The sequence below is a fragment of the Micromonospora sp. NPDC047756 genome (assembly GCF_055587245.1).
Genome location: NZ_JBVJGQ010000004.1, coordinates 561,420 through 676,762, shown reverse-complemented (window position 1 = coordinate 676,762; position 115,343 = coordinate 561,420). Strand labels below are relative to the sequence as shown.

Sequence of the window (115,343 nt, the reverse complement as noted above, 5' to 3'; positions counted from 1 at the left end):
TCCTCGATGGCGGCCTTCAACATGGGCGTCTACTACCTGCTGGCCACGGTGACCGAGTGGCGGGCGTTCTACCGGTTCACGGTGGTCTTCCGGCTGGTCACGTTCACCGTGTTCACCATCGCGGTGCTGGCCGACATAGCTCCCGACCGGTTCTTCGGGGTGGCGGCGTGGGAAGGGCTGGGCGCGGTGGCCACCGCCGTCGGTCTGCGTCTGGACGCGCGGCGGGGCCTCCCGGCCGGCGGGGTCGGATCGTCCGAGGGTGTCGGGACGACCGTGGTCGCCGGGGAGGGTACCGGTCCCGCCGGTGCGGCTCCGGCGGACGCGGTGCGCTGAGCCATCGGTCGGGTTGGGTATTTTCGAGCGGTGACCGACACCCCGACCGGCGGTATGCCAGTGCCGATCGTGCCCGGCCTGACTGATTTGCGGGTCTTTGCCCGGGGCGGGTACGCGACCGTCTACCAGGCCACCCAGATCTCCGTGGGTCGCGAGGTCGCCGTCAAAGTGGAGAATCGGACGCTGGACAGCGAGCGCGATCAGGCCCGCTTCCTGCGCGAGGCGCGCGCCGCCGGGCGGATGTCGTCCCACCCGCACGTGGTGGACCTCTTCGACGTCGGGGTCACAGTCGATCAGCACCCCTACCTGATCATGGAGCTGTGCGACGGCTCGTACGCCGAACGGATGCGCACCTCACCGCTCGGCCCGGTGGAGGCCCGCGACCTCGGCATCAAGATCGCGGACGCGCTGGCCCACTCGCACGCCGCCGGGGTGCTGCACCGGGACGTCAAACCGGCGAACATCCTCCACTCGCACTTCAACTCGGCGGTGCTCGCCGACTTCGGGCTCGCCGTCCTCGCCGAGCACCGGGACGCCTCGGTCACCCTGGAGGTGCTCACCCCGGCGTACGCGCCGCCGGAGATGTTCAGCCACAGCCCGCCGTCGCCGGCCGTCGACGTGTACGCGCTCTGCGCCACCCTCTACGCGGTGATGCACGGGCGGCCGCCGCGCTGGCAGTCCGAGCGCAACCCGAGCCTGGTCACCGTGCTGGAGATGTTCAACCAGCCGCTTCCCGCGCTGCCCGGGGTGCCGGACGAGCTGATCGACGTGCTGCGTGTCGGCATGGCCAACGATCCGGGCGAGCGTCCGTCCGCCCTGGAACTGCACGACCTGCTCAGCAACCTGCCACTCGGGTCGCCGGCGGCACCCGTCAGCGGCGCTCCGGTCAGCGGTGCCGCGACGCTCTCCGGCCCGTACGCCGCCAGCCAGCCGGGGCCCCGATCGCCCATCGAGGACACTCAGCGAGCGGGCCCCACCGGTCGGCGTTGGCGGCGCTGGCTCTTCGGTGGCGCCGGGGTGCTCGCGCTCGCCGCCTCCGCGACCGCCGGCGCATGGGTCGCCGACCGGGCACCACCACCCACCCCGTACCCGTCGGCCACCCAGATCGCCGCACCGGCCACCGGGCCGCTGCCCGGCTGCTCCACCGGCACCGGTGCGCCCACCGCCCTGCCCGAGGGTGCCCGGTGCCTGCCCGAGCTGGAGTGCTTCGGCCCGATGCGGATCCGCGGCAGCCGCGCCGAGGCGGCTCGGCTGTCCTGCGCCGGCCGACACACCTGGGAGACGTACGCCGAGGGCATCCTGCCGGTGTCGCTGGTCGGCGCCGACTACGAAGAGGTGACCGCCGCTGAGCCGGTGCGGCAGGTGTGCAGCGTGGCGACGTTCCGGTTGACCACTGGGATCGGCGAGGCGACCGGCTGGCGCCTGGAGGTGCTACCGCCGATCGACGGCAGCATTGACCGGACCTACCGGTGTCTCGCGGGGCGGGGCGTGGACGCGCTCACCGCACCCACGCTCACCGGCCGCTGAGTCCGTCCGACCCGCGTCGGCGGTCACGCACCGCACGCAACGCGTCCCTGGGGTCGAGGGCGTCGAGGGTGTCCGCGTCGATCCCGTACGGCATCAGCTCGGGTGGCCCGATGGCTGCCGACCGGTCCGTCGGCTCCGGATCGTCGACCTGACGGGCGGCCGAGACCGCGACCCCGGCGACCATGGTCATTAGCACGCAGAGCAGCGCGAGAACCACGCCGAGGAGGTCCTGTCGGCGCCACACGACCAGCATGACCAGCGGCGCGAGGGCTCCCAGCGCCGCGAGCACCGCCACCGTGCGCGCATCGGGTCTGGACAATCGGCTCACGTGTCCAGCATGTCGAGACCTGGCCGGCTGTCAACCGCAGAGCCGACCGCCGCGCCGATCGACGTCGATCCGAGCCGTCCACTCGACAGGGTTCACCGCGCGCACACGGATTGGACAAAGACCGCTACTCTCGGTGTTCCGCAGGCCCTTTCGGTAGCGAGGTCGCCCATGAACTCAGGCAGTTCGCAGTCCCGGCTCCGCTCGGTCGCGTCGACGCTGGCGGTCGCTCTCACTCTCGTGCTCGCCGCCGCGGCCGGTTGCGACAGCCGGGAGGAGCCGGACCTGCCCTCCGTGCAGGAAAAAATTCGCGAAACGCACATCTACGGTCAGTCGAAGCTGCGGATCGGCGTCGCCACCAACGAACCGCTGATGGGCGAGCTGCGAAACGGCCAGCACGTCGGGTTCGACGTCGAGATCGCCCGGTACGTCGCGTCGTCCCTCGGCTACGAGGGGGACCAGCGGCTGGAGTTCGTGTCGGTCGCCACCGAGGACCGCATCCCGGCGCTGCAAGGTGGCACCGTCGACCTGGTCGTGTCCAGCTTCTCGATGACGGAGGACCGCAAGCAGCTGGTCAGCTTCGCCGGGCCGTACTTCGTCACCACGCAGGAGGTGATGGTGCCGACCCGACTCAAGGACCGGATCCGCACCATCGAGGATCTGCGCGATCCGGCGTACAAGGTCTGCACCAGCGGCGGCTCCACGACCGAGGCCGAGTTGGAGAAGCACCAGGTCAAGACGTTCGTGGTCAAGGACGTCGGCGACTGCGTCGACGGCATCCGGAAGGGGCGGTACGACGCGGTCAGCTCCGACGAGTCGATCCTCGCCGGCTTCCTGGCCAGCTTCCCGAAGGAGTTCGAGATCGTGGACATGCCGTTCGGCACCAGCGAGTTGCTGGGCATCGGCGTGCCGATCGGTGATCCCGCGCTGCGCGACCTGGTCGCGTTCTTCCTGCAGAAGAGCTACGTGGAGGGCCGCGACGGAGATGCCAGCCCCTGGCAGACCGCGTACAACCGGACCCTGGGCCCCTGGCTGAAGGCCGAGAAGCGCCAGCCGCAGCCGCTGGAGGTGCCGAAGCTGGTCGACTTCGACGACAAGGCGCCCGCGAAGTGAGCGCGGCGTCGACCGCCACCGGCGGCGACGGGCCGGTCCCGCCGCCCCGCACGTCAGCGCCCGGCGGCGACGCGTCGGCGATCGACGGTACCGCCGCAGCGCCGCCGGCCGTCGATCGTCCGCTCGGCGCGGAAGGTGGCGTTGCCTGGCCGGCCGCAGTGCCGGTCGCCGAACCGGCCGAGCCGGTCGTCGCCGCAGTCGAGCCGGGGCGGGTCCGCTGGGATCCGGCGGAGCGGCGGGCCCGCGCCAGCCAGTCGTTCTGGACGGCGGTGGTGGGCGTGCCGGCGATCTTCTCGGTGCTCCGCCTCGGCGTCGAGGCCGGCGGGGAGCTCCAGACCACGCTGCTGCTGGTGGCCAACGTCGGGCCGGTGAACCTGCTGGCCGGTTTCCTGACCACGGCGGCGCGGCTGCTCTCCACCGGGCTGGTCGCCGTCTTCGCGCTCGGCGCGGTGCTGGCCGTCAGCGCGGACCGGCTTCCGCCTGGCACCCGTCGCCGCCCGCTCTTCGCCCGCTGGGCCGACATCACCCCGGCCTGGGTGGTGCTGGCCAGCTTCCTGCTCGCCCTGATCACCTGGCCGTTGCTCTATCTGCCGTTGCTGCTGCCGGCGTTCGTGGCCGCGTTCCAACTGAGCCCGGCGCGGCTGCACGAGCGGGTCGCGCCCCGGTGGCTGCTGATCGGCGCGCTGCTCGCCGGGTACGGCTGGCTGATGCTGCCCACGATGCGCGACGCGATGCGGCAGGGCGACGAGTGGCTGGTGCTGGCGCTCATCGTGGTGCCCCCGCTGCTGGCGCTCTTCGTCGCGGGGCCGCTGCCGGGTCTGGTGATCCGGCCGCTGTCGTCGGTGACCGAGGTGGCGGTGCTCGCCACCCTGGTCTGGGCCGCGGTGCCGGTGATCACCACGCCGGTGTTGCCGCTGACCGTCACCACGGTGGGCGCGGAGAGTGGGCCCACCGAGGACGTGCGCGGGCACGTGGTCACCACCGACGACGTCAACATGGTGATCCTCCAGGAACGGGGCGGAGTCCGCTACGTCCCGGTCGGTCTGGTCCGCGCCCAGGTGCTGTGCCCGAGCGAGGAGGAGTTGCCCCGCCACCAACTGCGCATTCACGACTTCCACGTCGAGGATTCACTGTTGGAGGGCATGGGTCGTCGGGTCCGCCCGGTCCACCGTATCGACGCCGCCTGCCGTACCCCAGCCTGAACCCCCCTCCCCGGCGCGGCGATCTTGCAGTTACTGTCCCGGCGTAGCGGGCATTCCGCGCGTATCGACAACCGAAACTGCAAGATCGGCGCGGGTGGGGCGTGGCTGCGGGCGCGGGCGGGGCGCGGCGGGCGCGGGGTCAGTAGGACTTTTCCTGGCCGAGGACGTGTTGGGCCACGAAGTTGAGGATCATCTCGCGGCTGACCGGGGCGATCCGGCCGGCCCGGACCGCGCCGAGCAGGGTCGCCACCCCGTACTCGGTGGTCATGCCGGCACCGCCGAGCACCTGTACGGCGGTGTCCACGGCGAGCGCGGCAGCCTCCCCGGCCGCGTACTTGGCCATGTTGCCGGACACCCCGGCCTCCAGGTCGCGGCCGGCGTCGTACAGGGTGGCCGCCTTCTGGATCATGAGGCGGGCCAGTTCCACCTGCACCGCCGCGTGGGCCAGCGGATGCGACACCCCCTGGTGCGAGCCGATGCTCCGACCACCCCAGACCTTGCGGGTGGCGGTGTACTCGCTGGCCCGCTCGATCGCGTACCGACCGGTGCCGGCGCCCATCGCGGCCACCGTGATCCGCTCCGGGTTGAGCCCGGCGAAGAGCGCCGGCAGCCCGGCGTCCAACGACTCGCCGAGCAGCGCGTCGGCGGGCACCCGCACGTCGTCCAGGTAGAGCAGGAACTGGTTCTCCGGAGACACGATCTCCATGTCCAGCTTGGACCGGGTCAGCCCGGCCGCGTCGGTCGGCACCAGGAACAGCGCCGGCTTCAACTTGCCGGTGGACGAATCCTCGGTACGGGCCACCACCAGCACGTGACCGGCCTCGTCGACCCCGGAGATGTAGCACTTGCGGCCGTTGAGCAGCCAACCGTCGCCGTCGCGGCGAGCCACAGTGCCGAGCCGGTGGAAGTTGGAACCGGCCTCCGGCTCGGTGATCGCGAAAACGATCTTCTGGGAGCCGTCGGCGAGGCCCGGCAGGTGCCGTTTGCGCTGCTCCTCGGTGCCGTGCCGACTGAGCACCGTCGCCGCGATGGCGGGGGAGACCACCAGCAGCAGCAGAGGGCAACCGGCCGCTGCCAACTCCTCGCAGACGATGGCCAGCTCGGTGATGCCGCCGCCTCCGCCGCCGTACTCGGTGGGGATGTTGACCCCCAGGTAGCCGAGCCGCCCGGCCTCCGCCCAGAGTTCGGTGGTGTGTTCTCCGGCCCTCGCCTTCTCGACGAAGTAGGAGTGGCCGTACCGACGGCCGAGCGCCCGCACGGCGTCGCGCAGTTGGTCCTGCTCGGGGGTGAGGTCGAAGGTCATCGGGGGTCCTTTTCGTCGACAACGGCCAACACGGCGCCCGTCTGCACCTGACCGCCGGTTGGCACCGGCAACTCGGCGACCACGCCGTCGATCGGGGCGAGCACGGGATGTTCCAGCTTCATCGCTTCCAGCGTGAGCAGCGCATCGCCGGCCGCGACCCGCTGGCCGACCTCGACGTGCACCCGGGTCACCACGCCGGGCAGCGGCGCGAGCAGTGAGCCGGCCGCCACCGCCGTGGTGGGCAGCGGGAGACGCGGCAACTCGGCCAGGCTCGCCGCCCCGTCCGGGCCGTCCACGAATACAGCCTCCCCCACCCGGTGTACGCGGTACGCGCGGCGAACCCCGTCGACGTCGAGCACCACCCGGTCCGCAGTGGCCTCGACCAGCGCCACCGTCGGTCGCTCGGCCGGCTCGTGGGCCGCCGACGTGCTGGACCAGTCGGCGAGCCGGCCGCCCCGGTCCAGCCGGTAGCGGATCTCGATCTCGTCGCCGTCCGGCCCGACGAAGCGGGTGGTCTGTGCGACGGCGGGCACGTTGCGCCAGCCGGAGGGGAGCCCGGAGAGCACCGGTGCGCTCGCCCGGCGCTGGGCGGCCGCGGCCAGCGCCGCGGCGAGAGCGGCGATCGGCAGCTGGTCGGCGGGGAGCAGTGGGGTGAAGACCTCCGGGTGCCGGTCCAGGAAACCCGTGTCGATCTCCACGGCGGCGAACGCTTGGCTGCGCAGCACCCGGACCAGCAGATCCCGGTTGGTGCTCACCCCGTGCAGCTCGGCCCGGGCCAACGCGCTGGCCAGCAGCCGGGTCGCCTCCGCGCGGGTGCGACCCCAGGCGACCAGCTTCGCGAGCATCGAGTCGTAGTGCACCCCGACCACCGAGCCGGCCAGCACACCCGAGTCGAGCCGCAGGCCCGGCCCGGCCAGCCCACCGAACTCGGTCGCCACATCTCCGACGCTGAACCGGTGCAGGGTCCCGGTGGCCGGCCGCCAACCCGCCGCCGCGTCCTCCGCGCAGAGGCGTACCTCGATCGCGTGCCCGGTGCTCGCCGGCAGGGCCGCCGGCAGCGGCTCACCCTCGGCGACGAGCAGTTGCAGACCCACCAGGTCCAACCCGGTGCACAACTCGGTGACCGGGTGCTCGACCTGAAGGCGGGTGTTCATCTCCAGGAAGAAGAACTCACCGCCCGGGGCGAGCAGGAACTCCACAGTGCCCGCGCCCAGGTAGTCGACAGCGCGCCCGGCGGCCACCGCCGCCTCGTGCAACGCCGTCCGCACCCGCTCCGGCACAACCGCCGGCGCCTCCTCGACGATCTTCTGGTGCCGCCGCTGGATCGAACACTCCCGGTCGCCAAGGGCCACCACCCGACCGTGGGCGTCACCGAAGATCTGCACCTCGACGTGCCGGCCGCGCTCGACGTACCGCTCGATGAAGACCGTGCCGTCGCCGAACGCGGCAGCCGCCTCGCGGCGCGCGGAGGCCACGGCCTCGGCCAGTTCGTCAGCGGTCCGGACGATCCGCATACCCCGGCCACCACCGCCGGCGGACGCCTTCACCAGCACCGGGAAGTCGGTGATCCCGTCGGTGTCGGTCCAGCTCGGCAGCATCGGGACGCCCGCCTCGGCCAGCAGCGCCTTCGCCGCCAGTTTGTCGCCCATCGCGGCGATCACCTTGGCCGGCGGGCCGACCCAGGTCAGACCGGCGTCGGTCACCGCCGCCGCGAACTCGACGTTCTCGGCGAGGAACCCGTAGCCCGGGTGGACGGCGTCCGCGCCGCTGCGCCGGGCCGCCTCCAGGATCAGGTCGATCCGCAGGTACGTCTCGACTGGCGTTCTCCCCGGCAGGCGTACGGCCTGGTCGGCCTCGGTCACGAACGGCGCGTCGGCGTCCGCGTCCGAGTGCACGGCGACGGTCTGCACGCCCACCGCGCGGCAGGTGGCGAAGACCCGACGGGCGATCTCGCCCCGGTTGGCCACGAGCAGTCTGTTGATCATAGGTGGCCCCTCTACATCCGGAAGACGCCGAAACCGTCGGCGCCCTCCACCGGTCCGTTGTGGATCGCCGAGAGGCAGAGCCCGAGGACGGTCCGGGTGTCCCGGGGGTCGATCACCCCGTCGTCGTAGAGCCGGCCGGAGAGGAAGAGCGCGCCGGACTGCGACTCGATCTGCTGCTCGACCATCAGACGCATCGCCGCGTCGGAATCCTCGTCGTAGTCGCGCCCCCGCGCGGCAGCCGCCTGCCGGGCCACGATCGACAGCACCCCCGCGAGCTGCGCCGGGCCCATCACCGCCGACTTCGCGTTCGGCCAGGTGAACAGGAACCTCGGCTCGTATGCCCGGCCGCACATGCCGTAGTTGCCGGCGCCGTAGGAGGCACCGAGGTTCACCGTCAGGTGTGGCACCGTCGAGTTCGACACCGCATTGATCATCAGGGCGCCGTGCTTGATGATGCCGCGCTGCTCGTACTCGGTGCCGACCATGTAGCCGGTGGTGTTCTGCAAGAAGATCAACGGAGTGTCCGAGGCGTTCGCGAGCTGGATGAACTGGGCCGCCTTCTGCGCCTCCGCGCTGAACAGCACGCCCCGGGCGTTCGCCAGCACCCCCACCGGATATCCGTGCAGCTCGCCCCAGCCGGTGACCAGCGCGTCCCCGTACGCCGGCTTGAACTCGTCGAAGTCGCTGCCGTCCAGGATCCGGGCCAGCACCTCGCGGGGGTCGAACGGCACCTTCAGGTCGGCGCTGGTGATGCCGAGCAACTCCTCCGGGTCGTACTTCGGCGGCTGCGGCACCGCTGTCCGCGGTGACGGGCCCCGCTTGCGCCAGTTCAGCCGGCGGACGCACTGCCGGGCCAGCCGGATGCCGTCCCGCTCGTCGACGGCCAGGTAGTCGGCGAGCCCGGACGTGCCGGCGTGCATCGCCGCGCCCCCCAACGACTCGTCGTCGGTGACCTCGCCGGTCGCCATCTTCACCAGCGGCGGACCGGCCAGGTAGACCTGTGACCGGTCCCGAATCATGATCACGTGGTCGGACATCCCCGGCACGTACGCGCCACCGGCCGTGGCGTTGCCGAAAACCACGCTGACCGTGGGGATGCCGGCCGCCGAGAGCCGGGTGAGGTCACGGAACACCCGACCGCCCGGAATGAAGATCTCCGCCTGGGTCGGCAGGTCCGCCCCGGCCGACTCCACCAGATTGACCATGGGCAGCCGGTTGGCCAGGGCGATCTCACCGGCCCGCCGGGTCTTCGCCAACGACCACGGGTTGACGGCGCCACCGCGTACGGTCGGGTCGTTGGCGATGATCAGGCACTCCACGCCCTCGACCACGCCGATGCCGGTGACCACGCTGGCCCCGACCGGGAAGTCCGAGCCGTACGCGGCTACCGGCGACAACTCCAGGAACGGGCTGTCGGCGTCCACCAGCAGCTCGATCCGCTCCCGGGGGAGCAGCTTGCCGCGGGCGTGGTGCCGGGTCACGTACTTCTCGCCACCACCCGCCCGCGCCTGGTCCAGCGCGGCGTCCAACTCGGTCAGCCGCTCCAGCAATGCCGCCCGGTTCGCCAGGTACGAGGGCGCGGACGGGTCGACAGCGCTGCCCAGGATGGTCACAGTCCCATGCCTTTCGCGATGATCTCGTTCATGATCTCGGTGGTGCCGCCGCCGATGCCGAGGATCCGCGCGTCGCGGTAGTGCCGCTCCACCTCGGCGTCGCGCAGGTAGCCGAACCCGCCGTGCAGCTGCAACGCCTGGTCGACGACGTGGTCGCAGGCGGCCACCGCCACGTTCTTCGCCATCGCCACCTCGGTCACGACCGGCTCGCCGGCCGCGACCCGACCCGCGACCCCGTGCACGTACGACCGGGCTGCCTCGGCCCGGGTGTGCATCTCGGCCAACCGGTGCCGGATCAACTGCCGGCTGGCCAGCGGACGCCCGAAGGTCTCCCGGTCCCGGCACCAGCGCACCGCCAACTCGACACAGCGCTGCGCTGTCGCGTACGCCTGAGTCGCCAGCGAGAGCCGTTCCGCGGCGAAGTGCTGCATGATCGCCAGAAAGCCGGTGTTCTCCGCGCCGATCCGGTTGGCGACCGGCACCCGCACGTCGGCGAAGGACAGCTCGGCGGTGTCCGAGCAGTGCCAGCCCAGCTTCTCCAACCGGCGTCCCACTGTGAACCCGGGCGACCCCTTGTCGATGACCAGCAGGGTGAGTTCACCGCTGCCGGGGAAGTCGGTACACACCGCGGTGGTCACGAAGTCGGCCCGGAGCCCGCTGGTGATGTACGTCTTCGACCCGTTCACCACGTAGTGGTCGCCGTCGCGGCGGGCGGTCGTGCGGATGCCGGCCACGTCCGAACCACCGTCCGGCTCGGTGATGGCCAGCGCGCCGATCATCGTGCCCGACAGTGTGGGCCGCACGTACCGCTCGATCAGGCTGTCGTCGGCCGGGGACGCGGTGCCGCCGAGCCGACCGCCCAGCGAGCCACCGGTGCGGGCACCGGCCGCCGCGACCATGTGCGGTAACGCGATCCCGTGCGTGAACAGGGCCGCCACCAGCCCCGACGAGCCGCCGGAGCGGATCAGCTCCTCGGTCACGATGATCGAGTCGAGCAGGTCCCCGCCGCTGCCACCCACCGACTCCGGAAAGCCGATGCCGAGCAGGCCGAGCTTCGCGGCGGTGGCGTGCAGCGCCCGGGGGACCTCGCCGGCCCGCTCCCAGTCGTCCAGGTGCGGCACCACCTCCCGGGTCACGAACGCCCGGGTCAGCTCGCGTAGTTGCCGGCGCTCCGGGGTGTCCACGATGCTCATCGCGATGCCCCCGTCGGAAGGTCGGCCGGCAGGTCGACGATTCGGGCGCGCAGCAGCTCGCCGAGCGCCTTGGCCTGCGGGTCGAACCGGGTGGACGCGGCTACCCCGGCACCGAGCAGGCCCTCGATCACGAAGTTGACGGCGCGCAGGTTCGACAACTCGTAGCGCCGCACCGACAGCGGGGCGGTCTCCGGCACCAGCTCGGCCAGCCGGTCGACTGTCAGCCAGGTCCGCAGCCACGCGTACCCGGCGTCGGAACGCGCCCAGACACCGAGGTTGGCGTCCCCGGCCTTGTCCCCGGAGCGTGCGCCGACCACCTCGCCGAGCGCCCCGCGTCGGGTCGGGCCGTCGATCGCAGCCTCGCCACCCGGGGCCGATTCGTCCGGCGAGACGGGGGCGGTGCGGGTCGGTGGGGCGATCGGCACCCGCTCGCCACCGGGCAGCACGGCGACGTGCGCCACCGCGTCCTGCGGCACCGCCTCGGCGGTGAAGACGCCGTACGGTGTCGCGTCACCGGGCAGGGTGGTCAGCGTGCAGCCCGGGTACGAGGCCAGGGCCAACTCCACGGCGGCGGCCGAGAACGCCCGCCCGGCCCGCGCCTTGTCGCCGTCGCGCAGGTGTACGTGCAGCAGGGCGCTGGCCGCCTCGGTGTCGACGGCGTCCGGATGGTCGGTCCGGGCGAGGGTGAACTCCAGCCCGTCCTTGCCCACCGCCTCCTCGACCTGCCCCCGGACCAGGGCCGCCTTCTCCTCGATCTGCAGACCGCACAGGACGAACGTCATCGAGTTGCGGAAGCCGCCGAGGTTGTTGACGCCCACCTTCAGCGTGGGCGGGGGCGGGGTGCCCCGTACGCCGGAGACCCGGACCCGGTCCGCCCCGTCGGGGTGCAGCGTCACAGTGTCGAGTCGGGTGACCACGTCCGGCCCGAGGTACGACGGCCCACCGATCTCGTAGAGCAGTTGCGCGGTGACGGTTTCCACTGTGACCGCGCCACCGGTGCCGGGATGCTTGGTGAGCACCGTCGAGCCGTCGGGGTGCACCTCGGCGATGGGGAAACCGGGCCGGCGCCCACCGTCGGGCAGTTCGGTGAAGAAGCTGAAGTTGCCGCCGGTGACCTGCGCGCCGCACTCGACGAGGTGCCCCGCGACGGTTGCCCCGGCCAGCTCGTCGAGGTCGTCGCGGCCCCACCCGTACCGGGCGATGGCTGGGCCGACCACCAGCGACGCGTCGGTGACCCGGCCGGTGACCACCACGTCCGCGCCGGCGTCCAGGCAGGCGGCGATCCCGAACGCGCCGAGGTAGGCGTTCGCGCTCAACGCGTCCGGTCGTGGGATCGCGTCGCCCTCGACGTACCCGACCTGGGTGGGTAGCCCGAGCCGGTCGGCGAGCTTCTCGATGGCGGCGGCCAGGCCGGCCGGGTTCAGCCCACCGGCGTTCGTCACGATCCGCACCCCTCGGTCGAGGGCGGTGCCGAGGCAGGTCTCCAGTTGCCGCAGGAACGTCTTCGCGTAGCCCAGCTCGGCGTCGCGCACACGGTCCCGAGCCAGGATCAGCATGGTCAACTCAGCGAGGTAGTCGCCGGTCAGCACGTCCAGCTCACCGCCGTCGAGCATTTCCCGCCAAGCGGTGAACCGGTCGCCGTAGAAGCCGGAGGCGTTGCCGATGCGGATCATGCCCGTACCCCGATCCCGCCGGTCGGCTGCCGGCCGTCACCCGGCGGCCCGGCGAAGGCCTGCGCCACGTCGAGCCATTCGTCGGCGACCGGCCCGGTGGCGACCAGAGCGAGGTCCGCGCGGTGCCGGCGTTGGGTGACCAGCAGGCAGAAGTCCCGAGCCGGGCCGGTGACCCGGTCGATGGCGTCCGCCGGACCCCAGCTCCAGGTGTCGCCGCCGGGCCCGACCAGCTCGACCCGGACCGGCGCCGCCGGTGCCTCCCGGCCGTGCGCGGCGAAACCGTGCCCGAGGGTACGCACGCCCAGGTGCGCCACGTGCCGGAGCCGGTCGCTGTCGGGGCGGACCACGCCGAGGGCGTCGGCCACGTCCGCGCCGTGCGCCCAGGTCTCCATGATCCGGGCGGTGGCCATCGAGGTGGCCGACATCCGGGTGCCGTACCAGGGCAGTTTGCCGCCGGCCGGGACGGCGGCCAGTGCGTCGACGAGCGCGGTTCGCCCGGCCCGCCAACGGGCCAGCAGGTCGGCCGGCGGGGCGAGGAACTCGTCGGCGCCGACGTCGACGAGTCGGGTCACGTCCGGCGCGGTGGTGACCGTCGCGTAGAACGCCTCGGCATCGGTCGCGGCCAACAGCGCGACGTGGTCAGTCCAGGCGAGGTGGGCGATCTGATGCCCGATGCTCCAGCCCGGCGCGGGGGTCGGCCTCGCCCAGTCGACCACGGGCAGTGGCGCAACCAGGGCGTCCAGCTGGGCGGACTCGTCGGCCAGGTCGGTGAGCAGGTCGCTGAGGTCGACCATGGTGCCTCCGGTCGGTGGTGGCCGGTGCGGCCGGCGGTCAGGGCGTGAGCAGGGTGGCGAGCTGGCGCTTCCAGGTGGTCAACAGGGCGGCCCGGCGGGCGGAGTCGTCGCTGAGCAGGTTGGCCACCCCGAGCCCACGGAGCAGGTCGAGCGTGGCCTGCACCGCTTCGCGGACACCGGGTCGACGCTCGTCGACACCGAGGAGGGCGACGGTGAGCCGGTGCATCTCCCGCCCGACCGTCGCCTCCAGCGGCACCAAGGCGTCCCGCAGCTCCCGATCGGTGCGGGCGGCGACCCAGAGCTCGAGCGCGGCCACGAACAGTGGGCCGGTGAACGCCACGGCGAGCAGGTCGACGACCCGGTCCAACCGCTGCGGGCCAGCCGGTAACGCCTCGGCCTCGGTACGCAACTCGTCGGCCCGGCGCTCGGCCAGATGGGCCACGGCGGCCGTCACCAGCGCCGCCTTCGTCGGATAATGGTGCAGCTGTGCCCCACGCGAGACACCGGCCCGCGCCGCGACGACGGTGGTCGTGGTGCCGGACCAACCGTGCTCGATCAGACAGTCGACGGTCGCCTCCAGCAGTCGGGCCTGGGTGGCGCGGCTGCGTTCCTGCTGAGGGACGCGCGTCGATGCGGTGGGCACGCGAACAGCCTGCTGCCTCCGAAACAAACAGTCAAGCCTGACTTTTTTGGAGGTGGTCCGGTCGGGATCGGTGCGCACCGCGCCCTCGCCTGAGCCCGGCCCGCGCTCGCTGACCCCGACGTGCGCCCCCATGTGCAGCACTCGCGGCGTCGCGCGCACCGGCGGCGTCGCGCGCACCGGCGGTGCCCCGCGGTCGCGGCGAGGCCCCGCGGTCGCGGCGGCCGCAGCGGCCGTAGCAGTCGCTGAAGGCTCGCTATGGAGCTGATGCCGTGAACGAATCACCCATCGACCTGATCAGTCGACCGGGCTCCGCTGATGCCGCAAACGATTCAGCTCGAAAGGGAACCTGACCCACGGTCCTCGGCGGTCACCCTCGGGCGGTCACCCTCGGGCGGTCACCCTCGGGCGGTCACCCTCGGGCGGTCACCCTCGGGCGGTCACCCTCGGGCGGTCACCCTCGGGCGGTCACCCTCGGGCGGTCACCTCCAACCCACTGACCCCGGGCGATCACCGGGCGTTGCCGGGCTCAGCGGCCGTCACGGGGGCCGAAGACGGTCAGCGCGTCGGCGTCGCTGTGCTGGGAGCGCAGGTACTCGTCGGCCCAGGCGGCAGCGTCGGGGAAGGCCGACTCGGCCGCCACTCGGGCGCAGGCCGCGTCCACGTCGAAAGCGGTGCGGCGCAGTTGGACGCCCGGCCCGAGCAGCGCCCACCACGCGCCCGCGCCCCCGTACGGCATCCCGATGCTGCCCGGATTGACGACCAGGCGCCGATCGACCAGCCGGGTGAAGGGCATGTGTGTGTGGCCGCAGACCACCGTGGAAACCTCGGCGGGAAGACCGTCGAACACCTCGGCCCAGCGCGCCATCCGGGAGTCGACGAGCACGACCTCCTCGTCGTCGCGGGGCGTCGCGTGGCAGAACAGCGTCCGCCCGAGGCCGTCGATGTCCAGCGTCGCCGTCGTCGGCAGTGCAGCGAGCCGGGCCACCTGGTCGTCGCGCAGTTGCCCGGCGGCCCAGTTCGACACCTCGATCGACGCCGGGCGACCAGCCCGGGCCTCGACCAGCTCGCGCTCGCAGTTGCCGCCGACCCAGCACACCCGCTCGCCCAGGCCGGCGAGCACGTCCAGCACCTCGACCGGCTGCGGGCCGGCAGCGATGTCACCGGTGAGCACGATCAGATCGGCGGCGGCCACGTCCGGCTCGGCCAGGACGGCCTCCAGCGCCGGCAGGACGCCATGGATGTCGGAGAGCACGGCGACTCGATTCACCATGGCCCCACCCTGACCGCTGGCATCCGCCGAGGCCAGCGATTCTGCGCCAGGCAGACGGCAGACGTCCCCGCCTGCGGCCGGTGACGGCAGGCGGGGACGCGTTGTTGCTGCTCAGACGCGGGCGCGGCGGGCCAGGCGCTCCGGGTCCAGGATGATGATGCTCTTGCCGTCCAGCCTCAGCCAACCGCGCGAGGCGAAGTCGGCCAGCGCCTTGTTGACGGTCTCCCGGGAGGCGCCGACGAGCTGGGCGATCTCCTCCTGGGTGAGGTCGTGGGTCACCCGCAGAACGCCGCCGTCGCGGGTGCCGAAGCGGCCCGCCATCTGGAGCAGGTTCTTGGCGACCCGGCCCGGCACGTCCGTGAAGATCAGGTCGGCGAGAGAGTCGTTGGTCCGGCGCAGCCGCCGGGCGAGCACCCGCAGCAGCTGCTCGGCGATCTCCGGACGGTTGTTGAGCCACGGCCGCAGCGCCTGCTTACGCAGCCGCACCAGCCGGGTGTCGGTCACCGCGGTGGCGGTCGCCGTACGCGGACCCGGGTCGAAGAGCGACAGCTCACCGACCATGTCCGACGGCCCCATCACCGCGATGAGGTTCTGTCGGCCGTCCGCTGCGCGGCGACCAACCTTGATCTTCCCGGACAGCAGGATGTAGAGGCTGTCACCGGGCTCGCCCTCATTGAAGACGATCTCGCCCTTGCGGACCTCGATCGTCTCCATCTCCTTGGCAAGCGCCTCGGCAGCTTCCGGGTCGACACCCTGGAAGATCCCGCTGCGGGCCAGTACCTCGTCCATTGCGCACCTCCGGTTGCGCGTGCCGTCCGTCGGCCGGGGCCGCCGTCCGCTGATCCCCTCGCGCGCCGCCAAGTCTAGGCGCACGTGAGCACGAATCAGAGGTCGCCCCTGGAATCGTGATCGGTAGGCGTAACCTGCCCGACGTGCTGAGCGAGCCGACCCTGACCAGCCGCGCCGAGGACGGGCGGCACGTCCCGCTGCTCGTCTGGCGCGCGGAGGTGCCCCTGCGGGCGGCCAGCAGTGCCCCGCTGGGCGGTGGCATCGGGGTCCGGCGGTGGGTGGTGAACGCGACGGTCCCGATGTCGTACGACCGGGAGGACCCCGCGGCGCACCTGGCCTCGCTCGCCGCCGAGCTGACCCTCGACGGGCCCGGAATCGGTCTGCTGACCGGCGTCGATGTGGCCGAGGTGGTGGCGCGTAGCGACGCCGGGGTGCGGGCCTGGGCCACGGTCGGGCTCGGCACGCCGGTGCCCGCTGCCGCGCCGACGTCGGCCGCGCTCAGTCCACGCGTCGGCACCGTCAACATCGTGGTGTACGTGCCGGCCCGGCTCGCCGACTCGGCGCTGGTCAACGCGGTGTCCACGGCGACCGAGGCGAAGACCCAGGCCATCTCCGAGCTGGGGTTGCCGGGGACCGGCACGCCGACCGACGCGGTCACGGTGCTCTGCCCGGTGGACGGGCCGGAGGCCGCGTACGGCGGGCCGCGTTCCACCTGGGGCGCCCCTCTCGCCCGAGCGGTGCACGCGGCGGTGCTCGCCGGTGGATCCCGGCCGGTTGTGCCGTGGTCCGACCAGCTCACGGACGCGAAGTCCAACCGATCGGCTGTCGTTGGCGCGTTTAACGACCGGTAGGGTCGCGGGCGATGTACGCTCCCGCCCCCCTCGCGTCCCGCCCGCGCCGCCGCGTCGCCCTCGGCCTCGCCGCGCTGCTGGCCGCCCTCCTCGTGGCCGGCTGTGCCGACCCCGGTGGTGAGGCACCCGTCTGGCAGCCCGGCGCGGGAGGTGGTGGCACCGGCGCGCCGGTCTCCACGACCGGCCCGAAGGCCACCGGCCCCGCGTCGTCTGGTCAGGGTGGCGCGATCTCGCTCTCCGCCACCGGCGACATCATCATGGGCAACGCGCCCAGTCGGCTGCCCGCCGCCGGTGGTAAGGGCTTCTTCAACTCGGTCACCGACGCGCTCAAGGCCGACCTGGTGATGGGCAACCTGGAAGAGCCGCTGACGGTCGACACGGGCACCGGCAAGTGCGGGGCGAACTCCACCCGCTGCTTCCAGTTCCGCGCGCCGCCGGAGTACGCCGCCCACCTGCGCGACGCCGGTTTCGACGTGCTCAACCAGGCCAACAACCATGGCTACGACTACGGGCCCAAGGGCTACGAGAACACCCAGAAGGCACTGAAGAAGTACGACCTGGAGCACACCGGCGCACCGAACGAGATCACCGTGGTCGACGTCAAGGGCGTCAAGGTCGCCGTCGCCGGGTTCTCGTCGTACGTCTGGTCCAACAGCCTCGTCGACATCGACAAGGCCAAGGCGGTGGTCGCCAAGGCCGCGACCATGGCCGACCTGGTCGTGGTGCAGGTGCACATGGGCGGCGAGGGTGCCGACAAGACCCGGGTGAAGCCGGGCACCGAGATGTTCCTGGGCGAGAACCGGGGCGATCCGGTGAAGTTCTCGCACGCGATGATCGACGCCGGCGCCGACCTGATCGTCGGGCACGGCCCGCACGTGCTGCGCGGCATGGAGTTCTACAAGGGCCGCCTCATCGCGTACAGCCTGGGCAACTTCGCCGGCGGCGGCAACTCGCTGAGCAACGCCGGTCGCCTCGGCTGGGGCGGGGTGTTGAAGGTGTCGCTCAAGCCGGACGGCAGCTGGGCCGGCGGCTCGTTCACCTCCACGTACATGAACTCGGCCGGCAAGCCGACCATGGACCCGGACGACCGGGGCCTGGGCCTGGTCACCGAGTTGAGTCGCGCCGACTTTCCGAAGGGCGGCGCTCGCCTCGACGGGCAGGGGAAGATCACCGCGCCGACCGCCGGCTGACCCGACGGGGAACGTCCGGGGTGCGACGTAGGCTGACCGTCGTGACCAGTAGCCCTCCCGGTGCCAGCGAGACCGATCTCGGGCGCAAACGCCGTGCTCGCAAGATCGGCCGGGTGCTGGCCGAGACGCATCCCGACGCGCATTGTGAGCTGGACCACTCCAACGCCCTGGAGTTGGCCGTCGCCACGATCTTGTCCGCCCAGTGCACGGACAAGAAGGTCAACGAGGTCACCCCGAAGCTCTTCGCCCGCTACCCGAGCGCTGCCGCGTATGCGGGCGCCGACCGGGGCGAGATGGAGGAGTTGATCCGGCCCACCGGCTTCTACCGCAACAAGACCGACTCACTGCTCAAGCTCGGTCAGGCACTCCTCGACCGCTACGACGGCAGGGTCCCGGGGCGGCTCGTCGACCTGGTGACGCTCCCCGGCATCGGCCGCAAGACCGCCAACGTGATCCTGGGCAACGCCTTCGACGTTCCGGGCATCACGGTCGACACGCACTTTCAGCGGCTGGTCCACCGGTGGCGGCTCACCACCGAGACCGACCCGGTCAAGATCGAGCACGCGGTCGGCGCGCTGTACGACAAGCGCGACTGGACCATGCTCTCGCACCGGATCATCTTCCACGGGCGACGGGTCTGCCACGCCCGCAAGCCGGCCTGCGGCGCGTGCACGCTCGCGAAGCTCTGCCCTTCGTACGGCACCGGCCCGACCGAGCCGGCCGCCGCCGCCAAGCTGCTCAAGGGCCCTCGGGCGCGCGACCTCGCGGTGGCGGCCGGGGTCGACCCGGATCTGGTGCCCGCGCAGGCCGTCGCTGCGGAGGTGCCGTGAACCGCCGCCTCGCCCTCGCCCTCGCCGTCCTGCCGCTGCTGCTCGCGGTCACCGGTTGCACCAGCGGCACTGCCGACGACGATCCGGCCCCCCGCCCGGCCGCCGCTGAACGACCATCGCCGTTCCGGGACTGCTCGACGCTGAGCACGGCACCCACGGCAACGTCGTCCGGCCCCGGCACGGCGACCCCGGCGTCGCCCGGCGTAAGCCCGACGGCCTCCGTCACGACTGGCGCGACGACCCGCGCCGCGGGCGGGTCGGTGCTGCCGGAGCTGACGCTCTCCTGCTTCACCGGCGGTGCCCCCGTGGTGCTGCGGGAGGTGGCCGGGCCGGCGGTGATCAACGTGTGGGCCTCCTGGTGCCCGCCGTGTCGCAAGGAGCTACCCGCCTTCCAACGCCTCAGCGAACGGGCCACCGGCAAGCTCCAGGTGATCGGGGTCAACAGTCGGGACAGCCGGGGCGGCGCCCAGTCCATCGGTGAGGACTTCGGCGTCCGGTTCCCGATCCTGGTGGACCAGGGCGAGGCGCTACAGCGCGAGCTGAAGCGCAACGCCATTCCGCTGACCCTCTTCGTCGACGGCGACGGTCAGGTCCGGCACATCGACGCCAGTGGCGCTCTCGACGACACCAAGCTCGCCGAGCTGGTCCGCCAGCACCTCGGCCTGGCGGTGCCGGCGTGACCTGTCGGCCACCCGCCTGGATCGATCCGTTGCTGACCCGGCTGGGCACCGCTCGCGCCGAGGACTTCACCCGGCTGACCACGCCGACCGAGGGCGGTCGGGAGAGCGCCGTACTGGTGCTGCTCGGCGAGCAGCCCGGCGCGGGCCCGGACGTGCTGGTCCTGCAACGCGCCGCCACCCTGCGCAACCACGCCGGCCAGCCCGCCTTTCCCGGGGGTGCGGCCGACCCGGAGGACGCCGACGTCCGCGCCACCGCCCTGCGAGAGGCGAACGAGGAGGTCGGCCTCGACCCGGCCAGCGTCACAGTCCTGGCCGAGCTGCCGAAACTGTGGATCCCGGTCAGCGACTTCGTGGTCACGCCGGTGCTGGCCTGGTGGCACGACCCGCACCCGGTGTACCCACGGGAGCCGGCCGAGGTGGCGCACGTCGCCCGCCTGCCGGTCAGCGAGCTGGTCGACCCGGCCAACCGACTGCGGGTCCGGCACCCGAGCGGCTGGATCGGGCCGGCGTTCTCGGCGCGCGGGATGCTCGTCTGGGGCTTCACCGCCGGGGTGCTCGCCACCCTGCTCGAGATGGGCGGCTGGGCCCGCCCGTGGTCGCACGACCGGGTGGTGGAGCTTCCGTCGACCCGGGCGACACCGGCCCCGTCCGCCGGCACCGACGAGGCTGACGAGAGCGCCCTGCGCTGACCGCACGGTCACCATCCGCAAGCGATGGTCATCCGGCGGGCACACTGCCCGTACGCTTGAGCCGTGTCCGTCGTGGATCTCGTCCTGCTGCTGCTCATGCTCGTGTTCGCGATCAGCGGATACCGCCAGGGTTTCGTCATCGGCGTCACCTCGTTGTCCGGCTTCTTCCTGGGTCTGCTGCTGGGTCTCCAGCTCGGGCCGCTGTTCGCCAGACAGTTCGTGGACGCCGGCACCCGTGTGCTGATCTCGCTGGTGGCCATCTTCGGGCTGGCGGTGGTCGGGCAGGCCCTCGCCGGTTGGCTCGGCTCGCACCTGCGCAAGACGATCACCAGCGACGTGGGCAGACGGGCCGACGACGTCGGCGGGGCGCTCGTCTCGCTGTTCGCGGTGCTCCTGCTCGCCTGGCTGGTCGCCGTGCCGCTCGGCTCGTCGTCGGTGCCCTGGCTTGCCGCCTCGGTCCGCAACAGCGCGTTGATCACGGTGGTCAACCAGGTCCTGCCGGAGCAGGCACACCGGCTGTCCACGGCGCTGGAGGACACCGTCGACACCGACGGGTTCCCGGACGTCTTCGGTGACCTCGCGCCCACCCGGGCCCGGCAGGTCGACCCGCCGGACCCGGCACTGGCCGGCTCGCAGGTGGTGCTCAGCGGTCGACAGTCGGTCGTGAAGGTGCTCGGCTCCGCGCCCAGCTGCTCACGCCGGATCGAGGGTTCCGGCTTCGTGTACGCGGACGACCGGGTGATGACCAACGCGCACGTGGTGGCCGGCACCCGTTCGGTCGCCGTGGAGCTGGGCGGCGAGCGGTACGACGGCAAGGTGGTGGTCTACGACCCGAGCCGGGATCTGGCGGTGCTGCTCGTACCCGGGCTGCCCGGCCCGTCCCTGCGGTTCGCCGCCGGCAACGCGGGCAGTGGCTCCGACGCGATAGTGCTCGGCTTCCCGCTCGACGGTCCGTACAACGCGCAGTCGGCGCGGGTCCGGGACGTCGACCGGATCAAGGGCCCGGACATCTACTCGTCCAACGAGGTGACCCGGGAGATCTACACGATCCGGGCGCTGGTCCGCAGCGGCAACTCGGGGGGCCCGCTGCTCTCCGCCAACGGCCTGGTGCTCGGTGTGATCTTCGCGGCGGCGTCCGACGACCCGAACACCGGCTTCGCCGTGACGGCGGCCGAGGCCCGCCCGGTGGCGTTGGCCGGTGCCGAGCGCAACAGGCAGGTCGGCACCGGCGAGTGCACCTGAGCGTCGCCGTGCGGTCGGCTCAGCCTTGAGCCGGGGCGGGACGCCCGACGGCCGGCAGCTTTGCCCGACCCCACCGCAGCCCTCGATCCAGCACGGCACGGGCCATGATCGCGACGCAGGTGCCGCCGTTGACGAAGGACGCCACCACGTCGCTCGGGTGGTGCATGCCCCGGTACATCCGGGTCAGCGCCACGCCCAGCGGCACCAGCAGCAGCAGCGTCCACCAGGCGACCTTCGCGCCGGTGCTCCGTGCCCGCAGCGCCAGCAGCACGGCGATGCCGACGTAGAGCGCCACCGCTGCCGAGGTGTGCCCGGACGGAAAGCTCGACGTGGGCGGCGAGACGTCCATGTGCTCCACCGCCGGCCGCCGCCGGTCGATCGCCAGCGTGGTCAGAAGGAACACCAGTGCCTGGGCGGTCACCGCCGCGCACAGGAACAGCGGCTCGCGCCAGCGCTTCAGCCAGAGCCGTAGCGCCAACGCCACCAGCACGGTGACCACGACGATCATCTGGGTGCTGGCCAGCGTGCTGAACACCAGCGAGACGTCGTTCCAGCCGCCGGTGCGGTCGGCTGCCAACTCCCGGTTGACCGCGTCCTCGACGGTGAACGGCCAGGTACCGTCGAACACCCGGGTGACCAGCACCCCGAGCAGCACCATGAGCCCCAGCAGGAGGGACACCGGCAGCAGCACCCGCCGGACGATCTGGATCACGGTCTCGGACATGGGTCGCCCAGTACCCGGCCGACTTCGCCGTCACTCCTCAGGCCGCTCCCGGCTGCCGCTCGACCTCGGGAGCGACGCCGTCGCGGGTCGGCCGGACCGGCCGAAGACCGGTGTGGGCCCGCCAACTGGTGAACGCGGCGGTGGTGGCAGCGACCACCGCCACACCGAGCAACCATCCACCCACCACGTCGCTGGTGAAGTGCACGCCCAGCGTCACCCTGCTCAGCCCGGTGACCACTGTGAGCAGGACCGCCGCCACCCAGAGCGCGGCCCGCGCCACCCCGCGTCCCGCGTAGGGCAGGAGCACCAGCAGCAGCACCCCGGCGGCCAGGGTGGCGTTCAGCGCGTGCCCGGAGGGGAACGAGTAGCCGGCGGCCCGGGCCACCGGGTCCAGCAACTCCGGCCGGTCCCGGCCGACCAGCAACTTGAGCAGCGGACCGACCAACCCGCCGACGACCATTGTGGTGGCCGCCCAGAGGGCCAGCCGGCGGGCGCCCCGGCGCAGCAACCAGACCACCAGGAGCAGGACCACGGCGCGCAGTGGCATCGGTGCGAACACCTCGGTCCAGCCCTGCATCAACGCGACCCAGGCCGGGTGATCCTGGGCGTAGCTGTGCAGCGCGTCGGTGACCGCCGTGTCCAGCCGGTGCAACGGCGCCCAGGCGCCGAGCACCAGCAGGGTGAGCAGCGCGAACGGCACCAGCACCAGGAACGCCGCGGTCGCGGCGAGGGTGAGCCGCAGACCCAGCGCGCGGTCCGGGTCGAATCGGCGGTGCCGCCAGGACGGCTGGCCGGTGGGCGCGAGGGTGGGTGGCCGGTGCGTACTCATGGGTCCGTTCTACCCGGCCGGGCAGCCGCTCAGGCCTGCCGGCCGGTCGCTGTCAACGGGGCCGCTGACGCAGCCGGCGCACCATCAGGGCCGCGCCGGCGACCAGAGCGACGATGAGCACGACGGTGACCCACAGTTGCTCCGGCGCGGACGTGTCCTGACCGCCCGCCGCCCGAGCCGTCCAGCGGCTCTGCTGACCGGATGCGGCGAGACCGAGTGGATCGGCGCCCGCCCCGGCCACCGGATCGTCGTCGACCGAGCCGGGCGCCGGACCGAAACCGGTCACGCCCGGCGACGTCTGGTCGTCCAACGGGTTGGCGGTCACCGGCGGCACCTGAGCGGTCAACGCGGCGACCGGGTCGACCACCCCGTACCCGAAGCGGTCGTCCCGCCCGGTCGGGCCCACGTCCCGGGCGGTGGCCAACAACCGGTTGACCACCTCACCCGCGGGCATCTGCGGATAGCGGGACCGGACCAGCGCGGCGGTCGCCGCCACCAGTGGCGCGGCGAAGCTGGTGCCCTGCACCCGCCAGTATCCGCCCGGAGGCTTGGCGCCGACCAGGCCGCTGGCGGGAGCGGTGAGCACCGTAGCCCGACCGGTGATCGAGCCGGACCACAGGTTGTCGCTGCTGCGTTCGAGACCGGACACCGCGATCACACCCGGCTCCCGAGCCGGGTACCAGACCTTGGTGCTGGTGGAGGTGGCCAGGTTGCCGGTGCAGGCGACCACGACCACATCCCGGACGAACGCGTAGTCCAGGGCGGCGGCCAGGGCCGGGCTGTCACCGCTGCCGCCCAACGACAGGTTGATCACACGGGCACCGTTGTCGACCGCCCAGCGGACTCCCTGGGCGACGATCAGCGCGTCGTCGTAACGGTTCTCCTCGTCCAGCACCCGGACCGGCAGGATCCGGGCGTCCGGTGCGAGGCCGACCACGCCCCGCTTGTCGTCGTTGCGCCCGGCGATCAGGCCGGCGACGGTGGTGCCGTGACCCACCGGATCCGGGCCCGGGGCGCCACCGGGGCCGACCAGGTCCTTGCCGGGCAGCACCTGACCAACCAGGTCGGGATGGTTGCCGTCCACTCCGGAGTCGACCACGGCCACCGTCACGCCCCGGCCGGTCGAGCTGCGCCACGCCGTTTCGGCCTGCAACTCGTCGAGCTGCCACTGCTCGTCGCGGACCTGGTCGGTGCGGGCGACGGCGTCACCGGGGGCGAACGCCATCGGCGCGCCGGCGAGCTGTCCACCGTTCGTGGGCGCGGCGACCGGCACGACTGCCGCGGTCGGGGCCACGACGGCAAGCGCCGCGGCCACGCCGAGCAGCGCCCGGCTGGTCGCTCGTCGGGCCGCCGACGGACCGCTGTGCCGCACCCCAGTCACATACCCAGCCATTCATCCCGACGGAACCATGACGATCGGAGATTACCGGTTTCCCCACCCGTCACGGGAAGAACCGGCGAGTCAGGTCATTGCGGCGGCAGTTGTGCCAGCTGAACGAGGCGTACGCCCTCCCGTCGGGTGACCAGCCGACCACGCCCCGGCGGCAACGGCCCGGGACGCACCGACCCGACGAGCGCGCCCTCCTCGGGGCTGCCCGCCATCACCAGTCCGGCCGTGGACAGCTCCCGCAGGCGCTGCACGATCGGCTCGTACTGGGCCCGGCTCGCCCCACCGGACCGCCGGGCCAGCACCAGGTGCAGCCCGATGTCCCGGGCGTGCGGCAGGTGCTCCTCCAGCGCGCGTAACGGGTTCGCCGGCCCCGCCGCCACCAGGTCGTAGTCGTCCACCAGCACGAACAGCTCCGGCCCGGACCACCAGGACCGGTCCCGCAACTGCTGCGGCGTGACCTCCGGCCCGGGAGCCCGCCGCTCCAGGTACCCGGCGGCCGACTCGACCAGGTCGGCGGTGTGCGCCGCCGCGGTGCCGTACCCGATGAGGTGTGGCGTCTCGATGGCGCCGAGCAGGCTGCGCCGGTAGTCGACGAGGATCACCCGGGCCTGCTCGGGCGTGAACCGGGTGGTGATCGACGTGGCCAGCGCGCGCAGGAACGACGACTTGCCGCACTCCGAGTCCCCGAAGACCACGAAGTGCGGCTCGCTGGCGAAGTCGAGCGACACCGGGCGCAGGTCCGCCTCCGCGACCCCGATCGGCAGCCGCAGCCCGGTGGTCGAGGTGAGGTCCAGATCGGCGTACGGCAGCACCGGCGGGAGCAGCCGCACCCGGGGCGCCCGAGCACCCGCCCACCCGTCGGCGGCCCTCTTGACCAGGTCGGCGGTGTCCCCGCCGGCGGTACCGAGCTGCGGCAGCGCGGTGAGGAAGTGCAGGCCCTCCGCGGTCACCCCGCGGCCGGAGCGCTCCGGCACGTTGGCGGCCGCACGCCGGGCCACCAACGAGTCGGCCGGATCACCGAGACGCAGCTCCAGCCGGGAGCCGAACAGGTCCCGGATCGCCGGGCGGAAATCCAGCCAGCGCAGCCCGGTGGCGACCACGTGCAGCCCGTACGACAGGCCCCGGGTGGCCAGGTCGGTGACGAGTGGCTCCAGGTCGTCGTACTCGCCGCGGATGGTGGTCCACCCGTCGATCACCAGGAACACGTCACCGTACGGGTCGGTGCCCGGCTGGCCCACGGTCCCCGCTGCCGCTCGACGCTGCCGGTACGCGGCCATCGACTCCACGCCCAGCTCGGCGAAGCGGCGTTCCCGGTCGACCAGCAGCGTGGTCATCTCGCCGACGGTGCGTCGTACGGCGGTCGGATCGGCGCGGCCGGTCACCCCGCCGACGTGCGGAAGGTCGCGCAGCGCGGCCAACCCGCCGCCGCCGAAGTCGAGGCAGTAGACCTGCACCTCGGCCGGTGTGTGGGTGAGCGCCAGCGCGCAGATCAGCGTGCGCAGGGCGGTGGACTTGCCGCTCTGCGGCGCGCCGACCACCGCGACGTGGCCGGCGGCGCCGTCCAGCGCCAGCCAGAGCAGGTCCCGGCGCTGCTCCAATGGTTTGTCCACCACCGCCATCGGCACCCCGAGGGCCCCGTGCAGCTCAGGGTTACCCACGGTCAGCCCGCGTTTCGGGTGCGCCTCGACCGGGCCGAGCAGTTCGTCCAGGGCGGGCGGCTGGCCCAGCGGCGGAAGCCAGACCTGGTGCGCCGGCGGGCCCTGCCCGACGAGCCGGTCCACCAGCAGGTCGAGCAGCGTCCTGGCGCCCTCCTCCTCCGCCACGACGGGCAGGGCCGGGGTCTCCGGCTCGGGCACCGGTACGACGTGGGTGGTGAAGGTGAGCAGCCGCGCTCCTCCCTCGGCGGCGACGCCGCCCGGCACGGCGCGCCGGCGGACGGCGCCGGAGACGTACGCGGCCTTGAAGCGGGCCAGCGGGTCGGTGCCGGCCCGCAGGTAGCCGTGACCCGGTGAGCGGGGCAGCTCGTGCGCGTCCGCCACGCCGAGCACCGTCCGGGACTCCAGCGCCGAGAAGGTGCGCAACCCGATCCGGTACGAGAGGTGGGTGTCCAACCCGCGCAGCCGACCCTCCTCCAGGCGCTGGCTGGCGAGCAGCAGGTGCACGCCGAGCGACCGGCCCAGCCGGCCGATCTGCACGAACAGGTCGATGAAGTCGGGCTTGGCGGAGAGCAGCTCCGAGAACTCGTCGCAGATCAGCAGCAGCGACGGCAGCGGCGCGAGGGGGCTGCCGGCCGCCCTGGCCCGCTCGTAGTCGCGCACGCTGGCGAAGTTGCCGGCCCGCCGCAGCAACTCCTGGCGGCGGACCAACTCCCCGTTGATCGCGTCCACCATGCGATCGACAAGGGGCAACGCGTCGGCCAGGTTGGTGATCACGGCCGCGGTGTGCGGCAGCCGGTCGAACGAGGTGAAGGTGGCGCCACCCTTGAAGTCGACGAGCACGAAGTTGAGCTGCTCGGAGCTGTGCGTGGCGGCGAGCCCCAGCACCAGCGTGCGGAGCAGCTCGGACTTGCCGGACCCGGTCGCCCCGATGAGCAGGCCGTGCGGGCCCATACCGTCCTGGGCGGACTCCTTGAGGTCCAGCTCGATCGCGCCGCCGTCCGCGCCCACCCCGATCGGCACCCGCAACCGGTCGCGTGCCGAGCGTGGCAACCAGCCCTGTTCCGCGCTGAAGCTCTCCGGGTCACCGAGGCCGAGCAGCTCGGGGAGACCCAGGTCGGCCTGGAGCGGGGAGTCCGGCCCGCGGGCCGCGCCGGCGAGCCGCAGCGGTGCCAACCGTCGGGCGACCGCCTCGGCGTCGGCCAGGTCCAACTGGTCGGCGGCGCCCACCTCGGCGTGCCCGTCGGAGGACCGCGAGTGCAACCGCCGGCCGTGCAACTCCAGCAGCAACGCGTACCGGTCCAGCAGTCGGGGCGGCGGGGTGTCCAGGTCCAGCACGGTGACCGCGTCGATGCCGCCGTCACCGGTCAGGTCACTGGCACCGGTCAGGTCGCCGCCGTCGAGGACCACCACCACGTGCTGGCCGTCGGTGGCCGGACCGGCCGGGCTGAACCGGGACCGGGTGGCCAGGACGTCGGCCAGCAGCGACTCCAACTCGGCGGCCGAGCTGGTGACCAGGCGTACCGGACCGAGCGCGTCGGCGCGGCCGGGATGATGGGCGTGCGGAAGCCACTTCACCCACTCCCAGCAGGCGCGGCGCTCCGGCCCGGCGCAGACCGCGAGGAGCAGCTCGTCGGGGGCGTGGAAGACCGCCAGCTGGGTCAGCACGGCCCGGACCAGCGCCTGCGCCGCCGGGTCGCCGGTGGTTGGCCCGTCGGTGGTCGCGGCCCGGCCACGGCCGGCGGATCGCACGTGCACCCGGGCGAAGCTGCGCAGCGACAGCGCCACCGGCAGGTCCGGCACCACCGAGTACGCGTCCAGGAAGCGGCGTAGCGCGCCGGCGGTCATCGGCTCGAGCTCCTCCAGCGGCCGGGTGACCGGTGGAACCAGTGGGGTGGCCAGGGTCTGCGGCCCGACGGCGACCCGCACCACGGCGAAGTCGGGGTCGGCGGGGCGCCGTTCCCAGACCCGGTGGCTGTCCACCGTCGACCAGAGCCGGCCCGGGTCCGGGTGCCGGTAGTAGAGCCCGGCCCGTTGCTGGCCCGCGGTGCGGCGTACCCGTCGCCGCAGTGTGGCGAGGTGGCGCAGGTACTCCCTGCGGGCGGCCATCATCTCGGACTTCTTCGGGGTGCCGGAGGCGCTGCCCCAGGATGTCACCAGCATCGCCAACGAGGAGAGCCCGAACATGCCGCCCACCACGTACGAGTAGGCGCCGCCGCCCCGGCCGAACATCATCGCCATCGCCACGGTGCCGCCGAGCATGGGCAGCAGCATGAGCAGTTGCTGCCACCGCCCGCCGGTCACCACGGGGATCTCCGGCGGCGCGTCGACCGGCAGCTCACCGGCGGGTATCTCCGGCGCTGGTCGGCGCGGGGGGCGCTTGATGACGACGGTGGACACTCGGCCTCCTGACAGCGCTGGGTAACCCGAGCCTGGCTCATGGTAGGTAAAGTCCTGTCGTCCGCGCAGCCTCCGATCCCCTCGATATGGAGACCAGTCGATGACTACCGGGCTGGCACGCGTCACCATCAGCGCGCCGCAACGACGGGTGGACGTCGCCCTGCCGGAGCAGGTGCCCCTGGCTGAGCTGCTGCCCGACGTGCTCCGGCACGCCGGTGTCGGGCTCGCCGACGACGGCGAGCAGCACGGCGGCTGGGTCCTGCGCCGCACCGACGGAGCGCTGCTGGTGACCGCACAGGCGCTGCTGCCGCAGGGAGTCCGCGACGGTGAGGTGCTGCATCTCGTGCCGGCCCGCGCCCACTGGCCCGAGCTGGAGTACGACGACGTCATCGAGGCCATCGCCGACGGTGCTCGCCGCCGCGGCGGCGCCTGGTCGCCGACTGCCACCCGGGCAGCCGGTCTGGCCGGTGCCGCCGTACCGCTCGCGGTCGGACTGCTCGCGCTGCTCGCCGGCGGCCCGACGCACCGGGCCGGCTGGCTGGCGGCCGCCGCCGTGGCGCTGGTGCTCACCGTGGCCGGCACGGTGGCCTCCCGCGCCAACGGCGACGGCATCGCCGGGGCGACGCTCGGCGGCTACGCGCTGCCCTACGCGTTCACGGCCGGTGCCCTGGCCGTCGGCTCCGGTGATCCGGTCGGGCCGATCGGGCCGGCCCGCTGGGTGGGCGCTCCCGAACTGCTGGCCGGCTCGGTCTCGCTGCTGCTGGTGGCGTTGATCGGTTTCCTCGGAGTGGCCAGTCGGCTGCGGGTCTTCGTGGCCGGTGTCACCGTCGGCCTGATCGGCGCGGGGGCCGCGCTCGGTGGGCTGCTGACGACCACGGCCGGTACGGCGGCGGTGCTGATCAGCGCACTGGTCTTCGCCGTCGGCGTCATCCCGCTGCTGGCCATCCGGCTGGGCAAGCTACCGCTGCCGCCGATCACCCTGCCCGCCGCCACCCCCGCTGAGGAGCCGGAGCGGGTCCGGGATCTGCCGGACCGGGGCCGCGTGCTCGCCGCGGTGATCCGCACCGAGGAGGTGCTCACCGGGATGCTCATCGGCCACGCGCTGCTGGTGGTGGCCACAGCGGTCGTCCTCGTGGTCGCCGGTGGCACGGCGGGGCGGGTGCTGGTGGCGGTCACCTCGGCGGTGCTGCTGCTGCGGTCGCGGCTGTTCGTGGCGCTGCGACACCGGGTGCCGACGGTGCTCGCCGGGCTGGCCGGCTACGCGGCGCTGGGTGCCGTGCTGGTCGGTCGGGCCGACGAGACCGGGCGACTGGTGCTGGTTCTGGGCGGGGCGGCGCTGGCCCTGGTGGCGATCGCCAGCGGCACCGGGTACGCCCGCCGGCCGGTCTCGCCGTACCTCGGGAGGGTCGCGGACCTCACCGACACGGCCCTGGTGGTCGCCGTGGTGCCGATCGCCTGCGCGGTGCTCGACCTGTACGACAGGGCCCGAGGGCTGCTCGGTTGAGCGACCCCCGGGCCCGGTGCGTCAGTGCTGGTCAGTGCATGGTTTCGCCGCGCGCCTCGGCGTCGCGGGCCCGCTGGTAGGAGGCGTGGATCTCGGCCTCGGCCTCGGTGCGGCCGACCCAGGTCGCGCCCTCCACCGACTTGCCGGGCTCCAGGTCCTTGTAGACCTCGAAGAAGTGCTGGATCTCCAGGCGGTCGAACTCGCCCAGGTGGTGGATGTCGCGCAGGTGCTCCTGGCGCGGGTCCTCGTAGGGCACGCAGAGGACCTTGTCGTCCCCGCCCTTCTCGTCGGTCATCCGGAACATGCCGATGGTGCGGCAGCGGATCAGACAGCCCGGGAAGGTCGGCTCGGGGACCAGCACGAGGGCGTCCAGCGGGTCGCCGTCCTCGCCGAGGGTGCCCTCGATGAACCCGTAGTCGGCCGGGTACTGGGTGGAGGTGAAGAGGGTGCGGTCCAACCGGATCCGGCCGGTCTTGTGGTCCACCTCGTACTTGTTCCGGTGACCTTTGGGGATCTCAACCGTCACGTCGAAATCCATCTGCACGCTCCCTCGTCTGCCCACGCTGGCTAACGGAACCACTGGCGGCCCCCCGGACAGGTGAATGCCCACCCGCCGACTCCGGCCGCCGCATAGTCTTCGGACCGAAGTAGTGTCACCCAAGCCGATTTTCGCTGGGGGAGGAGGGGGTCGTGGGGAGGGAAGATTCACACTACCGCCCGGATGGGGGCTCCGCGCACGGTACCGGACGATCCGGCTCCGGCAGTGCCAAGGGGCGGGTGCCGGTGCCGGAGGCGCACCTCCCACGGGCTCCCGAAGCACCGACCCCGGCACCGGAGACGGTGCCCGAGCGGCCCCCGCCGCTGCCCTGGCGCCCACCGGTGGGGCCGGCGTCGCCCACTCCGAACGCGGGTCGATTCCCGGTAGCCGGCGGTGAGCAACCGGTGAGCGGTCCGCCACGCGGCAGCGCCACGGTCCCGGTGAGCCCCGCCCCGGTCAGCCCGTCGTTCGGTCCCGGACCGACCGCCCCCGGCCCGGCCGGGGTCCCCCCGGTGGGGCCGCCGATCTCCGCCTTGCCGGCACCCGCCGACGCCGCGCCAGCGCCAGCGCCCGCCCCGCCACGCCCCAGGAGACGACTGCCGCTGGTGCTGGCCGCCGTCCTCCTGCTGGTGCTCGCCAGCGTCGGGATCGTGATCACCCGTCCCGGCCCGGTCGCCGGGTGGCTGGGCGACGACGCCGGGTCCGGGCCGAACGCGGTCGGCGTGACTCCGGAACCCGCCCCGTCGGACGTGCTGGGTGGCCCGGATCCGAACGCCCCGGTGCCCACCCCGGACGGGGTTCGGGCCGCGCTCGATCCACTGGTCGGCGTCGCCGCCCTGGGTGACCGGGTGAACGTCTCGGTCGCCGACGTGATCACCGGTCAGACGCTGTTCGCCAAGGGGGCGGACGACGGCACGGTGCCCGCCTCGGTGACGAAGCTGGCGACCGCGGTGACCGTGCTGGCGGCCCGGGGGCCGGGTTACCGGATCCCCACCCGTGCCGTGGCCGGCGCGAAGGCCGGCGAGGTGGTGATCATCGGGGGTGGCGACCCGACCCTCGCGATCAACAAGAAGGGTTACTACCCGGGCGCGGCGCGCCTCGACGATCTGGCCGCCCAGGTGCGTACCGCGCTCGGCGGCACACCCCCGACCAGTGTCACGGTCGACGGCTCGGTCTACTCCGGCCCGGTCTACGGCCCCGGCTGGGACGACGACATCCCCACCGGCGGTTCCGGGGGCGCGGTGACCGCGCTGATGACCGACGGTGCGCGGACCGACCCGGGCGTCGAGCACGGGTCCGCCCCTCGGTTCGCCGAGCCGGACCTGGCCGCCGGCAAGGCGTTCGCCCGGTTGCTCGGGGTGCCGACCGACTCCGTGAAGCGGGGAGCGGCCCCGCCCCAGGCAGCGGCCGGTGCCAGCCCGGCACCGGGTACCGAACTGGGCGTGGTGCAGTCCCCGCCGCTGATCAGGCTGGTCGACGTCATGATCAGCGAGAGTGACAACCTGGTGGCCGAGGCGCTCGCCCGGCAGGTCGCGTTGGCCCGCGGTCAACCCGCCTCGTTCGACGGCGGTGCCGCCGCCATGGACGCCGAGGTGGCGGAGTTGGGCCTGCCCGCCGACGAGATCAGCGTCTCCGACGGCAGCGGCCTGTCCCGGCGTAACCGGATCAGCCCGTCGCTGCTGACCGACCTGATCCGCTTGGCCGCCAGCCCGGACCATCCGGAGCTGGCCGGCGTCTTCGGCGGTCTGCCGGTGGGCGGATGGTCCGGGACGCTGAACGAGCGCTACCGCACCGCTGCGGGCACCGCCGCGGGCGCGGGCAGCGTCCGGGCCAAGACCGGCACCCTGACCGGCGTGCACTCCGTGGCGGGCCTGGTCACCACCGCCGACGGTCGGCTGTTGACCTTCGCGGTGCTCACCGACAAGGTGCCGGGGGACCGGGACACCGCCCAGCCGGCACTGGACCGGATCGCCGCCGCGCTGGCCGGTTGCGGCTGCGGCTGACCGTCGCCGGTTCGGGAGCGACGCGGTCGCCATCGGCGTCGATCGAGGGCGCGAGCCCGGGCCGGGGTGTCGCGGCGCGGGTACGGTGGGTTCATGGCGCAGTTCGTGGACTGGGATCTGGCCGCCGCAACCGCGGGGGCGTTGAGCAAGTCTGGCCCCCGCGTGTCGTACGCGGAAGCCACCGACGTGGTCGGCGACCTGCGTCGGCTGACCGACGAGGCGGCCGGGCACGTGGCTGACTACACGGGGTTGCGGGCGCAGGTGTCGCATCCGCCGGTCCGGGTGGTCGATCGCCGCGACTGGGCCGCGACCAACATCGCCGGTCTCCGCGAGGTGATCACACCGCTGGTGAGCCGGCTCTCCGGCGACAAGCAACCGGGCGCGTTGACCGAGGCGATCGGGTCCCGGCTCACCGGAGTGCAGGCCGGGACGGTGCTGGCCTACCTCTCCGGCCGGGTGCTCGGCCAGTACGAGGTCTTCTCGGCCGACCCGGGCCAGCTGCTGCTGGTCGCGCCGAACATCGTCGAGGTGGAGCGCAAGCTCGGCGCGGACCCTCGGGACTTCCGGCTCTGGGTGTGTCTGCACGAGGTCACCCACCGCACCCAGTTCACGGCCGTGCCGTGGATGCGGGCCTACTTCCTCAGCGAGGTGCAGGCGTTCGTCGACGCCTCGTCCACCGGCAGCGAGCACCTGGTCGAGCGGCTGCGGCGCGGGGTGGCCACCCTGTCCGACGCGGTCCGTGACCCGGAGAGCCGCACCAGCGTGCTGGACATCGTGCAGACCCCGGCGCAGCGGGCCGTGCTGGACCGCCTCACCGCCTTGATGACCCTGCTGGAGGGGCACGCCGAGTTCGTGATGGACGGCGTCGGCCCGCAGGTGATCCCGAGCGTGGAGCGGATCCGGGCGTCGTTCAACCGACGCCGGGAGGCGGGCAACCCGCTGGAGAAGGCGATCCGCCGGCTGCTCGGCGTGGACGTCAAGATGCGCCAGTACGCCGAGGGGCGCAAGTTCGTGCACGGGGTGGTGGAACGCGTCGGCATGGACGGGTTCAACTCGATCTTCAACTCGCCGCTGACCCTGCCTCGACTGTCGGAGTTGGGTGACCCGGACGCCTGGGTCGCCCGGGTGCACGGGCCGGCCGGCACCATCCCGGCCGCTGGCTGACCACCCGCCGGTGGCCGCGCTCGCTCCGCCGGTGGCCGCGATCCGGGTGGCGGTCCGCCGCGCCCTGACCGGTCTGCCGTCCGGCGGGCCGGTGCTGGTCGCCTGCTCCGGTGGAGCCGACTCGCTCGCGCTCGCGGCGGCCACCGCGTTCGTGACGCCGCGGCTGGGCCGCGCCGCGGGGCTCGTCACCGTCGACCACGGCTTGCAGGACGGCTCCGCGGAGCGCGCCGAGGCGGTGGCCACCTGGGGGCGAGAGGTCGGGTTCGGGTCGACGAGTGTGGTCCGGGTGGAGGTGGCCGGGCGTCCCGGCGGGCCGGAGGCAGCCGCCCGCGAGGCCCGCTACCAGGCGCTGACCGAGGCGGCCCGGGAGCAGAACGCCGTCGCGGTGCTCACCGGGCACACCCGTGACGACCAGGCGGAGACGGTGCTCCTCGCGCTCGCCCGGGGCGCCGGCCCACGAGGGCTGGCCGGGATGCCCGCCTGGCGCGATCTGGGCGGGGTGCCACTGCTGCGCCCGCTGCTGGAGATCGGACGGGATCAGACCCGCGCCGCCTGCGTCGCCCTCGGGCTGAGCCCGTGGCAGGACCCGCACAACAGCGACCCGTCGTACGCCCGGTCGAGGGTGCGGGGCGACCTGCTGCCGGCGCTGGTGCGGGCGCTCGGGCCGGGTGTGGTGGACAACCTGGCGCGGACCGCGCGGCTGGTGGCCGCCGACAACGCCGCGCTCGACGAGTTGGCGGCGGCGGCGCTGGCGGCGGCCCGGTGTCCCGACGGAGGGCTGTCCGTACCGGCGCTGCTCGGCCTGGTTCCCGCCGTACGCAGCCGGGTTCTGCACGCTTGGGCCCGCGAGTTGGGCGCGCCGCCCGGTGCCCTGTCGCACCGGCACGTCGCCGCTCTGGACGCCCTGGTGACCGATTGGCACGGTCAGGGCCCGGCCGACCTGCCCGGCGGTGTCCGGGTGCTCCGCCGCGACGGCCGGCTGGCATCGGTGCGCCCCGCCTGACCTGACCGGCCGCTCTCAGCCGCTGTGTGCCCGGTCCCGGAAGGTGGTCCGGTAGCTGTGTGGGGTGGCTCCGACCCGGCGACTGAAGTGGTGGCGCAACGCGGCCGCGTCGCCGAAGCCGGACTGGTCGGCGACCGCCTCCACGCTCAACGGGGTCTCCTCCAGCAGCCGGCGGGCGAGCAGCACCCGCTGGTTGGTGAGCCAGTCGTGCGGGGTGGTGCCGGTCTCGGCCCGGAACCGGCGGGCGAACGTGCGGGGCGCCATGCCGGCGCGGGCGGCCAACTCCTCCACGGTGATCGTCCGGTCCAGGTGGCCCATCAGCCACTCCAGCACCGGTTCGAGGGTGGGTGCCTCGGGCGCTTTCGGGATGGGCGCCTCGACGTACTGGGACTGGCCGCCGTCGCGGTGCGGCGGGACCACCATCCGCCGGGCCAGCCGGGTCGCGGTGGCCGAGCCGTGCTCCTGGCGGATCAGGTGCAGGCACGCGTCGATGCCGGCCGCCGTGCCCGCGCTGGTGAGCAACCGACCGTCCTGGACGTAGAGCGAGTTGCACCGCACCCGGGCGCGCGGGTGCCGGCGTTGCAGCTCGTCCACGTACCGCCAGTGGGTCGTGCACCCGCGGTCGTCGAGCAGCCCGGCCTCGCCGAGCAGGAAGGCTCCGGAACAGACGCTGAACAGGTACGCCCCGCGGGCGTCGGCCCGGCGGAGCGCGTCGAGCACCGGGCCGGGGACCGTGGTGCCCTGGCTGTGCGCGGGGATGGCCACCAGGTCGGCCTCGTCGACCGGGCCGAGGTCGGCGTGGGGGGTGAGGTGGAAGCCGGACGAGGTACGCACGGGCGCGCCGTCCGGACTGCACACCTGGAAGCGGTAGGCGGGGAAACCGTCGGCTGTCCGGTCGGTGCCGAACACCTCGGCCAGCACGCCGAGCTCGAAGGGGGCGACCTGATCGAGGGCGAGGACGGCAACGGACCGCAGCATGTGACGAGGGTAACCCGGAAGGTGGCAGTAAATCGATGACCAATGGCATTCCTGCCACTGTCCGATCGCTTCGCGAGGTCGCAGACTTGTCTCAGTCCGGTGCGCACCGGCGGCGAAACCGACAGCAATCATGCGAAAGCGAGCGCCGCCATGGAGTTCCTGTTCATCCTCCTGTTCCTCGTCCTCCTCGCCGCCGCCTCGGCGGCCGGCCTCACCGTCGACAGCCACGATTCGGCCGACTGGAAGCCGAGCGACGATGGCCGCCGCTGGCGGTCACGCACCAACTGATGTGATTAGCGTTGTTTGCGCAGAAAATCCTCGGCGGGACCGCGCCAAAAGGTGCGGCCCCGCCGACGGAGGTCATCCGACGTACGGCAGGCTAGGAGTCATGGCTGACGGCTCCTGGTACGACGCCGACATCGACCACGTGATCATCTCCGAGGCGCAGATCCGCGAGAAGACGGCGGAGCTGGCCAAGCAGGTCTCCGCCGACTACGCCCACGTGGGCGACGGGCTGCTGCTGGTGTGCGTACTCAAGGGCGCGGTGATGTTCATGGCGGACTTCGCCCGGGCCCTGGGCCGCAACGGCCCGCCGGCGGAGCTCGACTTCATGGCCATCTCGTCCTACGGCCAGGGCACCACCTCCTCCGGGGTGGTCCGCATCCTCAAGGATCTGGACCGGGACATCGCCGGTCGGCACGTGGTCGTCGTCGAGGACATCGTCGACTCCGGGCTCACGCTCTCCTGGCTGCTGCGCTACCTCGAGTCGCGTTCGGCGGCGAGCGTCGAGGTGGTCGCCCTGTTCCGCAAGCCGGACGCGGTGAAGGTGCCGGTGCCGGTGAAGTACGTCGGCTTCGACATCCCCACCGAGTTCGTGGTCGGGTACGGCCTCGACTTCGGCGAGCGCTACCGGGAGCTGCCCTACGTCGGGGTGCTGAAGCCCGAGGTCTACGCCCGCTCCTGACGCCGGGTCGACCCGTCACGACGACCCGCGGGTCGACGTGAGCCCGACTTGTATCGGCATCCATCAAGCCGACGTTCAGCGCGCTCTCAGCTGATGCGGTTACCGTGTAGCACGGTGGCCCGGAGGTTCCTCCGCGCTCGACCCACTCGATCGCGTGACCGGGCGCTCGGGTGGCCGAGCCGGACTCCCCGCCACGCCGGCTTCCACCCGGACTCGCCGTACGGCGGCTGCGGGGCTGGTGGGCCTGCCCACGGTGCGTGTCGTCGATGTCGAAGGCGCGCGGAGTGCGCAGGCTCGCAGTTTCGCTGCTGGCGTACATGGTCTTTTGATGGTGCACGACTGCGGGGCTCGCAAGCTCACTCCTCGCGTACACGGTGTACCGTCGAATGACCGCGGCGCGGTAGTTTTCGCGCCTCGGGGTCGAGTCGGCCCGCACGGCGGCTCCGGCCGCCGCTCAGCGCGGCGACACCATCAGACGGTCAGGACGTCGATCAGGAGGATGCGGGCGCCCCGGCGCTCGACAACAGTATGGAACGTACGCGTTTCTTCCGCCGACCGGTGGTCTGGATCATCCTGGTCATCCTCGGCGCCGTTGTGCTCAGTCAACTGTTCACCAGTGGTCCCAGCTACCACCGGGTGGACACTTCCGTTGCGCTCGATCAGCTGCACACCGCCAAGATCAACAAGGCGGTCTTCCAGGACAAGGAGCAGACGCTCCAACTGGACCTGGCCCAGAAGACCAAGTTCGGCAAGACCGAGACCAACAAGATCGAGGCCCAGTTCCCGTACCAGGCTGGCGACCAGATCTGGAACGAGGTGCTGGACGCCAAGGCGGCCAACCGGGTCACCGGCCCGGCCGACACCAAGGTCTCCTCGGACAGCATCTGGGTGAGCCTGCTGGTCAACCTGCTGCCAATCGCGCTGCTCGTGCTCCTGCTGCTGTTCTTCATGTCGCAGATGCAGGGCGGCGGCTCCCGGGTGCTCAACTTCGGCAAGTCCAAGGCCAAGATGATCACCAAGGACACTCCGAAGACGACCTTCGCGGACGTCGCGGGTTCCGAGGAGGCCGTCGAAGAGCTGTACGAGATCAAGGACTTCCTGCAGAACCCGGCCAAGTACCAGGCCCTCGGCGCCAAGATCCCGAAGGGTGTGCTGCTGTTCGGCCCGCCCGGCACCGGCAAGACGCTGCTGGCCCGCGCGGTCGCCGGAGAGGCCGGGGTGCCCTTCTACTCCATCTCCGGCTCCGACTTCGTGGAGATGTTCGTCGGCGTCGGCGCCAGCCGGGTCCGTGACCTGTTCGAGCAGGCCAAGACGAACGCCCCGGCGATCGTCTTCGTCGACGAGATCGACGCCGTCGGCCGGCACCGTGGCGCCGGCATGGGCGGCGGCCACGACGAGCGGGAGCAGACGCTCAACCAGCTGCTCGTCGAGATGGACGGCTTCGACACCAAGGGCGGCGTCATCCTGATCGCGGCCACCAACCGGCCGGACATCCTCGACCCGGCGCTGCTGCGCCCGGGCCGGTTCGACCGGCAGATCCCGGTGGACGCCCCCGACATGGAGGGCCGCAAGGCCATCCTGCGGGTGCACGCCAAGGGCAAGCCGTTCACGCCCGACGTCGACCTCGACGCGGTGGCCCGTCGCACGCCGGGCTTCAGCGGCGCCGACCTGGCCAATGTGATCAACGAGTCGGCGCTGCTCACCGCTCGTAAGGAGCAGCGCGCGATCAGCAACGACTCGTTGGAAGAGTCGATCGACCGGGTCGTCGCCGGTCCGCAGCGGCGGACCCGGGTGATGAGCGACCAGGAGAAGAAGATCACCGCGTACCACGAGGGTGGCCACGCGTTGGTCGCCTGGGCGCTGCCGCACGCCGCCCCGGTGCACAAGGTGACGATCCTGTCCCGTGGCCGCTCGCTGGGCCACACCCTGGTGCTCCCCACCGAAGACAAGTACACGCAGACCCGCGCCGAAATGATCGACACCCTGGCGTACGCGCTGGGCGGTCGCGCTGCCGAGGAACTGGTCTTCCACGAGCCGACCACCGGCGCCGGCAACGACATCGAGAAGGCCACCCAACTGGCCCGCGCGATGATCACCCAGTACGGCATGAGCTCCAAGCTCGGCGCGATCAAGTACGGCACCAGCGGGGACGAGCCGTTCCTCGGCCGCAACATGGGCCACGAGCGGGACTACTCGGACTCGGTGGCCGCCGAGATCGACGGCGAGATGCGGGCACTGGTCGAGCTGGCGCACGACGAGGCCTGGGAGATCCTGGTGGAATACCGGGACGTCCTGGACAACATCGTGCTCGAGCTGATGGAGAAGGAAACCCTCTCCACGGCCGACATGGCGCGGATCTGCTCCCGGGTGGTCAAGCGCCCGCCGCTGGCGCCGTACAACGGCTTCGGCAAGCGTCAGCCCTCCACCGAGCCGCCCGTGCTCACCCCTGCGGAGAAGGACAAGCTCAAGGCGCAGGCCCAGGCCGACGGCGCGCAGGCGTCGGTCGGCGGCGGGACACCGTCGAACAACTCGGACGGCACGCACTGAGCAACGACCCGACGGCCAGCTCCCCACACCGGGAGCTGGCCGTCTCCGCGACCGAACCCGACGGCGACGACGAGCTGGACTACGTGGCCGCGCGGCTGATCAGCGGCAAACTGACCGGCCGCCCCGTCGAGGACGCCGTCGACCTCGGCCGGATCGAGAAGGCCGTCCGCGAGATCCTGATCGCGGTCGGCGAGGACCCGGACCGCGACGGACTCCAGCAGACCCCGGCCCGGGTCGCCCGCGCGTACGCCGAACTCTTCGCCGGCCTGCGGGTCGACCCGGCCCAGGTGCTCAGCACCACCTTCGAGGCCAACCACGAAGAGCTGGTCATCGTCCGGGACATCGACGTGATGAGCCTCTGTGAGCACCACCTGCTGCCCTTCCGGGGCAGCGCGCACATCGGCTACATTCCCGGCCCCGACGGGCGGATCACCGGCCTGTCCAAGCTGGCCCGACTGGTCGAGGTCTTCGCTCGCCGTCCGCAGGTGCAGGAACGGCTCACCTCGCAGGTCGCCGACCTGCTGATGAGCAAACTCGCGCCACGCGGCGTCGTCGTCGTGCTCGAATGCGAACACATGTGCATGGCGATGCGCGGCATCCAGAAGTCCGGTGCCAAGACCATCACGTCGGCCGTACGCGGGATCCTGCAGTCGGATTCCAAGTCACGGGCCGAGGCGATGGCGCTGATCATCCCCCGCTGAGATCCCGTCGCACCACGGCCGGGCAGGTCCCGCCCGTCAGCCGGCGAGCAGGGCCAGCAGCAGGCCGACCGTCGCCAGGACCGCCGGCACCAGGCACACCAACGCGCCGAAACGCACCGTACGGTCCAGTCGCTCGGTGGGGTCGACCCGGAACAACCGGCCAATGCCGATCCAACCGGCGACGAACGCGACCGCCGGCATCGGCAGCCCGCAGATCAACGCCGCCACGGTGGCCGGTCCCACCCCCGTCGCCGCCAGAACCACGACCTGGATCAGCGGCACCAACAGCGCGAACGGCCCGTACACCAGCAGGTTGCGCGCCCTCGCGGGCCAGGACCGCGGCCGGAACCGGCGGCGCGCCGCCAGCGCCCCGTCCGCCGCCTCGGCCCAACCACGCGCGGTCCGCAGCGCCGCCAACACGGCCGCCGGGCCGCCCGTCATCGACCGGGCCGCCTCCGTCAGCTCCGGCGGTGACGGCACGAGGGAGATCGCCGGTACGCCCAACTCGCGCAACCGTTCCTGCTGACTCGCCAGCCCGGTACGGAGCACCGTCAACTCCTCCCGGGCCGCCTCCGCCGACCGGGCCTGCTCACCGGCGGCGGCAGCCGCGCCCCGGCGTACCCCGTCCAGCTGGCGGGCGGCCGCGAGATACTCCGTCCAGGCACTGCTGGGCTCGACCGCCCGCGGCGTGGCGTCCCCGGTCGCCGCGGCTGCCCGCTGCCGTCCCGGCCCGGTCACCGTCGCGATCGAATCCATCTCGACACCCTCCACGTGCGCCACCCGATCAGCCGGCCACGTCGGCGAACGGCACCAGAACTGTGCCCCGCTCGTCCGGGCCGTCCCAGAGGACCGCCCGGTCGGGGCGCACCTGCCACTCGACCGGCCGACCGAAGACCGCCGTGAGCTGCGCGACCGGCACGTCCAGCACGGCCACCGCCGCCAGCTTGTCGACCTCACCCGCTGGCTCGAACAACGCGGCGAACGGCGGCACCGCGCGCCACCAGCCCAGCAGATGCCGCCCCGTCGGCGGTCCGTCCCGCAGGAGCGACCGCAGCCGGTCCACCGGCAGCTCCCGGGGACCCGGCCGGTCCAGCCCGAAGACCACCAGGTACGTCGGCAGGTCGTCGGTCGCGTCCGCGAGCAGTGTCGGCAGATCCACCAACTCGGCCGGATGCCGGGTCGCCAGATCGGCCGTCAACGCCTCCGCCAGGACCCGGGCCCCCGGATCCGGAGCCGCCACCAGGAAGCGGGCACTGCCCGGCGCATGGTGAGCCGACGTGCTCCGCGCCGCCGTCGCCAACAGCCCGCCCGCTGCGGTGCCCGACCCCAACACCGCGAGGTTGCGCCCGGCCGCCGGCCCCAACGGCACGGCGACCGTCGACCGGGCCACGTCCACCGCCCGGCCCAGTAGGGCGGCCGGCCCGTGAGCCTGTCCCGCCAGCGCCGCCCGGTGGCGCGGATCGTTGCCCAGCAGTGGGCGGGCGTAACCCGCGAAGACCTTCGGCGGCACCGAACCCGCTGGACGGGCCGCCCACAACTCGTGCCGCAGCTTCTCCACGACCTCCGGATGATCCTGCGGGTCCGGGTGACGGATCAACCTCTCGTGACCCCGGATCGCTCCCCGGGGGCCGCCGAGCCCGCCGGCCGTGTTCACCACCGCACTGCCCACCGGTAGACCGGCCGCCGAGTCGTTGGTCGGCTCCAACACCGGACTCCCACCCGGCAGCGCCACCCGCACCGGGAACTGTCCGAGCACCGAATCCCGATGACCAGCATCCGCGCGCGCACTCAGCCCCAACTCGCCGGCACCCGCCAACACCAGGTGTACGCCGTACGCCCGACCCGCCCGGGCCAGCCCTTCCAACTGGGCGGCCACCTCGGCGGCCAGCCGGTCCCGCTCGGCGAAGAGCAGCGGCACATTGTCCACCACACACACGATCCGGGGCAGCGGTTGGTGCTGACGCAGCTCCGCGAAGCGTTGCCCCCCGGCCCGAGCGCCCGCCTCCGTGCGGCGCTGGACCTCGGCCGACAACTCGTCCAGCAGATCCCGGACGTACTCCCGGTCGGCGGCCATCGCCGCCGCGCGCACCTGCGGAACCCACGACCGGTCCCGCTCGGTCTGCAGAAACTCCACGAAGGACTCGCCGTCGCCGAGATCCGCCAGGTAGAACACCAGGTCGTCCGGGCCGTACCGGGCGGCCAGGCCGAGCAACGCGGTGGTCAGGAACGCCGCCCGGCCCGCCGCGGACCGGCCGCTCACCAACCAGTGCGGGGTCAACTCGGTGAAGCCCAACGGCACCGACCGGCCACCGGCATCGCCGACGGTCGTGGTCAACCCGTCGGCCGAGTCCGATTCCCACAGTCGCTCACCAGTCGGCGGCAGCAGAGCAGCCAACGCCAACCGGGAGCCCGCCTCCACCTGCTCGGCGAGCCGCCGACAGACCGCGTCGACCAGCTCGGCCGGCGGATCCGACTCCACGAAGACCGGCGAGTTCAAACCGCCCGGCGGATCAGCGCCCGGCCCGGCGAACGACGACCCCGGCGGATCGCCGAGCAGCGCGTACGCATTCCGCAACGACAGCGCGGTGGTGTGCGGCAGCGGCGCCCGGGCCGAGTACGGGCCGGCCGGCGGCCAACCCGCCACCACCAGGTGCAGCCCAGCGGCTGGCCCCTGCTCGGCCAACGTCTCGATGCGCGCCAGATCGCTCGGGCCGGTCGACTCCGGAAGCGCGGCCACCACCAGCAACAGCGTCCGATCATGGCGGCGTCGCCCACTCGCCCCCGGCGTCACCCACTGCTCCGCCTCGGTCAGCACCGCGCGCAGACCCACCACGTCCACCGCCGGTGGCGGCATCAGGCCAGCGTCCGCGAGTGCCCCGAACGGCGTCAACGCAGCCCCGGTGGCATCCACAGCGCGAATCAGCAGGGCACCCGCCGGGGCCGCACCCAACAACCGCAGAAGTACGGCCCGAAGCAGCCCCGCGACCCGTGGCTCCCGCGCGTCAGCGTCCACGCTGAGGTGACCGGTGCCGACAAGTGGCACCAACGCGGGGAAACGAGCGTCGTCCAACGGCGCTGCGGTGCCGACCCGAACGAATGGCGGCGGACCGTCACCGGCCGGCGAATCCACGGTGAGTGAGTCCAGCGCAGCACCCGACCAGCCTGGCGCCAGCAAGGCCGCAGCGGTCCGTAACCGGTCGGCCACCTCGTACTGACGGCGCTGATCGGCCGGCGCCGGCCGCGTCTCGTCCAGGATCCCGGCAGCCGCGGTCACGACGGCCGACGCCCGACGGTGCAGGGCTGCGGCGCGGTTCGTGCGAGCCTTCGGACCGGCCACCGCGTCCACCCCCTCTACCCGAGGTTGGCAACCCCTCCCCGAGCAGAGACGGTATCCCAGCCGACGGTCCTCCTCCGGGAGGCGCCTCGGCGCTGCGCCGGTGTTGTCGTGGATCTCACCGGTGGGTAGGGGTCCGTCACGATCCGCTGGATCTGGGGCATTGGCTCCGGAGCGTCCAGCCGATAACGTCAGGAGGTGGAATCAGTGCAGCCCCCCGCCGGTTCCCAGGTCTCCCGCGTACCGGCCCAGCGGACACCGTCCGAGCAGCTGCCGCCCGCCCCGGCAACGCCGGCACCGCAACCGCCACGCCGCCGAACGCGGACGGTGCTCACGGTCGTCGCTGGCGTGCTCGCCCTGCTCTGCCTCGGCGGGGTCGCCACCGCCCTGGTCTGGTACCACCGCGCCTCGACACCCGACCGCAGCACCCCGGATGTGGTGGTGGACAACTATCTGCGCGCGTTCCTCGTCGATCGCAATGACGTCAAAGCGGACCTCTTCACCTGTGAGGGCGAGTCACAGTTGGAGGCGTTACGCGCTCTGCGGGCCGATCTAGTCGAGCGGGAACAACGGTTCGGCACAACGATAACTGTCAGTTGGGGACCTTTGACTGTGCAGACACAGGGCGAGGCAGTTGCTGTCGAGGTTACGTTGATCATCTCGGCTCGGATGGACGGAATAAGCCAGAGTGACCGTCAGTCCTGGCGGTTCGATACGCGATCAAGCGATGGTTGGCGAGTTTGTGGTGGCATGCCAGCCGGCTGACTCACTCGATCCACAAGAGATGAACTGGCACCTCCAGGGTGGTGGGTGACTGGCCGCGCCAGGCCCAGCGGTACCACTCCACCTCAGGTGTGACTCGTACGCAGATGTCTCCTTCAGCGCCCGAGTAGGTCTCGGTGACCGCTCGGAGGTCACGGTGCTCCAGGCCGCCCTCGACGTGCACCACCCGTCGGCCGGTGACCGCGTCCGCTTCGAAGACCGGTGTCGGGGTCCGGTGTGCCGGGCCGTCCAGCGAAACCAAGCGGATGCCCGTGTCCCGGGCCTCGTCCATTGCGGGACGGCTGCCGACGGTCTCCACCCAGACCCGCTCCACCGGCACCAACGGCGCGAACACCTCGACCTGGTCGGCTTCGGCCCGGTACCACTCGTGCTCGGGGATCACCGGCACGTAGGTCCGGGCGCTCTGCACCACCCGGTCGTCGGCGCGCAGGTCGCCGCGCCAACCCATCCCGGGCAGCCCGACCAGCACCCGACGACCGCGTAGCTCGACCCGCTCCGTCGCGGGGACGATGGTCAGCGGTCTCGGCGGCTGCGGTGCCCAGTCCGGCTGGTCGGCGAAGGGGTCAGGTAACGGCCCGGTCATACAGGTGCTGGCCTCACTCGGCGGCGCGCAGCGGGGCACCCCGCTCGCGCATGAACGGAACCGGGTTCACCGCGCCGGACGCGTTTCGGTCGTTGCGCAGGTGCACCTCGAAGTGCAGGTGCGGGCCGGAGGAGTTGCCACTGCTGCCGACCTTGCCGATCACCTGACCGGCTGTCACGATCTGATCCTTTTTGACGAAGGGCTGCACCACCATGTGGCAGTACCGGGTGATGTAGCCGCCGGCGTGCAGCAGGTCGACGAACCAGCCGCAGCCCCCCTTGCCGGGAAATCCGTCCACGTTGCAGTCTTCTCGGCCGCGGTCGTCCTCGTCGCAGGTGGAAACCAACACCCGACCAGTCGCTGCGGCGCGGATCTCGGTGCCCTTGGCCGCGCCAATGTCGACTCCGTTGTGACGGGGTCGACTGGCGGTGCGGAAACCGGAGCCGACTCCGCCAGGGATCGGCGCGGTCCAGCCGGAGGCGGCGATCTGACCGCGTTCGGCCGCGTTGCACACCGCCTTGCCGTTGATCTCGACGGTGCGGGCCGCCCCGCCGGCCAGTGCGTCCACGATCCGACTGGCTACCTCTTCGTGCTTGGCGTACGCGTCCGGGTATGCGCTGATCTGGACTCGCTGCGCGACCACCGTCAATGGTCGTTGTTGCCAGCTCCCCACCTTCACGAGCTTCTCGTAGAACTTGCGGGCCGCGTAGGCGGGGTTCAACCGCTCGGCGACAGTGCCCCATCCCGGTCGCTGCTGGAACAGGCCCAGCGAGTCGTGGTCCGCGCCAACGCCCTCGTGTGGCAGGGCCAGGGATTCGGGTACGCCGCTGTTGGCGAGGTTGCGCAGGGCGGACTCCTGCATCGCGGTGGCGAGGGCGACCACCCAGCCTCGCGATGGCACGCCCATGTCCTGGCCGACCTTGATGATGATCGCGGCATTGCGGACCTGTGTGTCGCCGTACTGGGCGAATCGCGGCAGCTTGCCCCCGATGTTCACCGCTCGGACCGGCCCGCACTCCATGCCTGCCATGGTGTCGCCGTTCTCGGCGTCGTCGCCTCCGAGCCCGGTGAGGAAGAACGCCGCAGTGCCGCCGGTGCAGCAGAGCAGAAGCAGCATCCCGGTGAGCACCGCAGCGACCACCCCGAGCCGGAGGGGGCCGCGGCGGGTCTTGGCGTTACCAACATCGCTCATGGCCGCTCCCAGTCCAGAACGTCGACCAGCCAACCGCCATCGGAGGTGACCAGCTCCAACCGGAGCCCGCCGGCATCAAGGGGTAGCAACATCTCGACGAACGTCTCGGTCCGCTCTCGCATGGTTGGAGGACCGGTGACCTTCTCGGCCGGCACGCTCTCGGGCTCGGCGCCGGTCAACTTCTCCCTCAGCGCCGGCGTGGAAAGTGGCCGCAGACCAGCCTGCCACTCTTCGGTGGTCATCCCGGGGCTGCCCAGCCACGCCTTGGCGAAGCGATCGGCGGTCTGTTCGGGCGTGCGGGCACCGGGCGACGTCACGGGTGACGGCGGAGCCGCGCTGTTGAGCAGGCCGTCGTCGCCGGCCGTCGGGTCCACCGTGATGATCGGCCCATCCGGACGGCTACTCAATCCGTCAGCCGAGTCACCCGGGCTGGAGATCAGCCTGGCCCCCCCGAGCACACCGACGACCACCACCCCGATCACGAGCGCAACGCCCAGCCGGGACCGCAACGCCCGGGTGAAGAGGAATTCCAGCGCCCGTCGCATCAGCGTCACCTTGCCTCTGAGCGCACCCGAGGTCCGGTGCGATCCGGAACACGTTCGGTGGAGCCTGGGCGGTAGACCACGAAGGACGGGTTTTCAGCCGGAACATCTGGCTCGGTCCAGGTCGCCGGCTGTCGACGGCGGGGCTGCGGGGCGGTTGGGCGGGTCCGACCTCTGCCCTCCTCCGCCGGCGCCTCGTCGGGCCGCTCTCGGCCGTCGGGGCGCACCGTGTCTGCGCGCCGGTTCTCGGCCGCAGCTGTCGGCACCGGGGCCGGGTCCTCCCGCCGCGCCTCCGGGCGCAGTCGGGTCTGTTGCGCGTCGGGTGACCGTCGACGTCCGCCCACCGGCTCGGCGGTGCCGCCCGGCTCGGCTACGTCCAGCCGAGCGGCGGTCCGCATGTCGCGGAAGAACCGGCGGTGCCAGGATCCGGCCGAACTGACCGCTTCGCTGCTGTCCTTGCCACCGAGTTGCGTGATCCTCCGGTACGGCCGCAGCAGCAGCCACCCGACCACCCCGCAGAGCCAGACCAGCACCACCTGCAGCCAACCCGGCAGAGCTGGGGTGCTCATGATCAGGTCGACGGCGAACAGGTAGATGGCAGCGCCGGTGCCGAAGATGGCGATGTTGAACACCGCAGCGACCACGGCGTTCGCCAGCCGTCGCAGTCCGGCGCTGGCCGGCCGAAGCAAACCGATGGTGCCCAGGATTGGTGCCGCGATCACCGCCCACCGGAAGATCAAGAAGCCCAGCAGGACCAGCACTGATGCGGTGAGATCGAACATCGCAAACAGCACGGCAGCGAGCACGGCGATGAAACCGGAGCCGATTCGGTCCATGTCGCGGGTGCCCGTCAGGAACTCGTACGCCTCCGGATCCTCGGTCTTGATCTGCTCCGCGACCGTCATCCACTGCTGCTGCTTGGCCTCGATCGTCGCTGGCCGGGTGGCCGGGTTGGCCCGTAGTTTTTCGGCCTCCTCCCAGGAGAATGCCTTGGCGTCGTAGAGGGCAGGGCCATATTTCCGGGCGGTCTCGCTGTCCGCCGAGCCGAGCACTCCGCGCAGCCAATTGCGATAGAGCATCGCCTCGGTGGCAGTGTCGCTGGCCCGAACAGCAGGCGGTCTTTTATCCACACAAGCATCTGGGTTAGGAACGACACATCGATCCGCAGGCGTGTCCCGTGCTGCGGGACCCACCGCGTCGTGAACGACGCCGAGCGAGGTGATCAGGGTGCCGTCGGCGATGTTCGCCGACTTGACAGGCCAGGCTGCCAGCGCGGTGACCGCCACCATCACCAGTAGCGCCCACCCCGCCGTCGTCATCGCATTGCTCATGTCCGACTGGCGGGAGCGCCAGAGCAGGTATAGACCCACCACGCAGAGCGTGATGATCCCGAAGACGCTGAAGACCTTCTGGTAGACCGCCTTGGTGGCCTTCTCTACCAGCGGGTCGGCCCAGTTCCACATCGAGCGGGGATCCCAGGCCCGTTCACGCAGGGCGTTCGAGGCACCCACGACCGCCGTGGCGATCATGAGCTCGCCGTTGGCGACGGTGGTGGTGAACTTGTAGTCCGGATGCAGGATGGTGGAGGCGCACCCACCGTCGACGTCGTACGTGTTGTAGCTATAGCCGCCGTAGCCGTAGTCGCTGTAGATGCCCTTCGGTCCGGGGAGCTTTGACGAATCTGGGCGGGAGGCGAACCATCCAGCCAGGCCGGAGTCCGGGGCTGATGGCACGGGTGGCTTCCGGCAATCGATCTCGGCCTTGCTGACCTGCTTCAGTTTTGCCACGCAGGCGCGGAAGTCGGCTTGCCATTCGGCGGTCGTGCACAGGTCGGCGCGGGCCTGGGCGGTGGGCGGTGCGGCGGCTGCGGCCTCCGCGCCGATCAGCGGCCAGGTGAGGGTGGCCCCGGCCAGTACGCCAAGGGCGAGCAGGAACGAAGCGGTCCTTGCCCAGGCCCTAGCCATGTCACGCCTCCAGATCCGGCAGGGGGATGCTCGGCAGGACTCCGGCCGCCGCGGCGATCGCGGCTGGCGTCGTGTCGAGGTGGTCCAGCAGCCCTTCGACGTACGAGACGTCGACGCGGACCTTCTGCACCCGCCCGTCGACGTCGCGCATCACGAACTCCCGGAAGCCGAGTCGGCTGGACGAGCTGGCGTCGGCGGCGGAGAGCGAGGCGAGGGTGGCCTCGTACCCGTCGTTGACCGGCACCCGCAGCAGTCGTAGCGCTTCGGAGGCGATCTCAGCGTCCTCGGCGATGCGGCCGACGAAGACGGTGGAGACGAGGTTCTGCACGTCGAGGCCGAGGATGTCGCGGGGGTTCTGGGAGGCGACCAGTGCGGCCAGGTTCCACTTGCGGGAGTCGCGGGCGAGCCGGACCAGGAAGGAACGCCCGGACCGCCAGCCTTCCATGAAGTGCGCCTCGTCGAGGCCGACGAGTTTGCGGGATGACATCGAGCCGCCGTAGCAGCGCCGGACGGCGAGCCGGTGCGCGGTGTGCAGCATCGGCAGGGCCAGTGCCTCCTCGGCTGACCAGTACTCGCGTTCGATCTTGAGGTCGGGCAACCGCAGTCCGGCCATGGTGATCACGGTGAGTGCCGCGTCGGCACCGAGCAGCCCTTCCGGCGGTCGGCCGAAGAAGAGCATGGCCAGTGGCATCTCGGCGGTGTCCAGCAGGAGGTTGGCCAGTTCCTTGCCGGCGTCGTCGTCGAGCCGCCCGAGGCAGCTCACCACGTCGTCCAGGGTGGACGTCTCCTCGGCGGGAACCTGGCGGACCGCGTGCCGGAAGAGGGTGGCGGTCGAGGCCTCCCTGGCCACCTGCGGTGGAACGAGCATCATGCAGATGTCCTGGACCAGCATCCGCCGCTCGGCGCGGGCGTTGGAGACGGCGATCTCGAACTCTCGGTCACCGGCGGCCCCGCTGCCGAACTCGGAGCGCAGCGGCGTCGGGATGAGCGAGTAGGGCGCCAGGGTGCCGTGTTCCGAGCCGGTCAGGTTCAACACCCGGGAGTACGGCCGCAGCTCGGGCATCGCGCAGAGGCGGGCCAGTGGGCCGGACGGGTCGAGCAGGGTCACCTGGACACCTCGGCGGGCGGCCAGGTAGCCCAGGGCGCCGAGCAGGGTGGACTTGCCGCCGCCTGGTTCGGCGACGAAGACCGCGAGCCCGGAGCGTTCCCGGACCTCCATGGGGAAGTGCAGGTCGAGGAAGACCGGGCGGCGGCAGGTGCCGGCGGTACGGCCGATCAGGTCGCCCCGCCGGTCGCCCACGTTGGACGCTGCCTGGGGGAGCGCGGCGGCGAGCAGCGGCACCGGCATGCGACGCACGTAGCCGGTGTTGGCGATCGGTTCGCCGGGGATGAACTCGCGGGCCAGCCAGTCCTGGTTCTTCGGGTGCTGCAGCGAGATGCGCAGCTCCCGGGAGTAGAGCTGGATGAGCCGGCGGGCCCGCTCCAGGCATTCCTCCCTGGTCCGGCCGCCGACCGCGATCCGGTGCCAGCCGTGCGCGCGGGCCGAGTCGACCGGGAGGCCGGTGGTCATCTCGTCGCCGATCACCAGGGCGCGCTTGGCCAGTCGTTCCAGTTCCGGGGGCGCGTCGATGCCGTGTTCGGCGTAGTCGAGCTGTTGCGAGCGGATCATCCGCAGCCGGTGTTCCAGGTTACGGAAGGAGTCGCCGGAGCCGAGGATGTCGACGCGGGTGGAGATCTCCATCGGCCAGGGCAGCCGCTCGTGGAAGTGCAGCCACGGCTCGTGTCGCTCGGGGATCTCCAGCGGCTCCATCCGGCCGACGGCGAGCACGGCCACGTGCCGCTCCTCGCCGGTCATCCGGTTGACCAGCTTGACGGTCGAGCCGTACGGGGTGCGGTAGCGCTCGACCTGTTCGGTCATGGCCAGCAGGTCGCCGCGCTCCCAGCGCCCGTCGGTGACGGGGGAGAGGGTGCTCGGCGGCGACATGCACAGCGCCACCGAGCGGTAGAGCAGCCATTCCAGCTCCTGGGCGGTGACCCGTCGGCCGCGCATGCCGAATGCCCCGAGCACCTCGTCGAACTGTTCGACGGTGCGGCCGAGCTTGCGGCGCTCGCCGTCGGCGGTGCCTCGCCCGAAGGTGCGCAGCAGCCGCTCGGTGAGTGAGTCGCCGAGGGAACGCCGGGCGAAGGTGACACCGAGGTAGGTCTGACCCTCGGCGTGGTTGACCGCGATCAGGTGGCGTTGGGCGGCGACCAGGTGGTCGGCCCAGCCGGTGGTGCCGGGGACGTCGGGCAGCGGTGCCGAGGTGTGCGTGTCGATGGTGCGAGCCCACTCGTCGGCGGGGAACGGCCGGGTGGTGCGGCGTAGGTGCAGTCGGAAGCCGGCCAGGCCGGCGTACTGCTCGGAGATGGCCGACAGCAGCGCCTCGCGTTCGGCGTCCGGCCGGAACGCCCAGCGGACCTCGGGAAGCCAGTACCAGGCGGTGACGGTGTTCGGGGTGAAGGTGAGGTGGCCGGCGATCTCGGTGATGGCCAGCTCGACCGACGGATCCCGGTCCCCGAACTTGATCTTCGGAGCGCGTACCCGGGTCGGCTTGATCGGCCGGTCCGGTCGACTCGTTGCGCGTTGCCGGGGTGCGGCGACCTCCTTGCCGGTGCTCCGGGGTCGGTCCGGCTCGGTCGTCCGCCGCGCCGTGCGCTCGAGAGCTGGCCGATCCGCAGATGTGATCATGGCCGGCTGCTCCGGCGGAGCCGTGGACCGGCTGACGGCGGCCGCCGGCTGGGGCTGCGGTTGCGCCGCCGGTCGGGCCGCGGGCGTCGCTGAGGAGCGGCCACCCGGCGCGGTGCTGGCGGGTCGGCGGGCGGGGCCGGCGGTCGCGGACGGGTCGGGCTCATCGGACGGACGCAGCAGCGGCCGTCGATCGCCGGCCTGGTGCGGCACCCGGGACTCGCTGGCCGGGTGGCCGCCGCCGTGTCGTGGTTCGACGGGTCGGCCGTTGCCGCCTGGCTGGTCGGCCGGCGTCCACGGTGGCTCGAGCTCGGGGACCGCGCGAGCGGGTGCCGGGCCGGCGGTTGGTGGCGGCTGGTGCGGGATCGCCGGTTGCTCGCGGGTGCTCGGGCCGGCCGTGACGGCCCGAGCCGTGCCGGGTCGCCCTCCGCCGCCGAAGAGGTCCAGGAAGGGGGAGTCGATGTCGGCGTTCTCGCCGGCCGACACCGCGGTGGGCTCGGCCGGTGGCGTCCGGCGGGGAACCGGCCGGGGTGCCTGGAACACGCCGACGGCGCCGTGGCCGGGTGATGTCACCAGCGCGGGGTCGAGGGCCACCTCGTCCTCGTCCTCGGTGTAGTCGAACGAGTGCGCACGGTGACCAACTGGTGCGCTCGGGCGGCCGGCCGGGGAGCCCGGCGTGGAGGAGCGGCTCATGCGATCGCCTCGGCGGCTGTCGGCAGACCCAGGTCCGCGTCCTGCGACGGGCCGTTCGACATACGTCCGGTCATGCCAGTTCCTCCCGAATCCTGATCCGGCTGCCGACCAGACGCGGATCGCGCTGCTCGACCGCCGGCTCCCGGGTGCGTCGCCAGTCGGTCAGCGCGGTGCGGATGACCACCCGCGCCGGCCGATCGGGGTCGACGTGCCGGAAGATGAACGACGTGGTCACGATGGCGAGCGCGATCTCCCAGGCGGGGAAGAGCTCGACCGTCAACGTGAACAGCCAGTGGATGAACATGTAGAGGGGGACCAGCAGCATGAAGAGCCCGTACTGGGCGTAGGGCAGGTGGACCGGAAGGGTGTAACCGGGCGGCCCGAGGTAGACCAGGCGGGCCCGGTAGATGTCGTCGTCGGTGCGGAGCCGCATCTGGTGAACGCGCCTATTCGAAGATCAGGTCGATCAGGTAATCGCCGACGAAGAAGAGTGTTGCCGCGCCCGCTATGAAGGCGAGCCCGACGATGGCGATCGCGGAGCTGGTCAGCACCTTGGAGATCTCGCCTCGGCTGGCACGGCCGATGAAGATGACGCCCAGGACGGCGAGCAGGATCGGCGCGATCTTGCTGGCGAAGAAGGTGACGACACCGTTGGTGTCGATCCCCTTCGGTGCCGGCTCCGCGAGTGGAGTCGACGCCAGGGTGGAGAGCGCGTGGGCGACGCCGGACGACGCCGTCTCCATGAGCTCGTAGGCGATCACTGGAACCTCCCCATAGCGCGGCCGGCGGTGCCGCGGCGGTGCAATAGGCAAGCCTGGCGGGAAAAGTGCTCCACAGGGCATGGCGTTCTTGACCCTGTGTTCGTTACTCACCACGGAGGGTGGCGAGGTTTGGGCGGATTTCCCCCGCTTCGGCCCTCCCTCCAAGCTTCGCCATCTCGATGCTGGCCAATTCCAAAGCGTACGGCCCGCCCCGGATTGCGACAAGCCGCGAAGGGACTGCCCGATACTGCCCGGATGACCGATCGTACACCTGTTCTAACCGGCACGTCAGGGGTGGTGGTGCGGAGCCCACCCGGGCCGCCGGGTGCCGTCGCCGCGACCGGTACCGTCTAGTCGTGACCGATCTGGTGCGGGCTTCGGGCCCGGTGGTGATGGGCGTCCTCAACGTCACACCGGACTCCTTCTCCGACGGCGGACGGTACGCCGACCTGGACGCCGCCGTCGGACACGGCGTCCGTCTACGGGACGCCGGAGCGCACCTGGTCGACATCGGTGGCGAGTCGACCCGTCCGGGCGCGGCTCGGATCGACGCCGAGACCGAGGCCGAGCGGGTGTTGCCGGTCATTCGCGAGCTGGCCGCCGCCGGTGTGGCGGTCAGCGTCGACACCAGCCGCGCGCGGGTCGCGGAGGCCGCCCTGGCCGCCGGCGCAACGGTGGTCAACGACGTCTCCGGTGGCCTGGCCGACCCGGACATGGCCCGGGTGGTCCGCGACGCGGGCTGCCCCTGGGTGCTGATGCACTGGCGCGGGCACTCCCGTGCGATGCGCGATCTGGCCACCTACACGGACGTGGTGGCCGACGTGCGGGCCGAACTGTCCCAACGGATCGACACGGCGCTGGCCGCCGGGGTGGCCGCCGACCGCCTCGTCGTCGACCCCGGACTCGGCTTCGCCAAGACGGCCGCGCACAACTGGGAGCTCAGCGCCCGCCTGCCGGAGTTGCTCGATCTCGGCTACCCGCTGCTCTTCGGGGCGAGCCGCAAGTCGTACCTCGGTGGGTTGCTCGCCGCCGCGGACGGCACGCCGCGACCGACCGCCCAGCGGGAGGCGGCCACCGTGGCCACCAGTGTGCTGGCGATCGCCGCGGGAGCCTGGGGCGTCCGCGTGCACGACGTGCGGGCCACCGCCGACGCGCTGGCCGTCTGGGCGGCGACCGGCAGCCCCCGCCTGGCCGTGCCGCCCCAGGACAGGAAGCTGACGCAGGACGATCACGAGCATGGGGTACGGCGATGACGACGGACCGGATCCAGCTGACCGGCCTGCGGGCGCGCGGCCGGCACGGGGTGTACGACTTCGAACGCGCTCAGGGGCAGGACTTCGTGGTCGACGCCGTCCTGGAGCTGGACCTCGGCCCGGCCGCCGCCAGTGACGACGTTGCCGCCACAGTGCACTACGGTGAGCTGGCCGAACGCCTGGTCGCGGTGGTGACCGGCGAGCCGGTCAACCTGATCGAGACCCTGGCGGACCGGCTCCTCGCGGTCTGCCTGGCAGACGTTCGGGTCGACGCCGCGACCGTCACCGTGCACAAGCCGGAGGCGCCGGTGCCGCACACCTTCACCGATGTGGCCGTCACCATGACCCGGACGCGTAACCGGTGACCCGGGCGGTTCTCTCGCTCGGCAGCAACCTGGGCGACCGCCTGGAGCACCTGCGTACGGCCGTCGCCACCCTCGGCGACACGGTGCTCGTGCTCTCCGGGGTGTACGAGACTCCACCGTGGGGCGACACCGATCAGCCCGCGTACCTCAACGCGGTGGTGCTCGTGCAGGACGAGAGCGCGACCCCGCGCGACTGGCTGGAGCGGGCCCGCGACGCGGAGCGCGCGGCCGGACGGGTCCGTGACCCGCAGCGGCGGTTCGGGCCGCGCACCCTCGACGTGGACGTGATCGCGGTCTGGGGCGACGACGACGAGCCGGTGCTCAGCGACGAGGAGGAGTTGACCCTGCCGCACCCCCGGGCGCACCTGCGCGCCTTCGTGCTGCGCCCGTGGATCGACATCCAGCCGTACGGTCGGCTGCCCGGTCACGGCTGGCTGACCGACCTGCTGACCACCGGCCCTGCCGCGGACGGGGCGTTGGAACTGCGTCCCCGGCCGGAGTTGGCGTTAGAGTCGACGGCATGACCGAGCGGAACCGGCCGGCATGACGCAGGCGAAGCCCCCACCCCGCGGGTCGGGCCCGGACGGGTCGCGGATGGGACCCACCCGGATCTCGACCCTGGTCGTGGCCGGCCTGGCTGCGGCGGCGGTGGCCTGGCTGCTGATCAGCACCCTCTACTACAGCGGGATTCCCCGGCTGCCCTGGCTGCCGGTGGTGACGCTGGCCGGGCTCGCCGTGCTGGAGGCGTACGCCGCGATCAACACCCGGGGCCGGATCGAGCGCAAACCGGGTCGGGAGCCGGTCAATCCGCTGCTGGTCGCCCGCTTCGTGGTGCTGGCCAAGGCGTCGGCGCTGGCCGCCGCGATCTTTGCGGGCTTCTACGCGGGGCTCACCGGCTGGCTCTTCGTGGAGACCACCCGCGCCGCCCTGGACGATCGACCGGCCGCCGGCGGAGGCCTGCTCGCCTCACTGGCGCTGGTCGGCGCCGCGCTCTGGTTGGAGCGCTCCTGCCGGGTGCCGGAACGCCCGGACGACGAGCGCGAGCAGGACCCCCGGGAGAGCCGCCCCGGCCAGCGCTGAGCAGGGGGTTACGCCCGGCTGCGGTCGCGGGTACGGTGCCTTGCGATCGGGGAGCAAGGGCCGCCCAGGGTCCGTCCGTGCGCCGGACTGGGGACGGCCGGCCACTGGGGAGGCGGCGTCATGGGTTACGAAGAAGCGGGCCGGGACCGGTCGGCCGAACCCTCGTCCGGGGTGCCGGCCGCCGTCCTGGACAACGTCTTCGACGATCCCACCCACGGTGAGCCCGGCCGGGATCGGATCGGCGTACACCTGGGGTGGGAGCTGCTGCTGCTGGCCGGGCTGGCCGCCGTGAGCTGGCTGCTCTGGCGGGAGGACCCGGCCGCCGTGCGCGACGGCAACCTGCGCACGCTGCTGATCGACGCGGTCGGGCTGGGGCTGCTCGCAGTGGCCGCAGGGCTGAGCCTGCGGACGGCCGCGCCGAACCTGGCCGTCGGCCCGGTCGCGGTGGCCGCCGCCCTGCACTACGCCGAGCAGGGTGACCGGGGCCTGGCCGCGTCGCTCGGCCCGGCCGTGGCGGTGGCCGCGGTGGGCGGGCTGGCGCTGGCGCTGGCCGTGGTGGTGCTGCACGTGCCCGGCTGGGCGGCCAGCCTGGCCGGTGCCGCCGCCGTGGTGGTGTTCATCGAGCGCCGATCGGCGCCCGTGCTGGTGCAGGGCGACTACGACCCCAGCGGCAGCGCCGGTTACCTGTTCGCCGGGTTCGCCGCGGTGGCCGTCCTGGGTGGGCTGTTCGGCGCGATCCGGGCGATCCGCCGGCTCGTCGGTCGATACCGACCGATCGCCGACCCGGCCCGTCGGCGGGGCGCGGTGGCCGCCGCGGTGACCGCCGCCGCGCTCGTCGTCTCCACGGTGCTGGCCGCACTGGCCGGCGTGCTGCTCGCCGCCAACGACCCCGGGCCGGTAGCGCCCACCTCGGGCCTGGACTGGACGGTGCTGGCCATCGGCGTGGCCCTGCTCGCCGGCACCAGCGCGTACGGTCGCCGGGGCGGCGTGTTCGGCACGCTGTTGGCGGTTGGCCTGGTCACCGTCTTCCAGGTGTACGCGCCGGAGCGCGGCTGGACGTTGAGCAACTGGGTGATCGGTGGGGCCGCGCTCGGCGTCGGGCTGCTGGCCACCCGGCTGGTCGAGACGCTCGGGCGGCCCCGACCGGGCAGGCCTGAGCGGCCCGAGCCGGTCAGCGACGGCACGATCAGCTCGGGCTGGACCACACCGCAGCCGCAGTCCGTCGACAACTGGCCTCCCACGCTGCCGACCCAGGCCGCACCGCAGCCGATCGACCCGTGGCGGGATCCGCGGTGGGAGGACGGCCCGCGCCGGTGGGACACCGACGAGCGGTGAGCCGCGCCGCGTCCGCCGAGCCGGAGCTGATCTCGACCGTTAGGCTCGGCGACATGACCGACTCACCTGCCGCCACCCCGGGCGGAACCACGTTCGAGGAGCTTGACGCGCTGTCCACCGAGGAGTTGCGGGAGCGGGCGTTCGCCCGAGCCCGGGACCATCGGGACGTGGGCTTCTTCTGGTCGGTGCTCCGCCACCTGCCGAACGCGGACGAGGCAACGGTGCTGGATGGTGCCCCGAACTCGATCGGCCCGACGATCGACGAGGCCAACGCGCTGTGGCGGGAGCTGACCGGTCACGGCTACGAGGAGTCGGCGCCGCTGCTGCGGGCCGCCTTCATCGACTACCTGATGAAGCACTGAGCCGCTCGGGGCAGCCCAGGTCCGCCCGAGCCACCGGTTCGGGGCCTGGGCGCATCGCGTCGTTCGTCCACCGTTCCGGCCCGGTCAGCCGCTACGGCACGGCCGCCGGCACCGGCGCGCTCGCCGTGTTGCTGCTGGTCGGCATCTGCGGGAGTCCGGCGTACACCGGCTGGGCCGTCACCCTGACCGACCCGGAGTCGGCCGGGGCCTTCTACGCCCGCCTGCTCGCCTGGCCGGCCTGGCGGCTCGACGCGGACGGGCAGGCCGGCGGGTTGTTCGCCGCCGACCTGCGAGCCGTGCTGCTGGTGGTCCTCGCGGTGGCGCTGCTCTACCTGTTGCCCGCCGCCCAGATCGCCCGGGTGCCCGGCCCGGTCAGCCAGTTCTTCTCCGGCTGGGCCGCGTACGTGCTGGCTGGCGGGCTGGCCGGGGTGTTGGCGGCGCTGCTCGGGCCGACACCGTCACTGCTGGGGGCCCTTCAGGACGCCAGCGCCGGCGCCGGCTACGGCTTCCTGACCGGGTGGATCATCGGCATCGCCAGCCTCGGCCATCGCGCCTGACCCCACCTCGGAGGTCGCGCCTGACCCACCTCGGCCGACGCGCCTGACCGCACCGTGGTGGGGCCAGGCGCGACGGTCGTACGTGCGCCGGGGTCAGCTCGTCGGGCGGCCGAGGTCGAGGAGGCGCTGCCGGCTGAGCGCGCCCACCGGCCGGCCGGCGTCGGTCACGAGGAGCCGGTCCCGGCCCGAGGTGAGCAGGACCGCCAACGCGTCGTACGCCGAGGCATCCACGGCGACGGTGGGCAGGTCCGGTGCGGCGTCCTCGGGCACCGGCTCCAGCGCCTCCCGGTCGAGCGGGGTGACCGCCAACCGGCGGATGCCCCGGTCGGCGCCGACGAACTCGCGTACGAACGCGGTGGCGGGTGCGCCGAGCAGCGCGGCGGGGGTGTCGTACTGCTCCAGGTGCCCGCCCTCGGAGAGGACGGCGATCCGGTCACCGAGTCGGACGGCCTCGTCGAGGTCGTGGGTGACCAGCACGATCGTCTTGCGTACCTCGGCCTGGAGGCGCAGAAACTCCTCCTGGAGGCGGGCCCGGACGATCGGGTCGACGGCCGAGAACGGCTCGTCCATCAACAGCACCACCGGGTCGGCGGCGAGCGCCCGGGCCACCCCGACCCGCTGGCGTTGGCCACCCGACAGCTCGTGCGGATAGCGACCGCCGAACTCGGCCGGGTCCAGCCCGACCAGGTCGAGCAGTTCGTCGACCCGGGCCCGGGTCTGGCCCTTGGGCCAGCGAAGCAGGCCCGGCACGGTGGCCACGTTGGCCCGCACGGTCTGGTGTGGAAAGAGGCCGACGTTCTGAATCACGTATCCGATGCGACGGCGCAGTCGCACCGGGTCGACGTTCGTGACGTCCTCGTCGCCGAGCGTGATGCGACCGGCGGTCGGTTCGATGAGGCGATTGATCATCCGCAGCACCGTCGACTTGCCGCAGCCGGACGGGCCGATCAGCACCACCAACTCGCCGGCCCGGACCTCCAGGCTGAGGTCCCGGACAGCCTCGGTGCCATTCGGGTAGCGTTTCTGGATGCCCTCCAGGGAGATCGACGCCGCGCGAGGGGATTGGGCCACGCCGGCAGCCTCCGGGGTAACGTCCACGTATGTCCTTCCGCCTGAGCTACCGGGCCGACCCGGGTAACCCCTGGTTCTCCTGGCAGTACGTGCGGGACAACTCTGACACGATCCTCGCCGCGGTGCGCGAACACGCCTCCCTCACCGGGCGAGCGGTGTTGATCGCGGTGCTGATCGCCCTGCCGTTGTCCGTGCTGGCGTACTGGGTCCGTCCGCTCGCCGGTCCGATCCTCGCTGTCAGCGGGGTGGTCTACACCATCCCGTCGTTGGCGCTCTTCGCGTTCATCGCCCCCTACCTGGGCACCGGTGCGACCACGGTGCTGGTCGGGCTGGTCCTCTATGCGCTGCTGCTGATCGTGCGCAACGTGGTGGCCGGCCTCAACCAGGTGCCCCCGGAGGTTCGCGAGGCCGCCGAGGGCATGGGTTACGGCCGCTGGCGGCGGCTGTTCCGGATCGACCTCCCGCTGGCGTTGCCGGGCATCGTGACCGGCGTACGGCTGGCGACCGTCTCGACGGTGGCGTTGGTCACGGTCGGGGTGCTGGTCGGGCACGGCGGGCTCGGGCAGCTCATCTTCGCGGGCTTCCAGAACAACCTCTACAAGGCCGAGATCATGACGGCCGCACTGCTCTGCGTGGCGCTCGCGGTCGTGCTCGACCTGTTGCTCATCCTGGTCGCCCGACTGGTGACCCCCTGGTCCACCCGGAGGACACGGTGACCGTCGCGGAGAACCCGATCGGTCAGGCCGTCACCTGGATCAACGACCCACTGAACTGGACCAACCCCGGTGGCATGTTGGACCGGCTCGGCGAGCACTTGACGATCTCCGCCCTGGCCGTGGCGCTCGGCTGCCTGGTGGCCTGGCCGCTCGGGCTCTGGTTGGGGCACCTCGGTCGAGGTGGTGGCCTCGTGGTGCTGATCTCCAATGCCACCCTGGCCATCCCCACCCTGGCGTTGCTGACCATCCTCCCGGTGGTCTTCGCCAGCGGCTTCGGGAAGACACCGGTCGTGGTGGCGCTCGCCGTCTTCGCCGTGCCACCGCTGCTGGCCAACGCGTACACCGGGGTGCGGCAGGTGGACCCGGAGGCCCGCGACGCGGCCCGGGGGATGGGCCTGTCCGGCGGGCAGCTGTTGCGCCGGGTGGAGTTGCCGCTCGCGGTGCCCTATCTGGCGGCCGGCTTCCGCACCGCGGCGGTCCAGGTGATCGCGACCGCGGCGCTGGCCTCCTTCGTCAACGGCGGGGGCCTGGGCCAGATCATCCGGACCGGCTTCGGCATCGGTATCGCGGCCGGCGGCGGGCAGATCCTCGCCGGTGGTGTGCTGGTGGCCGGGCTCGCGCTGCTGGCCGAGGTGGTCCTCGGCGGTGTCGAACGGTTGGTCACCCCCAAGCCGCTGCGGCGTGGGCGGCAGCGCCTCGGGCGACCCCGGGCCGCCGACGCCACCGGGAGCGCCTGACCCGTCCGGGTGAGCCCGCGTCGAGCTGGCGACCCACAGCCGTCAGTTCGGTGACGATGGGGTGACGAAGTCCATCTCAAGTTGTCGGTCGGTTCCGGAGCATGTTGGGTGGACATTCGCGGGCGGCCGACAGTCAGGATCGCCCGTCGGACACGCGGCCGGCCCGGGACGGGCCGCGCCGGGACACGGAAGGCGGGCACATGCGCGCACGTACACGTCTGGCGATCGGGGCGGTCAGCGCCGTCGCCGGGGCAGCACTGCTCACCGGCTGCGGTGACGCCGGCTCGTCCGGCACCGACGCACCCCAGACGAGCGCCTCCGGCGCCGGGTGCGCCCCGGTCGCCGGCCAGCAGCTGATCGCTCTGCAGGACGACAAGAAGCTCCAGAACTCCGACAACGTCATTCCCGCGGTCAACAGCAAGGCGGCCAACCCGCAGCTGATCGCCGCACTGGACAAGGTCTCCGCCGCCCTCGACACCCCGAAGCTGATCCAGCTCAACAAGGCCGTCAACGAGGACCGCAAGACCCCCAAGGTGGCGGCGGAGGAGTTCGCCAGCGCGAACAACCTCACCGCGGGCATCGCGAAGGGCCCGGGTGGCGACATCACCGTGGGCGCGGGCAACTTCGCCGAGAGCCAGATCCTGGGCGAGCTGTACCGGATCGCGCTCGGCGCCGCCGGCTACCAGGTCAAGGTTCAGCAGATCGGCAACCGGGAGCTCTACGCGCCGGCTCTGGAGAAGGGCGAGATCCAGGTCGTCCCGGAGTACGCGGCGACGATGGCCGAGTTCCTCAACACCAAGGCCAACGGTCCGAACGCCCAGCCGATCTCCTCGCCGGACGTCAACACGACGGTGACCGCGTTGAAGACCGAGGGCGACAAGGCGGGCCTCACCTTCGGCACCCCGGCCGCCGCACAGGACCAGAACGCCTTCGCGGTGACCCAGGCCTTCGCCGACAAGTACGGCGTGCGGACCCTCTCCGAGTTGGCGGCGAAGTGCTCCGGCAGCGCGACGGTGCTGGGTGGCCCGCCGGAGTGCGAGCAGCGTCCGTTCTGCAAGCCGGGCCTGGAGAAGACCTACGGCCTGTCGGTCGGCAAGTTCTCCTCCCTGGACCAGGGTGGGCCGCTGACCAAGAGCGGGCTCCGCGACGGCTCGATCAGCGTGGGTCTGATCTTCTCCTCGGACGGCGCCTTCGCCACCAGCTGAGCCCTTTCCGTAGGTGTCGAGGACGCCCCCGCCCGACCGGGCGGGGGCGTCCTCGCGTCCCGGGGACCCCGTTCCCTCTGCCGGACATCGTCGGTAGGCTGCACATCCATGCCAGCCCCGGCCACCCCTGACGCCCGGCGTCAACCACCGCTGCTGACCATGCTCTTCTGGGCGGGCGTCGCTCTCGCGCCGGTGGCGGCGCTGATCCTGCTGGTGGCCGACGGCAATGGTCCGTTGCGTTTCGCCGCAGTGCTGGCCATCCTGGCGGTGGTGCTGATCGGCCTCTCCATCGCGCTGCGGCCCGACAACGAGGGCGCCTCAGCGAGGACCGACGAATTGCTGGACGAGATCGAGGAGCTGCGTCGGGAGTTGCGCAGTGAGATCGTGGCCGCCGCCCAGCGCGGTAACCAGGCACTGGACCAGGCGCAACGGGCCCAGGAGGGGATCACGGCGTTGCGCCGTCGTCTCGACGCCACTGGTGCCGCCCTCGCCGGTGCCGCCCCGGCCGTCGAGCCGGCCGGCGCCGGACGGGCCCGGGTGGCCGCCGTCGAGCCGCCGGTGGACGAACCGCCGGTGGCCCCTGACCGGGCCGACGCGCCGGCCGGCCGCGCCCGGGTTTCCGGCCCCGACGACGCACCCCGGTGGGGGCGCTCCGGGCAGCCGGACGACGACGAGCCGGCGTACGCCCGGGAGGCCGCCGAGCCGCCGGCCGCCTCCGGCAGGTACGGCGGGGAACGACCGGCCGCCACCGCGTACGGCTCAGCTCGCCCCCGAGAGCACGACCGCCCCGAGACGGGGCACCGCTCGGGTGGCGTGGTCCGGCACACCGAGACCGTGCACGTCACCACCCGGCACACGGTGGTCGACGGCGGTCCGGCCGAGCCGGCCGGGCGCTACGGCGGCGGGTACGCCGGCCAGTGGACCCCACCCGCGCAGGAGTGGACCCGGGGCGGCGACGCCGATCAGCCTGCTCGCTCGGCTGGCCGGGCGAGGAGCGAGCCGGAGCAGCACCCCCGAGCCGGGTACGGCGACGAGGCGGGCTGGACGGGCCGCCGCGACGAGCCGGAGTGGACGGATCGGCGCGACGCGTACGCCCAGCCCGACGAGCCGGCCCCGGTGGGCCGGTCACACCGCAGCTCGGAGAGGACGACGGCGGAATCCTGGGACAGCCCGGACGATCGGGGCTGGTCGGAGCAGCGCGACCGGGCGGGTGCCCCGGCACCGCAGGCCGGGCCCCCGTTGCGGGCCGACGACACCGGCGAGTACTGGTCCCAGCTGCGGGCCGGTGACCGGTGGGCTGCCGTCCGCGACGACGAGAACGGTCGAGAGCTGCGCGTCGGCGAACGTCGGGCCGAGGTGCACGCCGACGCCACCGGCACCGAGTACCGGGTGGCCGACCGCTGGGCCGCCGTCCGCCACGAGGAGCCGCGCCGTCACGAGGAGCCGCGCCGTCACGAGGACGCCGGCCGCTACGAGGAGCCGCGCCGTCACGAGGATACCGGCCGGTATGAGGAGCCGCGCCGCTACGAGGACGCCGGCCGGTATGAGGAGCCGCGCCGTCACGAGGACGCCGGCCGGTACGAGGAGCCGCGCCGCCACGACGGTGGTCGGCGGGCCGAGCCGGGAAGGCCCGCGCTGCCGGTGGGCGGTGTGCCGGTGCCGGAGGAGTGGCGCCCACCGCGCCAACGCGGCCACCAGCCGGAACCCGCGCCGGAACGGACCGGCCGGCGGCGGGTCGACGAGCGTTACGGCTACCCGCCGCAGGACGACGTACCGCGTGCCGGGGGCGCGCCGCCCACCGACCGCTGGCGGTGACCGGTCAGGCGACCCGGGTCACTTGTCGATGTCGCCGACCACGAAGAACATCGAGCCGAGGATCGCGATCAGGTCGGGGACCAGGCAGCCGGGGAGCAGGGTGGCCAACGCCTGCACGTTCGCGTATGAGGCGGTGCGCAGCTTCAACCGCCACGGCGTCTTCTCACCCCGCGACACCAGGTAGTAGCCGTTGATGCCGAGCGGGTTCTCCGTCCAGGCGTACGTGTGCCCCTCCGGCGCCTTGAGCACCTTCGGCAGTCGGGTGTTGATCGGCCCGGTCAGCCGGTCCACCCGGTCGAGGCACTGCTCGGCGAGGTCCAGTGACGCGTACACCTGGTCGAGCAGCACCTCGAAGCGGGCGTGGCAGTCGCCGGCGGTCTTGGTGACCACCGGCACGTCCAGCTCGTCGTAGGCCAGGTAGGGGTCGTCGCGACGCAGGTCCAGGTCGAGCCCGGACGCGCGGGCCACCGGCCCGGACGCGCCGAACGCGGCGGCGTCCGCGGCGGACAGCACGCCCACGCCGACGGTGCGGGCGAGGAAGATCTCGTTACGCCGGATCAGGTGGTCCAGGTCGGGCAACCGGCGGCGTACCTCGCCGATCGCGGCGCGTGCCCGCCCGGTCCACCCGTACGGGACCTCTTCCTTGAGGCCACCCACCCGGTTGAACATGTAGTGGATCCGGCCACCGGAGACCTCCTCCATCACCGCCTGGATGGTCTCGCGTTCCCGGAAGGCGTAGAAGATCGGCGTGATCGCCCCGATCTCCAACGGGTACGAGCCGAGGAACATCAGGTGGTTCAGCACCCGGTTCAGCTCGGCGAGGGCCATTCGCAGCCAGGTGGCCCGCTCCGGCACCTCCATGCCCATCAGGCGTTCCACGGCGAGCACCACACCCAGCTCGTTGGAGAACGCCGAGAGCCAGTCGTGCCGGTTGGCCAGCACGATGATCTGCCGGTAGTCACGCACCTCGAAGAGCTTCTCCGCCCCCCGGTGCATGTAGCCGACGATCGGTTCGCAGGCGACCACCCGCTCACCGTCGAGCACCAGTTTCAACCGCAGCACGCCGTGGGTGGAGGGGTGCTGCGGGCCGATGTTCAGCACCATGTCGGTGCCGAGTTGCTGATCACCGGTGCCGGGAATCAGCCCGGCCCCGGTGCCGACGGTCAGTTCACGGAGGTCCCCGGCGTCGGTGGTCATGCCCGTCATCGTGCCACGGCCGGCCCGAGCGGGATGCCGACCGGCTGGCGCAACCACCAGTGCCCGCCGAGCCCGACCGGGTCGGTCAGCTCGGCCACCGCCGACGCGGCGGCCAGCGCCCGCACGTAGCCGACCGGGTCGGTCCCGGCCAGGCTGAGCGGTGGTCGCCCACCGTCGGCCCCGAGCGCCCGCAGCGCCTCCCGCTGCAACACCAGGGAGTACGCGCACCGGGCGACCGCCGCACCGGCGGAGGCGACCGAGTCCATGGCCACATGCGCGGTGACATCACTCGACCCGTCGGGCACCGGAGGCACCTGCCGCCCACCCCGGTACCCGGTCAACGTCCCGTCCACCGGTCGGTCGCCGATCAGGTGCCCGTAGTCCACCGCGACGGCCAGCCCTCGGCTGATCCTCTGCACCGCGTTGGCCCACGCCTCGTCCCTGCTTCTGCCGATCTCGGCCCGCCTCTGGTTGCCGTGGGGGGTTTCGAGGCAGCCCGGCCGGCTCCGGGCGGTCAGGCTTGATCCCTGCGCCGGCCGGGCTGCCCCGAAACCCGACTCACTGTCGCTGGTCGAGTCCGTCCAGGTCACCCCCGGAGTCGGGGCGCGGTCGGTACTGGGCAGGCTCGTGGGGCTGGGCCACCACTGTGTGAGCCAATCAAGATCGTCAGGGCTGACCAGCTCACCAATCGTCTCCGCACCGGTCTCCGGGTCGACCAGCACGTATCGCCAGCCGTTCTCGGAATGCACTGCCACGTCGAGGGGGACGTTGTCCAGCCACTCTGTGGCGAGCAGCACTCCCGTGATCCCGGCAGGGATCTCAGACGTCCAGTTGATCTCCTTGGGCAGGTTCTCCGGGCGCGGCGCGTACTCGACGGCTGTGAAGCGAACGCGTCCGGCGAGCGACGGACGGACGGCGGCAAACGACGGCCCGTCGGGTGCCGGGCGGGCGGAGGTCGTGGGAGTCAGGGTTTCCGGGGAGCCCGACCACGCAGGGACCAAGCCTGACCGCCCGGAGTGGGCGGGCTCCCCGGAAACCCCCACCGCGAGCCCGGCGGGATCGTGAGCGAGCTCGGCGAGAGCGCGTAGCAACTCGCCCCGCCCCGCCCCCACGTCGACCACGTCGAACCGTGACGGATGCCCGAGGGCCGCGTCGACCTGGGTGAGCAGGCGCAGCAGCGCGGTGGCGAAGGCCGGGGAGGCGTGCACGCTGGTGCGGAAGTGCTCGGCCGGGCCGCTGCCGGCGACGAAGAAGCCGCCCGGCCCGTAGAGGGCTCGGCTCATCGCGGGTCGCCAGGCGATCGACATCAGTTCCACTCCGAATGCAGCTCGGCGCACGGTGATCAGGTGATGAAAAGTAGGTCAGAAACGCTCGGGTCACCTACTTTTCAGCACTTGATCATGGGCACGGGCAGAACGCGCTGGTCTGGGGCGGTCCGGGACGGTGGTGGAGGGCACTTGAGGCGGTGGTGAAGGTTTTCACACATGCTTGTCCGGGTTCGGTGGGCCGGGCGCATACTTGCGATCGACCGGTACCCCTTCTCGAGGACTGGATCGTCGTCATGAGCGCACCGTTGCGCCCGCGTCCGGCCGCCCCGCACGGGCCCGCCGTTCCCGGTGCCTCCGCCACTCCCACCACCTCTCGTCTGCTCACCGTCGGTGTCATTGGCGCCGGTCGGGTCGGCGCCGTGCTGGGTGCCGCGCTCGTCGCCGCCGGGCACCGGGTGGTCGCCGTCTCCGGCAGCTCCGGAGCCAGCCGCGCCCGCCTCGCCCTGCTGTTGCCCGAGGTGCCCCGCCGTCCGGTCACCGCCGTGGCCCACGCCGCCGCTGACCTGCTGCTGATCGCGGTACCGGACGACAGGCTGGCCGGTGTGGTGACCGATCTCGCCGAGCGGGGCGCGCTACACCCGGGCCAGATCGTCGCGCACACCTCGGGGGCGCACGGCCTGGCCGTGCTCGGGCCAGCCGTCGCGGCCGGTGCCCGGGCACTCGCCCTGCACCCCGCGATGACCTTCACCGGTACGCCGGACGACCTGGCCCGCCTCGACGGCATCTCGTACGGGGTGACCGCCCCGGCGGAGCTGCGCCCACTTGCTGCCCGGCTGGTCGCCGACCTCGGTGGCGTGCCCGAGTGGGTGGCCGAGTCGGACCGCCCGCTCTACCACGCCGCGCTGGCCCACGGCGCGAACCACCTGGTGACCCTTGTCAACGAGGCGACCGACCGGTTGCGGGACGCCGGGGTGGCCCGGCCGGAGAAGGTGCTCGCTCCGCTGCTGCGGGCCGCCCTGGAGAACGCGCTGCTGCTCGGCGACGACGCGTTGACCGGCCCGGTCTCCCGTGGCGACGCGGGCACCGTGCAGCGGCACCTGGCCCGGTTGGCGGTCACCGCACCGGAATCCGTGCCCGCGTACCTGGCGTTGGCCCGTCGTACCGCCGACCGGGCGATCGCCGCCGGCCGGTTGCGGCCGGTGGACGCACAGTCGCTGCTCGGCGTCCTGGCCGACAGCGGTCGGGAGGTGGCCGCGTGAGCGCGAGGAGTGAGCCGATCCTGCGAGCCCCGCAGTCGCGAACCGAGGTGGAGCTGTGACCCAGGTCGTGCACACGCGCGCCGAGTTGGCCGAGGCCCGGGCTGGGCTGAAGGGCACGGTCGGGGTGGTGATGACCATGGGTGCGCTGCACTCCGGGCACGAGACGTTGCTGCGCGCGGCCCGGGAACAGGCCGACCACGTGCTGGTCACGGTCTTCGTGAACCCGTTGCAGTTCGGGCCGAACGAGGACTTCGACCGCTACCCGCGCACCCTTGAGGCCGACCTGGAGGTGTGCCGGCGGGCGGGCGCGGATCTGGTCTTCGCCCCGTCGGTGGCGGACATGTACCCGGACGGTCAGCCCCGCGTACGCCTCGATCCGGGCCAGCTCGGCGGCGAGCTGGAGGGGGCGAGCCGCCCCGGCTTCTTTCACGGGGTGCTCACGGTGGTGCTGAAGCTGCTCCAGCTCACCCGGCCGGACCTGGCGTTCTTCGGCGAGAAGGACTACCAGCAGCTGACCTTGGTCCGGCGGATGGCCCGCGACCTGGACGTGCCGGTCGAGGTGGTTGGCGTGCCGACCGTCCGGGAGCCGGATGGGCTCGCCCTCTCCAGCCGCAACCGTTACCTCAGTGAGCCGGAGCGGGCCGCCGCGCTGAGCCTGTCCGCCGCGTTGCGGGCCGGCGCGCAGGCCGCCGACGACGGCCTGGACGCGGCCGCGGTGCTGACCGCCGCGCACGCCGCGTTCGGCGCCGGTACGCCCGGTGCCCGCCTCGACTACCTGGTGCTCACCGATCCCGAGTTGGAACCGGGTCCGGTGGCTGGGCCGGCTCGGCTGGTGATCGCCGCCTGGGTGGGTGCCACCCGGTTGATCGACAATGCGGCGATCCACCTCGCCCCACGCCCCTGACCCGGCCGTACCACCCGCCACCGATAACCGCGAAAGGCCACTCCGATGTTGCGGACCATGCTCAAGTCGAAGATCCACCGAGCCACGGTGACCCAGGCCGACCTGCACTACGTCGGTTCGGTGACCGTGGACGAGGATCTGCTCGACGCCGCCGACCTGCTCCCCGGCGAGCAGGTGGCGATCGTGGACATCACCAACGGCGCTCGGCTGGAGACGTACGTGATCCCGGGTGAGCGGGGCAGCGGCGTGATCGGTATCAACGGTGCCGCCGCGCACCTGGTGCACCCCGGTGACCTGGTCATCCTGATCTCGTACGGGCAGATGGACGACGCCGAGGCCCGGACGTACCGGCCGCGGGTCGTGCACGTCGACGCCGACAACCGGGTGATCGAGTTGGGGACCGATCCGGCTGCGGCGGCGCCGGGCACGGCCGGTAGCCCGGTGCCCAGCCCGTTGGCCGTGTCCGGAGTCTGATCCTCCGTACCGTGATTCCGGTCTGTTACCGGAAGGTCATTTCCGGTTACCCTGGGCACGCTGGCGAAAGCCGGTCGGTGGCTGGGGGAGGCCGCGATGAGCCGTGCCATGACGACCCTGTTCGCCGCTGCCGTGACGGCAGTGCTGCTGGTGGGCTGCGCCGGGTCCGGTGGCCTGGACGGTGATCTGACCGACGACTGGGCGGCGTTGCCGGCACCGTCGGCGTTCACGCCGGCCGCCGGTGTGTGTCACGCCGCCGACTTCACCGACCTGGTCAGCCTCGCCAGTTACGAGCCGGTGGACTGCGCCGGGCCGCACCGCCTGGAGACGGTGCACGTCGGGGCTTTCCCGGCCGAGCGGGTGGCCGCTCCGGCGGGTGGTTCGGCCGAGCTGCGGGGTGCGTTCGCCGAGTGCGACACCCGGGCGACCAGCTACGTGGGTGACGACTGGCGGTCCGGCCGGCTGCGGCTGTCGGTGGCGCTGCCCAACAAGCCGGGGTGGGCGGCGGGTTCCCGGTGGTTCCGCTGCGACCTCACCGAGCTGACCACCGTCGAGGCGGCGGCCACCGTGGTGGTCCGTGCGGGCAGTCTGCGGGACGCGTTGAAGGGGCCCTCCGGGCTGCGCCTCGGTTGCCAGCAGACCCGTGGTGGCGCCGGCCGGGGTGTGCAGACGCTGACCCCGGTGGAGTGCGGCAAACGGCACGACGCCGAGTTCGTCGGGGTGTGGCGCGCACCGGACGTGGCGTACCCGACCCGGGACGCCGACTGGCTGCCGCTCTACACGGGGTGTCGTAGCGTCCTGGCCCGGTACGCGGGCGTACCTGACGACGCCAGGTTGCGCTTCCGCAGCGGTGTGGTGGTCCGTCCGCCGGGGGCGGGGCGTTGGAAGGTCGGTGATCGGGGCGTCCGCTGCTATCTGTGGCTCAGCGACCGTACGGTGACCGCCTCGTTGAAGGGCGCGGGCCTGGCTGGTCTGCCGGTCCGGACGAAGTGACCACGGCCTGACCGTCGGCGCGGGACGGACGGGGTCGCCCAAAACACTCGTCCCGCCCCCGCCGCCCCGGGCGAGGATGGTTCGGGTTGACTGGGGGGATGGACCTTCCGACCGTCGACCTGCCTGCCCTGCCCGCGCTGCTGGCCGCGCCCGCGCCCGGCTGGGTGGAGACCACCGACGTGATCGTGGTGGGTTCCGGCGTGGCCGGTTTGACCGCGGCGCTGCACCTGCGGGAGGCGGGTCTGCACGTCACGGTGGTCACCAAGGTCAACATTGACGACGGCTCGACCCGGTGGGCGCAGGGTGGCATCGCCGCCGTGCTCGACCCGGCCGACACCCCGGCGGCGCACGCCCGGGACACCGAGGTCGCCGGCGTCGGGCTGTGCGACCCGGCGGCGGTCCGGGTGCTGGTCGAGGAGGGCCCGACCCGGCTCCGTGAGCTGATCCGGATCGGCGCCGAGTTCGATCGCCATGCGGACGGCTCGCTGATGCTGACCCGCGAGGGTGGGCATCGGGCGGACCGGATCGTGCACGCCGGGGGCGACGCCACCGGCGCGGAGGTGCAGCGGGCCCTGCACGCCGCGGTGCAGCGCGACCCGTGGATCCGGCTGGTCGAGCACGCCCTCGTGCTGGATCTCCTACGCGCGCCCGGCGACGGCCCGGACGGGCTCGGCCCGGCCTGCGGGATCACCCTGCACGTGTTGGGTGAGGGCAGCGAGGACGGGGTCGGCGCGCTGCTGGCCCGTGCCGTGGTGCTCGCGACCGGTGGCATGGGCCAGATCTTCTCGGCCACCACCAACCCGGCGGTCTCCACCGGCGACGGGGTGGCGCTGGCGCTGCGGGCCGGCGCGGCCGTGACCGACGTGGAGTTCGTCCAGTTCCACCCGACCGCCCTGATCACCCCGTCCGGCGCGGGGGTGCCCGGGGCGGGGCACGCGCAGCAGCCGCTGGTCTCGGAGGCGTTGCGCGGCGAGGGCGCGTACCTGGTCGACGCGGACGGCAAGAGGTTCATGGTGGGCCAGCACGAGTTGGCCGAGCTGGCACCCCGGGACGTGGTGGCCAAGGGCATCCACCGGGTGCTGCTGGCCACCGGAGCGGACCACGTCTTCCTCGACGCACGGCACCTGGGCGGCGACTTCCTGGCCGGTCGGTTCCCCACCATCGTGGCGTCCTGCCTGGCGATCGGCGTGGACCCGGCGACCGATCTGATCCCGGTCGCGCCGGCCGCCCACTACGCCTCCGGCGGGGTCCGGACCGACCTGCGCGGCCGTACCTCGATCCCGGGCCTGTACGCCTGCGGCGAGGTGGCCTGCACGGGTGTGCACGGCGCGAACCGGCTGGCCAGCAACTCGCTGCTGGAGGGTCTGGTCTTCTCCCGACGGATCGCCGAGGACATCGCGGCCGGCCTGCCCGAGCAGGCCCAGCCGGCGGAGACCGGCGCGTGGCGTGGCGGTACGGGTTGGGTGCTGCCGGCGGAGGTGACGCCGACCCTGCAACGGGCGATGACCCGGGGGGCGGGGGTGCTCCGATCCGCGGCGACGTTGGCCGGGACGGCCGGCACGTTGACCGACCTGGGCGTGGCCCGGGGCCGGCCGCGGACCGCCGACTGGGAGGCGACGAACCTGCTCACCGTGGCGTCGACGCTGGTTGCCGCCGCGTACGCCCGTGGGGAGACCCGGGGCTGCCACTGGCGGGAGGACTTCCCGACGGCCGACGAACGGTGGCTGGGCCATCTGGTCGGTGCGGTCGGGGCGCAGGGCCGGGTGACGCAACAGTGGGAGGGGAACTCGTGATCGAGTCGACGGAGACGGCGTTGCGGGTGGCGGGGTTGGATCCGGCGCACGTACGACAGGTGATCGAGGGCGCGCTGGAAGAGGATCTGGGCCCGGATTTTCTGGACGTCACCAGCGTGGCCACCATTGCGGCGGATCAGATCGACACCGCCGACCTGGTGGCCCGCGCGGACGGGGTGTTGGCCGGGATGGCGGTGGCCGCTGCGGTGTTCGAGCTGGTGGGTGAGGTGACCGGCTTCGGTCGTACCGTCGAGGTGTCGGTGTTGGCCCGCGACGGCGAGCGGGTGGCCCGCGGCGACGTGCTGGCGACGGTGACCGGCCCGACCCGGCTGCTGCTGACGGCCGAGCGGACGGCGCTCAACCTGCTCTGCCGGATGTCCGGGGTGGCGACGCACACCCGCGCCTGGGCGGACGCGCTGGCCGGCTCGAAGGCGATGGTGCTGGACACCCGCAAGACGACACCGGGCCTGCGGGCGCTGGAGAAGTACGCGGTGCGGGCCGGCGGCGGCACCAACAAACGGATGGGCCTCTACGACGTGGCCATGATCAAGGACAACCACAAGCTGGCGGCCGGGAGCATCACCGCCGCCTACCGGCGGGTCCGGGAGGCATTCCCGGAGGTGCCGGTGCAGGTCGAGGTGACCACTGTCGACGAGGCGGTGGAGGCGGTGGAGGCCGGCGCGGACTTCCTGCTCTGCGACAACATGACGCCGGAGGTGCTGGCCGGGGCGGTGGCCGCGGTGGGTGACCGGGCGGAGTTGGAGGCGACCGGCGGGCTGACCCTGGAGGTGGCCGGCCGGTACGCGGCCACCGGCGTGGACTTCCTCTCGGTGGGCGCGTTGACGCACTCGTCGCCGATCCTGGACATCGCGCTGGACCTGCGCGGCGAGTAGTTGTCTAGGCTGCGTTCGTGCTGCTCTGCATCGACATCGGAAACACCAACACCGTGCTGGCGACCTTCGACGGCGACAAGCTGGTGCACTCCTGGCGGATCAAGACCGATGCCCGCTCGACGGCGGACGAGCTGGGCCTGATGTTCCGGGGTCTGCTCGCCGGGGACAACGTCGAGATCACCGGTGTGGCCGCCTGCTCCACCGTGCCGGCGGCGCTGCGGTCGCTGCGCACCATGCTCAGCCGCTACTACGCGGAGGTGCCGAGCGTCGTCGTCGAGCCGGGCGTGCGGACCGGCGTGCAGTTGGCGATCGACAACCCCAAGGAGGTGGGCTCCGACCGGGTGGTGAACACCCTGGCTGCGTACACCCTCTACGGCGGTCCGTCGATCGTGGTGGACTTCGGCACCACCACCAACTTCGATGTGATCAGCGAGCGCGGTGAGTTCCTCGGCGGGGCGTTCGCTCCGGGCATCGAGATCTCCTTCGACGCGTTGGCCGCCCGGGCCGCGCAACTGCGCAAGGTCGAGGCCACCAAGCCCCGCTCGGTGATCGGCAAGAACACCGTGGAGTGCCTTCAGGCCGGCCTGTACTTCGGCTTCGCCGGGCAGGTGGACCGGATCGTCGAGCGGATGACCGAGGAGTTGGGCGAGGTGCGGGCGGTGATCGCCACCGGCGGCCTCGCCTCTCTGGTGATCAACGAGTGTCGCAGCATCACCCACCACGAGCCGATGATCACCCTGATCGGCCTGCGGATGGTCTACGACCGCAACCTCTGACCCGGCCGCCGTCGGGCCGGCCTCCGTGCGGGCGTCAGCGCCGTCGGGCGCGCAGCACCAGCGTCCGGTACGGCAGTTCGATGGTGTCCCGGCCAGCCAGGGCGGGGTGGGTGTCGAGGAGGTCGGTCAGTTCCCGCTCGACCTGCCGTTGATCGGTGCTGGAGGCGGTGAGCCAGTACGAGCGGGTGCGGACCATGCCGTGTAGCTCGTCCGGCGTGAGCGTGGTGCGGTGCGCGAACTCGCGCTTCTCGACGGCGTCGAACGCGGGGCCGAAGTCGGCTCGCTCGCCGAAGACCTCGCTGGTCGACTTGTCGCCGAAGTGGGCGATTCGACCCAGCTCGGCCACCCAGTCGACGCTGCCGTCCCGGATGTTCCAGATGGGGGCGAAGGTGCCGCCGGGGCGGAGCACCCGGGCGATCTCGGCGTGCGCGGGCTCCCGGTCGAACCAGTGGTACGCCGTCCCGACCAGCACCGCGTCCGCCGCCGCGTCGGGCAGCGGCATGGCCTCGGCGCTGCCCGCCAGCGCCGTCGTGCCCGGGGTGCTGGCGTCGAGCTGCGTCCGCATCCCCGGATCGGGCTCGACCGGTACGACCTCGTGACCGAGGGCCAGCACGGCGCGGCTCAGGATGCCGGTGCCCGCAGCGAGATCGACCACCCGGGCTTCGCTCAGCCCGTCGAGTGCCCAGCTGACCGCAGCCGCGGGATAGCGTGGCCGAAACCGGTCGTAATCACTCGCGGCGACACCGAACGACAGGGCGTGAGTGTGATCGACCATGACGGGCAGGTTATCCCGTAACGGCCTCAGGCGCGCTTGAGTACGCTCGGCCCTGACCCCCTGTATCTCCGTGACGAGGAAGCGTGCCGTGACCGAGCAGAACCCCGTGCCAGTGGACCCCGCCGACGACCTTCCCGAGCAGATGAAGGTCCGCCGGGAAAAGCGGGACCGGATGCTCGCCGAGGGCGTCGAGCCGTACCCGGTCGGCTTCCCCCGCACGACGACCCTGGCGCAGGTCCGGGCGACCTACGCCGACCTGCCCACCGACACCGCGACCGGCGACCAGGTCGCTGTCACCGGCCGGGTGATCTTCGTACGCAACACGGGCAAGCTCTGCTTCGCCACCCTCCGGGACGGCGACGGCACCGAGTTGCAGGCGATGCTCTCCCTGGACCGGGTCGGGCCGGAGCGGCTGGAGGCGTGGAAGCGCCTCGTCGACCTCGGCGACCACGTCGGCGTGACCGGCGAGGTGATCACCAGCCGCCGGGGCGAGTTGTCGGTGCTGGCCCAGCAGTGGGAAATGACCGCCAAGGCGCTGCGGCCGTTGCCGGTGGCCCACAAGCCCCTCTCCGAGGAGGCACGCGTCCGGCAGCGTTATGTCGACCTGATTGTCCGGCCCCAGGCGCGGGAGATGGTGCGCACCCGCGCGGCCACGGTGCGCAGTCTGCGCGATTCCCTGCACGGGCAGGGCTTCATCGAGGTGGAAACGCCGATGTTGCAACTGCTGCATGGCGGCGCGACAGCCCGACCGTTCGTGACCCACAGCAATGCGTTGAACACCGATCTGTATCTGCGAATCGCGCCCGAACTGTTTCTCAAGCGCGCGGTGGTCGGCGGCGTCGACCGCGTCTTCGAGATCAACCGCAACTTCCGTAATGAGGGTGTCGACTCTTCGCACTCGCCGGAGTTCGCGATGCTGGAGACCTACCAGGCGTACGGCGACTACGACACGATCGGCGAGCTGACCCGTAATCTCGTGCAACAGGCGGCCATCGCGGTGAGCGGTTCGACGGTGGTGACCCACGCCGACGGGCGGGAGTTCGACCTGGGTGGTGAGTGGCGGCAGGTGACACTCTTCGGCGTGCTTTCCGAAGCGCTCGGCGAGGAGGTCACGGTCCGCACCGACCGGACCCGTCTGGTGGAGTACGCCGACAAGGTGGGATTGGCGGTCGACCCGAAGTGGGGACCGGGCAAGCTGGCCGAGGAACTGTTCGAGGAACTGGTCGTTCCGGGCCTGGAGGCACCCACCTTCGTGCGGGACTACCCGGAGGAGACCAGTCCGCTCACCCGGGGCCACCGCAGCGAGCCGGGTCTGGCCGAGAAGTGGGACCTCTACGTGCTCGGTTTCGAGCTGGGCACCGGATACTCCGAGCTGGTCGACCCGATCGTGCAGCGGGAGCGGCTGGTGGCCCAGGCGCGGCTGGCGGCTCGCGGCGACGACGAGGCGATGCGTCTCGACGAGGACTTTCTTCGGGCGATGGAGTATGGAATGCCACCGGCCGGCGGTATGGGAATGGGAATCGACCGCCTCTTGATGGCCCTGACCGGCCTCGGAATTCGGGAAACGATCCTCTTCCCGTTGGTCCGCCCGGAGTAGTCCCCTCCGGTCGTACGCCGAGCCGTAACCGGAGCCTATTGACGCGACGAGCAGCGCGCGGGTTATTGTGCTCTCGTTAGCAGGAGCACCCTGCTCGAAAGGAATGTGGGACGTGGCCAAGCAGATCATTCACAAGCTGGTCGATGACCTGGACGGCGGGGACGCGGACGAGACCGTCAAGTTCGCCCTCGACGGCGTTCAGTACGAGATCGACCTGTCGAGCGCCAACGCCGCGAAATTGCGGGATGCATTTGCCTCGTACGTGGGCGCCGGCACCAAGGTCGGCCGCGGTGGTGTCGTGATCGGTGGGCGGGCTGCCCGCGGTCGGGGTGGCGCGACCGCAGATCGGGAACAGAACAAGGCGATCCGGGAGTGGGCCAAGAAGGCCGGCAAGGACATCTCGGACCGGGGTCGTATCCCGCAGGAGATCGTGGACGAGTTCCACGCGAAGCGCTGATCAGTCAGCAGCACGGTGGCGAGCCGCCACCGCAGGCGACACCGACGCCGGGCCGGGGGAGTCCTCCGGGCCGGCGTCGCCGTATCCGGACGGTCGTGCCGTACCCGGATGATGTCGCCGCATCCGGACGGTGGTGCCGTATCCGGGCGGTGGCGTCGGGCCTGTTCGGGGCCGGGAAGCAATCCGGGCCCACCGGCGTTGTCCACAACCAGTGGAACAGCTGTCCACAGCCTGTGGACAACCTTCCTCAAGGGGCCGGCGCGGCGCTCGTCGTGACCGCCGGTCCGCCCTCCGGGGCCTCCCGGAGCGCTTCGGGACCCCGGATCGGGCCTCCGCCGAGTCAGTCGGATTTCGCTCTGCGCGTAGCGACAGGGCTACCGGAACACCTCCTGAGCGCGGACGGTTGTTCAAAACGACGTGGAACCGACCCGGAGCAGAGACACACGACCTCAGCGGAGTCGGTCAGCGACGATAGAGTAAGGAGGCACGGACGCCCGTCCTGGACGTTCGTGCACCGGCCCCGCCAAGATCTTGACCATCAAGGCGCACGGCACGTGAGGAGCACGAGGGCATGTTCGAGCGGTTCACCGACCGAGCGCGACGGGTTGTCGTCCTGGCCCAAGAAGAGGCCCGGATGCTCAACCACAACTACATCGGTACGGAACACATCCTGCTGGGCCTGATCCACGAAGGTGAAGGCGTCGCGGCTAAGGCCCTGGAGAGCCTCGGCATCTCCCTGGAGGGCGTCCGCCAGCAGGTCGAGGAGATCATCGGCCAGGGCCAGCAGGCGCCGAGCGGGCACATCCCGTTCACGCCGCGGGCCAAGAAGGTGCTGGAGCTGTCGCTGCGCGAGGCGCTGCAGCTCGGCCACAACTACATCGGCACCGAGCACATCCTGCTCGGGCTGATCCGTGAGGGCGAGGGCGTCGCCGCCCAGGTGCTGGTCAAGCTCGGCGCCGACCTCAACCGGGTCCGCCAGCAGGTGATCCAGCTGCTCTCCGGCTACCAGGGCAAGGAGCCTGCCGCCGCGGGCGCCGCGCCGGGTGAGGCCGCGCCGTCGACCAGCCTCGTGCTGGACCAGTTCGGCCGCAACCTGACCCAGGCCGCCCGCGAGGGCAAGCTCGACCCGGTCATCGGGCGCGAGAAGGAAATCGAGCGGGTCATGCAGGTGCTCTCCCGCCGTACCAAGAACAACCCGGTCCTGATCGGTGAGCCCGGCGTCGGTAAGACCGCCGTGGTGGAGGGCCTGTCCCAGAAGATCATCAAGGGCGAGGTGCCCGAGACCCTCAAGGACAAGCAGCTCTACACGCTCGACCTGGGCGCGCTCGTCGCTGGTTCCCGCTACCGCGGTGACTTCGAGGAGCGCCTCAAGAAGGTGCTCAAGGAGATCCGCACCCGCGGCGACATCATCCTGTTCATCGACGAGATCCACACCCTGGTGGGTGCGGGTGCCGCCGAGGGCGCGATCGACGCCGCGAGCATCCTCAAGCCGATGCTGGCCCGTGGTGAGCTGCAGACCATCGGTGCCACCACGCTCGACGAGTACCGCAAGCACCTGGAGAAGGACGCCGCTCTCGAGCGCCGCTTCCAGCCGATCCAGGTGGGTGAGCCGTCGCTGGCCCACACCATCGAGATCCTCAAGGGTCTGCGGGACCGCTACGAGGCTCACCACCGTGTCTCGATCACGGACGCGGCCCTCGTGGCTGCCGCGACCCTGGCCGACAGGTACATCTCCGACCGCTTCCTCCCGGACAAGGCGATCGACCTGATCGACGAGGCCGGCGCCCGGATGCGGATCCGTCGGATGACCGCGCCGCCAGACCTGCGCGACTTCGACGAGCGCATCGCCCAGGTGCGTCGCGACAAGGAGTCCGCGATCGACGCGCAGGACTTCGAGCGCGCCGCCCAGCTGCGCGACAAGGAGAAGCAGCTCCTCGGCCAGAAGGCTCAGCGGGAGAAGGAGTGGAAGGCCGGTGACCTGGACGTCGTCAGCGAGGTCGACGACGAGCAGATCGCCGAGGTTCTCGGCAACTGGACCGGCATCCCGGTCTACAAGCTGACCGAGGAGGAGACCTCGCGCCTGCTGCGCATGGAGGACGAGCTGCACAAGCGCGTCATCGGCCAGGAGGACGCGGTCAAGGCGGTCTCGAAGGCGATCCGGCGTACCCGGGCCGGCCTGAAGGACCCGAAGCGCCCGTCGGGCTCGTTCATCTTCGCCGGCCCGTCCGGTGTCGGTAAGACCGAGCTGTCCAAGGCGCTCGCCGAGTTCCTCTTCGGCAGCGAGGACGCCCTCATCCAGCTGGACATGTCCGAGTTCCACGACCGTTACACGGTCTCCCGGCTCGTGGGTGCCCCTCCCGGCTACGTCGGCTACGACGAGGGCGGGCAGCTGACCGAGAAGGTGCGGCGTCGGCCGTTCTCGGTGGTCCTCTTCGACGAGATCGAGAAGGCCCACCCGGACGTGTTCAACACGCTCCTGCAGATCCTCGAAGACGGTCGGCTCACCGACGGTCAGGGTCGGATCGTGGACTTCAAGAACACGGTCATCATCCTGACCACCAACCTGGGCACCCGTGACGTCGCCAAGGCGGTGTCGCTGGGCTTCCAGCAGTCGGAGGACTCCGAGTCCAACTACGACCGGATGAAGCAGAAGGTCAACGACGAGCTCAAGCAGCACTTCCGGCCTGAGTTCCTCAACCGGATCGACGACACCATCGTCTTCCACCAGCTGCGCCAGACCGAGATCCTCTCGATCGTGGACATCATGATCCAGCGGATCGAGGGACAGCTGCGGAACAAGGACATGGGTCTGGAGCTGACCGACAACGCCAAGAAGTACCTGGCCGCGAAGGGCTTCGACCCGGTGCTCGGTGCCCGTCCGCTTCGTCGCACGATCCAGCGCGACATCGAGGACAACCTCTCCGAGCGGATCCTGTTCAACGAGCTGACCCCGGGTCAGATCGTCGTGGTGGACTGCGAGGGCGACCCGGACGACATCGACAAGTCCAAGCTCGTCTTCCGGGGCTCGGAAAAGCCGGTCGAAGTTCCGGACGCCGTCCCGGCCGACCTCGGTGGCACTGCCGCTGGCACCGCCGCAGCGGGCGTGGACGAGTAACACAACCAGCAAGGGGCGGGGCCTCGGTGGCGCGAGCCACCGGGGCCCCGCCTTTTTGCGCCCTCGCGTATCGCTTCGCGCATCGCCCTCGCGTATCGCCCTTGCGTATCGCTTCGCGCATCGTCCTCGCGCACGCCCTCGCGTATCGCTTCGCGCATCGCCCTTGCGCATCGGCTCGCGCGTCGCCCCGCCTTTTGCGCCCTCGCGCGTCGCCCTTGTGCGTCGCCTCCCGCGTCGCCCTTGCGCATCACCTCCCGCATCGCCCCGCCTTTGCGCCCTCGCGCATCGCCCGCTGCGCCCTGTTTGCCGGCATCGCCGCCGTCGCCGCAGGCACGGGTCTGCTCGCTCCCGCTCGCGCCCTCCCGGCCCGCCCCCGCGTCGCACCTGCCCCGCCCGCATCCGGCCGCTCCGGCTGCCGTGCTCGGCAAGATCCTCACAACATCAGGGAAGGTGCTGCCTCCGGACGCCGCGAGGCAGCACCTTCCCTGATGTTGTAGGCGAAACAGGGGCGGGGTGGTGAGCTGCCGCCGGCCTCGCTCCCAGTGAAGGCCCCGGCTCCCAAGATCGCGCAACAACCTGGATGTAGTGGCATCCGGCGCGCCCGACACCACTACATCCATGATCGAGCACGATCTTGAGATGAGAGGCGCGGATCGCGGCCTCTGCTTTACGCGCGAGGCGCGCATTGAGGGCGCGAGGCGTGGGCGGGCGCGAGGCGCGGGCGGGGCGTGCGGCGCGGGCGGGGCGTGCGGCGCGGGCGGGGCGTGCGGCGCGGGCGTGCGGCGCGGGCGGGACGCGGGGCGAGGGCGGGTGTGCCGCCCAGGCGCGCGCGGCCCAGGCGCGCGGGGCGCGCGGTGAGAGTGTGCGGCGGGGGCGCGTGGGCCATGGGTCGGCGCGCAGGATGGGCCGGGTGGGGTGGGTCAGGTGGTGAGGTCCGCTGTTGGCAGGGACGGGCCGTCACCGGCCAGGCGGAAGGCGTCGGTGCCGGCGGGTTCGACCAGCCCGTCCTGCACCAGCCCGGCGAGGGCGCGGGCGCGTTGCACGTCGTCGGTCCAGACCTGGTCCAACCGCTGGTGGGGGACCGGTCCGTTGCTGTCCCGGAGCACTCCGAGCAACAGACCGCGGACCTGCCGGTCGGTGCCCGCGTACCGCTGGGGTCTGCGGGTCGGCCCGGTCGGCGCCTCCTGGCCGGACGCCCGCCAGGCGCAGACCGACTCGACGGGGCAGGCGGTGCAGCGCGGTGATCGGGCTGTGCAGATCACCGCGCCCAGTTCCATGAACGCGGCGCTGGCCAGTGCCGCGGCGGCCGGTTCGGCAGGAAGCAGCTCCTCGGTGGCGACGAGGTCCGCTGGCCGGGTGACGGGTCCGGCGTCCGGTTCGCCGGCCACCGCCCGGCACACCACCCGTCGTACGTTGGTGTCGACGACGGGATGCCGTTGCCCGTACGCGAAGGCGGCCACCGCCCGAGCGGTGTACGTGCCGACGCCGGGCAGCGCGAGCAGGTGCTCCAGCCGGTCCGGCACCTGGCCGCCGTGCCGGTCGACGATCGCGACCGCGCACTCGCGTAGCCGGACCGCCCGACGGGGGTAGCCGAGGCGTCCCCACATCCGGATCGCCTCGGCCGGGGTGTCCGCCGCCAAGGCGGCCGGGTCCGGCCAGCGGGCCAGCCAGGCCTGCCAGGCCGGGACCACTCGGACCACCGGTGTCTGCTGGAGCATGACCTCGCTGACCAGGATGGCCCACGGGGTGACGCCGGGATCGCGCCACGGCAGGTCACGGGCGTGCTGCTGGAACCACCGGCTGACCAGGGTGGCGAAGTCGGGTTGAGTCATGGCGTCGTCGATGATGTCACGCCCGGCGTTCCCGTTGGGTGGGCGGCTCGGGCGGGGTGCCACGTCCTCGTTCGGCGGGCGGGGGAGAATGCGCGGATGAACGAGCTCGCGATCACCGTCATCGGCCGGGACCGGCCGGGCATCGTGGCCGATGTCGCGGAGGTGCTGGCCCGACTGGGCGCGAACCTCACCGACAGCACGATGACGCGGCTGCGGGGGCATTTCGCGATGACCCTCATCTGCACCGGCCCGGCCGCCGGCGAGGTCGAGGCCGCGCTGGCGTCGCTGGCCGCCGAGGGCCAGCTGCTGGCGACGGTACGCGCGGTCACCCCGGACGGCGATGTTCCTCCGGTGGGTGAGCCGTACGTGATGGCGGTGCACGGTTCGGACCGGATGGGGATCGTCGCGGCGATGACGCGGGTACTGGTGGACGCCGGGGGGAATGTCACCGACCTGAGTACCCGGTTGACCGGTGCGCTCTACGTGGTCCTGGCGGAGGTCGAGTTGCCGGCCGGTGTGGCGGAGACGCTGCTCGACCGGCTGCACCGGACGGCTGCCGAGCTGGGCGTGGAGGTCACCCTCCGGCCGGCGGACCCGGACCTGTTGTGACCGGCGAGGAGCGTGGGCCGGAGGTCGGCCTCAGGGACTGGAGTCCGGAGTCACTGGATGTGCCGGGCGAGGTGCGGGCGGTGGTGTCCGCCCCGCATCCGGTGCTGAGTCGGGCCGCGGACGAGGTCGACCCCACGGCGAAGGAGACGGTCCAACTCGCGGCCGACCTGATCGCCACGATGAGGGTCTCGCCGGGCTGCGTGGGGCTGGCCGCGCCGCAGGTCGGGGTGGGCGCTCGGGTCTTCGCCGTCGACGTGACCGGGCACCCGAAGGCGGTGACGGTGCACGGCACGTTCGTGTTGTGCAACGCGCGCGTGGTCGAGGCGACGCGGTGGAAGCCCGGCCGGGAGGGCTGCATGTCGGTGCCGGACCTGACCGGCGACGTGAAGCGGGCCAGCCGGCTGGTGGTGGAGGGTGATCTGCCGGGCAGCGGCGAGCCGGTCCGGCTGGTGACCGACGGCTTCGAGGCTCGGGCGTTGCAGCACGAGATCGACCACTGTGCGGGGCTGCTCTTCCTGGACCGGGTCGCCGGTGCGCACGCGGTCTATCAGCGCAAGGTCTACCTGTGACCGGTGAGCTGTCCGTCCTGAGTGGACGTTCGGGCGTACCCCTCGAATCGGTTCCGGCGCGTCGCGCCGCACTGCCGGGTACGGCGCGGCTACGGTGGAGGGCATCATGCGTCTGACGGTCGGCCCCCTGCCACCCGCCGTGTACTGGCGGCGTCGCGCCGTCGTACTCGGAGCGGGGTTCCTGTTCCTGATTGTCCTGCTTTACTCCTGCACCGGTTCGGGTCGTTCCGGCGACAAGGAGCCGAAGGCGGGCGGGTCGCCGTCGGCGACGTCCGCCGCGACGTCAGGCCCCGCTGGGCCGGTGCTGGCCCCGCAGACCGGCGGTCCGTCGTCGTCCGCGTCCGCTGATTCGGGTGCGACGAGTCCGAGCCCGGCGGTCACCAGCAACACACCGCCGCTGGGCGCGGCGGCCGGTTCGGAGGACGACGGCACCTGCACCGACGGGGAGATCAGCGTGGTCTCGTCGGCGAGCCCGACCTCGGTGCAGCGGGGCGCGGTGGTCGAGCTGCAACTGAGGATCAAGAACACGTCGGACCGGACGTGCAGCCGCAATGTCGGCGCCGACCTCCAGGAGATCTTCATCAAGTCCGGTGCCGAGAAAATCTGGTCGTCGGACACCTGCGGCAAGGTCCAGGGCTCGGACGTGGTGTCCTTCACGCCGAACCACGAGCGCTCCTACCAGGTGCCGTGGAACGGACGGGACACCAGCCGTTGTGACGGCGCGTTGGCCGGAGGACCGTTCCCGCCGATCGGGTCGTACCAGGTGTTCGCCCGAGTCGGCACGAAGCTCAGCGACCCGGTGAAGCTCACCGTCACCGGCTGAGCCGGGGTCAGACGTAGCGTTCCAGGATGGATGCCTCGGCGAGCCGGGACAGCCCCTCACGGACGCCGCGGGCCCGGGCGTCGCCGACCCCTTCGACGGCCTGCAGGTCTTCCACGGTCGCGCCGAGCAGACGCTGGAGGCTGCCGAAGTGCAGCACCAGGCGATCGACCACCGCCACCGGCAGCCGGGGCACCTTGGCCAGCAGCCGGAAGCCGCGCGGGCTGACCGCGGCGTCGAGCGCGTCGGACGCGGCCGGGTAGCCGATCGCCTTTGCCACCGAGACCAGGTCGATCAGCTCGGTGGCACCGAGCAGGTCCAGCTCGACGAGAGCCTCGTCCAGGGTGCGTGACTTACGGCCGACGGGGAGGTAGTCCCGGATGACCAGCGTGCGGTCGGCGTCCACGCCGGCCATCAGCTCGTCGAGTTGGAGGGCGAGCAGGCGGCCGTCGGTGCCCAGCTCCACCACGTAGCCGGCGATCTCGTCGGCGATCCGGCGAACCATCTCCAGCCGCTGCACCACCGCCACCGCGTCCCGCACGGTGACCAGATCCTCGATCTCCAGGGCGGAGAGCGTGCCGGAGACCTCGTCCAGCCGGAGCTTGTAGCGCTCCAGGGTGGCGAGCGCCTGGTTGGCGCGGGAGAGGATGGCTGCCGAGTCGTCGAGCACGTGCCGCTGGCCGTTGACGTAGAGGCTGATGATCCGCATGGACTGGCTGACCGAGATGACCGGGTAGCCGGTCTGGCGGGCCACTCGCTCGGCGGTGCGGTGCCGGGTGCCGGACTCTTCGGTCGGGATGGACGGGTCGGGCATCAGGTGCACTGCCGCCCGGACGATCCTGGTGCCGTCGCTGGAGAGCACGACGGCGCCGTCCATCTTGCACAGCTCGCGCACACGGGTCGCGGAGAACTCCACGTCCAGCGGGAAGCCGCCGGTGCAGAGGCCCTCGACCACCTTGTCGTAGCCGAGCACGATGAGCGCGCCCGTGCGACCCCGCAGGATGCGCTCCAAACCGTCGCGCAGTGCGGTGCCCGGGGCCATCAGGGCGAGATTGGCCCGTAGCGGATCTCCGGCGCTCCCGGCGGCTCCCGCAGTCACGCTCACGCTGATCGGGCGGGCGGGCGAGCCCACGGCGCCGGTGCGGGCCTGGGGCGGCGCGCCGGCTGGCTTGGTGGTATCGCGGTCGATCGGCACGCGCACAGTCTACGGACTGTCGTGCGGTGGGTGCTGTCGTGGTTACTGTGATGTGTCACGATGCCGCCCTTTCCCACGTTTCCCGCTTGCGACGTGCTGTCCGGTTTCGCCGCCCTCGTCGGCACGGTGGGTCACTCGGCGGACGCGCGAGCCGCATGGTGCAGCGCGGAACGGACGTCGGTGACCTCGGTCACCCGCATCTGCTCGGGGCCTGCGCCGGTGCTGGCCGGGCCGCAGCCGGGCGGCACCAGGGCCACCTTGAACCCCAGCCGGGCGGCCTCGGCCAGCCGGCGTGGCACCGCCCCGACCCGGCGCACCTCGCCGGTCAGCCCCACCTCGCCGATCGCCACCAGGTGCGGCGCGATCGCCAGGTTGAGCCCCCCGGAGGCGACCGCCAGAGCCACCGCCAGGTCGGCGGCCGGCTCCACCACCCGGATTCCGCCCACCGTGGCGGCGAAGACCTCCCGGTCGTGCAGGGTCAGCCGCTCGGTGCGCCGTTGCAGCACGGCGAGCACCATCGCCAGTCGCGCCGAGTCGAGACCGGAGACGGTGCGCCGGGGAGAACCCGCCACTGTCGCGCCGATCAACGCCTGCACCTCGGTGACCAGGGCCCGCCGCCCCTCCATGGCCACCGTCACGCAGGTGCCCGGGACCGGCTCCGCGTAGCGGGTCAGGAACAGCCCGGACGGGTCGGCCAGGCTGCTGATGCCACCCTCGTGCATCTCGAAGCAGCCGACCTCGTCAGCCGCGCCGAACCTGTTCTTCACGCCGCGCACCAGGCGCAGCGACGAGTGCTTGTCGCCCTCGAAGTGCAGCACCACATCGACCAGGTGCTCCAGCACCCGAGGCCCGGCCACCTGGCCGTCCTTGGTGACGTGCCCGACCAGCACGGTGGCGATGCCCCGCTCCTTGGCGACCGAGACCAACGCGGCGGTGACCGCGCGGACCTGGGTCACCCCACCGGGCACCCCCTCGGTGCCGGTGGTCGAGATGGTCTGCACCGAGTCGAGCACCAACAGGCCCGGCTTGACCGCGTCGAGGTGACCGAGCACCGAGGCGAGGTCGCTCTCGGCGGCGAGGTAGAGCTGCTCGTGCAGGGTGCCCATCCGCTCGGCGCGTAGGCGCACCTGACTGACCGACTCTTCGCCGCTGACCACCAGCGAGGGGCTGCCGGCACCGACCGCCCACTGCTGCGCCACATCGAGAAGGAGTGTCGACTTGCCCACGCCGGGCTCGCCGGCGAGCAGCACCACGGCACCGGGGACCAGGCCGCCGCCGAGCACCCGGTCGAGCTCGCTCACCCCGGTGGGGCGGGCGCGGGCCGGCGCGGCGCTGATGGTGGCGATCGGCCGGGCCGGCTCGGACGGCATCCGGGAGCTGACCACCCGACCGGAGACGGTGGGGCCGGTCACCGTGTGCTCGACGACCGCCCCCCACTCGCCGCACTCCGGACAGCGCCCGACCCACTTGGGCGGCTGGTGCCCGCAGGCGTCGCACTGGTAGGCCGGGCGTTGTTCGCGGGCGGCGGACCGACCACGGGCGGCACCGGCCGTGCCGCCACGCGGAGCTGTCGATCGGGAGGTGGTCACATCAGGACGCTAGCCCTCGCGTACGACGAAAACACCCCGGCGTGGTGGTCACCACGCCGGGGTGTTCGTCGATGTGCGGGTCGGTCACTCGTGGGTCGTGCCGCCCTCGTTGCCCTCGTAGCCACCCTCGCGCTCGATGATCGGCGACGGAGGGGCCGCCGGGGTGAGCGGCACCGCGATCGGCGCCTGGCCGGTGACCGTGTTGCCGTTGCCGAAGTCGAAGGTCACGACGACGTTCTGGCCGGAGCGCAGCGCCTCGGTCAGGCCGATCAGCCGCAGCTGGGTGGTGGCCTCGGAGTTGAACTGGATGTAGCTCAACGGCGCCAGCTCGATCCGGGCCGGCTGACCCGGGGCGGCGGGGCTGGCCGAACCGGACGCCCGCGCCGACTCCGGGGCGGACGGGGTGGCCGAGGACGATCCGGTCTCGGAAGGCGTCGCCGACGGGCTCGGTGAGCCGGACGTCGAGTTCGACGGGCTGGCCGATCCGGACGGCGACGGGCTCATGGAGGAGGACTCCGAGGCGGACGGCGACGGGCTCGCCGAGCCGCCGCTGATCACCACCTCGCGGGCGCTCTCCGTGGTGACGGTGACCGTCACCGTCTCCTTGGAGTCGTTGTAGATCACGGCGCCGAGCCCCGCGTCCTGCCCGGCCTGGTAACCCTCGGTGCCGGGGTAGTCCACGAGCAGGCCCCGCACGGAGAAGGAACCGTTGCTGGTCGTGAGGTTGACGCCCTGGACCGACGGCTCCTTCAACGCGGTCTCGGCGATCTGACCGGTGCCGCATCCGGAAGCCAGCAGGCTGGCCGCCGCAATCCCGGACAGCAACAGGGCCGCCCGCCGGGATCCCCTGATCGAGCGCGTCACGTCGGTCCTCCTCGTCACAATCCCCACCCGGGCCGTACGCCGGGCACGGTGGCCATACCCGCGCAGACCGCGCTCCAGGGTAGTTGGGAGTGATCGAGGCCCGCACACGGACCCGGCAATGCCACCTGCCCGGGTGGCGTTCACACCACCCGACCGCTCGCCACCAGCAGAACCACGTCGATGAGGGCCACCAGCATCACCGCCCGGAAGGCCGCCACCGGCCGCCGGCCGGCCCGGGTCGCCGAGCGTCCGGCGTACCAGCTCAGCGGTGGCACCACGGCGGCCGTGCCGACCGCCGCCCAGCCGATCGCCGACGGCGGCCCGGGTGGCCCGAGGACCAGGGTCGCGGTCGCCGCGAGGAGGAGGCCCGCCGCGGCCACCCGGCTGCCGACGGCACCGAGCCGGTGGGGCAGGCCGCGCACGCCGGTGCGGGCGTCGTCGGCCAGGTCGGGCAGCACGTTGGCGAAGTGGGCGCCGGCGCCCAGGCAGGCCGCCGCCGCCACCAGCCAGACCGGGGGGGACGGTTGGCCGGGCAGCGCCAGGACCACGAAGGCGGGCAGCGCGCCGAACGACACGGCGTAGGGCAGCACCGAGAACGCGGTGGCCTTGAGCGGCCAGTCGTAGAGCAGGGCGGAGACCAGGGCGAGCGTCAGCCAGAAGGCCGCCACCGGGTTCGTGGTCAGCGCCAGCAGCGGGCAGGCCACCGCGGCCACCGCGGCGGCCCAGGCCGTGACGCGGCGCTCGACGGCGCCACTGGCGACCGGCTTGTCGGTACGCCCCACAGTGGCGTCCCGCTCGGCGTCCAGCGCGTCGTTGGTCCAGCCGACGGCGAGCTGGCTGGCCAGCACGGCGAGCACCACCGAGACGATTCCGGTCGGCCGGTGGCCCACTCCCCAGGCCAGCAGACCGGCCACCGTGGTCACCGCTGCGGCCGGTTCCGGATGGCTCGCTCTGACCAGCCCTAACACCCTCGACGACATAAGGGAAGTCTGGTCGTTACCGAGCAGTCGTGCCACGCTCGGTTCCATGCGAGACGTGGCTGCGGCCGGGGCGTCCACCGGTCCGAGGGTGCTGCCGCGAAACGATCCGCGTCAGTACGACGATCTGGCCGGTGAGTGGTGGCGGCCGGATGGTGCGTTCGCGATGCTGCACTGGCTCGCTGAGGCCCGTGCCGCGCTGGTGCCGCCGGCCACCCGTCCGGACGCGTTGCTCGTCGACCTGGGTTGCGGCGCCGGCCTGCTCGCGCCGCACCTGGCGGGCAAGGGCTACCGCCACGTCGGGGTGGACCTGACCCGCTCGGCCCTCGTCCAGGCGGCCGAGCACGGGGTACGGGTGGTCCAGGGTGACGCCACGGCGGTGCCCCTGCCTGACGGCTGCGCCGACGTGGTCTCGGCCGGTGAGTTGCTGGAGCACGTGCCGGCCTGGCCGCGCGCGGTGGCCGAGGCGTGTCGGCTGCTGCGCCCCGGCGGCGTGCTGGTGCTGGACACCCTCAACGACACGGCGCTGGCCCGGCTCGTCGCGGTCCGGATCGGTGAACGCCTGCCGACGGTGCCGCGCGGCATCCATGATCCACGGTTGTTCGTGGACGCGCGGGCGCTGGTCGCCGAGTGCGCCCGACACGATGTCGACCTGAGCTTGCGGGGCATCCGTCCGCAGGTCGGCGGGGTGCTCGCCTGGCTGCTGCGCCGCGCTCGCGCGAGCCGAACGGGCGCTGCGGTGCCCGTCGGCCGCGCGCCGCGCATCGTGCCGACCCGCTCCACCGCCGTGCTGTACCAGGGCCGGGGGGTCCGCAAAGGATAGTCAGGCGCTGGCGGGGTATGGAACGCCGAGGAGGAACGAGATGACGGTGCACGCGCTTGAGGCAGCACGCCGGTTGGCGCCGCGGTTCGCCGCGCGGGCGGCCGAGCACGACCGGGACGGTTCCTTCCCCGTGGACGACTTCGCCGACCTGCGTGAGGCCGGCCTGTTCGGGCTGATGGTGCCCCGGGCGCTCGGCGGTCTGGGTGCCACCTTCGCCGAGTACGCAGCGGTGGCCACCGAGCTTGCCCGGGGCAACGGTGCGACCGCCCTCGTGTTCAACATGCACGCGTCGGTGACCGGCGCGCTGGGCGCGGTCACCGAGGAGCTGGCCGAGGCGCTGGGCGTACCCGACGAGGCGCTGGCCGCCCGCGACCGGCTGCTCAGCGCGGCGGCGCAGGGCTCCTGGTACGCGGTCGCGATGAGCGAGCGGGGCGCGGGTGCCCGGCTGTCCCAGCTCACCACGGCGTACGAGCCGACCGACGGGGGTTGGCACCTCAAGGGCAGCAAGACCTTCTGCTCCGGGGCCGGGCACGCGGACGGCTACCTGGTGGCGGCGCGCAGCGCGGCCGACCAGTCGGTGGTCTCGCAGTTCCTGGTGCCGGCCGGCGACGGGCTGACCGTGGAGCCGACCTGGGACTCGCTCGGCATGCGCGCCACCTCCTCCCACGACCTGCACCTGGACGTCACAGTCCCCGCCGACCGGCTGCTCGGCGGCGTGGAGGGGCTCGCGCTGGTGGTCGCCCAGCTGATGCCGCACTGGTTGGTGGCCAGTTACGCGGCCGTCTACGTGGGGGTCGCCCGCGCGGCGATCGACGCGGCGGCCGAACACCTGAACGCCCGCAACCTCGCCGGTCTGCCGGCGGTGCGGGCCCGGCTGGGTCGGGCGGACGCGGCGACGGCCGCCGCGCAACTGGTGGTGGCCGAGGCGGCCCGCCGGGTGGACGAGGCGCCCGGTGACGAGGAGACCAACCGTTGGGTGTGGCGGGCGAAGTTGCTGGCCGGCACCACGGCCGCCGAGGTGGCGGCGTCGGTGCTGGAGGCGGCGGGCACCTCGGCCACCCGCCGTGGTCATCCCCTCGAACGGCTCTACCGAGACGCCCGCTGCGGCTCGCTGCACCCGGCCACGTCGGATGTCTGCGCCGACTGGCTCGGCATCGCCGCGCTGGGCGGCGACCCGGATCGTGACGGATCGGCACCACGTTGGTGAGCCCGCGCCACCGGGCTCGTACGAAGGAACGACCAGCCGAGGTGGCTGGTGGGACGGCCAGGGGGAGGACGGCATCTGACGAGAGGTGGGGATCGTGTCCGTACCAGTGATCGCGGGGCTCGGGACAGCGCAGCCGCCGTCCGCTTCGCAGGACGAGTTGTGGGAGGGCTTCTTCTCCCGGCACTTCTCCGGCACCACCCGGTCGTTGGCCCAGCGAATCTTCGCCAACTCGGGGGTGACCCGGCGGCAGGCCGCGGTCAATCCGCTGCTGGAGGACGTCTCGGACTGGCCGACCGAGCGCCGGATGCGCCGCTACCAGGTGGAGGCGCTGCCGTTGGGCAAGGAGGCGGTGGGTCGGGCGTTGACCGCCGCCGGGCTGAGCGCCGGCGACATCGGGATGTTCATCGTCTGCTCCTGCACCGGCTACGCCACCCCGGGGCTGGACATCCTGCTCGCCCGGGACCTGGGCATGGCCGCCGACACCCAGCGGATGTTCATCGGCCACATGGGCTGTTACGCGGCGTTGCCGGGGCTCGGCGCGGCGAGTGACTTCGTCACCTCCCGGGGGCGTCCGGCGTTGTTGCTCTGCGCGGAGCTGACGAGCCTGCACATCCAGCCGTCCAGCGCCCGGGTGGACACCCAGCAGATCGTCTCCCACGCGCTGTTCTCGGACGCCGCGGTCGCCGCCGTGGTCGTCCCCGGCGGCTCGGGGTACGCGGTGCGCGAGGTCACCGCTGTCACCGACACCTCGACCGCCGACCACATGACCTGGGACGTCACCGACGCCGGCTTTCGGATGGGGCTCTCGCCGAAGGTGCCGCAGGTGCTGTCGAGGCACGTCCGGGGGCTGGTCGACGATCTGCTGGCCCGGCACGGCGTCACCAGCTCCGAGGTGGACGGTTGGGCCGTGCACCCGGGCGGGCCGCGGATCCTCAACGTCGTGGAACGGGAGTTGGCGTTGCCGCCGCAAGGGCTGGCGGCGTCCCGGGCGACGCTCGACGAGCACGGCAACTGCTCGTCGCCGACCGTCCTGCTGATCCTGGACCGGTTGGGCCGGGCCACCCCGGCGGCGCGGCGCATCGTCATGTTGGCCTTCGGCCCCGGCCTCACCCTGTATGCCGCCCTGCTCGTTCGACAGGGCTGAACCTCGTCGGGCCGCCCGGTACGCTCGGTGGGTGGATGCGACGGCGGACGACCGGGTGCGTTCGGTGGTGCTGTTCGGTGCCGCGGCGGCCGCACTGGTCGTGGGCGGCTGGTGGTGGCACTCGGCCGCGCCTTCGTCGACGGCCGGGACGGCTGCTTCTGCCACGGCGACGCCGAGCGCCGAGCGGAGCGTCAGCACCCCACTGGAGCGTCTCATCGCGGCTGAGGAGCCCGAAGAGCGGATCACGGCACGGATGGATCCGGACACCGGCGCGGTCATCCGGGTGGAGAGCGGCCCGTGGGCGGTGGTCGACCCGGAGACGGGTTCGATCAGCGACATCGAGGGCGATCCCGAGGTGCTCTTCCCCTCGGGTGACCTGCCCCCGTTCAACGAGACCGTCTGGCGGGAGCAGCGGGAGCTCGCTCCCGGCCAGGAAGTGACCCGGCAGGCCAACGACAGCGGCGCCCGCTACCTGCTCCAGTACCGGTGCACCCGGCCCGGCACGTTGGCGCTCACGAGCGACGAAGCCAAGATCAACGGTCAGCTACGGATCGACTGCGACGGCACGATCGCCAACGCCGAGGTGCTGCCCTTTGGTGGGCCGTTCCGGTTGTCGCTGTCGGCCGTCGACCGGCCCATCGACATCCAGGCGCAACTCGTCGCGCTGCCCCGGTAGGCGCGACCGGCTCAGGCGGCGAGGGCGTTCAGGTCGTTCCGGTAGGAGTCGCTGCTGCCCACCTCGGGCAGCACCCGGGTCACGATGCCGGCCCGGTCGACAAGCAGGGCGGTCGCGACGCCGGAGCGGGCCGGCTGGCCCAGGAACGACCGCAGCCCGCCGGCGGGGTCGGCCAGGGCGCGAGCCTGTCGCTCGATGGTGGGCCCGGCTGGCACCGTCCGCCCGCCGGTGACGGTGACCACGGAGACGCCGGCGGGCGCGGCTGCCAGGGCGTCGCTGACCCGGTCCGGGCAGGGGCAGCCGTCCAACAAGATGATCATGGCGGGTAGCAGGCCGCGCAGTGGCACGGGGGCGTCATCCGCACCGACCAGGTCCAGTGCGGGCAGCGCCCGACCGACGAGAGCCGCGGGTGGCGAGTAGGGGGCCGGGGTCGGCCGGTCGACGCCACGGTTGGCGCGTGGCCAGGTGACCGCCAGCAGGCCGGCCAGCGTGGTGAGGATCGCCACCAGCAGCACCGCCAGCGGCAGGCCCAGGACCCGGTAACCGCTGGGGAGGCCGGCGGCCCGGCGCAGCTCACGGCGGATCTGATCGGCCTCGGCGGCCAGCGCGGAGGCGTCGTCGGGAACCACCACGCGGCCCCATTCGGGCGGTAGGCCGGGCAGGCCGTCGGCTGGCCCGTGACCCTCTGCGTCCGGCTTGCCCATCGGACCCCCTGGAAGCGTCTCGAGAGCTGAGTGCGGCTCGGTCTCCAGGGTCGCGCACCAGGGGCACCTCGCGCTACATCTGGGCGCGGTCCTGCCGGCCGGGCTACCATGGGAGGAGCGCATAGCCCTTGATCTCGACGTTCTGTTCACCCGTACCGGGCAGTCATTTCCGCGTTACGGAGCGTGTTCGAACCATCGGTTTGACCGCCTGTCAAGCTGAAGCAAGACCTCTCACAGGGCCCCTGAGCTGCGCCAACGGTCAGGACATCGGTGAGACATCGGTGCCTGAGCGTGTTACCCTAGACACAGCGAAAGGGGTTTCGAACCTATGGTTTTCAGTGTCGGCGAGACCGTTGTTTACCCCCACCACGGGGCCGCACTCATCGAGGCAATCGAGACTCGGGTCATCAAGGGCGAGCCTAAGCAATACCTCGTCCTGAGGGTCGCGCAGGGTGACCTGACGGTCCGGGTGCCGGCCGAGAACGCCGAGATCGTGGGCGTCCGCGAGGTGGTCGGCGAAGAGGGCCTCGGGAAGGTCTTCGACGTTCTGCGGGCTCCGCACACCGAGGAGCCGACCAACTGGTCGCGGCGTTACAAGGCCAATCTGGAAAAGCTGGCTTCCGGCAACCCGCTGAAGGTCGCCGAGGTCGTGCGTGACCTGTGGCGTCGGGAGCGGGAGCGGGGCCTCTCTGCGGGCGAGAAGCGGATGCTCGCCAAGGCCCGCGACATCCTCGTCGGCGAGGTCGCGCTGGCGGAGAAGAGCACCAAGGACGAGGCGGAGACGCTGCTCGACAAGGTCCTCACCGAGGCCTAGTCCGCACAGCATCGTCGTACCCACTTCGTAGTGAAGAAACCACCGAGGACCGCGACGTGACCGCGCAGCTCAACCCGCGCGGTGACGTCGCGGTCCTCGTGCCTGCGGCGGGTGCCGGCGTACGGCTCGGCCCCGGCCGACCCAAGGCGCTGCGCCTGCTCGCCGGTGAACCGCTGCTGGTGCACGCCGTGCGTCGACTGGCCGCCGCGCCGTCGGTGCACACCATCGTGGTGGCCGCGCCGGCCGCCGAGGTGCAGGCCGTCCGCGAGCTGTTGGCCCCGGTCGCCCCGGTGACGGTGGTGCCCGGCGGTGCCGAACGGCAGGCGTCGGTGGCCGCCGCGCTGGCCGCTGTGCCCCCCGGCCCGACGATCGTCCTGGTGCACGATGCCGCCCGGGCACTCACCCCACCTGAGCTGGTCGAATCCGTCGCGGCGGCGGTCCGTGGCGGGCGCGACGCGGTGATCCCGGTCCTGCCGGTCGTCGACACGATCAAGGAAGTCGGTGCCGACGAGGTGGTGCTCGGCACCGTCGACCGTTCCGCACTGCGCGCGGTGCAGACCCCGCAGGGCTTCCGTCGGGTCGTGCTCAGCGCCGCTCACGCCGCCGCCGGTGACCCCCTCACCGACGACGCCGGGCTGGTCGAGAAGCAGGGCGTCGTGGTGAGCTGCGTGCCCGGCTCGGAGTACGCGCTGAAAATCACCCGACCGTTCGACCTGGCTCTGGCCGAGCACCTGCTTGCCGCGGCCGGTTGACGCGTACCCTCTGATCATGATCGTTCCCCGGGTGGCCATCGGCACCGACGTGCACGCGTTCGAGCCGGGCCGGCCGTGCTGGGTGGCCGGGCTGTTCTGGCCCGATCAGGACGGCCTCGCCGGGCACTCCGACGCCGACGTGGCGGCGCACGCCGCCTGCAACGCCCTGCTCTCCGCCGCCGGTCTCGGCGATCTCGGTTCCGCCTTCGGGGTGGGCCAGCCGGAGTGGGCCGGCGCGTCCGGGGTGGCTCTGCTGACCGAGACGGCCCGTCGGGTGCGCGCCGCCGGTCTGGAGATCGGCAACGTGTCCGTGCAGGTCATCGGCAACCGTCCCAAGATCGGCCGGCGCCGCGCGGAGGCGCAGGAGGTCCTCTCCGCCGCGGTCGGCGCCCCGGTCACCGTCTCGGCGGCGACCACCGACGGGCTCGGCTTCGCCGGCCGTGAGGAAGGGTTGGCCGGGGTCGCGGTGGCCCTGGTGTACGACGCGCCGGCCGCCTAAGCTCGCCGCGATGTCCAGCGACCCTGCCCCCGACCAGTCCGCCGCCGACGGCTACGTCCAGCGGGCCCAACTCCTCGCCGAACTCGGCCGCTACGACGAGGCGGCCGGGGAACTGGCCTACGGGTTGGCCCTCCAGCCGGGTGACGTCGAGGCGCTCACCATGCTGGCCCGGGTGCACCTGGCCGCCGGCCGCCCGTCCGAGGCGCTCACCGCCGCCGACACGGCCGTGGCAGCCGCACCGGAGGCGCTGCCCCCGCTGGTCGCCAGGGGCATGGCCCTGGCCGATCTGGAGCGCTACAGCGAGTCGGCGGGCACCGCTGACCGGATCCTCGCCCTCGGCCCGGCCGACGCGTACGCCCAGCGGAGCGCGGCGGCGATCCTGGCCGGCGCCCGCAACGGCCAGCCAGCGCTGAACGCGGCCTGGCGCGGTGTCGAGTTGGCTCCGCAGGAGCCGCAGGCCCACCTGGTGCTCAGCCTGGTCGCCGCCCGCCTGGACCTGTTCGACCTGGCCGAGCGGGCCTACCGGGAGGCGCTGCGGCTCGACCCGCGGATCGGCGAGGCCGGTCACGACGTGGGTGTGCTGCGGCTGGAGCAGCGTCGCTGGTCGGAGGCGTTGGAGCACGTCGCCGAGGCGGTGACGGTCAGCCCGAGGCGGATCGACTCGCCCCGAACCCTCGCGTACGGGCTGCACCGCCTGGTCCTCTACGGCGCGGGCTGGTCGTTGGTGGCGGCGGTGCTGGTCGCGTTCGCGGCGTCGGCGAGCGACGGCTTCTCCCGCGTGCTGGCGGTGCTCGCCGCGCTCACCGGCGGGATCATCGTGTGGCAGCTCGCGGCCCGGCTGCCGGGGCTGACCCGGACCGTCCTGCCCGCCCTGCTGCACTCGGACCGGGCGATGGCCCTGGCCGTCTACGCCGTGGCCGCCGCGCCGCTGCTGCTGCTGGTGTACGCCGTGGTCGGCTCCCCGTGGCCCCTGGTGCTCGCCATCGCCACCACAGCGGTAGCCGAGTTCGCGGTATTCACCCGAACCGCCATCCGCTAGACGGAACGCGCCCACGTCCAGGCGTACCCCTCGTCCTCGCAGGAGCTGGCGGCGTCGCAGAGGTCCAGCGGGCGGAAGGTGTCGACCATGACGGCCAGCTCGTCGAAGTAGTCCGCGCCGATGGAGCGCTCGGCGGCACCCGGCTGGGGGCCGTGGGTGAAGCCGGACGGGTGCAGGGAGATCGAACCCTGCTCGATGCCGGAGCCGCGCCGTGCCTCGTAGTTGCCCCCGGTGTAGAAGAGCATCTCGTCGGAGTCGACGTTGTGGTGGTTGTACGGCACCGGGATCGACTGCGGGTGATAGTCGACCTTGCGGGGCACGAACGAGCAGATGACGAAGTTGGGCCCCTGGAAGGTCTGGTGCACCGGCGGGGGCTGGTGGATGCGGCCGGTGATCGGCTCGAAGTCGTGGATCGAGAACGCCCACGGGTAGAGGTGCCCGTCCCAGCCGACCACGTCGAACGGGTGGTTGGCGTAGACGTAACGGGTCCAGCCGCGCCGGTGCCGGACCAGCACCTCGACCTCCTCGCCGTCGACGAGCAGCGGGGCGTCGGGGCCGCGGACGTCCCGCTCGCAGTACGGCGAGTGCTCCAGGAACTGGCCGCGTACGGAGAGGTAGCGCTTGGGCGGGCCGATGTGCCCGGACGCCTCGACGGCCAGCAGCCGGACGGGTTGGTCGCCGGTGGGCACCAGCCGGTGGATGGTCGAGGTGGGGATGACGACGTAGTCGCCGGCGACCGCGTCCAGCACGCCGAACGGGGACTCGACCCGCAGGGTGCCCGACTCGACGTAGAGGCAGTGGTCGCCGGTGGCGTCGCGGAACAGCGGTGAGGGTCGGTCGGCGAGGACGTAACCGATCCGTACGTCGTCGTTGGCCAGCAGGTACTGCCGGCCGAGGATGGGGTCGGAACCGCCGGTGTCCAGTTTGTGGGTGCGCAGGTGGCGGGGCTTGAGCGGCAGGTTCGGCGCCCGGGTGAAGGCGGCCGGGGTGAACTCGTCGGCGGCCAGGATCGCGGTGGGCGCGTGCCGGTGGTAGAGCAGGGACGAGTCGGAGGAGAAGCCCTCCTGGCCCATCAGCTCCTCGGCGTAGAGGCTGCCGTCGGGCTGCCGGAACTGGGTGTGGCGCTTGCGCGGCACCTCGCCGACGCTGCGGTAATACGGCATCTTCGCCTCCCGATAGTTCCCGTTCACCGGCCGAAGGCGTCCGATAATCGGACGCTGTTGTCCGTTCCTCGTAGCGTCCCGTACATTCTTGTTCCGTGTCAACGCAGGTGCCAGCACTCGTGACCGGCCTGGTGGACGACGCCGCCGTCTTTCCACCGGGCAGCGCCGCGCTGCCCGACGCCCTGGTCGCCCACCGGCAACACCGCGCCGCCTGGTACGCCGACCTGGTCGGCCCACTGCTGATCCGCGCCTCGGACGTGGCCGCCGGTGAGCTGACCGGTCTCGTCGACCCGGGCGAGGGCCTGGTGGTGGGCGTGATCGGCGACACCGGGATCGGGAACCTGCCGTTCGCGCTGTCGTTTCTCGCCCCCGACGGCGTCACCGCGCGGCAGGTCGAGGTGGCGGTCGCCAAGCGCGGCGAGGACCCGCTGCCCGGCATCGCCGAGTTGCTGCGGCTGACCGACGCGCTGCCGGGCGTGGAAACCGTCTACGCCGAGCTGCCGCTGACCTTCGGGCTGATGGGCGCGCTGGACGCGCTCGTCGCCGCGCGGGCCGGCGGGGTGCCGATCGCGGCCAAGTTCCGCACCGGCGGCCTGGCCGCCGAACTCTTCCCCACCCCGACCGAGCTGGCCACCGTGATCTGTGCCTGCCGGGACCGGGGCCTGCCGTTCAAGCTCACCGCCGGGCTGCACCAGGCGATCCGACACCTCGACCCGGAGACCGGGTTCACCCACCACGGCTACGCCAACGTGCTGGCCGCGACCCTGGCCGCCGCCGACGGTGACGGTGTGCGCCCGGTCGCCGAGCTGCTCACCGTGGCCGACCCGCGCCCCCTGGTGGAGCGTACGACGACACGGCTGGACGGGCCTCGCCCCCTCTGGGTGGGCTTCGGCTCGTGCAGCATCTTGGAACCACTGACCGATCTGATCCGGCTTGGGCTGGTGAACGGGGGCTACGACGCATGACCTGGGTGACCGGTGCCGACGGTTCGCCGTACGGGGTGACGAACCTGCCGTACGGGGTGTTCCGACGCGACGGAGGTCCTTCGCGGATCGGCGTACGGATCGGGTCCTGGGTCTTCGACCTCGCGGCGGCGGAGGCCGCCGAGCTGGTGCTGGCCGCCGGCACGCTGTGCCGGCCCGTGCTCAACGACTTCATGGCCCTGGGGCGTCCGCAGTGGACGGCGGTGCGGCAGCGGATCGCCGAGCTGCTGACCGACCCGGCGCACCGGGACGCCGTGGAGCCGCTGTTGGTGCCCCTCGATGAGGTGGAGCTGCTGCTCCCCATCGAGGTGGCCGACTACGTCGACTTCTACTCCTCGGCTCACCACGCGTCGAATGTCGGGCAGATCTTCCGCCCCGGCCAGCCGCCGCTGCTGCCCAACTGGAAGCACCTGCCGATCGGCTACCACGGGCGGGCCGGCACGGTGGTCGTCTCCGGCACGCCGGTGACCCGGCCGACCGGGCAGCGGGCCTCCGCCGAGGGCCCGGTCACCGGCCCATCGGTACGCCTCGACATCGAGGCCGAGGTGGGATTCGTGGTGGGCGTACCGAGCGCGTTGGGCGATCGGGTCTCCGTCGACGACTTCGCCGAGCACGTCTTCGGGGCGGTGCTGGTCAACGACTGGTCGGCCCGGGACATCCAGGCATGGGAGTATCAGCCGCTCGGCCCGTTCCTCGGCAAGTCGTTCGCCACCTCGGTCTCCGCCTGGGTGACGCCGCTCGACGCGCTCGGGAACGCGTTCGTGGCGGCCCCCGATCAGGATCCGCCGGTGGTCGACTACCTGCGCGCCGTACCGCACGTGGGACTGGACCTCCGGCTGGCGGTCGAGTGGAACGGCGACCAGGTCAGCGAGCCTCCGTTCGCCACCATGTACTGGACCCCCGCCCAGCAGTTGGCGCACCTCACCGTCAACGGGGCTTCGCTGCGCACCGGTGACCTGTACGCCTCCGGGACCGTCTCCGGCCCGCAACGGGCACAGGTCGGGTCCTTCCTGGAACTGACCTGGGGCGGGGCCGAGCCGGTCACCGTGGGCGGCGAGAGCCGTACCTTCCTCGACGACGGCGACACGGTGACCATCACCGCCACCGCGCCCGGCCCGGACGGCACCACCATCGCCCTCGGCGAGGTGTCCGGCACGATTCGTCCGGCTCGTTGAAGCCGGCACCGCGGTACGGCCCAGCAGCGGCTCGCCTCTGCTGAGTCGGATTACTGCGACCCCTCCCGAGCGCTCTGACCATCTGGTTTTCGGGTCGTCTCGTTCACGGGACTCTTGATCGCACAGCGGGTGCGATCAAGAGCCCTCGTTGCGCCGTTGGTCACGCGGATCAAGTGGTCCCACCCGGGCCGGGCCCAATGCCCGTCCGCAGCGGTGGGGCAATCCCGACGCACACGGAGGTAACGACGATGCACGATCTTGCGGGCGCGGTCTGGCGTACCAGTAGCCGCTCGAACGACCAGGGGCTCTGCGTGGAAGTGGCGGACAACCTGGTCGACGTCCATGGTCTGGTCGGGGTCCGCGACTCCAAGGACCAGTCCGGTCCCACACTCGCGGTCAGCCCGCCGGGGTGGACAGCGTTCATCGGCGCGATTCGGGCCGGTCGCTTCGAACGCTGACCGGCGCTTCGGCACCGGTCCACGACGACCGGTGCCGAAGCGACCGCCCAATCGGACAACGTGGCCCCCGAGTGGTGGGAATTCCGTCCCGGGGGCCCCGTGCGGCCCTCACTCCGCGTACCGTCGGGGACACGGGAGGGTGGCATGTCGACGGTGGCGATTACCGGGATCATCGAGGCGCACGCTGTCGACGTCTGGCGTCTGCTGACCGACCTGCCCGGCCGCGCGGCCCGGTTGACCGCAGCCGGCCCGATCGAGGTGCTCACCCCGGGTTCGTTCGGGCCGGGCACCTCCTGGCGCGAGGAGCGGGTCCAGCCGGGCGGCGGCACGCTGACCGAGGAGTTCCTGGTGGTCGAGGCGCTCGCGCCGCAGCGACTGGTGCTCTGCTCCTCCGGCACCGGCGCCGACTACCGCATCACCTGGAGCCTGCGGCCGGTGCGCCGCCGCCGTCGGGGTTGCACCGCGGTCACGGTGACCCAGGAGGCGGTGCCGACCGCTCCGTACGGTCGGGTGGTGGCGCTGCTGCTCGGCGGGCTGGCCGCGCGGGCGGTCGAGGCGGCGCTCCGGCGTGATCTCGCCGACCTCGCCGTCGCGGCCGGTGCCACCGGCGCCGTCGAAGCCGCCTGAGCGCCCGGCGGTCGGCCTCGCCGTGACCTGTTCGGGGTTCGGCCCTCGCCGCTGGGTAGGGTGCCGGGCGGAGGTGCGGCATGAGGTTCCCGAGAGGCCGGCGACGGCTCGCGATCGCGGTCGCGGCGCTGCTGGCGACGGCAGCCGTCGCGGTCATCGTTCACCGGGTCCTCGCACCGGCGGAGGTGAGCACTGTGGCGAGGGCCGACTATCCGGCCCCGGCCCGACCGGCCGCCGGAGTGATCGGTCGGTTGCCGGTCGCCCCGTTGATCGTCGACGGGCGACTGCGGGTGTACGCCGCACACCGCCAGGTCTACGCCGACCGACCGGTCGACGGCCGCTACCGGACCAGCCCGTACTGGTCGTACCGGCGGTGGCCGGCGGAGCTGACCGGGGTGCTCGCCAGCGGTCGTACCGTGGTCAGCCGTTGGTCCGACGGTCGGGTGGTAGCGCTCGACGCGTCCACCGGTCGCGTGCTGTGGCGGGCTGACGGCCCGGCGCCGGCCAAGGGCGACGCGGCGGTGCGACGGACCGGGGCAGCCACCGTCTGGGATCCGCGTGGCCTCTACCGCGCCGGCCTGCCGGACGGCCGGATGCTGCTGGTGGTGACCGGCGACCGCGAGGCGCGTGGGATCGATCTGACCGACGGCCGGGAACTGTGGCGGGTCGAGTTGCCCGGCGCCTGTCGCAGTGACGTCGGGACGACACCGACCGGCCAGTTGATCGGCCTGGACACCTGCGCCGGGCCGGCCGCAGTCGAGTTCCGGGACGCGGCCACCGGCGCGGTGCGGTCGCGCTGGCGGCCGGCGGACGCCCCGGACGGGTTGGTGGTGACCGCGCTCGGTTGTCGTACCGGCCGCTCGGACTGCGCCGGCCTGCGGACCGCCGGGCCGGGCGACGCGGGTGGTCGGGGCTGGCTGGTGGGTGTGGGCGAGCCCGCCCCCGCCACCGCGCTGGACCCGGCCGGCGCGACTCTGGTCGATGAGCAGGCGGTGACGGTGCTCGACGGGACGGCGGTGGGCCGTTCCGCACGCACCGGCGCTGAGCGGTGGCGCGTCGGTGGCCTCGGACCGGCGACGCGGCTGCTCGCCGTTCAGCCCGGCCGGCTGCACCTGCTCACCGAGGAGAACGACCTGGTGACGCTGAACCCGGCGACCGGTGCGCAACTGTCCCGCTTCCGGCTGAACGTCGGCTCGGACGGCACCGGCTGGACGCCCGGGGCGGTGGCCGCCGAAGATGGATACGTGGCGATGGAACGGCTCCGGCGGCCCGTCGACCCGGACGCCGATGACCAGCGGTACTTCCTGTCGTCCGAACCGGTGATCCTCGTGGCGAGCTGAGCCGGGGAACCGGCAATCACGGTTCTGGTTCACGTTCGGCGATAAGGTCCCCTCAACATCACTGTGGGTGATTCGGGGGTAACCGACATGCTGTACCGACGACTTCTCGCGATCCCGGTCGCCGGCCGGCTGGGCCTGGTCGCGCTCATTGTCGTCGCGGCTGCGCTCCTCGCGCCGGGTGCCCCGAACGCCGCCGGTCAGCCGTCCGGCGGGGTGGCGGTGGCACCGAGCGCCGGCACCGGGGTGACGTTCGAGGTGCGTCCGGCGCCGACCACGGCCCCGCCCACCCAGCCGCCCACGCCGACGGCGCGACCCACCGAGACCGACCGACCGCAGCCGCCGACCCGCTCACCGCAGCACGGCGGCGAGCTGCCGGTCACCGGAGTGGGATCATCGGTTCTCATCCTGGTCCTGCTGGGGGCGGCGCTGGTGGTCGGCGGGGTCCTGCTGCGGCGGCGTCGATCGGCCCGTTAGGCTAAAACGGACAAAAAGCACGATACATCCTTCAGACTGCTAGACGGCGGACAGCAGACTGAAGGGCTGAGCCTCAATGCGGTTTCTCCGACGAACGGCGGCCACTGCCGCCGCCCTGCTCGTGCTGCTCGGTGGTCTGGTGGTCCTGCCCGCGCAACCCGCCTCGGCGGCGCTGGTCCGCACGTTCACCCCGCGTTTTCAGGAAAGCGAGCGCGGGGACGTCATCTTCGCCGGCAACACCCTGGTGACCTGCTCGACGCCGTCCGGTCCGTGTGCCACCGGGCAGGCCGGCACCAGCGCCAACAACAACGACTTCACCGCCCGCTACGTGGACGTGGACAGCGTCGCCGCGACGACCAACTCGAGCAGCGCCACGCTGACCGTGCCGACCGGAGCCACGGTGCTCTGGGCCGGACTCTGGTGGATGGGCAGCGCCGCGAGCGGTGACCCCGGACGCCCGAGCATCCGGCTCGCCCCTCCCGGTCAGTCCTACGGCACCCTCCAGGGGCAGGTCAGCACCGGCAAGGTGGCCACCAACGGTGGGGTCGCGTACTCGGCGTTCGCCGAGGTGACCTCGCTCGTCACCGGCGGCGGCAGCTACACGGTTGGCGGCCTCACCACCACGTTGGGCGCCAACGCGCGCGGCGGGTGGGCCCTGGTCGCCGCGATCCGCGACCCCGCCCAGCCGCTTCGCAACCTGGCGGTCTTCGACGGGTACGCCGAGATCAGCTCCGCCGCGGCCGACTCCCGGGTGACAACCACCATCTCCGGCTTCCGTACCCCCAGCTCGGGTGCGGTGACGGCGCGCATCGGGGCGGTCGCCTCGGAGGGAGACGCCGGGCTGACCGGGGACGGGATCTCGTTCAACGGTGTCGCGTTGACCGACGCCCTGAACCCCGCGACCAACTTCTTCAACAGCTCGATCACCCGGCTCGGCTCCCGGGTGACGGCGAAGAACCCGAACTACGTCAACCAGCTCGGTTTCGACATCGACTACCTGGCCGCGCCGGCCGGCTCGATCGGCAACGCGCAGACCTCGGCCACCGTCGCGTTCAGCACCGGCGGCGAGTCGTACGAGCCGATGGCGCTCTTCACCGCGATCGACATCCTGGAGCCGGACGTCATCGCCACCAAGACGGTCGGCCGGGTGGGCGGCGGGAGCCGCGTCGAACCCGGCGACCAACTCGAGTACACGGTTTCGGTCACCTCCAGCGGCAACGAGAACGCCACCACGGTGCAGCTCACCGACGCCATTCCGGCGGTCACCACGTACGTGCCAGGGTCTCTGAGCGTCAACGGCGTCAGCCGTACCGATGCGGCCGGTGACGACCAGGCTGGCTACGTCGCTGCCAGCAACCGGGTGGTGGCCAACCTGGGCACCGGCGCGACGGCCTCGGCGGGCGGCACGCTGGTCACGGGCGCGGTGAGCACCATCCGCTTCCGTGCGCGGGTGGCGAACTCGCCGGCACCGGGCGTCACGGTGGCCAACCAGGCGAGCATCAGCTATGGATCACCGACGTCGAGCACCATCTACACGGATCTCACCGACGATCCGTCGGCGGCCGGGGTGGGGGACCCCACCCGGACCGACATCAACGACAGCCCTCAGGCGCAGGCGGTCCAGGTCGATACGGCCGAGGACACCGTTCTCACCTTCGCCCTGCGTGACTACGTGGTGGAGCCGGACGGGGACGAGGTCACCTTCACCGTCACGCCGACGCCGACCGTGCAGGGAACGCTGACCTGCACGGCCTCCGGCGCGTGCACCTACGTCCCGGCACCGAACGTCAACGGACCGGTGGGCTTCAGCTACACCGTCTCCGACCCCTCCGGGCGGTCCGCCTCGGCGGCCGGCACCATCACCGTCAGCGCCGTCAACGATCCGCCGGTGGCGGTGGCCGACCGGGCGACGACGGCGGGCGCGACGCCGGTGGCGGTGGAGGTGCTCGCCAACGACACCGATGTGGACGGCGACCCGCTCTCCGTCGTGCCGGCGACCGGCGGCACGGGCAACGGCAGCTTCGTGTGCGGCACCGTGCGGTGCACGTACACGGCGGGAGCGGGCTTCGCCGGCGAGGACAGCTTCGAGTACACGGTCCGCGACCCGGGTGACGGCCGGGCCACGGGTCGGGTCACGGTGGTGGTCAGTCCGGCGGCGGGTTCCGGCCTCTCGATCAGTGCCCCGGAGACGGCGGCGCTGCCCACGGTACGGGTGGGCGTTCCGACAGCGAACGGGGAGCTTGGCGCCGTCGTGGTCACCGACGATCGCGGTGCGCAGTCCGGCAGTTGGACGGCCACGGTCTCGATCACCAGCTTCACGAGTGGCGGGGGTGGGGTGGTGCCGGGTGCTTCGGTGACGTACTCCTCAGGTCCCGCGGTGCAGACCATCGGCACCGGGACGTTCCTGCCGCAGCCGGGTGCGGCCCTGGGCGCCGCACAGATCGCCGCACGGTGGACCGGAGGCACCGGCCCGAACGAGGTGACGTGGAATCCGAGCCTCACCGTGACGCTGGATCCGTCGCTCGTGGTGGGCGCGTACCAGGCGACGATCGTGCATTCGGTCGCGTAAGAGGTACCTGAAGCGCAAACTTACACAATACGGACAGACAGTCATAAAGTAGACGGGTGGCTGATGTGGCCGCCGCCAACTGGCGTTACCCGAACTGGAAGTGAGGAAGTCTGTGCGCTCTCTTCGTATGGCGGCCTGCGCCGCCGTAGCCGCTGGGGCGGGCCTCGCGCTGGCCACCCCCGCGGTCGCCGCGCCGACCGACAGCACCGTCGTCACGTTCAACGTGGTCGGTGCCGGCCTCGACATCACCGCTCCCGAGACGGCCAGCCTCGGCAGTGGCCTGCCCGGCGCCGTCCTCAGCGGCTCCATCGGCACCGTGCGGGTGACCGACCAGCGCGGTGCTCCCGACGCGTCATGGACCGCCACCGTCACCTCGACCCACTTCGAGACCGGTGGCGGCAGCCCCAGCGAGCGGATCCTCGCCAGCCAGATCGACTACTGGTCCGGCCCCGGCGCGGAGGAGCAGGGCAACGGCACGTTCACCCCCGGCCAGCTGACCTCGGCCAACGCCCAGCCGTTGGACACCGTCAACCCGCTCGTCGCCTTCACCCACACCGGCGGCACCGGCACCAACAGCGTGGCCTGGTCGCCGACGCTCAACGTCAACGTTCCCGCGTCGGCGATCGTCGGCACCTACACCGGGACGGTGACACATTCGGTGGCCTGACCGGTTCGGGCCTCGTCTGGCGGTGGCGGCACTGACCGCGCTGCTCGCCGCCACCCCGGCTGCCCCGGCATCCGCCGGGGCGGCCGCGCCCGATCCGGAGCGGGACAGGATCGGCATCCAACTGCTGGAAGCACCTGTTGATCGGCGGGCGGACCCGCGCGCCCACACGTACATCATCGACCACCTCGCCCCCGGCAGCACGATCAGCCGCCAGATCAAGGTGGTGAACCGCTCCGACAGCCGGTACCGCCTGGAGCTGTACCCGGCCTCCGCGACCGTCGACGGGGGACAGTTCCGGTTCGGCGAGGGCCGCAGCGCCAACGAGCTGTCCTCCTGGACATCGCTGGACCGCTCCACCGTCACCCTCGGTGCCGGCGACGAGTCAGAGTTGACCGCGACGATCAGCGTGCCGAAGAAGGCGACGGCCGGCGAGCGGTACGCGGTGATCTGGGCCGCCGTCACCTCCGAGCCCAAGGACGGCGGCAACGTCACCCAGGTGCACCGGGTGGGCATCCGGGTCTACCTCGACGTCGGGGCGGGCGGAGAGCCGCCGTCCAGCTTCGCCATCGGCGCGTTCACCGCCGGACGGACCGCCGAGGGGCAGGCCACCCTGGCCGTCGCGGTCCGCAACACCGGCGGCCGGGCGCTGGACCTGACCGGCATGCTCGCGCTGGCCGAGGGTCCGGCGGGCGTACGGGCCGGCCCGTTCGACGTTGTCGACGGGACCACCCTGGGCCCGGCGCAGTCCGGGTCGGTCACCGTCGCGCTGCCCCCGAACCTGCCCAACGGCCCGTGGCGGGCGGACCTGACGCTGACCAGCGGGCTGGTCAAGGAGACCGCGAGCGCCACCATCACCTTCCCGGACCCGGGCGAGCCGGCCAGCACCTTCGGGCTCGACGACCTGTCGATGATCGTCGGCGTTTCACTCGTCGTCGGTCTGGTGCTCCTGGCCGGCCTGCTGCTCGTGGTGCGCCGCCGGCGGCAGACGCCGCTGCGGGCACCCCGGCTGAGCTGAGCCGGGCGGAAGCCGGACGGCCCACCTGCCGTCCCACCCGGTCCGCCCCACCGGGCGGACCGGGCCGGGCGGTCAGGCCAGCGCGGCCTCGGCCGCAGCCAGGAACGCGTCGTTCTCGGCCGGGGTGCCGATGGTGACCCGGACCCCGTCCCCGGCGAACGGCCGCACGATCACCCCGCGCGCCTCGCACGCCCTGCCGAACGCCACCGCCCGCTCGCCCAGCGGCAGCCAGACGAAGTTGGCCTGGCTCGTCGGCACCTCGGGCACGAACTTGCGCAGCGCCTCGGTGACCCGGTCCCGCTCGGCGACCACCAGGGCGCAGCGGCGCTCCATCTCCGCCACCTGGGTCAGCGCGGCGAGCGCGCCGGCCTGAGCCGCCGTGCTGCTGGAGAACGGGGTCGCCACCTTGCGGATGGCGGCGGCCACCACCGGCTGGGCGACCAGCCACCCCATGCGCAGCCCGGCCAGCCCCCACGCCTTCGACAGCGTGCGCAGCACCGCCACGTTCGGCCGGTCCAGGTAGTCGAGACCGTCCGGCACCTCTTCGTCGGTGACGAACTCCCGGTACGCCTCGTCGATGACCACCAGCACGTCGTCCGGCACCGCGTCGAGGAACCGGTTCAGTTCGGCGCGCCGCACCGCCGTACCGGTGGGGTTGTTCGGGTTGCAGACGAAGATCACCCGGGTCCGGTCGGTCACCGCCGCGGCCATCGCCGCCAGGTCGTGCCCGTGCCCGGCGTCGTTGGGCACCCGCACGCTGGTCGCGCCGCTGGTCGCCACGATGATCGGGTACGCCTCGAAGGACCGCCACGAGTAGAGCACCTCGTCGCCGGGCAGGCAGGTGGCCCGCACCAGGTGCTCGGCCAGCGCCACCGAACCGCACCCGGTGGCGATCCGGTCGGCGTCCACTCCGTACCGCTGGGCCAGCGCGTCGCGCAGCGCGACCACGCCCATGTCCGGGTAGCGGTGCGAGGTGGTGACGGCCTCGGTGACCGCCTCCACCACGCCGGGCAGCGGGCCGTACGGCACCTCGTTGCTGGCCAGCTTGATGGCCTCCGGCAGGCCCAACTCGCGGGCCAGGTCGGCGGGGCTGCGCCCCGGCACGTAGCTGGGCAGCGCGTCCAGGTCGACGCGGGTCAGCCGCAGCGCCGGCTGGTGACGTCCGGAGTCGGTCATGGGGTGTCTCCCGGGGGCTGGTTACGGTCGTTCGAGGGGGCGGTATCAGTGTGGTGAGGCACTTCGACGACCACCGTCTGTGCGCGCTTGTCGTGCAACGCCTGGCGCAGGGGGTGGTCGAAGAGGGGGGAGAGCGCGTCGACCAGTTGCAGCACCAGGCCGAGCCCGGCGCAGTACCAGAGCAGGGTCGGCAGGCCCATCGTGCTCCAGCGGCTCAGCGCCCGGCGGACGCCCAGCGGCTGGTCGGCGGTCATCGGCACCGCCCGGATCCGCATCACCCGCTTGCCGACCGTCTGCCCGCCGGAGGCCATCGTCGGCACCTCGTACGCCAGCCAGAGCGCGGTGGCGATCAGCAGGATCGCCACCAGCAGCGAATTCGCCTGCTCACTGGGGAGCGGCAGGCCGTCGGCGGAGGTGTCGCCGCGCGACGCGCGCCGGAAGACCTCCTGCCAGTACGGTGCCCACTCCTGCGCCCAGCGCCAGACGAACCAGCCGTTGACGACGACGTTCAGTGCGAGGACGAGACCGAAGTCGATCAGTCGGGCGACCAACCTGCGGCCGTAGCCGGCCAACCTGAAGCCGTGCGGTCGCGGCTCCGGCGGACGTCCGGGCCAGCCGGGCTGACCGGCCGGCGGCGCCCAGCCGGGAGGGGCACCCTGCGGGCCCCAGCCCGACGGATCGCCCTGCGGGCCCCAGCCGGGAGGCCCGGCCTGTGGTCCCCAACCCGGGCCGTGCCCCGGTTGCGGGCCGTACCCAGGGGGTGGGCCCTGCGGGGGCGACCAGCCCGGCGCGCCGGTCGCCGACTCGGGGGTCGTCGCAGCCGCCGGCGCGGCCGGGGTGACCGGCGCGGGCGGCGGCTCGGCCGGCGGCGGACCGTCCGGCGGGGTCGCGTCGACGGGAATGGGCGCACCGAGCCAACCCTCGCCGTCCCAGTAACGCCGGGTCTCGGTGTCGGCGGGGTCGACGTACCAACCAGGCTGCACGCTCACGCCGTCGCTCCGCTTCGCTTCGCGACGGCGCGAGGCGCCACGCTACTGAACCCGCTGGTTCGCTCGCTGCGCTCGCTCACGCCGTCACCGCTCCGCTTCGCTCGCTCACTGGGACACCTTAACGACGGCTGTTCCCTCGAACTCGGCATGGCGGTACTGCGGGGCGTACCCCTGGCGGTTTGGTCCGGGCGGCGGCGCGAAGCCGCCGGCGGTGGGTCGGGGCCCACCGGCCGGCGGCGTCGGGTACGACGGAGGTTGCGTCACGCCCGCAAGTGTTACAGGTTGCCGCGGGCTTCCTGCTCCCGCTCGATCGCCTGGAAGAGCGCCTTGAAGTTGCCCTTGCCGAAGCCCAGCGAGCCGTGCCGCTCGATCAGCTCGAAGAAGACGGTGGGGCGGTCCTGCACCGGCTTGGTGAAGATCTGGAGCAGGTAGCCGTCCTCGTCCCGGTCGACCAGGATCTTGCGGGCCTTCAGCTCCTCGATCGGCACCCGTACCTTGCCGATGCGCTCGCGCAGCTCCGGGTCGTCGTAGTACGAGTCCGGGGTGTCCAGGAACTCCAGGCCGGCGGCGCGCATCGCGTCGACGCTGGCCAGGATGTCGTTGGTGGCGACGGCGATGTGCTGTGCGCCCGGGCCCTGGTAGAACTCCAGGTACTCGTCGATCTGGGACTTCTTGCGGGCGATCGCCGGCTCGTTGAGCGGGAACTTCACCTTGCGGGTGCCGTTCGCCACGACCTTGCTCATCAGCGCCGAGTAGTCGGTGGCGATGTCGTCGCCGACGAACTCCGCCATGTTGGAGAAGCCCATCACCCGCTTGTAGAACTCGACCCACTCGTCCATCCGGCCCAGTTCCACGTTGCCGACCACGTGGTCGACGGCCTGGAAGAAGCGCTTCGGTTGGATGCCGGCGTCGATCATCGGCTGCCGGTCCACGATCGGGCCCCGGGCCACGAAGCCGGGCAGGAACGGGCCGGTGTAGCGGGACCGGTCGACCAGCGTGTGCCGGGTGTCGCCGTACGCGGCGATGGCGGCCATCCGGACGGTGCCGTGCTCGTCGGTCACGTCGTGCGGCTCGACGACGCTGGCTGCGCCCTGTGCGATGGCGTGCGCGTACGCGGCGTCCACGTTCGGGACCTCCAGCGCGATGTCGCTGATCCCGTCGCTGTGCCGGGCCACGTGCTCGGCGCCCTCGGCGTCCGGGCGCACCACGCCGGTCAGCACGAACCGGGCCGAGCCGCTGGTCAGCACGTACTGGGCGTGGTCCCGGTAGCCCTGCTCGGGGCCGCGGTACGCCACGCAGGTCATGCCGAAGGCGGTGGAGTAGTAGTGGGCGGCCTGCTTGGCGTTGCCGACCAGGAAGTGCACGTGGTCGAGGCCCCGGACCGGGAACGGGTCGTGGCTGATGTCGTGGTCGACAGCGCCGACGAGCCGGTCGACGTCGACGTCCTCGGTCGACTTGGGTCGGTCGATCGCCTGGGTCATGGTGGGCTCCCTCGCGTACCGGCCGGCCTTGTGGGCCGCCGTGGTCGGTTCTTGAGGCGAGGATCGCTGGCCCGGCATCGAGTGGGCAACTGTTGGCGGAAACGCTGGTCAGGTTGTGCATTCGGTATGGTCGTCACTCATGAATGGTGAGCAGAATGTAAAGCTCGACGCGCTCGACGTGCGCTTGATCGAACTGCTCGCCGAGGAGCCGCGGATCGGGGTGCTGGAGTGCTCCCGGCGGCTCGGGGTGGCCCGGGGCACCGTGCAGGCGAGGCTGGACAAGCTCGTCGAGCGGCAGGTCATCAAGGGCTTCGGCCCCGAGATCGCGCCGGCGGCGATCGGGTTCGGGGTGACCAGCTTCGTCACCCTGGAGATCACTCAGCGGCACGGTCACGACCCGGTCACCGCTCACCTCGCCGCCATCCCCGAGGTCCTGGAGGCGCACACCATCACCGGCTCCAGCGACCTGCTCTGCCGGATCGTGGCCCGTTCCAACACCGACCTGCAACGGGTCATCGACCAGATCGTCTCGTCCGCCGGCATCACCCGCGCCTCGACGATCATCGCGCTGGCCGAGCAGATCCCCTATCGCACGCTTCCGCTGGTGCGCAGCGCTGTTCGGCTGGACGGAAGGGCGCTGTAACACCTCCGAGCGCAGAAAGCGCGGCGACACGGCGGCGTGGGCGTACGGAAGATCCGTGATCGTGGCTACGGTGTGCGGGTGGCGAAGGGGAGCGTGCGCGGTGGGCTGCTGCTCGGCCTCGCCGTGGTCGTCGCGCTCGCCGCGAGCGGTGTGTGGAATCCGTTCCCCGGCCTCTGGGACTGGGTGGACCGCAGCGAACCCATCTCCGAGCCCGACGTGGTCTGGCAGCAACGGGTCGGCGGCACCCCGCGCAGCGTGACCATCGCCGGCGACGCCGTCGTGGTCGAGCAGCGCACCCGGGTCGAGGCGCGCAGCCTGGCCACCGGCGCCCAGCTCTGGGAGCGCAAGGCGGACTGGGCGGCCGTCGCCGGCGGCGACCGGGATCCGGTCGTGGCCGTGGGCAAGCTCCTGGTCAAGGGGTACGAACTGCTCGATCCGACGACCGGGGTGACCCGGCGGCGTGACGACGACGCGGTGGCCGTCTGGACGTACCGCAACCTGCTCCTCGACGCCAGCTGCACGGATGCCACCGACTGCACCCTGAGCGCCTGGGACCCGCGTGGCACGACGCCGCTCTGGACGGCCTTCCTGCCCGGCGTGCACAGCGGCCTGCTCGCCGACAATCCGGGTCTGCGCGGCACCCGCCGGCTCACCGCCACCCGGATCGACGACGGCGTGGCCGGCGCGGAGGCCGCGCCTCCGCTGCTGGGCTTCCCGGTCGACGGTCGGGTCCACGTGGTCGACACCGCCACCGGCCGGGTGCTGCAGAACGTCGAGCCCGGCCGGGAGGAGCGGCTCTCCGTGGTGGGCGGCCGGCTGTTACGCATCTCCGCCCGCTCCCAGGACGGCACCTGCTACTTCGCCATCTCCGCCCGGGACTCGGCGACCGGGCAGGAGGCCTGGCAGCGGGCCGGCATCAACCTGCGCACCGCCGACTCCGCCGGCTGCGTGCAACGCGAGGACCCGCAGGGCGCGCGCAACGTGCTGATCGGCGTCGCCCCGGACGGCCGCGAGACCGTCATCGACGGGTACGACGGCCGGCTGCTCTGGGTGGGTGAGCCGGGCACCAAGTTGATCGCGGTGGACGATCGTTCGGCGGTGTTCCGGGCCGCCGACAAACGCTCGGTCATCGCCCGTGAGCTGGGCACCGACAAGGTGCTCTGGACGCGGCAGGCCAGCGGCAAGGCCGGGGCCGCGCTCACCCCGTACGCGGCGGTGGTGGCCGACGAGAAGCCGTCCCGGCTGGCGGCACTGGACCCGCGCACCGGCCGGGAGTTGGCCGTTCTGCGCACCTCGGCGAACGCCCTCGCCGTCGGATCACAGGGCATGATCATCGGCGAGGGGCGGGAGATCGGGTACGTCCGGTTCGGCGCGTCCGGAAACTCGCCCGCCCGACCCCCCGACGACGGTGGGAATCCCGGGCCGGGCGGCCCCGGCCCCGGCGGGCCGGACAACGGCGACTGCGGGCCGAAGCGGGAACTCTGCCCCGACCCGGGTGGCGGCAAGGACGGCTGAGCGGGCCGTTCGTCTCATGATCCGGATGGCGGTCGGGCCCGGCGCGCCCGGTGGATGAGAGCGACGTCCCAGGACCCGCCCGGCGGGTGGGAGTGATCGACCGGTCTGCCCTAGGCTTGCCGCTCATGAGCAGTGCCGCCGCATTCTCGTACGCCCCTCTGCTGCCGACCGGTCCCGACCAGACGGACTATCGCCTGGTCACCGACGAGGGCGTGGACGTCGTACACGGCCCGGGAGGCCGTCGGTTCCTCACTGTGGAACCGGCAGCGCTCACCGCGCTGACCGCCGAGGCGATGCACGACATCGCGCACTTCCTGCGCCCCGCGCACCTGGCGCAGCTCCGGGCGATCATCGACGACCCGGCCGCCTCGCCGAACGACAGGTTCGTCGCGCTGGACCTGCTGCGCAACGCCAACATCGCCGCCGGCGGTGTCCTGCCCATGTGTCAGGACACCGGCACCGCCATCGTGATGGGCAAACGCGGTCGGCACGTGCTGACCGACGGTGCCGACGCGGAGGCCATCTCCCGGGGCGTCTACCAGGCGTACACCAGGCTCAATCTGCGCTACTCCCAGCTCGCCCCGCTGACCATGTGGGACGAGCGGAACACCGGCAGCAACCTGCCCGCCCAGGTGGACCTGTACGCCGAGGACCCGGACGGGCACCCCGACGCGTACAAGTTCCTGTTCATGGCCAAGGGCGGTGGCTCGGCCAACAAGTCGTACCTCTACCAGGAGACGAAGGCGCTGCTCAATCCGACGCGGATGATGCAGTTCCTGGAGGAGAAGCTGCGGCTGATCGGCACCGCGGCCTGCCCGCCGTACCACCTGGCCATCGTCATCGGCGGCACCTCCGCCGAGTACGCGCTGAAGACCGCGAAGTACGCCAGCGCCAAGTATCTCGACGCGCTGCCGACCGCCGGCTCGATGAGCGCGCACGGCTTCCGCGACCTGGAGCTGGAGGCGGAGGTGCTGGAGCTGACCCGCAACTTCGGCATCGGCGCGCAGTTCGGTGGGCGGTACTTCTGCCACGACGTACGGGTGGTCCGGTTGCCCCGGCACGGTGCGTCCTGCCCGGTGGCGATCGCCGTCTCCTGCTCGGCTGACCGCCAGGCCGTCGCCAAGATCACCCCGTCGGGCGTGTGGCTGGAGCGGCTCGAAACCGACCCGGCGCGGTTCCTGCCCGACGTCACCGACGATGCGCTCGACGCCGAGCTGGTCGTCCGGGTCGACCTGAACCGGCCGATGGACGAGATCCGCGCGGAGCTGTCGAAGTACCCGGTGAAGACGCGCCTCTCGCTCTCCGGGCCGCTCGTGGTCGCCCGGGACATCGCCCACGCGAAGATCGCCGAGCGGTTGGATGCCGGGGAGCCGATGCCGCAGTACCTGCGTGACCACGCGGTCTACTACGCCGGCCCGGCGAAGACCCCCGAGGGGTACGCGTCCGGATCGTTCGGCCCGACCACCGCCGGCCGGATGGACGCCTACGTGGAGAAGTTCCAGGCCGCCGGCGGCTCCCAGGTGATGCTGGCCAAGGGCAACCGGTCAGGTCAGGTGACCCGCTCCTGCCAGCAGCACGGCGGCTTCTACCTCGGCTCGATCGGCGGCCCCGCAGCCCGCCTCGCCCAGGACTGCATCAAGCACGTCGAGGTCCTCGAATACGCCGAGCTGGGCATGGAGGCGGTCTGGAAGATCGAGGTGGAGGACTTCCCCGCCTTCATCGTGGTCGACGACAAGGGCAACGACTTCTTCGCCGAGGTCACCAAGCCGGTGCTCACCGTCGGCCGCCGCTGACCCGACAGTCACGCGAACGGGCGCCGGGCGAATTCGCCCGGCGCCCGCTCGGTCATCCGTGCTCTGCCGACATCGGTACGCCCGCCCCCTGGGGAGGGACGGGCGCACCGCCCCCGTCGGATGCCGTCACCGACAACCCACAGTGAGTGTGCTCAGCGCCGCTGTTGATCCGCTATCGGATCGCTATCGCCTGACCGAGGCGAGCTGTCACCCTCGGACTACGCTGCTGGAAGTTGCACAGTTAAGCGGGGGAGCAGATGCGGTTCGGGATCCTGGGGCCCCTGCGGGTGGGCGGTGGAGAGTCCACTGTCACCGCGGGACGTGACCGGATCGTGCTCGCCACGCTGCTGTTGCGGGCCGGCCGCCTCGTGCCGGTCGACGAGTTGGTGGACGCCGTGTGGGAGGACGATCCTCCAGCCACCGCCCGGGCCCAGTTGCAGACCTGCGTGTCGCGGTTGCGCCGCCGGTTCACCGAACTCGAGCTGGCATCGGACATCATCGTCACCGACCCAGCGGGCTACGGCGTACGTATCGGAACGACCGACCTGGACGCCGAGGTCTTCACTCGAGGTGTGGAGTCGGCCCGGGCTGCCGTCGCGGCCGGCCGGCTGGTCGACGCCCGTTCCGAATTCCGCGCCGCTCTGGCGTTGTGGCGCGGGCCGGCGCTCGGTGGAATCCCGAGCCGGAGCGTCCGCCGTCGTGCGCAGGCACTCGACGAGCAGCGCCTCACCACGCTGGAAGAGTGCGTCGACGTCGAGCTGCGCCTCGGTCAGGCAGCCGAGCTGATCGAGGAACTGGCGGAGAGCGTCGACAGGCACCCTTTGCGGGAGCGCCTGCGCGGTCAACTGATGCTGGCGCTGTCCTCGGTCGGGCGACAGGCCGACGCGCTCGCGGTCTACCGTGAGGGCCGGCGGTTCTACGCCGACGAGCTGGGCATCGAACCGGGTGCCGGGTTGCAGGAACTGCACCAGCGGGTACTCGCCGGTGACCTGGCCCTGGCCGGTCGAGAAGCGCGACCGGTCGCTCCGGTCCGCTCACTGCCCCGGGCCATCGGTGACTTCGTCGGCCGGCAGGCAACCGTGACCCGCCTGGTCAAGGAGATCGAGGAGGACGGCACCCGGATCCAGGTGATCGACGGGATGCCGGGGAGCGGCAAGACCACGCTTGCCGTACACGTCGCCAACGCGCTCGCCGACCGCTATCCCGACGCCCAGCTCTTCGTCGACCTGCACGGGCACAGCGAACGTCGCCCGTTGACACCGGCAACCGCGGTGGCAGCCCTGCTCCGTCAACTCGGTGTGCCGACCGAGCGGGTGCCGGAAAACCTGGACGACCGGCTGGCGCTCTGGCGCATCGAGTTGGCCGGCCGGCGGGCGTTGGTGGTGCTGGACAACGCGGCCAGCGCCGACCAAGTGGCGCCCCTGCTGCCCAACGGCCCGAACTGCCTCGTGCTCGTCACCAGTCGTCGCCGGTTGGTCGGGCTCGACGAGGGCCGGCCGTCGTCGCTGCCGGTCCTCGACGCCGACGAGGCGACCGAGCTGCTCGGTCGCGTGGCCGGCATGGAGCGGATCGCCGCCGAACCGGAGGCAGCGGCCGAGGTGGCGCGCCGCTGCGGCCATCTACCGCTCGCCATCCGGCTGGCCGGCGCGCGGCTGGCGCACCGGCCTCGCTGGCAGGTCGCCGACCTTGCCGAGCGGCTGGTCGCAGGGGCGGGCCCACTGGCCGAGCTGACCGCCGGACAGCGCTCGATCGGGCAGGCGTTCGCCCTGTCGTACGCGCAGATCTCACCGCCGGCGCAGCGGCTGTTTCCCCTGCTTGGCCTCTACCCGAGCGGACGCCTGGGCAGCCGGGTGGCCGCGGCGCTCGCCGGGCTGCCACTGGCCGACACTCAGGAACTGCTCGACGAGCTGGTCGACGCCCACCTGGTGGAGGAGGTGCAGCCGGGACGGTACCGGTTGCACGACCTGCTCCGCGAGTACGCCCGGCTGCTGCTCGCCGCCCCTGAATGGCAACCGGAGCGCCGCGTCGCGGTGGAGCGGCTGCTGGACCATCACCTGTCCGTCACGCTGGCGATCGCCCGGATGATCGAGGCGGCCGGCAGCCGCCTCAGCATCCCAGCGCACACGCCCGGCCGACCTGATCTGCTGGCCGCCCCGGTGTTCGAGGGGCGGGCGTGGTTCGAGGAGAATCACGCCGGTCTGACCGCGTTGGTCCGGGTGGCCGAGGAGGAGGGCTTTCCGGTTCAGTGCTGGCAGTTGGCCCGGGCCTGCTGGCGGCTGAACTTCGACGGCGGGCACCTCGACGAGTTGATCGAGACCCATACGATCGGGCTTCGTGTCGCCGAGCAGCTGGGCGACGACGCTGCCATCGCCACAATGCTGAACTACGTCTCCTCGGCCTACTTCCGGCTGGCCCGGCTCCCGGAGGCGATCAGAGCTATGGAGGTGGCGCTCAGTCTGCGCCGCCGCATTGGGCTACGTGGCGACGTGCTCACCACGCTGTGGAACCTCGGTGTCTCGTACGGCGCCAACGGCGACCTGAAGCAGGCTGAGGCGAAGTTCGACGAGGCGCTCGCCCTGATCCGGGGTCCGGAGGACGCGGACGCCCTGAGCAATCTGTTGAACAACCTGTCCTACACCTTGATCGGCTGGGGGCGGTATGACGAGGCGTTGCGGCTGGCTCGACTGCACCTCCTGCTGGCCCGGCAGACGAGGGACCTCCGGCAGACGAACAACGCGATGGGGCATCTCGCCATGATCCGGCACCGGATGGGTGACCTGGGCCCGGCCCGCCGTCTGCTGCGGTCGGCGTTGTACCTCAAACGGCTGGGCGGCAACCGGTTCGGCGAGGGTGAGGTGCTCAATGAGATCGCTGTGATGGAACGCGTCGCCGGGCAGCCGGATCGCGCCGCCGCCCTGCACCGGCAGGCGCTGGTGGCGATGG

103 protein-coding genes (2 of these 103 cut by a window edge) are annotated in these 115,343 nt (G+C 72.2%); 64 read left to right on the top strand and 39 right to left on the bottom strand.

Annotated features, from left to right (window positions below):
* Positions 1–333, top strand: partial view of a hypothetical protein gene (locus ACZ6NZ_RS16325; RefSeq protein WP_465858809.1) — the 3' portion only. Its footprint begins 171 nt before the window's first position; only the last 333 of its 504 coding nucleotides appear in the window; its start codon lies beyond the left edge, outside the window; it ends in the stop codon at positions 331–333.
* A 30-nt stretch (positions 334–363) separates the two neighbouring features.
* A complete protein-coding gene (locus ACZ6NZ_RS16320; RefSeq protein ID WP_465858808.1) occupies positions 364–1,860 on the top strand; it encodes a serine/threonine-protein kinase in 1,497 nt (498 codons plus the stop codon).
* On the opposite strand, the gene ACZ6NZ_RS16315 is transcribed toward ACZ6NZ_RS16320, so the two are convergent.
* Positions 1,847–2,188, bottom strand: a complete 342-nt coding sequence (locus tag ACZ6NZ_RS16315; RefSeq protein ID WP_465858807.1) for a hypothetical protein — start codon at positions 2,186–2,188, stop codon at positions 1,847–1,849. The genes ACZ6NZ_RS16320 and ACZ6NZ_RS16315 overlap by 14 nt on opposite strands.
* 168 nt (positions 2,189–2,356) lie before the next feature.
* Between ACZ6NZ_RS16315 and ACZ6NZ_RS16310 the strand changes: the two genes are divergently transcribed.
* Positions 2,357–3,298 carry a transporter substrate-binding domain-containing protein gene (locus tag ACZ6NZ_RS16310; RefSeq protein WP_366612277.1) on the top strand — a complete coding sequence of 314 codons (942 nt, stop codon included), beginning with the start codon at positions 2,357–2,359 and terminating at the stop codon, positions 3,296–3,298.
* Positions 3,295–4,500, top strand: coding sequence for a hypothetical protein (locus tag ACZ6NZ_RS16305; protein WP_465858806.1), 1,206 nt, complete (start codon positions 3,295–3,297; stop codon positions 4,498–4,500). The genes ACZ6NZ_RS16310 and ACZ6NZ_RS16305 overlap by 4 nt, the downstream gene beginning before the upstream one ends.
* Positions 4,501–4,639: 139 nt before the next feature.
* On the opposite strand, the gene ACZ6NZ_RS16300 is transcribed toward ACZ6NZ_RS16305, so the two are convergent.
* From ACZ6NZ_RS16300 to ACZ6NZ_RS16260, 9 genes are all read right to left on the bottom strand, one after another.
* Positions 4,640–5,803: an acyl-CoA dehydrogenase family protein gene (locus tag ACZ6NZ_RS16300; RefSeq protein WP_465858805.1), complete on the bottom strand. Its 1,164-nt coding sequence runs from the start codon at positions 5,801–5,803 to the stop codon at positions 4,640–4,642.
* Entirely contained in the window at positions 5,800–7,788 is a 1,989-nt protein-coding gene (locus tag ACZ6NZ_RS16295) for an acetyl/propionyl/methylcrotonyl-CoA carboxylase subunit alpha (protein WP_465858804.1), read from the bottom strand. Before ACZ6NZ_RS16295 ends, ACZ6NZ_RS16300 begins: the two co-directional genes overlap by 4 nt.
* Positions 7,789–7,799: 11 nt before the next feature.
* Complete coding sequence (locus tag ACZ6NZ_RS16290; protein ID WP_465858803.1) at positions 7,800–9,401, bottom strand: acyl-CoA carboxylase subunit beta; 1,602 nt, start codon at positions 9,399–9,401, stop codon at positions 7,800–7,802.
* Positions 9,398–10,594: an acyl-CoA dehydrogenase family protein gene (locus ACZ6NZ_RS16285; protein WP_465858802.1), complete on the bottom strand. Its 1,197-nt coding sequence runs from the start codon at positions 10,592–10,594 to the stop codon at positions 9,398–9,400. The genes ACZ6NZ_RS16290 and ACZ6NZ_RS16285 overlap by 4 nt, the downstream gene beginning before the upstream one ends.
* Positions 10,591–12,267: an acyclic terpene utilization AtuA family protein gene (locus ACZ6NZ_RS16280; protein ID WP_465858801.1), complete on the bottom strand. Its 1,677-nt coding sequence runs from the start codon at positions 12,265–12,267 to the stop codon at positions 10,591–10,593. The genes ACZ6NZ_RS16285 and ACZ6NZ_RS16280 overlap by 4 nt, the downstream gene beginning before the upstream one ends.
* Entirely contained in the window at positions 12,264–13,061 is a 798-nt protein-coding gene (locus tag ACZ6NZ_RS16275; RefSeq protein ID WP_465858800.1) for a TIGR03084 family metal-binding protein, read from the bottom strand. Before ACZ6NZ_RS16275 ends, ACZ6NZ_RS16280 begins: the two co-directional genes overlap by 4 nt.
* Before the next feature lie 37 nt (positions 13,062–13,098).
* Entirely contained in the window at positions 13,099–13,704 is a 606-nt protein-coding gene (locus tag ACZ6NZ_RS16270; RefSeq protein ID WP_091403316.1) for a TetR/AcrR family transcriptional regulator, read from the bottom strand.
* A gap of 526 nt (positions 13,705–14,230) precedes the next feature.
* Entirely contained in the window at positions 14,231–14,974 is a 744-nt protein-coding gene (locus ACZ6NZ_RS16265; RefSeq protein ID WP_465858799.1) for a metallophosphoesterase family protein, read from the bottom strand.
* A 111-nt stretch (positions 14,975–15,085) separates the two neighbouring features.
* Positions 15,086–15,763 (bottom strand): Crp/Fnr family transcriptional regulator, encoded by a 678-nt coding sequence (locus ACZ6NZ_RS16260; RefSeq protein WP_007466162.1) that lies wholly within the window; start codon positions 15,761–15,763, stop codon positions 15,086–15,088.
* Positions 15,764–15,906: 143 nt separating this feature from the next.
* Between ACZ6NZ_RS16260 and ACZ6NZ_RS16255 the strand changes: the two genes are divergently transcribed.
* The 6 genes from ACZ6NZ_RS16255 (at position 15,907) to ACZ6NZ_RS16230 (ending at position 21,245) form a co-directional block, all read left to right on the top strand.
* Positions 15,907–16,614, top strand: coding sequence for an adenosylcobinamide amidohydrolase (locus ACZ6NZ_RS16255; protein ID WP_465858798.1), 708 nt, complete (start codon positions 15,907–15,909; stop codon positions 16,612–16,614).
* Positions 16,615–16,625: 11 nt separating this feature from the next.
* Positions 16,626–17,804, top strand: coding sequence for a CapA family protein (locus tag ACZ6NZ_RS16250; protein WP_465858797.1), 1,179 nt, complete (start codon positions 16,626–16,628; stop codon positions 17,802–17,804).
* A gap of 32 nt (positions 17,805–17,836) precedes the next feature.
* Positions 17,837–18,634: an endonuclease III gene (nth, locus tag ACZ6NZ_RS16245; protein WP_465858886.1), complete on the top strand. Its 798-nt coding sequence runs from the start codon at positions 17,837–17,839 to the stop codon at positions 18,632–18,634.
* Complete coding sequence (locus ACZ6NZ_RS16240; RefSeq protein ID WP_465858796.1) at positions 18,631–19,314, top strand: TlpA family protein disulfide reductase; 684 nt, start codon at positions 18,631–18,633, stop codon at positions 19,312–19,314. Before nth ends, ACZ6NZ_RS16240 begins: the two co-directional genes overlap by 4 nt.
* On the top strand, positions 19,311–20,003 hold the full coding sequence (locus ACZ6NZ_RS16235; RefSeq protein ID WP_465858795.1) for an NUDIX hydrolase: 693 nt from the start codon (positions 19,311–19,313) through the stop codon (positions 20,001–20,003). Before ACZ6NZ_RS16240 ends, ACZ6NZ_RS16235 begins: the two co-directional genes overlap by 4 nt.
* A 63-nt stretch (positions 20,004–20,066) precedes the next feature.
* Positions 20,067–21,245, top strand: a complete 1,179-nt coding sequence (locus tag ACZ6NZ_RS16230) for a MarP family serine protease (RefSeq protein WP_366612254.1) — start codon at positions 20,067–20,069, stop codon at positions 21,243–21,245.
* A 19-nt stretch (positions 21,246–21,264) separates the two neighbouring features.
* Here ACZ6NZ_RS16230 and ACZ6NZ_RS16225 read toward each other — a convergent pair whose 3' ends face one another.
* The 4 genes from ACZ6NZ_RS16225 to eccCa all read right to left on the bottom strand — a co-directional run bounded on the left by ACZ6NZ_RS16225 (position 21,265) and on the right by eccCa (position 28,243).
* Entirely contained in the window at positions 21,265–21,969 is a 705-nt protein-coding gene (locus ACZ6NZ_RS16225) for a phosphatase PAP2 family protein (protein WP_465858794.1), read from the bottom strand.
* A gap of 37 nt (positions 21,970–22,006) precedes the next feature.
* Positions 22,007–22,798, bottom strand: coding sequence for a phosphatase PAP2 family protein (locus ACZ6NZ_RS16220; protein ID WP_465858793.1), 792 nt, complete (start codon positions 22,796–22,798; stop codon positions 22,007–22,009).
* Positions 22,799–22,850: 52 nt separating this feature from the next.
* Positions 22,851–24,191, bottom strand: coding sequence for a type VII secretion-associated serine protease mycosin (mycP, locus tag ACZ6NZ_RS16215; protein ID WP_465858792.1), 1,341 nt, complete (start codon positions 24,189–24,191; stop codon positions 22,851–22,853).
* A gap of 74 nt (positions 24,192–24,265) precedes the next feature.
* Positions 24,266–28,243 (bottom strand): type VII secretion protein EccCa, encoded by a 3,978-nt coding sequence (gene eccCa, locus ACZ6NZ_RS16210; protein WP_465858791.1) that lies wholly within the window; start codon positions 28,241–28,243, stop codon positions 24,266–24,268.
* Positions 28,244–28,343: 100 nt separating this feature from the next.
* Here eccCa and eccD point away from each other — a divergent pair, with 100 nt between their 5' ends.
* Complete coding sequence (gene eccD, locus ACZ6NZ_RS16205) at positions 28,344–29,747, top strand: type VII secretion integral membrane protein EccD (protein ID WP_465858790.1); 1,404 nt, start codon at positions 28,344–28,346, stop codon at positions 29,745–29,747.
* Positions 29,748–29,778: 31 nt separating this feature from the next.
* On the opposite strand, the gene ACZ6NZ_RS16200 is transcribed toward eccD, so the two are convergent.
* On the bottom strand, positions 29,779–30,285 hold the full coding sequence (locus ACZ6NZ_RS16200; protein ID WP_210864877.1) for an inorganic diphosphatase: 507 nt from the start codon (positions 30,283–30,285) through the stop codon (positions 29,779–29,781).
* A gap of 512 nt (positions 30,286–30,797) precedes the next feature.
* Between ACZ6NZ_RS16200 and dacB the strand changes: the two genes are divergently transcribed.
* The 3 genes from dacB (at position 30,798) to tilS (ending at position 34,455) form a co-directional block, all read left to right on the top strand.
* Complete coding sequence (gene dacB, locus ACZ6NZ_RS16195) at positions 30,798–32,288, top strand: D-alanyl-D-alanine carboxypeptidase/D-alanyl-D-alanine endopeptidase (protein WP_465858885.1); 1,491 nt, start codon at positions 30,798–30,800, stop codon at positions 32,286–32,288.
* 93 nt (positions 32,289–32,381) lie between these two features.
* Entirely contained in the window at positions 32,382–33,452 is a 1,071-nt protein-coding gene (locus ACZ6NZ_RS16190) for a zinc-dependent metalloprotease (protein WP_366612243.1), read from the top strand.
* A 10-nt stretch (positions 33,453–33,462) separates the two neighbouring features.
* Complete coding sequence (gene tilS, locus ACZ6NZ_RS16185) at positions 33,463–34,455, top strand: tRNA lysidine(34) synthetase TilS (protein WP_465858789.1); 993 nt, start codon at positions 33,463–33,465, stop codon at positions 34,453–34,455.
* Between the two features lie 15 nt (positions 34,456–34,470).
* Here tilS and ACZ6NZ_RS16180 read toward each other — a convergent pair whose 3' ends face one another.
* A complete protein-coding gene (locus ACZ6NZ_RS16180) occupies positions 34,471–35,433 on the bottom strand; it encodes a GlxA family transcriptional regulator (RefSeq protein WP_465858788.1) in 963 nt (320 codons plus the stop codon).
* A gap of 42 nt (positions 35,434–35,475) precedes the next feature.
* Between ACZ6NZ_RS16180 and ACZ6NZ_RS16175 the strand changes: the two genes are divergently transcribed.
* The 4 genes from ACZ6NZ_RS16175 to folE all read left to right on the top strand — a co-directional run bounded on the left by ACZ6NZ_RS16175 (position 35,476) and on the right by folE (position 39,645).
* Positions 35,476–35,721, top strand: coding sequence for a hypothetical protein (locus ACZ6NZ_RS16175; protein ID WP_366612395.1), 246 nt, complete (start codon positions 35,476–35,478; stop codon positions 35,719–35,721).
* Between the two features lie 100 nt (positions 35,722–35,821).
* On the top strand, positions 35,822–36,397 hold the full coding sequence (gene hpt / locus ACZ6NZ_RS16170) for a hypoxanthine phosphoribosyltransferase (RefSeq protein WP_030328005.1): 576 nt from the start codon (positions 35,822–35,824) through the stop codon (positions 36,395–36,397).
* Between the two features lie 528 nt (positions 36,398–36,925).
* Positions 36,926–38,944: an ATP-dependent zinc metalloprotease FtsH gene (gene ftsH / locus ACZ6NZ_RS16165; protein WP_465858787.1), complete on the top strand. Its 2,019-nt coding sequence runs from the start codon at positions 36,926–36,928 to the stop codon at positions 38,942–38,944.
* Positions 38,945–38,979: 35 nt separating this feature from the next.
* Positions 38,980–39,645: a GTP cyclohydrolase I FolE gene (gene folE / locus ACZ6NZ_RS16160; RefSeq protein WP_091403265.1), complete on the top strand. Its 666-nt coding sequence runs from the start codon at positions 38,980–38,982 to the stop codon at positions 39,643–39,645.
* Positions 39,646–39,681: 36 nt separating this feature from the next.
* On the opposite strand, the gene ACZ6NZ_RS16155 is transcribed toward folE, so the two are convergent.
* Both ACZ6NZ_RS16155 and ACZ6NZ_RS16150 read right to left on the bottom strand, forming a co-directional pair.
* Positions 39,682–40,401 carry a hypothetical protein gene (locus tag ACZ6NZ_RS16155; protein WP_465858786.1) on the bottom strand — a complete coding sequence of 240 codons (720 nt, stop codon included), beginning with the start codon at positions 40,399–40,401 and terminating at the stop codon, positions 39,682–39,684.
* 28 nt (positions 40,402–40,429) lie between these two features.
* Positions 40,430–42,991, bottom strand: coding sequence for an FtsK/SpoIIIE domain-containing protein (locus tag ACZ6NZ_RS16150; protein ID WP_465858785.1), 2,562 nt, complete (start codon positions 42,989–42,991; stop codon positions 40,430–40,432).
* A gap of 195 nt (positions 42,992–43,186) precedes the next feature.
* Here ACZ6NZ_RS16150 and ACZ6NZ_RS16145 point away from each other — a divergent pair, with 195 nt between their 5' ends.
* Entirely contained in the window at positions 43,187–43,744 is a 558-nt protein-coding gene (locus ACZ6NZ_RS16145) for a hypothetical protein (protein ID WP_465858884.1), read from the top strand.
* Position 43,745: 1 nt separating this feature from the next.
* On the opposite strand, the gene ACZ6NZ_RS16140 is transcribed toward ACZ6NZ_RS16145, so the two are convergent.
* The 7 genes from ACZ6NZ_RS16140 to ACZ6NZ_RS16110 form a co-directional block, all read right to left on the bottom strand.
* Entirely contained in the window at positions 43,746–44,345 is a 600-nt protein-coding gene (locus ACZ6NZ_RS16140; protein ID WP_465858784.1) for a hypothetical protein, read from the bottom strand.
* 13 nt (positions 44,346–44,358) lie between these two features.
* The gene (locus ACZ6NZ_RS16135; protein WP_465858783.1) at positions 44,359–45,537 is read right to left on the bottom strand and encodes a M23 family metallopeptidase; all 1,179 of its coding nucleotides are present in this window, start codon (positions 45,535–45,537) and stop codon (positions 44,359–44,361) included.
* Positions 45,534–46,091 carry a hypothetical protein gene (locus tag ACZ6NZ_RS16130; protein ID WP_465858782.1) on the bottom strand — a complete coding sequence of 186 codons (558 nt, stop codon included), beginning with the start codon at positions 46,089–46,091 and terminating at the stop codon, positions 45,534–45,536. Before ACZ6NZ_RS16130 ends, ACZ6NZ_RS16135 begins: the two co-directional genes overlap by 4 nt.
* Complete coding sequence (locus ACZ6NZ_RS16125; protein ID WP_465858781.1) at positions 46,088–48,043, bottom strand: MFS transporter; 1,956 nt, start codon at positions 48,041–48,043, stop codon at positions 46,088–46,090. Before ACZ6NZ_RS16125 ends, ACZ6NZ_RS16130 begins: the two co-directional genes overlap by 4 nt.
* Before the next feature lies 1 nt (position 48,044).
* Positions 48,045–51,461, bottom strand: a complete 3,417-nt coding sequence (locus ACZ6NZ_RS16120; RefSeq protein WP_465858780.1) for an ATP-binding protein — start codon at positions 51,459–51,461, stop codon at positions 48,045–48,047.
* Positions 51,462–51,531: 70 nt separating this feature from the next.
* On the bottom strand, positions 51,532–51,894 hold the full coding sequence (locus tag ACZ6NZ_RS16115) for a hypothetical protein (protein ID WP_053654782.1): 363 nt from the start codon (positions 51,892–51,894) through the stop codon (positions 51,532–51,534).
* Positions 51,895–51,907: 13 nt separating this feature from the next.
* On the bottom strand, positions 51,908–52,222 hold the full coding sequence (locus ACZ6NZ_RS16110) for a hypothetical protein (RefSeq protein ID WP_357202093.1): 315 nt from the start codon (positions 52,220–52,222) through the stop codon (positions 51,908–51,910).
* Positions 52,223–52,578: 356 nt separating this feature from the next.
* Here ACZ6NZ_RS16110 and folP point away from each other — a divergent pair, with 356 nt between their 5' ends.
* From folP to ACZ6NZ_RS16075, 7 genes are all read left to right on the top strand, one after another.
* On the top strand, positions 52,579–53,475 hold the full coding sequence (folP, locus tag ACZ6NZ_RS16105) for a dihydropteroate synthase (protein ID WP_465858779.1): 897 nt from the start codon (positions 52,579–52,581) through the stop codon (positions 53,473–53,475).
* A complete protein-coding gene (gene folB, locus ACZ6NZ_RS16100) occupies positions 53,472–53,840 on the top strand; it encodes a dihydroneopterin aldolase (RefSeq protein ID WP_465858778.1) in 369 nt (122 codons plus the stop codon). The genes folP and folB overlap by 4 nt, the downstream gene beginning before the upstream one ends.
* A complete protein-coding gene (folK, locus tag ACZ6NZ_RS16095; protein WP_465858777.1) occupies positions 53,837–54,364 on the top strand; it encodes a 2-amino-4-hydroxy-6-hydroxymethyldihydropteridine diphosphokinase in 528 nt (175 codons plus the stop codon). Before folB ends, folK begins: the two co-directional genes overlap by 4 nt.
* Before the next feature lie 19 nt (positions 54,365–54,383).
* A complete protein-coding gene (locus ACZ6NZ_RS16090; RefSeq protein ID WP_238667218.1) occupies positions 54,384–54,920 on the top strand; it encodes a DUF3180 domain-containing protein in 537 nt (178 codons plus the stop codon).
* A gap of 120 nt (positions 54,921–55,040) precedes the next feature.
* On the top strand, positions 55,041–56,255 hold the full coding sequence (locus tag ACZ6NZ_RS16085) for an ABC transporter permease (RefSeq protein WP_465858776.1): 1,215 nt from the start codon (positions 55,041–55,043) through the stop codon (positions 56,253–56,255).
* Between the two features lie 53 nt (positions 56,256–56,308).
* The gene (locus ACZ6NZ_RS16080) at positions 56,309–56,617 is read left to right on the top strand and encodes a hypothetical protein (protein ID WP_366612215.1); all 309 of its coding nucleotides are present in this window, start codon (positions 56,309–56,311) and stop codon (positions 56,615–56,617) included.
* 125 nt (positions 56,618–56,742) lie between these two features.
* Entirely contained in the window at positions 56,743–57,174 is a 432-nt protein-coding gene (locus tag ACZ6NZ_RS16075; RefSeq protein ID WP_465858775.1) for a hypothetical protein, read from the top strand.
* A gap of 93 nt (positions 57,175–57,267) precedes the next feature.
* On the opposite strand, the gene ACZ6NZ_RS16070 is transcribed toward ACZ6NZ_RS16075, so the two are convergent.
* Positions 57,268–58,272, bottom strand: coding sequence for an ABC transporter ATP-binding protein (locus tag ACZ6NZ_RS16070; RefSeq protein ID WP_465858774.1), 1,005 nt, complete (start codon positions 58,270–58,272; stop codon positions 57,268–57,270).
* 2 nt (positions 58,273–58,274) lie between these two features.
* On the opposite strand from ACZ6NZ_RS16070, the gene ACZ6NZ_RS16065 reads away from it, so the two are divergent.
* The 4 genes from ACZ6NZ_RS16065 to ACZ6NZ_RS16050 all read left to right on the top strand — a co-directional run bounded on the left by ACZ6NZ_RS16065 (position 58,275) and on the right by ACZ6NZ_RS16050 (position 62,718).
* Positions 58,275–58,961: an ABC transporter permease gene (locus ACZ6NZ_RS16065; protein WP_465858773.1), complete on the top strand. Its 687-nt coding sequence runs from the start codon at positions 58,275–58,277 to the stop codon at positions 58,959–58,961.
* Entirely contained in the window at positions 58,958–59,698 is a 741-nt protein-coding gene (locus ACZ6NZ_RS16060; protein ID WP_465858772.1) for an ABC transporter permease, read from the top strand. Before ACZ6NZ_RS16065 ends, ACZ6NZ_RS16060 begins: the two co-directional genes overlap by 4 nt.
* Positions 59,699–59,898: 200 nt before the next feature.
* Positions 59,899–60,903, top strand: coding sequence for a glycine betaine ABC transporter substrate-binding protein (locus tag ACZ6NZ_RS16055; protein ID WP_366612207.1), 1,005 nt, complete (start codon positions 59,899–59,901; stop codon positions 60,901–60,903).
* A 108-nt stretch (positions 60,904–61,011) separates the two neighbouring features.
* Positions 61,012–62,718, top strand: coding sequence for a hypothetical protein (locus tag ACZ6NZ_RS16050; protein WP_465858771.1), 1,707 nt, complete (start codon positions 61,012–61,014; stop codon positions 62,716–62,718).
* A gap of 18 nt (positions 62,719–62,736) precedes the next feature.
* Here the strand turns inward: ACZ6NZ_RS16050 and ACZ6NZ_RS16045 are convergent, their stop codons facing one another.
* Positions 62,737–63,924, bottom strand: a complete 1,188-nt coding sequence (locus tag ACZ6NZ_RS16045) for an NADH-quinone oxidoreductase subunit D (RefSeq protein WP_355005951.1) — start codon at positions 63,922–63,924, stop codon at positions 62,737–62,739.
* Entirely contained in the window at positions 63,921–65,222 is a 1,302-nt protein-coding gene (locus tag ACZ6NZ_RS16040) for an SAM-dependent methyltransferase (RefSeq protein ID WP_465858770.1), read from the bottom strand. The genes ACZ6NZ_RS16045 and ACZ6NZ_RS16040 overlap by 4 nt, the downstream gene beginning before the upstream one ends.
* 254 nt (positions 65,223–65,476) lie before the next feature.
* Between ACZ6NZ_RS16040 and ACZ6NZ_RS16035 the strand changes: the two genes are divergently transcribed.
* From ACZ6NZ_RS16035 to ACZ6NZ_RS16005, 7 genes are all read left to right on the top strand, one after another.
* A complete protein-coding gene (locus ACZ6NZ_RS16035) occupies positions 65,477–66,442 on the top strand; it encodes a Rossmann-like and DUF2520 domain-containing protein (RefSeq protein WP_465858769.1) in 966 nt (321 codons plus the stop codon).
* 55 nt (positions 66,443–66,497) lie between these two features.
* Entirely contained in the window at positions 66,498–67,346 is an 849-nt protein-coding gene (gene panC, locus ACZ6NZ_RS16030; RefSeq protein ID WP_465858768.1) for a pantoate--beta-alanine ligase, read from the top strand.
* Between the two features lie 45 nt (positions 67,347–67,391).
* Entirely contained in the window at positions 67,392–67,820 is a 429-nt protein-coding gene (gene panD, locus ACZ6NZ_RS16025) for an aspartate 1-decarboxylase (protein WP_355005947.1), read from the top strand.
* A 96-nt stretch (positions 67,821–67,916) separates the two neighbouring features.
* A complete protein-coding gene (locus ACZ6NZ_RS16020; protein WP_465858767.1) occupies positions 67,917–68,813 on the top strand; it encodes a septum formation family protein in 897 nt (298 codons plus the stop codon).
* Between the two features lie 98 nt (positions 68,814–68,911).
* Positions 68,912–70,606 carry an L-aspartate oxidase gene (locus ACZ6NZ_RS16015; protein ID WP_465858766.1) on the top strand — a complete coding sequence of 565 codons (1,695 nt, stop codon included), beginning with the start codon at positions 68,912–68,914 and terminating at the stop codon, positions 70,604–70,606.
* Positions 70,603–71,499 carry a carboxylating nicotinate-nucleotide diphosphorylase gene (nadC, locus tag ACZ6NZ_RS16010; RefSeq protein ID WP_465858765.1) on the top strand — a complete coding sequence of 299 codons (897 nt, stop codon included), beginning with the start codon at positions 70,603–70,605 and terminating at the stop codon, positions 71,497–71,499. The genes ACZ6NZ_RS16015 and nadC overlap by 4 nt, the downstream gene beginning before the upstream one ends.
* Positions 71,500–71,516: 17 nt before the next feature.
* The gene (locus ACZ6NZ_RS16005) at positions 71,517–72,275 is read left to right on the top strand and encodes a type III pantothenate kinase (RefSeq protein WP_465858764.1); all 759 of its coding nucleotides are present in this window, start codon (positions 71,517–71,519) and stop codon (positions 72,273–72,275) included.
* Positions 72,276–72,309: 34 nt separating this feature from the next.
* Here ACZ6NZ_RS16005 and ACZ6NZ_RS16000 read toward each other — a convergent pair whose 3' ends face one another.
* Positions 72,310–73,050, bottom strand: a complete 741-nt coding sequence (locus ACZ6NZ_RS16000) for a class I SAM-dependent methyltransferase (RefSeq protein WP_465858763.1) — start codon at positions 73,048–73,050, stop codon at positions 72,310–72,312.
* An 88-nt stretch (positions 73,051–73,138) separates the two neighbouring features.
* Between ACZ6NZ_RS16000 and lysS the strand changes: the two genes are divergently transcribed.
* The 3 genes from lysS to ACZ6NZ_RS15985 all read left to right on the top strand — a co-directional run bounded on the left by lysS (position 73,139) and on the right by ACZ6NZ_RS15985 (position 78,219).
* The gene (lysS, locus tag ACZ6NZ_RS15995) at positions 73,139–74,647 is read left to right on the top strand and encodes a lysine--tRNA ligase (protein WP_465858762.1); all 1,509 of its coding nucleotides are present in this window, start codon (positions 73,139–73,141) and stop codon (positions 74,645–74,647) included.
* 112 nt (positions 74,648–74,759) lie between these two features.
* Positions 74,760–75,104: a histone-like nucleoid-structuring protein Lsr2 gene (locus tag ACZ6NZ_RS15990; protein ID WP_036392792.1), complete on the top strand. Its 345-nt coding sequence runs from the start codon at positions 74,760–74,762 to the stop codon at positions 75,102–75,104.
* Positions 75,105–75,675: 571 nt separating this feature from the next.
* Positions 75,676–78,219, top strand: a complete 2,544-nt coding sequence (locus ACZ6NZ_RS15985; RefSeq protein ID WP_366610951.1) for an ATP-dependent Clp protease ATP-binding subunit — start codon at positions 75,676–75,678, stop codon at positions 78,217–78,219.
* A gap of 920 nt (positions 78,220–79,139) precedes the next feature.
* Here the strand turns inward: ACZ6NZ_RS15985 and ACZ6NZ_RS15980 are convergent.
* Positions 79,140–80,051 carry an HhH-GPD family protein gene (locus ACZ6NZ_RS15980; RefSeq protein WP_465858761.1) on the bottom strand — a complete coding sequence of 304 codons (912 nt, stop codon included), beginning with the start codon at positions 80,049–80,051 and terminating at the stop codon, positions 79,140–79,142.
* Between the two features lie 96 nt (positions 80,052–80,147).
* On the opposite strand from ACZ6NZ_RS15980, the gene ACZ6NZ_RS15975 reads away from it, so the two are divergent.
* The 3 genes from ACZ6NZ_RS15975 (at position 80,148) to ACZ6NZ_RS15965 (ending at position 82,052) form a co-directional block, all read left to right on the top strand.
* The gene (locus ACZ6NZ_RS15975; RefSeq protein ID WP_465858760.1) at positions 80,148–80,660 is read left to right on the top strand and encodes a glycine cleavage system transcriptional repressor; all 513 of its coding nucleotides are present in this window, start codon (positions 80,148–80,150) and stop codon (positions 80,658–80,660) included.
* A complete protein-coding gene (locus ACZ6NZ_RS15970) occupies positions 80,657–81,229 on the top strand; it encodes a peptide deformylase (RefSeq protein WP_465858759.1) in 573 nt (190 codons plus the stop codon). The genes ACZ6NZ_RS15975 and ACZ6NZ_RS15970 overlap by 4 nt, the downstream gene beginning before the upstream one ends.
* A gap of 106 nt (positions 81,230–81,335) precedes the next feature.
* Positions 81,336–82,052, top strand: a complete 717-nt coding sequence (locus ACZ6NZ_RS15965) for a hypothetical protein (RefSeq protein ID WP_465858758.1) — start codon at positions 81,336–81,338, stop codon at positions 82,050–82,052.
* A 7-nt stretch (positions 82,053–82,059) separates the two neighbouring features.
* On the opposite strand, the gene disA is transcribed toward ACZ6NZ_RS15965, so the two are convergent.
* The 4 genes from disA to ACZ6NZ_RS15945 form a co-directional block, all read right to left on the bottom strand.
* Positions 82,060–83,244, bottom strand: coding sequence for a DNA integrity scanning diadenylate cyclase DisA (disA, locus tag ACZ6NZ_RS15960; RefSeq protein ID WP_030327921.1), 1,185 nt, complete (start codon positions 83,242–83,244; stop codon positions 82,060–82,062).
* 131 nt (positions 83,245–83,375) lie between these two features.
* Complete coding sequence (gene radA, locus ACZ6NZ_RS15955) at positions 83,376–84,833, bottom strand: DNA repair protein RadA (RefSeq protein WP_366610943.1); 1,458 nt, start codon at positions 84,831–84,833, stop codon at positions 83,376–83,378.
* Positions 84,834–84,917: 84 nt separating this feature from the next.
* Positions 84,918–85,697 (bottom strand): hypothetical protein, encoded by a 780-nt coding sequence (locus ACZ6NZ_RS15950; RefSeq protein WP_465858757.1) that lies wholly within the window; start codon positions 85,695–85,697, stop codon positions 84,918–84,920.
* Between the two features lie 140 nt (positions 85,698–85,837).
* Positions 85,838–86,677 (bottom strand): UbiA family prenyltransferase, encoded by an 840-nt coding sequence (locus tag ACZ6NZ_RS15945; RefSeq protein ID WP_366610940.1) that lies wholly within the window; start codon positions 86,675–86,677, stop codon positions 85,838–85,840.
* A 46-nt stretch (positions 86,678–86,723) separates the two neighbouring features.
* Here ACZ6NZ_RS15945 and ACZ6NZ_RS15940 point away from each other — a divergent pair, with 46 nt between their 5' ends.
* From ACZ6NZ_RS15940 to ACZ6NZ_RS15925, 4 genes are all read left to right on the top strand, one after another.
* A complete protein-coding gene (locus ACZ6NZ_RS15940) occupies positions 86,724–87,497 on the top strand; it encodes a class I SAM-dependent methyltransferase (RefSeq protein ID WP_465858756.1) in 774 nt (257 codons plus the stop codon).
* Positions 87,498–87,537: 40 nt separating this feature from the next.
* A complete protein-coding gene (locus tag ACZ6NZ_RS15935) occupies positions 87,538–88,704 on the top strand; it encodes an acyl-CoA dehydrogenase family protein (protein ID WP_357206309.1) in 1,167 nt (388 codons plus the stop codon).
* A 94-nt stretch (positions 88,705–88,798) separates the two neighbouring features.
* Positions 88,799–89,848: a type III polyketide synthase gene (locus ACZ6NZ_RS15930; protein WP_465858755.1), complete on the top strand. Its 1,050-nt coding sequence runs from the start codon at positions 88,799–88,801 to the stop codon at positions 89,846–89,848.
* Between the two features lie 31 nt (positions 89,849–89,879).
* Entirely contained in the window at positions 89,880–90,524 is a 645-nt protein-coding gene (locus ACZ6NZ_RS15925; protein ID WP_465858754.1) for a hypothetical protein, read from the top strand.
* An 11-nt stretch (positions 90,525–90,535) separates the two neighbouring features.
* On the opposite strand, the gene ACZ6NZ_RS15920 is transcribed toward ACZ6NZ_RS15925, so the two are convergent.
* Entirely contained in the window at positions 90,536–91,228 is a 693-nt protein-coding gene (locus ACZ6NZ_RS15920; protein WP_465858753.1) for a hypothetical protein, read from the bottom strand.
* 328 nt (positions 91,229–91,556) lie between these two features.
* Between ACZ6NZ_RS15920 and ACZ6NZ_RS15915 the strand changes: the two genes are divergently transcribed.
* From ACZ6NZ_RS15915 to ACZ6NZ_RS15900, 4 genes are read left to right on the top strand one after another with little or no spacing between them, the layout of a single operon-like run.
* Entirely contained in the window at positions 91,557–92,042 is a 486-nt protein-coding gene (locus ACZ6NZ_RS15915) for a CarD family transcriptional regulator (protein ID WP_007073334.1), read from the top strand.
* Positions 92,043–92,098: 56 nt separating this feature from the next.
* Entirely contained in the window at positions 92,099–92,794 is a 696-nt protein-coding gene (ispD, locus tag ACZ6NZ_RS15910; protein ID WP_465858752.1) for a 2-C-methyl-D-erythritol 4-phosphate cytidylyltransferase, read from the top strand.
* 13 nt (positions 92,795–92,807) lie between these two features.
* Positions 92,808–93,293 (top strand): 2-C-methyl-D-erythritol 2,4-cyclodiphosphate synthase, encoded by a 486-nt coding sequence (gene ispF / locus ACZ6NZ_RS15905; protein ID WP_465858883.1) that lies wholly within the window; start codon positions 92,808–92,810, stop codon positions 93,291–93,293.
* Between the two features lie 10 nt (positions 93,294–93,303).
* The gene (locus tag ACZ6NZ_RS15900) at positions 93,304–94,332 is read left to right on the top strand and encodes a tetratricopeptide repeat protein (RefSeq protein ID WP_465858751.1); all 1,029 of its coding nucleotides are present in this window, start codon (positions 93,304–93,306) and stop codon (positions 94,330–94,332) included.
* Here ACZ6NZ_RS15900 and ACZ6NZ_RS15895 read toward each other — a convergent pair.
* Positions 94,329–95,495 carry a cupin domain-containing protein gene (locus ACZ6NZ_RS15895; RefSeq protein ID WP_465858750.1) on the bottom strand — a complete coding sequence of 389 codons (1,167 nt, stop codon included), beginning with the start codon at positions 95,493–95,495 and terminating at the stop codon, positions 94,329–94,331. The two genes, ACZ6NZ_RS15900 and ACZ6NZ_RS15895, sit on opposite strands and share 4 nt — an antisense overlap.
* Before the next feature lie 95 nt (positions 95,496–95,590).
* Between ACZ6NZ_RS15895 and ACZ6NZ_RS15890 the strand changes: the two genes are divergently transcribed.
* The 9 genes from ACZ6NZ_RS15890 to ACZ6NZ_RS15850 all read left to right on the top strand — a co-directional run bounded on the left by ACZ6NZ_RS15890 (position 95,591) and on the right by ACZ6NZ_RS15850 (position 104,803).
* The gene (locus ACZ6NZ_RS15890; protein ID WP_465858749.1) at positions 95,591–96,460 is read left to right on the top strand and encodes a hypothetical protein; all 870 of its coding nucleotides are present in this window, start codon (positions 95,591–95,593) and stop codon (positions 96,458–96,460) included.
* Complete coding sequence (gene fahA, locus ACZ6NZ_RS15885; RefSeq protein WP_465858748.1) at positions 96,457–97,653, top strand: fumarylacetoacetase; 1,197 nt, start codon at positions 96,457–96,459, stop codon at positions 97,651–97,653. The genes ACZ6NZ_RS15890 and fahA overlap by 4 nt, the downstream gene beginning before the upstream one ends.
* Before the next feature lie 248 nt (positions 97,654–97,901).
* Positions 97,902–98,111, top strand: coding sequence for a DUF397 domain-containing protein (locus ACZ6NZ_RS15880; RefSeq protein ID WP_354940223.1), 210 nt, complete (start codon positions 97,902–97,904; stop codon positions 98,109–98,111).
* 144 nt (positions 98,112–98,255) lie between these two features.
* A complete protein-coding gene (locus ACZ6NZ_RS15875) occupies positions 98,256–98,738 on the top strand; it encodes an SRPBCC family protein (protein ID WP_465858747.1) in 483 nt (160 codons plus the stop codon).
* 80 nt (positions 98,739–98,818) lie between these two features.
* Positions 98,819–100,078, top strand: coding sequence for an outer membrane protein assembly factor BamB family protein (locus ACZ6NZ_RS15870; RefSeq protein WP_465858746.1), 1,260 nt, complete (start codon positions 98,819–98,821; stop codon positions 100,076–100,078).
* Positions 100,079–100,165: 87 nt separating this feature from the next.
* Positions 100,166–100,552, top strand: a complete 387-nt coding sequence (locus tag ACZ6NZ_RS15865) for an LPXTG cell wall anchor domain-containing protein (RefSeq protein ID WP_465858745.1) — start codon at positions 100,166–100,168, stop codon at positions 100,550–100,552.
* Between the two features lie 76 nt (positions 100,553–100,628).
* The gene (locus ACZ6NZ_RS15860; protein ID WP_465858744.1) at positions 100,629–103,121 is read left to right on the top strand and encodes an Ig-like domain-containing protein; all 2,493 of its coding nucleotides are present in this window, start codon (positions 100,629–100,631) and stop codon (positions 103,119–103,121) included.
* Between the two features lie 112 nt (positions 103,122–103,233).
* Positions 103,234–103,788, top strand: coding sequence for a hypothetical protein (locus ACZ6NZ_RS15855; RefSeq protein ID WP_366610918.1), 555 nt, complete (start codon positions 103,234–103,236; stop codon positions 103,786–103,788).
* Positions 103,789–103,810: 22 nt separating this feature from the next.
* Entirely contained in the window at positions 103,811–104,803 is a 993-nt protein-coding gene (locus ACZ6NZ_RS15850; protein WP_465858743.1) for a hypothetical protein, read from the top strand.
* Between the two features lie 72 nt (positions 104,804–104,875).
* On the opposite strand, the gene hisC is transcribed toward ACZ6NZ_RS15850, so the two are convergent.
* The 3 genes from hisC to hppD all read right to left on the bottom strand — a co-directional run bounded on the left by hisC (position 104,876) and on the right by hppD (position 108,449).
* Positions 104,876–105,979 (bottom strand): histidinol-phosphate transaminase, encoded by a 1,104-nt coding sequence (hisC, locus tag ACZ6NZ_RS15845; RefSeq protein WP_465858742.1) that lies wholly within the window; start codon positions 105,977–105,979, stop codon positions 104,876–104,878.
* Positions 105,976–106,968 carry an RDD family protein gene (locus ACZ6NZ_RS15840; protein ID WP_465858741.1) on the bottom strand — a complete coding sequence of 331 codons (993 nt, stop codon included), beginning with the start codon at positions 106,966–106,968 and terminating at the stop codon, positions 105,976–105,978. The genes hisC and ACZ6NZ_RS15840 overlap by 4 nt, the downstream gene beginning before the upstream one ends.
* 275 nt (positions 106,969–107,243) lie before the next feature.
* Positions 107,244–108,449 (bottom strand): 4-hydroxyphenylpyruvate dioxygenase, encoded by a 1,206-nt coding sequence (gene hppD, locus ACZ6NZ_RS15835; RefSeq protein ID WP_465858740.1) that lies wholly within the window; start codon positions 108,447–108,449, stop codon positions 107,244–107,246.
* 139 nt (positions 108,450–108,588) lie between these two features.
* On the opposite strand from hppD, the gene ACZ6NZ_RS15830 reads away from it, so the two are divergent.
* The 4 genes from ACZ6NZ_RS15830 to ACZ6NZ_RS15815 form a co-directional block, all read left to right on the top strand.
* Positions 108,589–109,092 (top strand): Lrp/AsnC family transcriptional regulator, encoded by a 504-nt coding sequence (locus ACZ6NZ_RS15830; protein ID WP_366610909.1) that lies wholly within the window; start codon positions 108,589–108,591, stop codon positions 109,090–109,092.
* A gap of 72 nt (positions 109,093–109,164) precedes the next feature.
* Positions 109,165–110,607, top strand: coding sequence for an outer membrane protein assembly factor BamB family protein (locus tag ACZ6NZ_RS15825; RefSeq protein ID WP_465858882.1), 1,443 nt, complete (start codon positions 109,165–109,167; stop codon positions 110,605–110,607).
* A 125-nt stretch (positions 110,608–110,732) separates the two neighbouring features.
* Positions 110,733–112,400 (top strand): fumarate hydratase, encoded by a 1,668-nt coding sequence (locus tag ACZ6NZ_RS15820; RefSeq protein ID WP_465858739.1) that lies wholly within the window; start codon positions 110,733–110,735, stop codon positions 112,398–112,400.
* A gap of 257 nt (positions 112,401–112,657) precedes the next feature.
* Positions 112,658–115,343: the 5' portion of an AfsR/SARP family transcriptional regulator gene (locus ACZ6NZ_RS15815; protein WP_465858738.1), read on the top strand. Its footprint extends 296 nt past the window's final position; only the first 2,686 of its 2,982 coding nucleotides appear in the window; the start codon lies at positions 112,658–112,660; its stop codon lies off the right edge, out of view.

Coding starts and splice junctions, on each gene's coding strand:
- ACZ6NZ_RS16020 (WP_465858767.1), top strand. CDS start 67,917: ATGAGCCGTGCCATGACGACCCTGTTCGCCGCTGCCGTGACGGCAGTG.
- ACZ6NZ_RS16115 (WP_053654782.1), bottom strand. CDS start 51,894: ATGCGGCTCCGCACCGACGACGACATCTACCGGGCCCGCCTGGTCTAC.
- ACZ6NZ_RS15940 (WP_465858756.1), top strand. CDS start 86,724: ATGCGAGACGTGGCTGCGGCCGGGGCGTCCACCGGTCCGAGGGTGCTG.
- ACZ6NZ_RS15830 (WP_366610909.1), top strand. CDS start 108,589: ATGAATGGTGAGCAGAATGTAAAGCTCGACGCGCTCGACGTGCGCTTG.
- ACZ6NZ_RS15915 (WP_007073334.1), top strand. CDS start 91,557: ATGGTTTTCAGTGTCGGCGAGACCGTTGTTTACCCCCACCACGGGGCC.
- ACZ6NZ_RS16045 (WP_355005951.1), bottom strand. CDS start 63,924: ATGACGGGCATGACCACCGACGCCGGGGACCTCCGTGAACTGACCGTC.
- ACZ6NZ_RS15975 (WP_465858760.1), top strand. CDS start 80,148: ATGAACGAGCTCGCGATCACCGTCATCGGCCGGGACCGGCCGGGCATC.
- ACZ6NZ_RS16135 (WP_465858783.1), bottom strand. CDS start 45,537: ATGAGCGATGTTGGTAACGCCAAGACCCGCCGCGGCCCCCTCCGGCTC.
- ACZ6NZ_RS15895 (WP_465858750.1), bottom strand. CDS start 95,495: ATGCCGTATTACCGCAGCGTCGGCGAGGTGCCGCGCAAGCGCCACACC.
- ACZ6NZ_RS16065 (WP_465858773.1), top strand. CDS start 58,275: ATGTCCTTCCGCCTGAGCTACCGGGCCGACCCGGGTAACCCCTGGTTC.
- ACZ6NZ_RS16175 (WP_366612395.1), top strand. CDS start 35,476: ATGGCATTCCTGCCACTGTCCGATCGCTTCGCGAGGTCGCAGACTTGT.
- ACZ6NZ_RS16140 (WP_465858784.1), bottom strand. CDS start 44,345: ATGACCGGGCCGTTACCTGACCCCTTCGCCGACCAGCCGGACTGGGCA.
- ACZ6NZ_RS16120 (WP_465858780.1), bottom strand. CDS start 51,461: ATGAGCCGCTCCTCCACGCCGGGCTCCCCGGCCGGCCGCCCGAGCGCA.
- ftsH (WP_465858787.1), top strand. CDS start 36,926: ATGGAACGTACGCGTTTCTTCCGCCGACCGGTGGTCTGGATCATCCTG.
- ACZ6NZ_RS16050 (WP_465858771.1), top strand. CDS start 61,012: ATGCCAGCCCCGGCCACCCCTGACGCCCGGCGTCAACCACCGCTGCTG.
- ACZ6NZ_RS16055 (WP_366612207.1), top strand. CDS start 59,899: ATGCGCGCACGTACACGTCTGGCGATCGGGGCGGTCAGCGCCGTCGCC.
- ACZ6NZ_RS16190 (WP_366612243.1), top strand. CDS start 32,382: ATGGCGCAGTTCGTGGACTGGGATCTGGCCGCCGCAACCGCGGGGGCG.
- ACZ6NZ_RS16220 (WP_465858793.1), bottom strand. CDS start 22,798: ATGAGTACGCACCGGCCACCCACCCTCGCGCCCACCGGCCAGCCGTCC.
- ACZ6NZ_RS16300 (WP_465858805.1), bottom strand. CDS start 5,803: ATGACCTTCGACCTCACCCCCGAGCAGGACCAACTGCGCGACGCCGTG.
- ACZ6NZ_RS15820 (WP_465858739.1), top strand. CDS start 110,733: ATGAGCAGTGCCGCCGCATTCTCGTACGCCCCTCTGCTGCCGACCGGT.
- ACZ6NZ_RS15875 (WP_465858747.1), top strand. CDS start 98,256: ATGTCGACGGTGGCGATTACCGGGATCATCGAGGCGCACGCTGTCGAC.
- ACZ6NZ_RS15870 (WP_465858746.1), top strand. CDS start 98,819: ATGAGGTTCCCGAGAGGCCGGCGACGGCTCGCGATCGCGGTCGCGGCG.
- ACZ6NZ_RS16015 (WP_465858766.1), top strand. CDS start 68,912: ATGGACCTTCCGACCGTCGACCTGCCTGCCCTGCCCGCGCTGCTGGCC.
- ACZ6NZ_RS16125 (WP_465858781.1), bottom strand. CDS start 48,043: ATGGCTAGGGCCTGGGCAAGGACCGCTTCGTTCCTGCTCGCCCTTGGC.
- ACZ6NZ_RS16000 (WP_465858763.1), bottom strand. CDS start 73,050: ATGGTCGATCACACTCACGCCCTGTCGTTCGGTGTCGCCGCGAGTGAT.
- ACZ6NZ_RS16085 (WP_465858776.1), top strand. CDS start 55,041: ATGGGTTACGAAGAAGCGGGCCGGGACCGGTCGGCCGAACCCTCGTCC.
- ACZ6NZ_RS16280 (WP_465858801.1), bottom strand. CDS start 12,267: ATGATCCGCATCGGCAACGCCTCCGGCTTCTACGGCGACCGGTTCACC.
- ACZ6NZ_RS15880 (WP_354940223.1), top strand. CDS start 97,902: ATGCACGATCTTGCGGGCGCGGTCTGGCGTACCAGTAGCCGCTCGAAC.
- ACZ6NZ_RS15865 (WP_465858745.1), top strand. CDS start 100,166: ATGCTGTACCGACGACTTCTCGCGATCCCGGTCGCCGGCCGGCTGGGC.
- ACZ6NZ_RS16155 (WP_465858786.1), bottom strand. CDS start 40,401: ATGGATTCGATCGCGACGGTGACCGGGCCGGGACGGCAGCGGGCAGCC.
- ACZ6NZ_RS15860 (WP_465858744.1), top strand. CDS start 100,629: ATGCGGTTTCTCCGACGAACGGCGGCCACTGCCGCCGCCCTGCTCGTG.
- ACZ6NZ_RS16200 (WP_210864877.1), bottom strand. CDS start 30,285: ATGGATTTCGACGTGACGGTTGAGATCCCCAAAGGTCACCGGAACAAG.
- ACZ6NZ_RS15935 (WP_357206309.1), top strand. CDS start 87,538: ATGACGGTGCACGCGCTTGAGGCAGCACGCCGGTTGGCGCCGCGGTTC.
- ACZ6NZ_RS15965 (WP_465858758.1), top strand. CDS start 81,336: ATGCGTCTGACGGTCGGCCCCCTGCCACCCGCCGTGTACTGGCGGCGT.
- ACZ6NZ_RS16285 (WP_465858802.1), bottom strand. CDS start 10,594: ATGAGCATCGTGGACACCCCGGAGCGCCGGCAACTACGCGAGCTGACC.
- folB (WP_465858778.1), top strand. CDS start 53,472: ATGACGACGGACCGGATCCAGCTGACCGGCCTGCGGGCGCGCGGCCGG.
- ACZ6NZ_RS16260 (WP_007466162.1), bottom strand. CDS start 15,763: ATGGACGAGGTACTGGCCCGCAGCGGGATCTTCCAGGGTGTCGACCCG.
- ACZ6NZ_RS16265 (WP_465858799.1), bottom strand. CDS start 14,974: ATGGTGAATCGAGTCGCCGTGCTCTCCGACATCCATGGCGTCCTGCCG.
- hisC (WP_465858742.1), bottom strand. CDS start 105,979: ATGACCGACTCCGGACGTCACCAGCCGGCGCTGCGGCTGACCCGCGTC.
- ACZ6NZ_RS16040 (WP_465858770.1), bottom strand. CDS start 65,222: ATGTCGATCGCCTGGCGACCCGCGATGAGCCGAGCCCTCTACGGGCCG.
- ACZ6NZ_RS16275 (WP_465858800.1), bottom strand. CDS start 13,061: ATGGTCGACCTCAGCGACCTGCTCACCGACCTGGCCGACGAGTCCGCC.
- fahA (WP_465858748.1), top strand. CDS start 96,457: ATGACCTGGGTGACCGGTGCCGACGGTTCGCCGTACGGGGTGACGAAC.
- hppD (WP_465858740.1), bottom strand. CDS start 108,449: ATGACCCAGGCGATCGACCGACCCAAGTCGACCGAGGACGTCGACGTC.
- ACZ6NZ_RS15980 (WP_465858761.1), bottom strand. CDS start 80,051: ATGACTCAACCCGACTTCGCCACCCTGGTCAGCCGGTGGTTCCAGCAG.
- eccD (WP_465858790.1), top strand. CDS start 28,344: ATGACTACCGGGCTGGCACGCGTCACCATCAGCGCGCCGCAACGACGG.
- ACZ6NZ_RS16295 (WP_465858804.1), bottom strand. CDS start 7,788: ATGATCAACAGACTGCTCGTGGCCAACCGGGGCGAGATCGCCCGTCGG.
- ACZ6NZ_RS16250 (WP_465858797.1), top strand. CDS start 16,626: ATGTACGCTCCCGCCCCCCTCGCGTCCCGCCCGCGCCGCCGCGTCGCC.
- ACZ6NZ_RS16225 (WP_465858794.1), bottom strand. CDS start 21,969: ATGTCCGAGACCGTGATCCAGATCGTCCGGCGGGTGCTGCTGCCGGTG.
- ACZ6NZ_RS16180 (WP_465858788.1), bottom strand. CDS start 35,433: ATGCTGCGGTCCGTTGCCGTCCTCGCCCTCGATCAGGTCGCCCCCTTC.
- ACZ6NZ_RS15900 (WP_465858751.1), top strand. CDS start 93,304: ATGTCCAGCGACCCTGCCCCCGACCAGTCCGCCGCCGACGGCTACGTC.
- hpt (WP_030328005.1), top strand. CDS start 35,822: ATGGCTGACGGCTCCTGGTACGACGCCGACATCGACCACGTGATCATC.
- ACZ6NZ_RS15920 (WP_465858753.1), bottom strand. CDS start 91,228: ATGGGCAAGCCGGACGCAGAGGGTCACGGGCCAGCCGACGGCCTGCCC.
- ACZ6NZ_RS16090 (WP_238667218.1), top strand. CDS start 54,384: ATGACGCAGGCGAAGCCCCCACCCCGCGGGTCGGGCCCGGACGGGTCG.
- ACZ6NZ_RS15985 (WP_366610951.1), top strand. CDS start 75,676: ATGTTCGAGCGGTTCACCGACCGAGCGCGACGGGTTGTCGTCCTGGCC.
- ACZ6NZ_RS16080 (WP_366612215.1), top strand. CDS start 56,309: ATGACCGACTCACCTGCCGCCACCCCGGGCGGAACCACGTTCGAGGAG.
- ACZ6NZ_RS15945 (WP_366610940.1), bottom strand. CDS start 86,677: ATGTCGTCGAGGGTGTTAGGGCTGGTCAGAGCGAGCCATCCGGAACCG.
- ACZ6NZ_RS16310 (WP_366612277.1), top strand. CDS start 2,357: ATGAACTCAGGCAGTTCGCAGTCCCGGCTCCGCTCGGTCGCGTCGACG.
- panD (WP_355005947.1), top strand. CDS start 67,392: ATGTTGCGGACCATGCTCAAGTCGAAGATCCACCGAGCCACGGTGACC.
- ACZ6NZ_RS16035 (WP_465858769.1), top strand. CDS start 65,477: ATGAGCGCACCGTTGCGCCCGCGTCCGGCCGCCCCGCACGGGCCCGCC.
- mycP (WP_465858792.1), bottom strand. CDS start 24,191: ATGGCTGGGTATGTGACTGGGGTGCGGCACAGCGGTCCGTCGGCGGCC.